Genomic DNA, 114,608 nt, shown 5'->3' with positions numbered 1-114,608 from the left:
AGTCGGTGCATTTCGATTCCATTGACTTCTTTCCCCCTCAACCCGTCAATGGCGGCCACCCACTGAAGGGGGAAGCACATGGCATCCTTACGCCCCACGACGCGAAGACGCCGCTGGGCAGCCGTCCTGGGCGCTACCGCCCTCGCGGTCTCCGGCGGCGGGCTTCTCGCGGCGCCTGCCGCGGGCGCCGCCCACACGCAGGTGACGGCGTCACAAGCAGCGGTGGATTTCCCGACCCACTGCATACCGCCGCCCATCGCCGGCATCCCGCCGATCGACGGCACGACCACCGCCGAGATCACGGTCGACAACGCCGCACCCAAGGTCGGCGACACGGTCACCGTCACGTACACGGTGACCAAGCCCGCCGCCGGTAACCCCGTCGACCTCGCGCTCCCCGCCGACATCATGACGCCCACCGGAAAGGTCGCCCTCGGCGGAGCCCAGAGCGGCAGTGTCACCGTGGCCGGTCCCAAGAAGAACCCGCCGGTGCCGGGCAAGGGCACGTTCCCGCCGTTCTCGATGACCGGTACGTTCACGGTCTCCGCGCCCGGGTCGATCACCCTGTCTCCGGGCGACTACAACATCCACACCAGCTACATCATGGAGCTGGACACCCCCTGCACGGTGACGAACCCGCCCGCACCCGTCTCCCAGACGATCGTCGCCACCCCCCAGCCCGGAGCAAACGAACGCAGCATCCAGCTCGGTACGGCCTCCGGCAAGCCGGGTGACAAGGTCACCGTCACCGGCGCCAAGTTCACCCCGAACGCCGACATCACCGTCGTGGGCCGCTCGGGAGCCGCGGAGACCGCCGACAGGACGACCGTCAAGGCGAGCGCGACGGGCGCCCTCAGCGCGAGTCTCACGGTCAACGACAAGGCGACGACCGGCGTCGTCGCGTACGAGGGCGCGGCATGGAACGCGGACAAGGGGGCGGGTCCGGCGGCGTACACCGTCATCGACGACACCCCGCTGCCCGCGAACAGCCAGAAGCTCAACTCCGCGGTCGCGGCCGGCGCCCTGTCCATGACCCAGGCCGGTGACACCGTCCAGCTGACGTCCGTCGACTTCGGCAAGGGCGGCGCCTCCGCCGGGGACCTGAACGCGGTGACGGTCAAGGACTTCCGCGGTGGCCCCGCGGGCTGGTCCCTGACCGGCAAGGTCACCGACTTCACCGGACCCGGCGGAAAGATCGACGCGGGCAAGCTCTCCTGGACCCCGTCCTGCACCACGAAGGCGGGTAGCCCCAGCACCTGCGCGGCGGGCACCGCGGGCGTCGTCGGCGGCGCCGGCGCAACCCTGGCGTCCACCCCCAACGGGACGCTCACCGGCGGTGAGTTCACCGCGGGCGCGAAGGTGTCGCTGGACGTTCCGGCGTTCACGGCCCCGGGCGCGTACGCCGGTGTGCTGACGCTCACCCTCACGTAACCACCAGGCGGGCCGGGCGCGCACCCGGTCGGCCCGCCCCGACCCCGGGGGGTCCCGCACCGTGCGAAGGCTGTCCGCACTCCTCCTGACCCTCGCCGCGCTTCTGTACGGCGGTCCGGGCGCCGCCCACGCCGCGGACAACGGCGAATGGTCCGTCGAGCCCGCCGCGTCAGGCCTCGGCAGACGCCCTTACTTCTACCTCTCCGCAGACCCCGGCACGACCCTCACCGACCGGGTCACCGTCAGCAACAAGACCGGGGGCCCGCTGACCTTCAGGCTGTACGCCGCCGACGCGTACAACACGGAAAGGGACGGCGGTTTCGCCGTACGCACCCAGAAGGAACGCCAGCGCTCCGTCGGCGCCTGGGCGAAGCCGGAGCGCGACCGTGTGACCGTTCCCGCGCGCTCCTCGGTCACCGTCCCGTACTCGCTCACCGTCCCGGAGGGCGCCGAGCCCGGCGACCACCCGGGTGCGCTCGTGGCCCTCGACGAGCGTGTCGCCGCCGGGTCCGGGGGAGCGGTCGCGGTCGGCATCCAGCGGGCCGTCGGCGCCCGGATCTATCTCCGGGTGAACGGCCCGACGATGTCCGCGCTGTCGGTCGAGGACGTCCGGTACGCGCCGGACAAGCCCCTGGTGCCCGGGACCGGCGAGAGCAGCGCGCTCATCTCGTACACCCTCCACAACCGTGGCAACGTGACACTGAACCCCAAGGTCGCGCTCCGCGCCGAGGGGCTCTTCGGCCGTACGCTCCTGGCCCGCGATCTGACGAGGATTCCCAGCGAGCTGCTGCCGCGCCAGAAGATCCGGCTGACCGAGCGGTGGGCCGGGGCACCGCAGCTCGACTGGGGTGAGGTCACGCTGACCGCGAGCGCCCGTGATGTGCGTGAGTCGGCTGCGGTGTCCTTCCTGGCCCTGCCGTGGCTGGCCGCCGCCGTCCTCGCGTCCGGCGCCGCGGGCACCGTGGTGTGGCTGCGGACACGGCAGCGGCGGGCCCGCGGTACGGGGTGAGAAGAGGCGTCCGGCCGTACGCGCGGCGAGCGAAGCGGAGGCCCGGCGGGTGCGTGGTACGTGAGGGGCCCGCGGATCGGGGAGAATGGCCCGCATGAGCGTTCACACCTCCGGATCCGAAGCCCCGCACCGTGCCGGCTTCGCCTGCTTCGTCGGCCGCCCCAACGCGGGCAAGTCCACCCTCACGAACGCTCTGGTCGGTCAGAAGGTGGCCATCACCTCCAACCGGCCGCAGACCACCCGCCACACCGTCCGCGGCATCGTGCACCGCCCCGACCTGAACGCGCAGCTCGTGCTCGTGGACACGCCCGGTCTGCACAAGCCGCGCACGCTGCTCGGCGAGCGCCTCAACGATGTCGTGCGCACGACCTGGGCCGAGGTCGACGTGATCGGTTTCTGTCTTCCGGCCAACGAGAAGATCGGTCCGGGGGATCGTTTCATCGCCAAGGAACTGGCCGGGATCAAGAAGACCCCCAAGGTCGCAATCGTCACCAAGACCGACCTGGTCGACTCCAAGACGCTCGCCGAGCAGCTGATCGCCGTCGACCGGCTGGGCCAGGAGCTCGGCATCGAGTGGGCGGAGATCGTCCCGGTCTCCGCGGTCGGCGACAAGCAGGTCTCCCTCCTCGGCGACCTGCTCGTCCCGCTCATGCCGGAGAGCCCCCCGCTCTACCCGGAGGGCGACCTCACCGACGAGCCCGAGCAGGTCATGGTCGCGGAGCTGATCCGGGAGGCCGCGCTGGAGGGCGTACGGGACGAGCTGCCGCACTCCATCGCGGTCGTCGTCGAGGAGATGCTGCCCCGCGAGGACCGCCCCGCGGACAAGCCGCTGCTCGACATCCACGCGAACCTCTACATCGAGCGCCCCAGCCAGAAGGGCATCATCATCGGCCCCAAGGGCAGCCGCCTGAAGGAGGTCGGCATCAAGTCCCGCAAGCACATCGAGGCGCTGCTGGGCACGCCGGTCTTCCTCGATCTGCATGTGAAGGTCGCGAAGGACTGGCAGCGGGACCCGAAGCAGCTGCGGAAGCTGGGCTTCTAGGGCCGCTCGTTCGGATCCTGCCGGGCTCGCGTGTCCTGGCCCCGCGCCGTACCTCGCTGCGTTGTCTTCGGTCACCGGCGTCCCCCGGCTGCCGCTGGGAGGGGCCCCACCGCGTGGGCTCCTTCCTCCGCCCGGCTCGAAGGCCCAGGCCCGGTGGCCCTTGCCCGGATGCTCTGTCCCGAGGCAGGCCCGGCCCGGCGGAGGCCGCGGCGGCCCGGGGCTCCGTCCCGGGCCCCACGCCGCTACGCGCCTTCCTTCAGCACCCGCGAGATCAGCTTGCGCTGCGGCTCGGTGAGCCGTGGATCCGCGCAGTAGACGGTCTTCCCGTCGACCGTGAGCTGGTACTGGAACCCGTCCGGCACGCCCACCGGCGGTGTGCCCCGCCCGTCGCTCATGGCCTGCTCGGCCAGGGCGTGCCACTCGTGGGCGTCGGGCCGCCCCGAGGTGTCCACCTCGGCGACCCGCTCGATCCCCGCGAAACCACCTGTGCGTCGCACTTGGATACGCATGGGTCCTGTCTAGTACGGATCGGCGTCAGTTGGCAGGCACACCGACCTGGGACCAGGCCTTCAGCACCGCCTCGTGCTCCTCGCGCTCGCCGTAGCGCGCCGCCGCGGCCGCGACCGTCGCCCTGGCGAAGTCCGTGAAGGAGGCGTCGACCTCGAGGGCCCCTCCGGTCAGCACGTCGTACCAGATCTGCCCGGCCCGCTCCCAGGCCTTGCCGCCGAGTTCCGTCGCCAGCAGGTAGAACGCGTGGTTGGGGATACCGGAGTTGATGTGCACCCCTCCGTTGTCCCGGCCCGTGCGGACGTAGTCCTCCATCGTCGCGGGCTGCGGGTCCTTGCCGAGCACGTCGTCGTCGTACGCCGAACCCGGTTCCTTCATCGACCGCAGCGCCACGCCCGTCACCCGCGGTGCGAGCAGCCCGGCGCCGATCAGCCAGTCGGCCCGGTCGGCGGTCTGGTCGAGGGTGTACTGCTTCACGAGCGAGCCGAAGACGTCCGACACCGACTCGTTGAGCGCGCCCGGCTGGCCGAAGTAGGTGAGGTTCGCCGTGTACTGGGTGAGGCCGTGGGCCAGCTCATGGCCGATGACGTCGACCGGCACGGTGAAGTCGAGGAAGATCTCGCCGTCACCGTCGCCGAACACCATCTGCTCGCCGTTCCAGAAGGCGTTCCCGTAGTTCTCGTCGTAGTGGACGGTGGCGATCAGCGGCAGGCCCTCGCCGTCGACGGAGTTCCGCCCGTAGGCGGACAGCAGAAGCTCGAAGGTCGCGCCGAGGCCGGCGTAGGCGCGGTTGACGGTGGCGTCCCGGCCGGGGTCCTCACCCTCGTCACGAACCTTCGTGCCGGGAAGCACGGTGCCGTGCTCCGCGTCGTACAGAGTGCGCCGGGGCGTCGCCCCGCCGTCCGCGGAGCGCCCGGCGGCGGCGCCGATGACGGTGGTCAGCCGGCGGCTGGTGCGCTGCGCGGCGTCGGCGACCAGAGTGCGGCGGGCGGCATCGGCGATCGCCGGATCGCCGGAGCGCGCGAGCTTGTCGAGGAGGTGGGGCGGCACGATTCCGCAGAAGACGGGCGGGTGCTGGGCGGGCGTGTGGAAGCCAGGTGGCGTGGAGGAGTCCATGTCCCGCAATGTGGCATTGGGTCATGGAACTGTCACTAGTAGCGACGATGATTAGTGAAATGGAGTGACAGGGGAACTTTGCCCGTTACTGATCGGTCGTCCCGCATACTGGAACGGGACCGGCGCTCCCGCCGAAGCTCAGTTAGGCTTCTACGCATCATGCGTTTCGGGCTGCTTCTTCTTAGCTGCCGCGGCGAGGGCCTGTAGTCGTAGGCCGACCCCCTCCCCGCGGAGTCTGGTGCTGCTTCGCAGTCGGCCGTCCCTCTGAAGGACACCCGAGGAGCCCTACGCAATGTCCCAGTCGCAGTGGACCGGCCGCCCTACGCCGGTCACCAGCACGACGCACACCCAGAAGCCCTCCGGGATGCCGATCCACAAGTACGGCAAGTACGAAGCCGTGCACATCCCGGACCGCACCTGGCCGGAGAAGCGGATCACCAAGGCGCCGCGCTGGCTGTCCACCGATCTGCGCGACGGCAACCAGGCCCTCATCGACCCCATGTCCCCGGCCCGCAAGCGCGAGATGTTCGATCTGCTGGTCCGCATGGGTTACAAGGAGATCGAGGTCGGCTTCCCGGCGTCGGGCGAGACGGACTTCGCCTTCGTGCGCTCGATCATCGAAGAGGGTGCGATCCCCGAGGACGTGACCATTTCCGTCCTGACCCAGGCCCGCGAGGACCTGATCGAGCGCACCCTCGAGTCCCTGGTCGGCGCCCACCGCGCCACCGTTCATCTGTACAACGCGACGGCGCCCACGTTCCGCCGGGTCGTCTTCCGCGGCTCCAAGGACGACATCAAGCAGATCGCCGTCGACGGCACCCGTCTGGTGATGGAGTACGCCGACAAGATCCTGGGTCCCGAGACGGCCTTCGGCTACCAGTACAGCCCCGAGATCTTCACCGACACCGAGCTGGACTTCGCCCTGGAGGTGTGCGAGGCGGTCTGTGACGTCTGGCAGCCCCAGGCCGGACGCGAGATCATCCTGAACCTGCCCGCCACCGTGGAGCGTTCGACGCCGTCCACGCACGCGGACCGCTTCGAGTGGATGTCCCGCAATCTGTCCCGCCGCGAGTTCGTCTGTCTGTCCGTCCACCCGCACAACGACCGCGGTACGGCCGTGGCCGCGGCCGAGCTCGCGATCATGGCGGGCGCCGACCGGATCGAGGGCTGCCTGTTCGGGCAGGGCGAGCGGACCGGCAACGTCGACCTGGTCACCCTGGGGATGAACCTGTTCTCACAGGGTGTCGACCCGCAGATCGACTTCTCGCAGATCGACGAGATCCGCCGTACGTCCGAGTACTGCAACCAGATGGAGGTCCACCCGCGCCACCCCTACGCGGGCGACCTGGTCTACACCTCCTTCTCCGGTTCCCACCAGGACGCCATCAAGAAGGGCTTCGACGCCATGGAGGCCGACGCGGCCGCCCAGGGCAAGACCGTCGACGATCTCGAGTGGGCGGTCCCGTACCTGCCCATCGACCCGAAGGACGTCGGCCGCTCCTACGAGGCCGTCATCCGCGTCAACTCGCAGTCCGGCAAGGGCGGTATCGCCTACGTCCTGAAGAACGACCACAAGCTGGACCTGCCGCGCCGGATGCAGATCGAGTTCTCCCGCATCATTCAGGCCAAGACCGACGCCGAGGGCGGCGAGGTCACGCCGAAGGAGATCTGGTCGGTCTTCCAGGACGAATACCTGCCCAACCCGGACAACCGCTGGGGTCGCGTCCAGCTGCGCAGCGGCCAGACGACCTCCGACACCGACGGCACCGACACGCTGACCGTCGAGGCGGTCGTGGACGGCGCCGACACCGTGCTGTCCGGTGCCGGCAACGGTCCCATCTCCGCGTTCATCGACGCGCTGAACACGATCGGCGTCGACGCCCGCGTCCTGGACTACCAGGAGCACACGATGAGCGAGGGTGCCTCCGCGCAGGCCGCCTCGTACATCGAGTGCGCCATCGACGGAAAGGTCCTGTGGGGCATCGGCATCGACGCGAACACCACGCGCGCGTCGCTGAAGGCGGTCATCTCCGCGGTCAACCGCGCGGCCCGCTGACGGATCCCGTCGGCGGATCCGCTCCCGGAGGCCGGTTCCGTCCCGTTCGGGACGGTGCGGTGCGTTCCGGCCACGTTCGTCACGAACCCCGTCCACGCTCACGTGGGCGGGGTTCGGCCATGTACGGGTGATCTGGCTCCTGGGTGCTGACGTCGCTTCGCCGATGTGGCTAACATCACGTCAACGCGGCGGTGTTGCCGTGGGGCACTCCCCCTGACTCCGCCGGGGGACCCCCACCCGAGCCGAAGGGCTACGGGGGAGTTACGGAGGTGCGACGTGCTGCCAGCCCGAGGACAACGCGGTCGAAAAGTGGGCATCAACGGCATTCCGTCCATTCGTGCCTTCGGTGTGCGCACGTCCTGGACGACCGTCGGTGACGGCGAGTTCTTCTGCTCCGACTGCGGAGGCGACCGCAACTACCGCCGCCGCACCGGCCGCCGGAGATTCACCGTCTTCGGGGTCCCGGTGCTCCCGCGCGGACTCACCGGCCCGGTCGTCGAATGCACTGCCTGTCATGCCCACTTCGGTACGGATGCCCTCGACCATCCGACGACCGCCCGTTTCTCCGCGATGCTCCGCGACGCCGTCCATACGGTCGCGCTCGCCGTCCTGGCCGCCGGCGGCACGGAGTCCCGTACGGTCAGGGAGACCGCGGTCGCCGCGGTCCGTGGAGCCGGGATAACGGACTGCACCGAGGATCAGCTGACGACGATGATCGAAGCCCTCGCCGCCGACACCGGCCGCTTCGTCACCGACACCGGCCCGTGCGGTGCGGCGCTCGCCATCGAACTCCACGAGGCCCTGGAGCCGCTGGCGCCGCATCTGGCCCCGGCCGGCCGTGAATCGATCCTGCTGCAGGGCGCGAGGATCGCACTTGCCGACGGGCCGTACAGCCCGTCCGAGCGCGAGGTGCTGGCCACGGTCGGCAGCGCGCTGCAGCTGTGCGCGGACGACACCGCCAGGCTGCTGGCGACCGCGCGCACCCCTTCACCGTGACGGTGGCCGTCCGTGTGACGCCGTGAGGCCATGACGCCGTGAGGCCATGACGTCGCCGTATTGCCGTGACGTCCTGACGCGGTGAGGGGGGCGGGTGCGCAGTGCCCTCCGACGCGACGGCGCCTCGCCGCTCGTGCGAGGGCGGCGGTCCCACCGCATGCGCGGTCCGCGGGGCCTGCTCGACGCCGAGGACGGCGCGGATCGCGAGGCATCGCCCCTCGCTCCGCCGGCGCCGCGCGTCTCGTACGGCGCGACCGTCGAGCGGAGTGAAGCCGTCGAAATGCGCTGACCGAGCAGGCACTTCCCCTCTTCCGCGGAGCCGGGTCGCTCCCCGGCCGGAGCGTCGCGACCGACGCCGTGGCGGCACGGCGGAGATCCGGAAGCGGCGTGAATGCCAGGTCCGGACGAATTCCCGCCACTTGATCACGGTGCATGTCAACTTCCGGTAAACAACTGCGCGTTGGTGGACACCAATGTGACGAACCAGTGTGCGCATGACATGCTTCCGCCGTCATTACTCGCGAGTAAACCCTCGCGGGATCCGCGCGTGATGACAGCCACCCCCCCATCACCACCGCCGGAGGACCACCCGTGCGTGCCTTCACCAGGAGACTCCTGGTTCCCGTCGCCCTGACAACGTTCGCCCTCGCCGCGAGCGGATGCTCCACCTCCACCTCCGACACCGGCCCCGCCACCGGTGCAACTCCCGCCGCCCGGGCCGCCGATGCCGACGGGTCCCAGCAGCTCGACGTCACCGCCGCGCCCACCGGCGCCCCCGCGCCGACAGCCGTGGCCGAGGCGGGCCACCAGGGTTCTGGCGCCAAGAAGACCTCCCTGAAGGTCGCGTCCTTCGACAAGCGCACCGGACGCGCCGTCATATCCAAGCCGCGCAAGAGCTCACCCGGCCCCGCCCCCACGGTCACGCAGTCCGCCCGCCCGACGGCCACCCCGTCCCCGGCGCGGACCGCGGAGAACCCCGTCAGGACCGGCGACATCATCGCCAGCGCCCCTGCACCCGGCGCCCCCGACGGGCTGCTCGCCCAGGTCACCGAGGTCGTCGGAGAGACCGGCCAGGGCACCCAGGTCGCCACCAAGCCGGCCACCCTCAGCGCACTGCTCGCCGACGACAAGGCCGACGGCCAGGTCCCCGTCGACCCGTCGTCCGTCGACGTCGAACCCCTGGTGCAGGGCGTCAAGTTCTCCTGGGCCAAGCCCGGCGGAGTCACCTTCGGACCCAAGGGCGCGAAGCTTCCCCTCGGCAGCCTGCGCCTCGACGTCGGTACCTCCATCGCCACCGCGGAGGACGCACCCGTGTCCGCCGCGGCCTCCGTCTCCGGCTTCGTCCAGCTCGCGCCCCAGGTGGAGTTCTCGTACGACGGAAGCGCCAACGGCCAGGCGGGCAGCCCCGCGCCCGGCTCCGCCTTCCTCGGCCTGACCGGCGACTGGAGCGCCCAGTGGGCCCTGAAGGGCCGCGCGAAGGGCGGCGTCAAGCAGCGGATCCCGTTCGCCAAGCTCCACGCCGACCCCGTCATCCAGGTCGGCCCCGTCCCGGTCGTCGTGAACCTCGATCTGACCTGCTACATCCAGGTGGAGGCCGACGGCCGCATCACCCTGGACGTCGAGCAGAACGTCAAGGGCGACTTCCGCGTCGGCGGCAGCTACGCACCCGCCAAGGGCTGGACCGCGGTCAGCACATCCGACGTCAAGAGCTCGCCCGTGAAGGCGACCCTCACCGCTGCCGGCCAGGCGAAGACCGCGCTCGGCGCCGAGGCGTCCGTCGGTCTCTACGGCATGGTCGGCGTCACCGCCGACTTCGCCCCGTACCTGCGCGGCGAGGCCTCCGCCACCGCCACCGGTTCCACGGACGGCACCGGCTCACTCGTCGGAAGCTGGGCCCTGCACGGCGGATTCGACCTGAGCGGCAATCTCCAGCTGCAGCTCTCCATCTTCGGCACGCCCATCTTCAGCCACCGCATCCCGCTGGGCAGCCTCCACCGCGAATGGCCGCTCGCGAGCGGCAAGGGCGGCGTCTCGGCCCCGCCCAAGCAGCGCGCCTGACCCACGGCTTCCCGCCGCCCTGATCTCCTGCTCGCCCGCCGGCCGGGACCGGACCGTGCGGCACCGACGCGTGGGTGCCACCAGCTGTTCCGGGCGGCGGGTGAGCCATCCGGGCCTGCGGGCGGGCCGGGTCGGACGGGGCCGACGGCCCCTCACGACCCATCGGGGCCATGAGGACGGGAGGCCCTGGCTTCTGCGTCGCCACGTAGTGAGGCCAGGAGGTCCAGGGCGGGCTCATCGACCGCGGCGTGGGTGACCAGGCAGTACAGAAAGGCGTCACGCGAGTCCGGGGGCAGCGAACTCCAGGTCTCCGGAGCTTGCTCAGAGGCGAGTCTCTCCAGACTGCGCACGCGCACGGGTACGGAGGTGGAGGCGCCGGCCCGAGCGGCGGTGGCGGCGGCGAGGCCAGGCAGGTGCGAGGCGACGAAGGGCTCCATCAGGCAGCGGGCAGGGCAGTCGGCGCACCCGGGGAGTTCTCGGCGGGGCCGGGTGCCGATGAGACTGCGCAACGCCGCCTGGGCTTCGGTGACCTGCTGCCGTGCAGTTCGGTCGAGTTCGCGGGCATCGGCCCACTCGGCGCCGAGCCTGCCGATCCAGCGGGCGGCGCGATCGATGCCCAGCAGTCGTTCGGAGCCCGTCGCGGGTGCGCAGAAGCGCTGCAGCCACCGGTGACCCGCTTGGGAGACCGTGCAGTACAGCAGGCCCGACAGCATGTCGGGGCTGGTGGCGCGCCGCCCTGCGGTCGCAGTCCAGTCGGCGCGCCATGTGTCCCACGTCTGCCAGGCATCCTCGGGTCCGGCGAGCATGACGCTGCGGAAGAAGGGGGCCAGGGCCGAGTCGGCCGGATTCGGGTCGGCCAGGCCGCCCCCGGTCAGATGGAGGAAGGAACAAGGAGCAGGGCAGTCGCGGCAGCCGGCGTTGCGGTGCAGGTAGGAGAGGTCGACAGGGCGGGCCGAGGGGGCGGCTGCCGTCGCGGGCGCCGGAGCGGCCATCCTCACCAGCACCGGAGAGCCGATCCTGTCGTCATGGACCACGGCCTCGCCCGGGGAGAGGGCAGCGATATGACGGCTCTGCGCTTCCGTGAGGTTCACCGTGGCGGCCACGGCGGTGCGGTCGTCCTGGGCCACCAGGCGGTGCAGGATCTTGACGTTGGAGTTCTTCAGGGTCTCAGGGGCGAGCTTGGTGGGGATCTGGTCGGCGACGATGAACCCCTCCCCATACGCGCGCATCTCAGCGAGCATGTCGGTGAACATCGTCACGGCCTTGGCCTGCGCGTCAGGAGTCTCCGGGCCGGCCGGGGGCCGAGCGGCACGCAGCAGTCTGTGGGCCTCCTCGATCAGGGTGACGTGCTGGAGAGCGGTGGGCGCGCCGGCGCCCGAGGCCGACTGGCGGGATTCGGCGTACTCGTACAGCAGGCACAGCAGCAGTGCCATGACGAATGCCTTCTCCTCGTCGTCACCGAGGTTGCGCAGCTCGATCACGCAAGGCCGCCGGAAGAGTTCGTGGGCGGGGACGGAGCGGCGGGTGTCCATGGCCATGCCCTTGCTGCCGACCATCAGGCTGCCTAGCCGGGAGCGCAGGGCCGCCCCCATGTTCTGGTGCACCTCCCGGCCGTACCGGCGCCGCTCCAGCACCTCCTCGATCTTGCTGTGCAGGTCTCCGATCGAGGGGGTGAGTGCACTGAGGTCCTCCGCGGTGGGACTGGGGCCGAGGAGGTCGTTGGCGGACGAGTGCAGGTTCCAGCCACGTTCGGCGTAGATCTCCAGCATCGCCTCCTCCAGGACGTACGACATGCCGGCGAACATCGGGAACGAGGCATTGAACACGGCCTTGAGCAGGTCGATGTGACGAGCGAGCGGTACCGATTCGATCGGTACGAAGGGATTGAGGCGCAGAGGCAGTGTGGCGGTGTCGGCGCCGATCGAGTACACGCGCAGTCGGCCGTGCAACGCCGGATGCGCTGCGAGGGCCCGGTATTCGGCTTTCACGGGTTCGATCACCAGGAAGGGGACGTCGAGGCGCGAATAGGCCTCGACCAGCAGGTTCTTGGCGGTGGTGGTCTTGCCGTAGCCGGTCATTCCGGTGATGAAGACATGCCGGTTGAGAGCCTCGGCCGTGACGGTGACGGGCCCCAGGCCGCGCCCGAGTGGGCCGAGCAGAGTGCCGACCGGTACCGAGGCGTCGGTCTCGGGAGGCGCGGACAAGGCGAACTCGCCTATGTCGCGCATCGGCAGACCGGGAATCTCCCGGCGGGGAAGGCTGACCAGGACGGCCAGCTCGGGCGAGGTGACGCAGGTGCCGAGGGAGTCGAAGGACTCTCCCAGCGGGTGGCCCTGCTGCCCGGCGGCGGGCGCGAGACGCAGTGACTGGCCGCGTACGACGGCGGAGCGGATCGTCCACGGGTCGAGCCGGACGACCCGCATGGGGTCGAGGGCGGTGTCCTCGCCGCTGCAGATGCCACGCAGCGCGCTGGTCACGGCTTCCAGGGTCCCGTCCCCGTCGGCGGCGACATACACGGAGGTGTGCCACCAGCCGTGACTTCGGGCGGTCTGGATGCGGTCGATATGGCGTTGGAGGAGTTCCTCGCAGGCTTGGGCGTTGGCATCGAGCAGTTGCACGGTGCCACCACGGCTGAGCGTCTCGGAGCTGCCGGTCTGCGTGCTGGTGGGGAACCCGGTGCCGAGGGCGACCGGGGCAAGACGGCCGAGCCCCGTGACCGCGCCCGCGGCAGAGGCGTAGCCGTGCAGGCCCGGGATGGTGCCCGCCGCGCTGCAGAAGGCGGCGAGGGCGGAGAGGTAGACGGGCAGGGTCGTGCGCCAGTCCATTTCATCCGCACTGGACTTGCTGACGGAGGAGGACTCACCGACGGTCTGGGAGATGGTGCGATGGACCAGGGCGTGGACCTCGCTCTTGAGCCGGCGGGTCCGGTCCAGCACCTCGTCCAGGGCCGTGGGGTCGAGGGGCTCGGCGATGACCACGAGAGCGTAGCGGCGTTCCCCGACGGCGGTGGTCAGGCGGTCGAGGCTCTGCAGGCCCCGGGCGGAGGAGCCGGCCCGGGGTGACGGGACGCCGGTGACCAGGGCGAGGGCGGGAGCGGAACGCAGGAAGCCGGACAGGCAGGGGATCCCGTCGCCGTCGAGCGGGGAGGGGTCGCCGAGCCGGAGCCCGGGGAAGTGGGCCTGCAGGGCGCTGGCCTGACCTTCGAGGAAGTCCTGGGTCGAGCCGCGGGCGGCGCCGGCGATCCTGCGGCCGCCGAGGTAGACCCTGTGGCGGGCGCCGTCGCCGTGCACCACGGCGACCGTGGCCTGCCCCGCCCAGTGCCCCGCGGTCAGGACCTGCGTCATCGCGCTGCCCGGATCGTCGCCTGGCTGCGGCCGGCCCATGCCCAGCACCTCGCGCAGCAGAGGCCGCCCGGAGTCGTCGGGGGCGGCGCTCACCTCCCAGCGGGAGGGCTGGAAGTCGGTGAGGTGGCGGCGTTCCAGCAGGGACACCAGCAGACCCGGCATGACCTCGGCCAGGGACAGTGCCGCAGGCTCCGGCAGGAGGTGGAGGGGGTCGGGAACCGGGAGGGAAGGCTGGGAAGGGGACATGGTGGCTTCCTCGGGGCTGGGCCCGCAGGGCCGCGGCGGGCGTCGGACGGGTGTGCCCCGCGTTCCGGGTGGTCGGACGGAAGAGGCCGGCAGGGCCGGGCGGGAGCGGTGCTCAGGGCCGCAACCAGGGCGGCACATCGTCGTGGCCAGATGTCCTTGTGGCCGCCGGTTCCGTGCGCCGCTCCGGGGAGCGGGCCGAGGACGGGATACCGGTGGACGCGCCCGGCCGCGTGGCGGCAGCGGGCCGAGTGGTGTCGAAGCGGGTGCGCAACAGCGGCCACCATGCTGCCCCGGCGGCGAGGTCGCGGCAGGGTGCGGAGCTCTGCCGGACGGTGCCGAACGGTGTGAGGGCATCGCCGAGGAACGGCCACGACGCGCCGCAGCCGCCGACGAGGATCAGCGGGCGGCCCGCTTCCCGTCCGTCTCCCGCCAGGGCGGTGACCGCGCGGCTCACCAGGGCGGCGACCGTACCGGAGGCGGCGCGGATCTCCTGGCGGGCGAGCAGTTCCCGCCGGGTCAGCCGCAGCGGGGCGTACATGCGGTCGGCGAGCGGTCCCGACCACTCCAGCGCGCGGTCGGCGTCCGTGCCCCGCAACCCGGTGGCGAACTCGCCGACGCCGTCCAGCAGGGCCAGCACCGCTGTCGCCGGCACGCCGGGTCGGCAGCGTGCCAGTACCTGAAGGGCGAGCTCCGTGCACCAGGTGCCGGTGCCGGTCGCGACGGTCTCCGGGTACGTGCGGGCACGTCTCACCCGGCCACCCTCGATCCGGTAGGCGGCGGCGGACGTCCAGGTCTCCCCGCAGACGACGGCCACCACGGCCGGGGACGCCTCCCAGGGGGTGCCCCCGGGGTCCGGCTCGGTCAGCCAGCGGCACAACAGCGCGTCCGTGGGGTCCACGGTGGCGACGTCGGTCAGACCGGCGGCCGCGCAGCGCTTTCGGAGGTCCGTCGGCGGAGGCTCACCGTCCGAGGCTGTAGCGGAGGGCAGGACGCTCACGACGACCCGGTAGCCGTTGGGCGGTGTGGGCGCCACCTGCCCCAGGTATCCGGTGAGTCGTGCGTGCAGGCCGCGCAGGAACTGCTCGGACCAGGGGCTGCGGCGCCAGCACAGCAGGTCGGCAGCGGCGGGTGCGGAACCGGGGTCGCCGCAGGAGACCAGAGACGCCTCGGCAGCCGCACTGCCCCAACGTCCCTGGTCGTCGCAGGCGTTGGGCACCGCGTAGCGGATGCCGTCCCCGACGGGGGCGAGAACCGTCCGCACGCCCTCCCCCTCCCGCAGCACGATCATGCTTCTGGAGTGCTGCAGATCCAGCCCGATCACCCCGGTCACGCGCTTCCTCCGACCGCGGCGGGCGGTTTCCCGGGAGCGGAGGAAGCATCGGCCTCCCGGCCGCACTCCTTGGCCTTTCTGCGCAGGTTCGCCTCAAGGGCGAGCAGGGCGTCGAGCGGCTCGGTGCAGGGGTCCTCGGCCGCGGCGTCCAGCGGGGCGCAGGAGGCAAGCAGCAGCTCGCGGGCCTTGCGCTGCTTGCCGACGAAGGCGGCGCTGCTCGCGGCCGCGGCGGCCCTGGCGGACGCCTGCGCGGCGGTCCGGTCGCGGGTGACGGCGTCGTCGGCGCCGCTGCCGGCCCCGGCCGCCCCGCCGATCAGTGCGCCGATGGCGGTGCCGAATCCCGGCAGGAGGACGGTGCCGATGGCGCCGCCCAGGATCGCGCCCATGCCGCCCTTGGCCACGCCCACCGGGGAGTTCGGCACGGTCACCGTCAGCGTGCCCGGCCGCAGCAGGGAGGTGAGCCGGGCCAGGGTGGCCGGCGCCGGCGGGCCGTGCCGGTGCCGTGCCGCGCTACGGGTCACCGACTCGACCAGGTCCGCGGCCAGCGCATCCGCCACCGCATCGAACTTCGCCGTCAGGGAGGTGCCGTAGCTGTCGTCCCAGCGCAGCGGCCCGGTGGCGAGTTCCGCGACGACCGCGGGCCCGCACTGTTCGGCCTCTGTCCGGTGCCGTGCGAAGCAGCCTTCGACGAGCTCACGGATGTTGCGGTGGAAGGCACTTCGCTGCCGCTCGGCGGTCTTCCGTCGCTCGTCGACCTGCTCCCGTTCCCGGTCCAGGCGGACGTGCTCCTGCTGGATCCGGCCCGCCACCGTGTCGGCGAGCCGCTCGCACCGGGTGGCGGCCCGCCGCAGCCGGGCCGCCCGGACACGGGGGTGGGAATGCTCTCCGAACTCGGTGAGCAGCCGGCGCACCTGTGGTCCGCCGAAGCCCTCCGAGGCGGCGCCGCGGGCCGAGACGAAGACCACGTCGGGCTGCTCCGCTCCGCCGTCGTTGCTCCAGCAGGCCAGCGTGGCGATCCGCTCGCGGTGGTGGTCCGCGCGCTCGGCGAGGAAGCGCGCCCACTCCTGCGGGGTGTCCGAGGGCAGGAACACGTTCACCGCGAAGACGACCGCTCCTCCGCCCTGCGCCTCCTGGTGCTCGTACAGGAACTGCTGTTCGGTCTCGGACATGGGCCGCCGCGAGTCCACCACCCACACCAGCACGTCGGCGCTCCGGGCGGCCCGGCGGGCCCGGGCGCCCATGGCCTCGGAGTCGTTGATCCCGGGCGAGTCGACCCACCGCACGCGAGGCGGGAGGACCTCACCGGCCAGGGTGATCCGGACCTGCTCGACGGCCCCCACGCCGCCGCGGTACTCGCCGTCCCGGTCGACCAGCGACACCACCTCGGCGAGCGCCTCCTGGCACAGGAGCAACGACCGGGTGGTGCCGGAGGCCGTGACGGCGACCGCGCCGTCACGGGAGCCGTTGCTCATCCAGCAGGCGACCCCCGTCTCCGGAAAGTCGTCCGTGGGCAGCAGCGGACGGCCGATGAGTGCGTTGACAAGGCTGGACTTGCCGCAGCTGAAGTGGCCGCCGAAGACGATGGTCACTTCCTCCTCCACGACGCTCTCGTCCAGCTCCACGAGCGTGCGGCCCACCTCCTCGACCAGTGCATCGCCGTGGTGGTGCAGCAGTCGGCGGCGCAGCTGCGGAGGCAGGACCTGATGGGATGCCGATGTCATGGCGCTCACCCCTGCTGCGCGGTGACCAGGGCGCGCTGCAGCGCCAGCCGGTGGTCGGCCAGTGCCCGCGCCGCGTCGTCGAGCGATGCCAGGGCCCGGTCGCGCTCCGCCTGGTCACGCTGGTTGAGCTCGACGATCTCCTCGATGTTGCGTCGCTCCTCCTGGAGCAGCGCGGTGATTTCGACGGTGACGGCCCGTTCGACGGTGTCGAACTGCTCCTTGAGTTCTGTCGCGATCATGGAGGTCTTCTCGTCGGGCATCAGAGCGAGCTTGCCGTCCACGTCTGCCAGCACCTTCCTCTTCGCCCGGTTCACCAGGCCGGCTCCGCCTCCGGCGATGCTCGCCAACGCGGCTGCCACAAGGGCCACGGGCAGGAAGACCGCGGCGGACGTCACTCCGGCCAAAGCCAGCACCAGACCTGCGCTGAACCCGCCGGCGGCGGCGCCGACCGCGCCACGCCATCCGCCTGCCCCGCCGCCCAGCGCGCTGGCCAGATCGCCGACCAGGACGGCGCCGATGGTGGAGAGCACGCGCTCCTTGGTGCTGACGATGCCGCCGCCGGAGGACGCGACCTGCCAGCCCGTCAGACCCAGGTGGATCTCCTCGAGTTCGCGCCCGATGCTCGCGACCTCCTTCTCGATCTCCGTGGCGAGGTCCTCCAGCACGGGCCGCAGCAGCAGGACGCTCTCCTTCTCGATCCAGGTGCGGATCTGCTCGGTGACGAATTCGCCCGCCTTGCCGTACGCCTCGGCGACCAGCTTTCGCTGATGGAACACCTTGGTGAACTTGTCTCCGGTCGGCAGCTCCACCGTCTCCATGTGGCCCGGCAGCTCCTGCCGTAGCCGCGCCACCAGGCTGAGGAAGCTGGCCGTCATCTCGGCCTCGGCCCGACGCCGGTGCCGGTCGAAGATGCCGGGCAGCCGACTGGGCCTGTCCTGGAGGGCCGTCAGCCGCGGCAGGATCGCCTCGTACGCGGTGTGCAGCCGTTCCTGGTCGGTGCGGGCCGCCACCCGGCGCTGGTCGATGTGCTGCTCGATGCCGGCCGACAGGTTCGTCGCCTGTGTGGCGAACTTCCGCAGATGGATCTGGCTGCGCTCGCGCCGCAGGTAGTCGCCCAGTTGCTGCTCGAACGCGGTCAGGCCCGACGCCGCCACCAGCGCCTCGTCGCCGTCATAGCGGCCGCGGCGGGCTTTCTCCGCGTCCAGGAAGTAGATGCTCTGCGCCGCCAGGTCCTGGCCGTCGTACTTGGGGCCGCCCAGCTGGTCGCGGACGTACCGGTTCCATACGAAGCCCTTGAGGCGCTCGTCGGGCGCGCGGCCCCACAGGTTGACCACGGTGAACACCCGGGTTCCGTCGGCGACCACCCGGGCGGCGTCCATCATCTCGCCCTGCCCCATCAGGACGTCCGACCGGTAGACGATGATCGCCGCGTCGCAGCGCCTGGTCGCCTCCTGGGTGATCGGGGTCCGGGTGGGGTGGTCGTCGAGCCCCGGCGAGTCGTACACCGTGACCCCGGACTTGCACAGCTTCGCCGGGAATCCCATCTCGAACTCCTTGATGCCCGCGAAGCGGCGCTCGCTCTCCTCCTGGTCGGTGTCCAGCACCGACTCGGTGAGGTACCTGCGCAGGGACCACGGCTGGGCCTTGCCGTCGAACCCCCAGGCTTTGACGTACGGTTCCTCCGCGTACCTGACACCGGTCAGCGTGGCGGTGGCCGGCAGATCGTCGACCACCATCGGGCCGTACTGGCCGCCGAGGTCCACCTGCGTGGTCGTCCCCCCGAGAACGGCGTTGAGCAGGGTCGACTTGCCGTTCTTGAAGCGGCCCATGACGATCAGTTTGAAAGTGTCGGCCCTGAGCTGCTCCTCGGTGGTGCGCAGCCGGTCGGCGGTCTCCGCCATGTCGAGGTCCTTGGCCAGCGCGGCCAGGCCCGAGATGGCCTTCCCCGCGTTCTCCTTGGCTTCCTTCACGGCGGTCTGCACGGCATCTGCGAGCGTCGTGCTCTGCGTCTGAGACACGTGTGCTTCCTTTCCCTTCGGGCGGGTGAGACGGGGTCAGGCCGCGTGAGCGGCTTCCAGCCGGCGACGCAGCCCGGCGAGCTGCTGCTCGGCGGTCGGATCTCCGGACGGTTCCAGGGCCCCTGCGGGAGCCGGCGGCCGGGCGAACGCCTTGTCCAGCGCGCGGTCCAGGGCGCCGAACCGGTTCTCGGTGGCCCGGGCGGTCCGGTCGGTGGCGCGCCGCAGGTGCTCGCGCAACGCGGCACGGGCCGTGGCCACCCGGCGGGGGACCAGCCACTTCGCGTACTCCGCGGCGAGTCGTTCGGACTCCCTGGCCGCCACATAGCCGTCGACGGCGTGCCCGCCGACCGCACCGGCCACCCCGGCGATCGGGATGACGACCGGGATGCCGGTCAGGGTCGCGGCAGCGAGGCCGATCGCCCCGCCCACGAGGGTGCCGCGGGAGACGGGGGAGCGGCGGCGGCCGGGGCTACCGGACCGCGGGGCGCCGGTCGGGCAGAGCTCGTCGGCCAGGGTCTCCAGCCGGACCTCGAAGCGCGCCCCGTCCAGCAGTTCCTGCGGGTACGGGCCGGAGCCGTCGGTGACGATCTCGCGCACCAGAGTCCAGTCCACGTCTTCGAGCTGGGCGCGGGTCTCGTCGTCGAACTGCCGGGTCCGGTCGCGGAGGGTCGCCGCGGTGTCCGACAACCACTGCAGGAGCGCCGTATCGACCTTGCCGTCGATCTTGGCGCGTACGGCGGCCTGGCCGGTGTCACGGTCGGGGCCGGTTCCGAGGACGTCGGTGGCGGCGCGCAGCAGGTCCTGCTCCAGCATGTCCAGCGTGGCGCCGGTCTGCCGTTCCAGTGAGTCGCGGTTCTCCTCCAGGCGCTTCAGCCTGCGCCGCAGGGCCGCATCGAGTTCCTCACGCAGCGGGGCCACCCGACGGCCGGAGTCCTTCGAGTGTCCGGGCTGCGGCCCCTTCGCGGCGGCTGCCTGCTCGGCCAGGGTCAGGGCGTACGAGGCGCGCTGCTCCCGGAGCAGGCCGACGGGACCGGCCGCGTCGGCGCGCAGCCAGTGGCGCAGCAGGTCCGCGTCCCGGGTGAGCCGGTCGCCCAGGAAGTCGAGGGGCCGGCCTGCCGGTGCGCTCCACAGCAGACAGCCGCGCTCACCGAGATCCTCTCCCGCCCAGTCCTGGCCGCCCCACTCCGCCACGGCGCCCGCCAGCAGCATCCGCCACACACCGCGCTGCACCATGTCCAGGTCGTCGGGGCTCTGAAACGCTTCGGCCCCGGCCAGCACGATCAGGGTGGTCCCTGCGGGGCGCTGCATCACCGCTGCGGCGGCCTCCACGACCTCGGGGGTCAGCAACTCGCCGCAGGGCAGGACCAGCAGAGCGCGATTGGGCCGCAGGGCGGCCCCGGGGTCGTCCACCACGGTTTCCAGCGGTGCCGTGGCGACCGGGTCGCTGTACTCGCCGGCCGCCAGCTCACGGGCAAGGGCCGCGGCGTGGCCGTCGGTGCGGGAGTCCAGCAGCAGCACCGTGCGGTCGTCGGCGCCGGGCAGCGCATCGATGAAGGCGGACACCGCGGCCCAGCCGTGCTGCCGTGCCAGGACGGCCAGGTCGGCGAGGACGCCGCCGACCGGGTCCTCTGTTGAGACGGGCGTGTCGTCGGGCATGTCGGTCATCCCTCCAGCCAGTTGAAGAAGTCCGGGGTCAGCGCGCGGTACCAGGGCAGCGTCTCGGCCGGCAGCACGGCGGCGAGGATCTCGCCGAGGTCGCCGCGCGCCACGGGTGCGCCCGGCTCGCCGCGGAAGAAGGCGGGGGCCGCTTCGTTCAGGCACTCGTCGAGCATCCGCAGGTTCTCGCGGGCCGAGGCCACGGAGCGTCCGGCGGGGACGACAGTGACCGGTCCGGCCCGCAGCTCCGCGCTGAACGGCACTGCGGCCGTGAGGCCGTATACGAGCAGGGCACGACGCCGGCCGCCCAGGGCCCACCAGCGGTCGGGTGTGCCGAGGACGAGTGGCTGTCCCGGCGTGCGGACGGCCGGTGCGGCGAAGCCGGCGTATCCGGGGTCCGCCCAGCGCAAGGTGGGCAGCGGCAGGGAGACGAAGTGACCCACCGGCACCTCGGCCTGGGCCACGGCATGGGTGGTGAACTCCTTGCGGGCCTGCTCGTACGGGACGAACCCGCCCTCGGGTGCGGAAGTGCTCATGGTGCCGTCCTTCGCTCGGCCTGGCTGTCTGCTTGTGCGCTGTCCTTCGGTGCGGAAAGCCGGACCACGTCGGTCATCACGCTCACACCCCCGGCGTCCAGCCAGGCCACGCTCATGGTCTCCGCGTCGATGAACCGGCCGGCCTGGCCGGACCCACTGTCGTTGAGGTAGAAGCCCTGGATCTCGCCGGTGCCGGGATCGCGGGCCACACCCGTCACCACCACGGCGTGGTTGCTGCCGCCGAAGTCGTAGTAGGCGGCGTCGTCCCACAGCACACCGGCGTTCGCCTCGACGATCACTCCGTGCCCCCGCTCCATGGCCGCCGCCAGCTCCTCCAGGGAGCGGCACTGCTCCACATGCGCGGGCACGCCGTGGTCCGCGAGGATCTCGGCCTGCATCGACGCGGTGGTGCCGCCGCATTCCTCGGGAGCGTCGCCGACGTGGCACAGTCCGTTGCGCAGGGCGTGCTCGACCACGTCGGCCTCGGTGACCTCGATGCCGAACTGCCGCAGCACCCCCTCGCACGAGCACAGTCCGCAAGTGCCCTTGAACCCGTGCGGGTTGTCGCCCTGCGGGTGGGTGAAGTCGGCGAGCCGCGGGACGTCGCCGATCACCAGGGTCTCCCTGCCGTCCGGGAGCACGTCGAGGTGCTGGGGCACCTCCGAGGCTGTGTCGGGCTGCAGCGGCGGCAGGTCCGGTGGAGCGTCTCCGGCCCACCAGCCCGCCTGCGCATCCGGGATCATGAGTTCGGCCCCCTCGGCTAGGTCTCGGGTCGGTGTTCACAGGTATCGACCCTTTCGGCGCCGGGCCATTACAGAGTTGACTGACCGTCAGAAATGTGAGCGGTGCAACCCAGCCACGTCTCACGGGAGTTCGAGGTGGCGGATCACCTTGGTGCAGGCAGCCCTCAGTGCCGCCTGCCAGCCCCGTCTCCGGTAGTCCGTGCGGCGGGCCAGCACCATCAGCCGGAACGCCTCCGCCTCGGAGTCGGTCAGCGGATCGGAAGCCGCCGAACGCGCGGCCTCATAGGCCTCGGCCAGTGCGGACGGCCCGCCCAGACGGTCCGGCTCGCGCAGGAACAGAAGGACCCTCAGCTTCGGCAGCGCCCGGCAGTGGGCCACAGCACAGGCGTTGGCCGTGCTGCCGAGTTTCTCTGCGAGCTCGTCCCAGCCGATGCCGGGCTGCGACAGCCGGGCGGTGACCGACCGGTACTCGAGCTCTCCGAGGACGCCCTCGTCGTGGGCCTTCTCGGCCAGCACCGGCAGCCAGTGGGCACCCGAGCGGTCCTGGGGCAGGTCCGGCTCCTGCGCCGGACCCGTCATGGCCGGCGCGTGTCCCTGCGGCTCCGCCACTCCGCTCCACCCGGTTTCCCGGGCATGTGTCCGCGCCAGCCTCGCCCCGAGCCGGGCCGCCTCACGCTCGGCGATGGACATCACCCATGTCACGAAGGACGAGTCGCCACGGAACGAGGCGAACCCGCGCCACGCCCGTAACGCCACGACCTGGCTCAGGTCCTCGGCATCCGCGCGCCCCGGCATGACCCGCCTGCAATACGCCGCCACATGGGGCCGTGCCGCGGCCCAAAGTAATGCGAAGTCGCCGTCCCCGGGCGAAGTCGTGCTCATCGGCAACCCGCCATTGCGCCCCCCTGTTACCCGATGTGCGCAGAGAGTAAGGCAGTCGTGCCGGTGCGGGAGGCCCTTTCGGCGGGCCGATGGAAGGAGGGTTTCAGCCGTATGCCAGTGATGCGGGAGGTCGGCCAGGACAGTCTGTTTTCGGGCATACGTCGTACGCCGGAATGATGAACAGCCAGGTGGACGCGGACGGACAGGATCTACGTCAAGGCCCTTCATGCGTTGCGCACGGCTGCCGATGCCGTTCTGCACCGGCGGACGGGTCACCGGCCCGACCGCATCGCCATCGACGACTTTCCGCCCTTGTCCCGCAGGAACGCCCTTCCGTCAGGTCCCTCGAGCATTCCCGGGCCAACCGTCGTCCTCGGAGCGGCGACGGCCTCGTCGGGCCGAATTGCTCCCCTCCGAGCAGGCGTTGGGACGCGTCCGTCCGAGGACGGGGGGCGTCCACGCACGGGGAGTCCCCGCACTCCGGGGCCGCCGCAGCGGCCCCGAGGGACCACCGGGCACCACCGGCGGCCGGTGAGGTGCCCTCAACTGCGCGCAAACGGAACTCCCCTGGAGGAATCCTCGCGCCCCGGCACGGGGAGAACGCCACAATGGGCACACATGTACGGTGGCCGGGGACGGGGGGATTGTGCGGCGCTCTCACGCGACGGTTGTGCTGGTCATGGGATCCGGCCTGCTGTCCGTGCTGCTCGCCGTCGCCGTGAACGTGGCGACCGGCGGCGCACTTCCCCCCACGATGGCCCCTCTGGTCCCCGTCGCCTGGCCCCTGGTCGGCGCGCTCACCGTCGTCACAGGCTGGGTCGCGATACGCCAGTCACGCTCCCTCCGTCCCCCGGCGGGCCCCGGCCGTGCGGACCCGGCCGCCCCGCCCCCGTACGCCACCCACGACCCGGCCGAACTTCCCGCCCCCGTACCGGACTTCTCCGGCCGCACCACTTCCCTCTGCGACCTCGCCCGGCTCGTCGACGAGGGCCGTCGCGTCATCGCCGTCACCGGGGCGCCCGGACTCGGCAAGTCCGCCCTCACCGTCCGTCTCGCGCACGAACTGCGCCACCGCTACCCGGACGGCCGGCTCTACGCCGACCTCGGCACCGGCCGCGGCGACCCCGCCACCCCCGGCGCCGTGCTCGCCCGCCTCCTCGGCGCCCTCGGTGCACCCGCCGAGGAGCAGTCCGGTGACACCGCGGCCCTCTCCGCCCGATTCCGCAGCCGGACCGCGGGCCACCGCATCCTCCTCCTGCTGGACGACGCCGCCGACGCGGCCCAGGTACGCCCCCTGCTGCCCGGCGGCGACCTCTGCCTCGCCCTGATCACCAGCCGCAACGCCCTCACCGACCTTCCCGAGGCCACGCCCCACCCCCTGGGCACCCTCAGCGAGTCCGAAGCACTCGCCCTCCTCGCCGCCGTCGCCGGTCCCGGCCGCATCGCCTCGGAACACCGGGCCGCCCTCGACGTCGTCCATGCCTGCGGGCTGCTGCCCCTCGCACTCCGCATCGCCGGTGCCCGCCTGCGCGCCCGCCCCTCCTGGCCGGTGTACGAACTCGCCGACCGCCTCGCCGACGAGCGCAGCCGCCTCGACGAGCTCCGCGTCGGCGACCTCGCCGTGCGGGCGGGCTTCGAGGCCGGCTACGACACGCTCGACGCCGCCGACCGCCACCTCTTCCGCAGCCTCGGCGCCTACCCCGGCTCACGTCTCACCACCCGGATCGCCGCCGCCGCGGCCGGCTGGGGGCAACTCCCCGCCGGGGAAGGCCTGGAACGACTCGTCGACGCCCAACTCCTCGTCCCCTCCGGCCGCGACGGCTACCGGTTGCACGACCTGATCCGCCTCTTCGCCGCCGAACGTCTCGAACGCGACACGGCACCCGCCGAGCGAACAGCCGCTCTCGAACGGCTCCTCGACGCGTACACGGAGGACGCCACGGAGCACGGCAGCCACGCCTGGGGCGGCGCCGAGCAGGCCACGGTCTCCCTTCTCGTACGCGCGGGCGTACGCGAAGGACTCCCCGCCCGCGCGCACCACCTCGCGCGGACGGCCGACCGCTGGTTGTACGACCAGCCCGGCCAGCTCCCGCGCCTCGCCATGTGGACCACCCTGCTCGACGCCGCACGGCGCGCCGGCAACGAGGCGCAGGCGGCGCACGCACTGCGCGGCATGGGCGCGGCCTACCTCTACGAAGGCCGCTACGACCAGGCCATCGACCACCTGCGGATGGCGGTCGCCGTCCAGCAGCGCGCAGCCACCCGTGCCGAACAGATCAAGACCCGCCGGCTGCTGGGCGACGCCCTGCGCCGGGCCGGGCGCTACGAGCAGGCGCTGCGGGAGTTCCGCACGGCGCTGGACGACTACCGCGCGACGGGCCACGCCATGGGCGAGGCGGAAGTGCTCAGCAGCCTCGGCGCCCTTCACCTCGACCGGCGCCGCCCCGACGAGGCGATCGCCTGCCTCGAACCCGCGGTCGCGACCCTCGCCCTGCGCGTGGGCAGCGCGGGGGACGTCGCCGACGCGGAACGCGGACTGGGCGCGGCCTACGCCCAGGCCCGGAACTTCACCCCGGCCGAACGGTGTCTGCGGTCGGCCCTCGCCCGGTACAGGCACCACGACCGCGCGGTGGGGGAGGGCTGGACCCTGCGCGAACTCGGCTACCTGGACGAGTCCCGCGGCGCCTACGCACGCGGCGCGGAGCACCACCGTGCGGCGCTCGCCGTATTCGCCCGCATCGGCTACGGCACGGGCGTCGCCGCGGTCGCGGACGCGATCGGCGACAACCTGCTCGCGCAGGGCGACGAGGCGGGCGCCGACGCGGAGTACCGGCGGTCGGCGACGGTGTACGCGGACCTCGGCGACCACACCCGCGAGGCCGAGGTCCGGCGCAAGCTCAGCGCGTGACGGTCCGGTCGACGAAGGCGGCCCAGGCGGCGGCCGGGACGACGGGGAACGGGGCCGGCGGGCACCTTGCTGTCGCGGACGGGGACGACGACGGGGGGTGTCGTCGAGGACTTCGACGCAGTCGCCGCCCTGGCCGTTGCTGCAGGTGCTCTTGCGCCAGGGCGCGGCACCGGGGAAGCCGTACGCCATTTCGACGGACGACTCGCCGCCGTCGCCGCCGCTGGGCCGTGACGATCGGGACGGCTGTCTATCCGTGGTCCGGACCTGGTCGGGCGGTGTCGTTCGAGGTTGTCCCGGGTTTGGTGTGGAGGACTTCACGGGCCTGTTCGGCGGCGCGGGTGATGCTTTCGCTGATGAAGTCGAGGAAGCGGGCGATGTTCTCCAGGCGGGTGGCGGCGGGAGTGTGGGCGCCGAGGATGGCGACGCCTTGGCGTGCGGTGGCGACGAGCTGGTCGTTGGACCGGGCGCTGGCGATCGTCGCCTGGTAGAAGAGTTCGTCGTCGACGACGTAGCGGTCGCGGCGGCGCTCGTCGCGTTCCCGGCGGACGAGGCTCTGGCTCTCCAGGAAGGCGATCGCTTTGGAGATGGACGCCGGGCTGACCTGGAGGCGCTGGGCGAGTTGGGACGCGGTGAGGCTGCCGGCGTCCGTGGTGAACAGGCAGGTCAGCACCCGGGCCGTCATCTTGGTCAGGCCCGAGGCCATGAGGACGGTGGTGAACGTCTCCTCGTACTCGGCCACGGCCTCGGCGTCGCGTCCGTGCGGCTGGGGGACCGACTCCGTCCCTCGGGAGGAGGAGGGCCTGCGCCGGTGGGCGCGGCGTTCGGTGGCGCGGTGGGCCAGGTCGGCGCGGTAGGCGGTGGGGCCGCCGTTGCGCATCACCTCACGCGTGATCGTCGAGGTCGGGCGGTCGAGGCGTCGGGCGATCTCGGCGTAGGGGAGGCTGTCGGCCAGCCCCAGCGCGATCTGCTGGCGTTCCTGCTGGGTGAGCCTGCCTCCCGGCATCGCGATCTCCTTGGTGATCCTTCGTGGCGGTCCCTGGTCCTCCCTCCACCATAGCGTTCACTTCTCATCCATTGCAATGATCAGAGCAGCTGTCGTTGCGTTACGCTCAAGTCCGTTGCAACAGTTTACCGTTCTTCACCTGCGCAGATGCAGATTCTGCGCAACAGATACGTTGAAGAATTTTGGAAAGCAACGTAGCGTTTCCGATGTCAGAAACAACGAGCGAGCAACCAGGACCATCCCGCCGGGTCCACCGCGATCGAGATCCTGTCGGTCGTCGCCGAGGACGCGGCGATCCGCCCCGAGGGGCCCGCGATCCACGTGCAAGGCCTGGAGAAGTCGTACAAGACGCTCTCACGCGACCAGGGAGAACACATGACGAAGAACAGCACTTCCTCGACCGGTTCGAAGTGGACCGGAATGGTGCCGGTCGACGATACGGCCCTGGCGGTCACCGACACCGGCGGTCCCGGTATCCCGGTGGTCTACCTCAACGGCCAGTTCGCCACTCAGGGGTACTGGAGGCGGGTCATCGCCGAACTGGGAACGGGGTGGCGGCACATCACCTACGACGAGCGGGCCCGTGGCAGGTCGAAGCGTTCGGCGGACCATTCCTTCGAGGCGGCAGTCCGGGACGTCGATGCCGTTCTCGCGGCCAGGGGTGTGGACCGGGCGCTGGTGGTGGGCTGGTCCTACGGGGCGTGCGTCGGGGCGCACTGGGCCGGCCGGAATCCGGAGCGCGCCCTGGGCGCGGTCCTGGTCGACGGCGCCTTCCCGTACGACTGGCTCGACGAGGCCATGGAGCAGCGGATCCGGAAGCTGTTCCGGCGGATGAGCTGGTTCCTGCCGCTGCTGCGCCCGACGGGCCTGGCCCCGCGGATGACCGCCGAACAGCAGGCCGACAGCAACATCGAGCTCGGCAGGCTCTCCCGCGAGCGCGAGCTCGGACCCGTGCTGGACAACATCACCGTCCCGGTGCGGTACGTGGTCGCTTCGGGGACGTCCTTCGGAAGCCGCGGTGATGAGCAGGAACGGATACGCACCAGCCTCGATGCGGTGACCGCCCACAACCCGAACATCCGGATCGGCGCGAAGGTCGCCTCCAACCACGGCGCGATCCTCAGGAAGGACTTCCCGGCCATCGCCGGGGCCGTACGCGAGGTCGCCGCCCTCGACCGCGGGGGGCGCTGAAGACACGACCGGCGCACCGACGACAACCACACGTCCTCGCCACCGTCGTCATCATCGGCCGGTTCGACCGCGTCCGGGTCGCGCAGGGGCCGCAGCCCCTCGCGCGGCGGCGCGCGGCGAAGCTGTAGCGGCCCAGGCAGTCGAGGTCGGCGTGCCTGAGCGGAGACGCGGGCCACGCCAACGTCCTCGTACAGGACGTCGTGCTGACGCTCGTGCGCGGGAAGGCCCCGCAAGTGCTCGACGGCGGCGTCCGGACAGCGGGTCGTCCAGAGCACGACGGCGTCGAGGACCAGGCCGAGCGCGCCGGCTGGTCCTCCTGCCCCGTCCGGTACGCCTGCATGATCCGGCCGCGCTTGCCGTGGCAGATGTCGCGGGCGAGCCTGTGCCCTCCAGTTCGGCCACGGCCGGGGAATACCCGGCGTAGGGCGACTTGTCGATGGGCTTTCGGCACATCCGCTCGAAAAGCCGTCGGTCCGCAGTGCCTCGTCGATCCGCTGCGCCACATCCATCCGCGGCTCCGAATGGCCTGTTCGAATTGGCCGATGTGACCGCCGGACACGAATACCCGTTGCCCCAGCTCCCCTTGCGTCAGCCCCGCCGTTTCCCTCCTCCGCTTCAGCTCCGCGCCGAAGAACTCCCAGGCCGCCTGCCTGGACCTTGCCCCACGCCCCTTACCTGCGTTGGCCATGGATTAACTCCTTTGTGCTGCCGTGCAGTTGTCGCGCGCGTATGTCTGCCGATTCCAGGTCCGTGTCTTCACACTCGAGATGGGAAGAGAAGAAGGTATCCGGACGCATCGGGACGTATCCGGAGCCATGAGCAGAGGAGAGCCGTGGAAGAAAAGGAACATCTCCAGGACGCCGAGGCGGCAGTGGCGGAATTGCGTGACGCCCTGGCCCGGGCCGGAGTGACCCTGCCGTCGCTCCGGCTGGACCCCGTGTCGTGCGCCGGCAGGGACCCGCGGCTGCTGGTGGAGCTCGGCCGCTGCACCGTCGAGACCGCGCGGCGGATCGCCACGGCCCTGCCGGGGGAGAAAGCGGACCGATGACAGCACCGGCCGTGGGTTCGTATGTGATCGACACGAGAAACGGGCAGATGGGGCAGGTCATGGGACACGAAGGCCCGTACGTCCAGCTCCGGCCGATCGGCGGTGGCCGCGAATGGGACTGTGACCCGGAGGTGCTGCGCATCGCGACCCCGGCGGAGCGACTGAGCGCGGCGATGTCGCACGTGAACGCCCGGAGCCGGGGCGAGGTGCCGTAGGAGCTCCTGTGCCGTCAGCCGTACCAGGTGATGTTGCACACGTACACGTACACGCACGCGTGGCGGGGGACATGCCCGCAGATGGCAAGGCCCTGCGTCTGCTGGGCGTTCGCACCGTACCGGCCGGGGCGGGCCGGGTACCGGCCGTTGCAGCCGGTACGACCGGGGACGTGGTCGGCCGACCCAGGAGTACTCGATTCTTCCTGCATCGGGCTACATCGGGCCTGAGGCCGATGCCCGCGCCCGGCCCGTGGACCCCTCTCCCATACGCGAGAATGGCCCCATGACTCTGTTCCGCGACGACGGCATCGTGCTGCGCACCCAGAAGCTGGGTGAAGCGGACCGGATCATCACGATCCTCACCCGAGGGCACGGCCGTGTCCGTGCCGTCGCCCGCGGGGTGCGCCGCACCAAGTCGAAGTTCGGTGCCCGGCTGGAGCCCTTCTCGCACGTGGACGTGCAGTTCTTCGCCCGCGGCAGCGAACTCGTCGGCCGAGGACTCCCGCTGTTCACACAGAGCGAGACCATCGCTCCGTACGGTGGCGGGATCGTCACCGACTACGCCCGCTACACGGCAGGCACCGCCATGCTCGAGACGGCGGAACGGTTCACCGATCATGAGGGCGAGCCGGCCGTCCAGCAGTATCTGCTGCTCGTCGGAGGGCTGCGCACCCTCTCCCGGGGCGAGCACGCCCCGAACCTCATCCTCGACGCGTTCCTGCTGCGTTCCCTCGCCGTCAACGGCTACGCGCCCAGCTTCGAGGACTGCGCGAGATGCGGCATCCACGGGCCCAACCGCTTCTTCTCCGTCGCGGCGGGCGGAGTGATATGCGGCGACTGCCGGGTGCCCGGCAGCGTCGTACCCTCTGCGGAGGCCGTCGGTCTGCTCAGCGCACTGCTGACCGGCGACTGGGACACGGCGGACGCCTGCGAGTCGCGCCACGTCCGGGAGGCGAGCGGGCTCGTGTCCGCCTATCTGCACTGGCACCTCGAGCGCGGCCTGCGCTCGCTGCGGTACGTAGAGAAAAGCTAGGAGAGTGTGACCCCCATGGCACGACGCGGAATCCTGGGACGTTCCCGCCGCGAGTACAAGGTCCCCGAGCCCCACCCGTCCGGCGCCCGGCCGCCGAGGATCCCGGCCGAGCTCGTACCGAACCACGTCGCGTGTGTCATGGACGGCAACGGCCGCTGGGCCAAGGAGCGCGGCCTGCCGCGCACCGAGGGGCACAAGGTCGGCGAGGGCGTCGTCCTCGACGTGCTCAAGGGCTGCCTGGAGATGGGCGTCAAGAACCTCTCGCTGTACGCCTTTTCCACCGAGAACTGGAAGCGCTCGCCCGAGGAGGTGCGCTTCCTGATGAACTTCAACCGGGACGTGATCCGGCGCCGCCGCGACGAGATGGACGAACTCGGCATCCGTATCCGCTGGGTCGGCCGTATGCCCAAGATGTGGAAGTCCGTCGTCCAGGAACTCCAGGTCGCGCAGGAGCAGACGAAGACGAACGACGCCATGACGCTGTACTTCTGCGTCAACTACGGCGGACGTGCCGAGGTCGCGGACGCCGCGAAGAAGATCGCCGAGGACGTGGCGGCCGGGAAGCTCGACCCGTCGAAGGTCAACGAGAAGACGTTCCAGAAGTACCTGTACTATCCGGACATGCCGGACGTCGACCTCTTCCTCCGTCCGAGCGGTGAGCAGCGCACCTCCAACTACCTGATCTGGCAGAGCAGTTACGCCGAGATGATCTTCCAGGACGTGCTGTGGCCGGACTTCGACCGCCGTGACCTGTGGCGGGCCTGCCTCGAATTCGCCTCCCGTGACCGGCGGTTCGGCGGCGCGATCCCCAACGAGGAGCTCCTCGCCCTGGACAAGAGCCAGGGCTAGGTCCTTCGTTCGGATCAGGCCGGATCAGGCCGGATCGGTGAGCGGGGGCCGGCGGCGCGCGACGCGGCGAGGTGCGGCGCCAGGGCACGCGAGCCCGGCAGGATCCGAACGAGACGCCCTGGCGGGGCCCGGTGCCGTTCCCCGGCATCGCGTGGCGGTGGTGACCGGGCCCGGGGCCTGCTGCCCCGGGTCCGACCGGCCCGGGAGCCGGCAGGTCAGGGCAGTCCGTCACCCGGAGGAGGCGCCGGCCGCCCGTGCGCCGGCCTCGTCGTCGAGCCGGTCGACGAGGACCATCGCCACATCGTCCGCGAGGCAGTACTCCGTGTGCCGGAGCAGTCCCTCGTGCAACTCTTCCAGGAACTCCTGCGGGGTGCCCGCAGGGGCCGCTTCCATCGCCTCCGGCAGGGCGAAGAAGTCGTTGTCGCGGTCGCGGGCCTCGATCACGCCGTCTGTGTACAGCAGCAGACGGTCGCCGGGAGCGAACGGACAGCTCTCCGACTTCTCGGGAGGGCCGATCATCAGGTCCTCCAGGCCCAGCGGCGGCATCGAGGAGGCGGGCATCAGGGCCTCGGCCTTGCCCCGGCGCAGCACCAGCGGAGGCGGATGGCCGCGGTTGACCAGCTCGACCACGGGCCTGTCGTCCGGCACCTGCGCCACGACCGCCGTGACGAAGCCCTCCAGCAGGGCATCCTGATCCAGCGCACCCGGAACGGCGCTGTCCCGCCGCAGTGCGGCCGCGCAGTGGTTCATCACCTCGACCAGGTCGTCCTCGTAATGCACGGCCTCCCGGAACGCGCCCAGGACAGCCGCGGCAGCGCGTACGGCGGGCAGCCCCTTGCCCCGTACGTCCCCCACGATCATCCGGACCCCGTAGCGGGTCTGCACGGCCTCGTAGAGATCACCGCCGATCTGCGCCCCCGTCTCCGCCGCGAGATACATGCTGGCCGCACGCACCGGGCCCAGCCAGGCGGGAACGGGCCGCAGGAGAACGTCCTGTGCCGCCGCAGCGATCCGGCGGATCTGATTGAGCTCGCTCTCGCTGCGCGTACGCATCGCCCTGCTCGCCGTCACACCGGCCACGGACACCAGAAGAAGGGCGAAGAGGTTGGTGTAGACCTGCTGGCTGCCCCATGCCTGGTTGTAGGTGGCGGTGGTCGCGCTGACGGCAAAGGCGAGACCCGAGGCCGCGAGGGTGCCCTTGGGGCCCGCCGTCACCGCGGCCAGCGCCGGCGTGGCGACGAGGAGGGGCCCCGTGTACACGGTGTGTGCGGGCGAGAGCTCGATGCCCACCACCAGCAGGGCGATCGCAAAGGGCACACACTGGGCGAGTGTGAAAAGGACCCGGCTGTGACCGCCCCCTCCTGGTCGAAGTGAGGAGCGGAAGAGCGACCGCATGGGTACAGGCTGCCCCCTGGAGGCCGGGCCTTCCACTCGTCGCAGCTCTGTCGGACCCGCAGGCCCCCAGGATCATTGCCCGCGCATGAGAGAACCGGCGCACATGGACGCCGTGAACGCCGTCAGGCCTCCGTCGCAGTGGCCGCGCACTCCGCGCACGTACCGAAGATCTCCACCGTGTGCGCCACGTTCACATAACCGTGCTGAGCCGCGATCGTCTCCGCCCACTGCTCCACCGCGGGGCCCTCGACCTCGACCGCCTTGCCGCACATCCGGCACACCAGATGGTGGTGGTGCTCACCGGACGCACAACGCCGGTACACCGCCTCGCCGTCGCTCGTGCGCAGCACGTCCACCTCGCCCGCGTCGGCGAGGGACTGCAGCGTGCGGTACACCGTCGTCAGGCCGACCGAGTCGCCGCGGTGCTTGAGCATGTCGTGCAGGTCCTGCGCGCTGCGGAACTCGTCCACCTCGTCGAGTGCCGCCGCCACCGCGGCCCGCTGTCGGGTCGACCGGCCGCGTACGGGGGGTCCAGCCGTCGCCACAGGTGCCTCCTTCGTTCCGCCCGTTGCCGGCGGCCATTCTGCCAGCCCGGGTCAGACCTTCACGTCGTCGGCCGGGCGGCGGCCGACCGGAACGTCCAGATCGCACCGAGCCTCCGCGGCCGCCAGGGCCCTCGCCCGCCGTCCGGCCAGCGGCGTGGCGAGCAGCGTCAGCAGCACGAACACGGCGATCGCCAGCAACACGATCGTCGCACCCGGCGGCACGTCCTGGTAGTAGGAAGTGACCGTGCCCGACAGCGTCACCGCGATACCGATCGCCACCGCCACGACGAACGTCACCGCGAACGAGCGGGTGATCTGCTGCGCGGCCGCCACCGGCACCACCATCAGCGCACTCACCAGCAGCAGACCCACCACGCGCATCGCGACGGTGACGGTGACCGCCGCAGTCACGGCGACGAGCAGATTCAGCGCCCGCACCGGAAGCCCCGTGACCCGGGCGAACTCCTCGTCTTGGCTGATGGCGAACAGCTGCCGCCGCAGCCCCACCGTCACCAGCAGCACGAAGGCCGCAAGCAGACAGATCGCCGTGATGTCCTCGTCGGAGACCGTGGACAGCGATCCGAACAGATAGGAGGTGAGGTTGGCGTTCGACCCGGAGTCACTGAGGCTCATGAGCATGACGCCGCCCGCCATACCGCCGTAGAACAGCATCGCCAGCGCGATGTCGCCGCGCGTGCGCCCGTACGCCCGGATCAGTTCCATCGCGACCGAGCCGACGACCGCGACCAGCGTCGCCATCCACACGGGGTTCGTGGAGAGCAGGAAACCGAGGCCGACGCCCGTCATCGCGACATGGCCGATGCCGTCGCCCATCAGCGCCTGGCGGCGCTGCACCAGATGGATGCCGACGGCGGGCGCGGTGATGCCGACCAGTACGGCGGCCAGCAGCGCCCGCTGCATGAAGGGGTCCTGGAGGAATTCCATGATCAGGTCAGCAGTCCCGTGCGGAGCGGCTCGTCGGCCGCGTGCGGATGTACGTGGTCGTGGCCCGGCAGCGCATGCTGGCCGACGGCCTCGGGGGGCGGACCGTCGTGGACCACACAGCCGTCGCGCAGCACCACCGCGCGGTCGATCAGCGGCTCCAGCGGGCCCAGCTCGTGCAGGACCAGCAGCACCGTGGTTCCGGCCGCGACCTGCTCGCGCAGCGTCCCGGCAAGGATCTCCTGGCTGGCCAGGTCCACGCCCGCCATCGGCTCGTCCATGATCAGCAGCTCGGGGTCGGCGGCGAGCGCGCGGGCGATCAGCACCCGCTGGTGCTGGCCGCCGGACAGGGCGCTCACCGCGTCCTTCGCCCGGTCGGCGAGCCCGACGAGCTCGATGGCACGCTGTACGGCCGTCCTGTCGGCCCTGGAGGGCCACCTCAGCTTCGTACGCGACAACCGGCCGGAGGAGACCACCTCACGGACGGTCGCGGGGACGCCGCTCGTCGCCGTGGTGCGCTGGGGTACGTAACCGACCCGCGCCCAGTCCCGGAACCGGCGCAGCTCCGTACCGAAGAGGGACACCGTGCCGTCGGTGAGCGGCACCTGGCCGATCACCGACCGTACGGCGGTCGACTTGCCGGAGCCGTTGGCGCCGAGCAGCGCCACGACCTCGCCGCGGCCGACGGTGAGGTCGACGCCGCGCAGCACGGGGCGCGAGCCGAGCGTGGCCTTGGCCCCGCGGACGGATATGACGGGCTCGCTCACACTCATGACTGCTCCTCCCGGTACTGCTGCCGTACTGCTCGTCACTTCGCGCCGAGAGCCTTCTGCAGCGCGGCGAGGTTGGACTCCATCACCCCGACGTAGTCATCGCCCCTGGACCGGTCCGTGATTCCCTCCAGCGGGTCCAGGACGTCCGTCTTCAGGCCCGCGTCCTTGGCGAGGGTCTTCGCGGTCCGGTCGCTGGCGAGGGTCTCGAAGAAGACCGTGGTGACCTTGTCCTCCTCGGCGATGGTCCGGAGCTCCTTGATGCGCGCGGGGCTGGGCTCGGACTCGGGGTCGATGCCGGCGATGCCCTGCTGCTCCAGCCCGTAGCGCTCGGCGAGGTAGCCGAAGGCGGAGTGGGTGGTGATGAAGGTCTTGGTGCCGGTGTTCTTCAGGCCCTCGGTGAACTTGGTGTTCAGGCCGTTCAGCTTGGCGACCAGCGCGTCGGTGTTCTTCTTGTAGTCCGCGGCGTGGGCCGGGTCGGCCTTCTCCAGCGAGGCGCCCACGCCCTTGGCGACCTCCGTGTACTTGACCGGGTCCAGCCAGACGTGCGGGTCGGCGGCGCCTTCGTGTTCTTCGCCGGTGTCCTCCTCGCCCTCGTGGCCGTGGCCGTGGTCGTGACCGGCGCCGGTGCCGTGGGCCTCGAGCTCGGTGAGAGTGGCGGCGTCGACGGTGTTCTTGACGCCCGCCTGCGCGATGGCCTCGTCGACGGCGGGCTGGATGCCCTTGAGGTAGAGAACGTAGTCGGCCCGGCGGAGCTCAGAGACCTGCCTGGGCTTCAGCTCCAGGTCATGCGGCTCGACGCCCGGCTTGGTGAGGGTTGTGACCTCGACATGGTTGCCGCCGATCTGCTCGGCGAGATACTGCATGGGGTAGAAGGACGCCACCACATCCAGCTTGCCGCCGCTGTTGCCGCCGTCCGCCGTGGAGGACCCCGAGCATGCGGAGAGCGTGAGGAGGCTCAGCGCGGTCGCTCCGGCGACGGCGGTGGCGGGTATGAGGCGTCGTACGTTCATGACAGTCATTTTCAACAAAATTGGAAACGATTGTCAACAAAGTTCGGGGCGGGCCTGCACCCGGGACCGATTTGATCCCAGGGGTGCGGCCGCCGGTAACCTGAAGCATTCGCTTCGCCCGTCGTCGTAATGAAGAGAGCACCGTGGCCGCCGACAAGATCGACACGATCGTCAACCTGAGCAAGCGCCGTGGCTTTGTCTACCCGTGCAGCGAGATCTACGGCGGACAGCGTGCCGCCTGGGACTACGGGCCGCTGGGTGTCGAGCTCAAGGAGAACATCAAGCGCCAGTGGTGGCGCTACATGGTCACCGCGCGTGAGGACGTCGTCGGTCTCGACTCGTCGGTGATCCTGGCGACCGAGGTCTGGGAGGCCTCCGGCCACGTCGCCACGTTCACCGACCCCCTGACCGAGTGCACCTCCTGCCACAAGCGCTTCCGCGCCGACCACCTGGAAGAGGCGTACGAGGAGAAGCACGGCCACGCCCCCGCCAACGGCCTGGCCGACATCAACTGCCCCAACTGCGGCAACAAGGGCCAGTTCACCGAGCCCAAGCAGTTCTCGGGCCTCCTCTCCACCCACCTCGGCCCCACCCAGGACTCCGGCTCCGTCGCCTACCTGCGGCCCGAGACGGCCCAGGGCATCTTCACCAACTTCGCCCAGGTCCAGCAGACCTCGCGCCGCAAGCCGCCGTTCGGCATCGCCCAGGTCGGCAAGTCGTTCCGCAACGAGATCACGCCGGGCAACTTCATCTTCCGCACCCGCGAGTTCGAGCAGATGGAGATGGAGTTCTTCGTCAAGCCGGGCGAGGACGAGAAGTGGCACGAGTACTGGATGGAGCAGCGCTGGAACTGGTACACCGGCCTGGGCCTCCGTGAGGAGAACATGCGCTGGTACGAGCACCCCAAGGAGAAGCTCTCCCACTACTCCAAGCGCACCGCCGACATCGAGTACCGCTTCCAGTTCGGCGGCAGCGAGTGGGGCGAGCTCGAGGGCGTCGCCAACCGCACCGACTACGACCTCAACGCCCACTCCAAGGCATCCGGCCAGGACCTGTCGTACTTCGACCAGGAAGCCGGCGAGCGCTGGACGCCGTACGTCATCGAGCCTGCCGCCGGTGTCGGCCGCACCATGCTGGCCTTCCTCCTCGACGGCTACAACGAGGACGAGGCCCCCAACGCCAAGGGCGTCATGGAGAAGCGCACCGTGCTGCGCCTCGACCACCGCCTCGCCCCGGTGAAGGTCGCGGTCCTGCCGCTGTCCCGCAACCCGCAGCTCTCCCCGAAGGCCAAGGGCCTCGCGGCCGACCTCCGGCAGAACTGGAACATCGAGTTCGACGACGCCGGCGCCATCGGCCGCCGCTACCGCCGCCAGGACGAGATCGGCACCCCGTTCTGCGTCACCGTCGACTTCGACACCCTCGACGACAACGCCGTGACCGTGCGCGAGCGCGACACCATGAAGCAGGAACGTGTCTCCCTGGACCAGATCCAGGGCTACCTCGCCACCCGCCTCATCGGCGCCTGACGCGAACCCCGTCGAAAAGGCCGGCCGGGCACCAGCCCGGGCCGGCCTTTTCCGCGCTCACGCGCAACACAAGACCTCACCCAGAGCCGCGCCGGCGCCGTCGACGCGATCGCCGCCGAACGCCGCAGCATCGAACGGGACCTCACGACGGCGCCCGGCAACGCCTCGTCCCACTCGCCCTCAACCTGGGCATCGATCGCCAAGGCCACCCTCACCGACCTGCCGCGCGCGGACGCCGACCACCGCAAGTGCCCGCCGTTCCGCGCGCCCTGAAAGGTGGCGGCTGAGAACCAGGAAGGCAACGCTCAGGACAACAGCATCACGAGACCCTGCCGTTGATGTTGCTACTGCTGCACACTGGGGCGCACTCGCCACCAGGAGAAACGATGCCTTCCATGACCAGCAGCAAGGTCAGCAGATGGGACCAGCACGGCCGCGAACACGTCGTCCACGTCAGGAAGTCGGGCATACAGCGCACATTGACCTGCGACACCTGCGGCTGGCGCAAGGGCGCGCAGTTCCTGCCGTGGCTGAAGGCGGAGGAACACCTCGCGGAGGCCCACCAGGCGACGGTCGACCCGGGAGCGGGCAGCGGCACGGCCTGACCCGCACGACATGACCCGCACGACCGACCCTCGCGGCCCGCGCGGCCTCAGAGGAGGAGCTCAGGCGCGCAGACCACGCAGCAACAGCTCGCACACCGCACGGAACTCGTCGTCGACCGAAGGCCTCCGCCACTCCGGAGCATGCACGGGATCGTGGAAACGGACCGTCGCGTCGAACACCGCCTGAGCGGCCGCGATCGGGGACGGAGCCTCGAACTCGCCACTGCGGACACCTTCTTCGACGATCCGGGTGAGCTGGCTGACCAGCACCACCAGATGCTCGTCCACCACGCCACTGGCCTCGGTGATCAGCACGCTGTAGGTGGCGAACAGCTCGGGATCGTCGCCCGCCTTGTGGCGCTTCGCCTCGAAGAGGCCCGCCAGCCACGCGCGCAGCTTCTCCTCCGCCGACCGGGCCGGTGCTTCCGTGATCTCAGAGAGAAGTGCCTCGGTCCTGCCGAGCCAGCGGGCCGTCACGGCTTCGCGCAGCGCCGCCTTCGTACGGAAGTGGCGGTAGACGCTGCCGTGGCTCACGCCGAGCACGCGCGCCACGTCGACGACCGTGGCCTTCGCCGGGCCGTAGCGGCGCAGCACCTCCTCGGTTGCTTCGAGGATGCGCTCGGTCGTCAGGGTCTCCGTGGTCGGCATGGCACCGACGGTACCCGGAGGCTTTCTGCCCGCCGTCATCAGTGCTCGCTGTCCAGATGGGCCATCTGCGCCTCCGGGTAGCGCGCACCGGCCGCCGCATCCGCCGGGACGGCCCGCTCGATCGCCTCCAGATCGGCGGCGTCGAGGCCGACGCCGAGGGCGCCGAGCGCCTCGGAGAGCCGGTCGCGACGACGGGCACCGACCAGCGGGACGATGTCCTCGCCGCGCGCCAGTACCCAGGCGATCGCGATCTGCGCGACCGAGACACCCTTCTGCTCGGCGATCTTGCGGAGCTGCTCGACCAGATCGAGATTGTGCTGCAGATTCTCGCCCTGGAAACGCGGACTCATGCCACGGAAGTCGTTCGGGGCGAGCTTGCGGTCGCTGGTGAAGTGGCCACTGATCAGGCCCCGGGACAGCACCCCGTAGGCAGTGATGCCGATGCCCAGCTCGCGGGCCGTGGGCAGGATCTCCGGCTCGATACCGCGCGAGATCAGTGAGTACTCGATCTGGAGATCGGCGATCGGGGCGACGGAGGCCGCCCGGCGCAGGGTCTCCGCGCCGACCTCGGACATACCGATGTGGCGCACATGGCCGGCCTGGACGAGGTCGGCGATGGCGCCGACGGTCTCCTCGATCGGGACGTCGGGGTCGACGCGGGCGATCCGGTAGATGTCGATGTGATCCGTGCCGAGGCGCTGCAGGGAGTACGCCACGAAGTTCTTCACCGCGGCCCGCCTGCCGTCATAGCCGGACCAGCCGCCGTCCGGGTCGCGCAACGCACCGAACTTCACGCTGGTCAGCGCCTTTTCACGCGCCCCGGGCGACGCGGTGCGCAGCGCCTCGCTGATCAGGAGCTCGTTGTGGCCCATTCCGTAGAAGTCGCCGGTGTCGAGCAGCGTGATCCCGGCGTCGAGCGCGGCGTGGATCGTGGCGATGGACTCGGCCCGGTCGGATTCCCCGTAGAGCGCGGACATGCCCATGGTGCCGAGGCCGAGGGCGGAAACCTGGGGGCCGGTGGTGCCGAGGGTGCGGGTGGGGAGGGGCTGAGGGACGTTGGAGGTCATGAGGATTCCTCGCGGAGGGGAGACGGGTCGTCGGATAACAACCATGACATGACGGATGACAGATTTCAATATTTGTCAGTCGTCATCTGTCCGCGCCCGGTCGTCAGGGCGGGCTTCGCCTGCGTCCAGGGCGTCCGGCCCCCCTCGTCCTCCGGCCTCGCCCCGGCCCTTGGCTCCGCCCCGTCCCTCCGGCCCCGCCCCGCCCCCTGGCTCCGCCCCGCGTCCTTCCGGTTCCGGCCCGGCCCCTCTCCCTCCGACACAAAAAACCAGGTGACCCACCGGTGCCCGGGGCGGTACCGTCGCGTCATGTTCTCCTTCTTCCAGATCTACGAGTGAGCGAGCGGCGGCTCCGTCCCGCCCTCACCAGCTGACATCCGGATCACTTCTCACCAGGACGGGAGAACCCCCATGGCCAAGAGCCGAAACAACCTCCTCGGCGTCGGCGGACAGCGCAAGAAGCTGTCCCGCGCCGACCAGCACGGCAATGGACCCGCGCGCAACGCAGAGCGCCAGGCGTCCGCCGACCAGAAGCAGGAACTGCTGCGCAAGATGCGTGAGCGCGCCCAGGGCCAGCAGTCCGAGGAGGCGCAGTCGCAGTCGGCACCGGCCGAGGGTGGCACCGGCACGCAGAGCTGACGCTCGTCCCGCATGCAGATGGGCCCGGTTCACTTCCTGTGAACCGGGCCCATCGGTCTTTCTCCCCGCTCTCTCCTCATCTCCGCCAGGCGCGTTCCCTGGGCCCGGCGCGATGGTCCCGCCAGGCGTCCAGTGCCTGTCGGCGCGTGCCCGACGGATGTTCGGCGTGCCAGGCGCGCAGAAAGCGGTTGAACTCGAACTGCTCGCCGATCGCCTGTGGCCGGCGCGCCTCGTCCCGTGTGTCGTGCCAGTGCCGTACGGCGTCGGACAGGGTCCTGCCGGCGTTCTCCGCGATGAACGCCCGCATGAAGGCGTCGAAGTGGAACGCCTCGCCGATCTCCCTGGTGAAGAAGGCCCGCAGCACCTGGCTGCATCGCTGACCTCCGGGAATGACCGTGTCCCCGTCGACCGGTGCGGTGAGCTGTGCCGCGCGGCGCGGGCGGCGCGCCGCGGCGGGCGGGGTCGTGTCCGGGAGGGGTGTCCCGTCGAGAGCTGCGGCGAGCCGCCCCGTCAGCGCGGCCTTCCCGCCCCCGGTCGCGACCTCCATCGACCGGGCGAGGCCGGTGAGTTCGCTCAGGGTCCAGTACCAGCGCAGGAGTTCGTGTCCGGAGAGCTCCGCGGTCAGCGGTGGCCGGGACTCACTTGGATCCGTACTCACGTTCCTATTCTTGCTCATGTCCGTGGCACCCGGAGACGCCGGAGCGGACTCGTGGGCCGGGACCACGTGGGGTGGTCCCGGCCCACACCGCGTTCCGCGGGCACGATGCCGTCAGCCGCCGTAGCGGGTGGCTGCCGGTACCAGGTCGCCCCGCTTGGCGATACCCACGGTCCACAGTCCACCGGTGCCGGGTACCGCGGAGAACCCGCGGATCACGACACCGGGGTCGGGGGCCTGCGACCAGCGGCGCTGCTGGGCGTCCCAGCGCAGGGCGAGGGAGACGGCGCCCTTGCCGCCGACGGCCCACAGGGTGCCGTCCCCGCCGCGGCCCACGGCCCGAAGCCGGCCGTCCGGGACGTCCGGTGTGGGGGCCGTGGACCACTGCTCGCCGTCCCAGCGGACGGCGAAGGGGCGTTCGGAGCCCTCGGTGACCGCGCCGCCCACCGCCCAGACGTCGCCGGCGGCTGTTGCGGTGACGCCGGCCAGCCAGCGGTGTTCGCCCTTCCTCGCCGCGGGTGCGGCGACCCGCTTCCAGGAGGTGCCGTCGAAGTGCAGCAGCAGGGCGGTCTGTTCGGCGCCATCGGTGGCATAGGCCGCGCCCACCGCCCAGATGTCGTCGGGGGCGATGACGGTGAGGCCGGTCAGTTCGCCCTTGCCGACGTCGGGCAGGCTCTGCCTGCGCCAGGCCGAGCCGTCCCACGACTGGACGGCCGGCACCGCGTTCTTGACGGACTGCGGCACCGCCCGGCCCACGGTCCACGCCTTGCCGTCGGAGGTTGTCGCCACCGCGTCGGGTACGACCCGGCCGTTCGGGTCGCGTGCCAGGTCGTGGGCGGTCCAGGAGGTGCCGTTCCAGTGCGCCGTCGTGGTGCCCACCGACCAGATGTCACCGGCCGCCCGTACGGCGAGGGCCTGGGGGAAGCTGTTGGGCGGCAGTGTCGACTGCTGCTTCCAGGAGGTGCCGTCCCAGCGCAGGGCCAGGGCCTCCACCTGGTTGGTGCTCGTCAGCCGGTATCCGACGGCCCACGCCTGGGTGGCGCTGAGCGCAGCCACGGCGGTGAGGTCCCCCTTGGCCACCGGGACGGGGGTGGACTGCCACTGCCCGGCCCGCGGTGACAGCGCGGTCCGCGCCGCGGCCGGGGCGGCATCGGAGGCGGACCCACCGGCCCCCGTCAACACCAGGGTCCCGGTCGCGACGGCCCCGGCGGCCAGAGCGGCCAGCAGGGGGACCCGGCGTTTCCTCGTGTTCATCACGGACTCCTCGGGGGTGGGCCGTTCGTGGCCGGTCACCGGACGGCGGTCTTGACGACGAAGTCGAACGCGCCGCTGTAGCGGCCGTCCTGCGGGTCCGGGCCCGTCAGCGCGATCGTGCAGGCGCGGTTGATGATCCCGTCCATGGCGTTCAGAGCGGCGAAGTCCCTGCCGTACGCCTCGGTGTTGTCGGGGAAGTACAGCTGCGTGATCAGTACGGGGCCGCCCGGGGCCTGGACCTGGGTGTGGATATGGGGGGCCCTTCTGCCCCAGCGGCCCCAGTAGTCGCGGGGGATGATGGTCCGCAGCCGGAAGGTGCCCCGTGCGGTCGTGTACTGGTGGCCGCGCAGGGAGAAGCCGGACGTGTCGTAGTCGCCGTTCCGGTCGCACTGCCAGAACTCGACGAGTGTGCCGGGCAGCGGCGTGCAGGCGGTGTCGTAGACCACGCCGGTCAGATCGAGCCGGACGCCGTCGACTGCCGGGGTGATGAGGTCCGTACGCTCCGGCGACTGCGGTTTGAACAGCGGCCCTTCCATCGCGGCGGGGGTTTCGTGACCGTCGCAGGCGGGTGTGACGGCCAGGGGGCGCCCGGCCCGGCGTGCCTCCTGCACGACGGTGAGCCGGCCCGCGGGGGCCGCGGGTGCGGCGGCGGCCCCGGTGACCGCGAGGGCGGCCGCGGTCACCCCTACCGAGCTCGTTCTGATGAACGTCCGCCGTGAGCTGGAGTGTTCACCGCTTGGATCATGCTCCTGGCGCATTGCGTCTCCTCGCCGTATCCGACCTTGGTCCGAACAGCTTGGCCGCCGCTGCGGGAGAGCGGATCGGTCGGACGACCGGTCGCCCGGTGGCGTTACGAAACCTCGTGCCTGCGGATCCACAAGGCGATCTGCGTACGGGACCGCAGCCCCAGCTTGTCGCGGACGTTGTCGAGGTGGGTGGAAACGGTGCTCGCCGAGAGGCCGAGACGGACGGCGATCTCGCGATTGGTCAGGCCGTCGGCGACGAGTGCGGCCACCGCGGCCTCCCGCCCGGTCAGCGGGGACGTGTGGCTCCCGTCCGTTGCCCGGCCCTCGTGAGCGCGGTGACGCAGGGCGTACGCGATCAGGCGCGGCCAGGTCAGTCGCAGGGCGCCTGCCGCCGCCGTGTCCCGGACCGCGGACGGCAGCGCGGCCGCGGCCGCTGCCGCAGAGGCCTCGATCCGGCACTGCCAGGCGGCCTCCGGTTCGGTGTCCAGGCGATCACGGGCCTCGGCGGCGGCCGTGAACAGGCGCACCGCGCGCCGCATCTCACCCCGTTCGGCGGCGGCGACGGCCAGACCCTCCAGGGGATAGAGCGCGTGGAAACTCTCCCCGGGTACGGCACGCAGCGCCTCGGCGAACAGGCCCTCGGCCGCGTGGAGATCGCGCAGGGCGAGCCGGGCCGCGCCGGCCGTGTGCAGGGCCGCCGCGAGCCGGCACCAGGAGGACTGCTTCCGCAGCGGCGGCAGGCAGCGCGACATGAGCTCGTCGGCCTCGGCGGCTCTGCCGGTGTGGAGGAGGGCCCAGGCGAGGTGGTGCCGGGACCAGGCTTCGTCGTGGGGGCGGCCGAGCCGGGTGACGAAGGTCAGGCACTCGTCGAGGTCGGCGACGGCCTCGGCGAACTCGCTGCGGCACAGCCGGGCGGCGGCCCGGGCGTCCAGGGCGTTGGCGAGTTCAGCGGGGTGGCCGAGGCTTCGCGCGACGGCGACTGCCTGCTCGGCGTGGCGGAGCGCGGCCTCGCGGTCGGCCTGCTGGGCGGCGGCGCGGGCGGCGAGGGCGAGGGCGGAGGCCCTGGTCCGGGAGCCGCCGTTCTGTCCGAGCAACTGTGTCAGGAGGGCGCGGGCGGCGGTCGGTTGCTCCTGCTGGAAGCGGATGCGGGCCAGTGCCAGGGCCAGTGGGACGGGCGGGGAGCCGTGGCGGTGGGTGGTGTGCGCGACGGCCGCCGCGAGGTTCTCCCGCTCCTGGGTCGTCGGTCCGCCCGACTGGTCCGCGAAGACCTGGTCGGCGGCGGGCTCCAGCAGACGGGTCAGCCAGTCGACGGCGCGCTGCCAGGTGGTGTGCAGCTCACCGGCCTCGGTGAGACGGTCCAGGGCGTAGGCGCGGATGGCGCTCAGCTGCCGGAAGCGTGCGGCGCCGTCGCCGCCCGGCATCCGTACGACAAGGGATTTGGCTTCCAGGGCGAGGAGTACGCGCAGAACGTGCTGCGGCTGCTTCTCGGTGCAGACCGCGGCAGCTCCCTCGGCGTCGAATCCGCCGACGAGGACGGAGAGGCGGCGGAAGAGGATCCGCTCCTGCGGATCCAGTAGTCGATGGCTCCAGTCGATCGCGGCGGCCAGCTCGCGATGGCGGCCGGGGCCGGTTCTGCTGCCGTCCGTCAGCAGGCTGAGCTGATCGTCGAGCCCGGCGAGGATGTCCGCGGGAGGGAGGGCGGCCGCGCGGCGGGCGGCCAGTTCGATGGCGAGCGGCATGCCGTCCAGGCGACGGCAGATCTCGGCGACGGCCCGGGCGTTGGAAGGGTTCAGCCCGAAACCGGGCGCGGCGCCGGTGGCACGCTCCACGAAGAGCCGCACGGCATCGGCCTTGACGACGGCCGCCGGGTCGTCGTCCTCGCCGGCCGCCGTCAGCGACAGCTCGCCGACCCGGAACACGACCTCGCCCGGTACGCGCAGCACCTCACGGCTGGTGGCGAGGATCCGCAGCTCCGGGCAGCGGCCCAGCAGATCCGCGGCGAGCCTGGCGCACGCCTCGGCCAGATGCTCGCAGTTGTCCAGGACCAGCAGAGTGCGGCGGTCACCGAGCGCATGGGCGAGTACGTCGACGCCGGTGCGGCCGCCCCGTTCACCGACGCCGAGGGCCGCGGCGACGGCAGCGGGCACCCGGTCGCCCTCGTCGAGCGAGTCCAGTTCGACGAACAGCGCGGGAGTGTTCGCCGTGAACTCCAGAGCCAGCCGGGTCTTGCCCACGCCGCCCGGGCCGGTCAGGGTCAGCAGCCGTGCGGTCCTGAACAGGGTGCGCAGACGGGACAGTTCGTGGCGTCGTCCGACGAAAGAGTCCAGCGCCCCGGGCGGCGCGCCGCCCGGCAGCCGGGCGGGGGCGGGCTTCTGCCCGGGCCGCGCCGCCCGGCGCCGGAAGGCGCGCTGTCTGCACGCTCCGGAGCAGTACCGGGCGGGCCGCCCGCCCTGCCCCGCCCGTCCTTTACCGGGCAACTCGACCCCGCACACCTCACACGTCCGACTCGGGCTCACCTGTCGCATCCTGGCGGAGCGGGCCTGCCCGCACCATCAGGTCCCGGGAAGGGTGATCCACGCCGCAGTGGGTGTCAGTCCTCTGCGGGTCCGGGAGGAACCTTGAACGTCGAGGTGTCGAGCTCGCAGCCGTACGGGTCGGGGATTTCCAGCTTTCCGCCGAACGCGACCGTTGTCCGCGAGAGGTAGCCCTTCGTGGACGGGCCCCAGAACACCGAGGCGGTCTCCTCCTGCATGTCGATGAGGAGATACACGGGCACGCCCGACCTGCCGTATACCGGGGCCTTGTCCTGCCGGTCCACAAGCCGGGTCGAGGAGGACGTCAGCTCGCAGACGAAGGAGAGGGCCTCGCCGTCGACGTGCCTGCCGTCGCCCTGAAAGGCGGATTCTGCGACACCGTAGATGTCGGGGCCGTACGCACGCTCCTCATCAGGAAAGGTGAACAGGAACGGCGCGTGGTCAACGAAGTGACCCTCTGGTGCGTGGGGATCCAGCTGCGAGCGGATGGAGCGCATGATGGGCGAGTAGAACTTGCGCGACCAAGGCGACATGACGATGTTTCCCCCGACGATCTCTGCCCGGTAGCCGTCGGGCACCTCCATGGTCAGCAAGGTCCGGCACAGCGCCTCGAAGCGCGGTGAGCCGTGGGGAACCTCTATGGTCGTCGGTCGCTCAAGCATCAGTGTCATGATGCGCCCTCCCTCGCACACGAGGCCAGACAGCCACGCGTGATTCACTGAACACCCAGCGTATCCAACGGGTGTGACAGCCCATCCTCGCTCGGAGGAATCAGGACGTACGGCTGTCCGCCGGCACCCGCACCCGCGCCCACTCCAGCCTCTCGGCCGTCCGCCGTGCCGTTCCCCGCGCCCACCGGCCGCTGGTCGCGAGGCCGACGAAGAGGACGGACAGTCCGCAGCCCGTGATGATCCACCAGGCGGGCCGGCTGGCCTCGACGAAGCTCTCCGTGTGGCCGACGGCGCCGGTGCCCGCGGCCAGGACCGAGCCGATGACCGCGACGCCGAGCGTGGCGCCCGTCTGGCGGCTGGTGGAGGCGACCGCGGCGGCGACGCCTGCCTGGGAGCGGGGCATTCCGGAGACGGCGGTGTTGGTGATGGGGGCGTTGACCATGCCGAAGCCGAGGCCGAACAGGACGTACCCGGTGAAGAGGAGTGCCGTGGTCGTCTCGGCCTCGAACGCGGCGAAGAGCAGGCCGCACGCGGCCATGGAGACCCCGGCGACGATCAGCGGCAGTCGTGGCCCCCGGCTGCCGACGAGGCGGCCCGACAGCGGGGCGCAGACGAAGGTGAGCGCGGCCATGGGGAGCATGTAGAGGCCGGCGTCGAGCGGGGAGAGTCCGCGGACGTCCTGCAGATAGAGGGTGTTGAGGAAGAGGAAGCCGCTGAGGGCGGCGAACGAACTGATCGCGATCACGGTCGCGCCGCTGAAGGGTGCCGAGCGGAAGAACCGGAGGTCGATGAGGGGTTCGGGGTGTCTGGGCTCGTACGTCAGCACCCCCGCGAGGGCGAGCACGGCGATCCCGGCGAAGGGGAGCACACCGGCTCCCTCGCTGGGCGCCTCGATGATGGCGTAGGTGACCGAGCCGAGGAGGGCCATGACGAGGAGCTGGCCGACCGGGTCGGGGCGGCGGGGCTTCGGCGCGCGGGACTCGGGGATGAAGCGCCAGGTGAGGACGAGGGCGACGAGGCCGACCGGGACGTTGATCCAGAAGATGGAGCGCCAGCCGACCGTTTGGACGAGGAGGCCGCCGACGACCGGCCCCGCGGCCATCGAGATGCCGACGACACCGCCCCAGGCACCGATGGCGCGGGCGCGTTCGCGCGGGGCGGTGAAGGTGTTGGTGATGATCGACATGGCGACCGGGTTGAGCATCGACCCGCCCACGGCCTGGACCATGCGGAAGGCGACGAGCGATTCGAGGTTCGGGGCGAGGGAGCAGAGGACGGAGCCGAGGGTGAAGAGGACGAGCCCGGCCTTGAAGACCTTGCGGCGGCCGATCCGGTCGGCGGTGGATCCGGCGAGGATCAGCAGCGAGGCGAGGACGAGGGTGTAGGCGTCGATCGTCCACTGCATACCGGCGACCGAGGCGCCCAGCTCGCTGCGCATGGAGGGAAGGGCGACATTGAGGACGGTGTTGTCCAGGCTGACGATCAGCAGGCTCATACAGCAGATTGCCAGGATCAGGAGCCGCCGCCTGGGGCTCGGCAGGGGCGGGGGAGCGCCGGCGGGGCCTTGCGCGGGCTCGGACACGGACATGCGTACATAGTACGGCTAACTAATGAACTTGACGGTGAGCGACAATGGGCGAATGACCACGCTCGCCCAGCCCTCCACGCTGTCCATCGGCCCGCACGCCGTGCAGCCCCCCGTGGTGCTCGCTCCGATGGCCGGCATCACCAACGCGCCGTTCCGTACCCTCTGCCGTGAGTTCGCCGAAGGCGTGCGGGGCTTCGGGGGTCGCCCCCCGGTGGATGCGGCCTCGGGCGGCAAGGGGCTGTTCGTCAGCGAGATGATCACGACGCGGGCGCTGGTCGAGCGCAACGAGAAGACGATGCAGCTCATCCACTTCGACGAGAGCGAGACGCCGCGCTCGATCCAGCTGTACGGAGTGGACCCGGTCACCGTGGGCAAGGCCGTCCGCATGATCGTGGACGAGGACCTGGCCGATCACATCGATCTGAACTTCGGCTGCCCGGTCCCGAAGGTGACCCGCAAGGGCGGGGGCTCGGCGCTCCCGTACAAGCGGAATCTGCTGCGGGCCATCCTGAACGAGGCCGTCGGCAACGCCGGGAGCCTGCCGGTGACGATGAAGATGCGCAAGGGCATCGACGACGGCCACATCACCTACCTGGACGCCGGCCGGATCGCGGTCGACGAGGGTGTCACCGCCATCTCGCTGCACGGGCGTACGGCGGCGCAGCACTACGGCGGCACGGCCGACTGGGACGCCATCGCGCGCCTCAAGGAGCACGTCCCGGAGATCCCGGTGCTCGGCAACGGCGACATCTGGTCGGCGGACGACGCCCTGCGGATGATGCGCGAGACCGGCTGCGACGGGGTGGTCGTGGGGCGCGGCTGCCTGGGCCGGCCGTGGCTGTTCGGCGACCTGGTCAGCGCCTTCGAGGGCGGGGGCACGTACGCGCGGCCCTCGCTGCGTGAGGTCGCGGACGTCATGGTGCGTCATGCGCAGCTGTTGGGGCAGTGGATCGGTGACGAGTCCCGCGGGGTGATCGACTTCCGAAAGCATGTGGCCTGGTACCTCAAGGGCTTCGCGGTCGGTTCCGAGATGCGCAGGAAGCTCGCGGTGACGTCGTCGCTGGACGAGCTGCGCGCTCAGTTGAGCGAGCTCGATCTGGACCAGCCGTGGCCGGCGGGCGCGGACGGGCCGCGCGGGCGTACGTCCGGGAACAACCGGGTCGTCCTGCCCGACGGCTGGCTGAAGGACCCCTACGACTGTGCGGGTGTGAGCGAGGATGCGGAACTGGACACCTCGGGGGGCTGACCGGGACCCGGGCACGGATGGGTCCGGATGCTGGAACGCGCCTGTTCAGGGCGGCGTGATTCTCGCCACCCTTGATAGAGGGTCCGCTCAGATGAGCGTTTCCGGGACGGCTGCAACCTTAGAAAGGGTGGCACTGAGTGCCACCCTTTCTGTGTTCAAGAGTTGAACTCAAATGCCCTGAAGGTCGCTCATCTGAGCGGATAACCTTCGCGTTGGGTCAAGCGCTCTTCGAGGCGTGAAGAAGTCCCGGCAGGAGCGTTAACACGTCAGTAACCTGCGATCTACTGGCGGACGGGTGGTTAAGGCCGAATGACAGACAAGTGGACGTACCCAAACGCCTTCGATCTGGGTATGTTCCTCGCCGTCAGGGCAGCCACCGAGTCCTCGAGGAGTCGAGACCCGTGTCGGAAAACAAAGATCAGAAGTTCGTCTACGACTTCACCGAGGGCAACAAGGACCTCAAGGACCTCCTCGGTGGCAAGGGTGCGAACCTCGCCGAGATGACCAACCTCGGTCTGCCCGTCCCTCCGGGCTTCACGATCACCACAGAGGCGTGCAAGGTCTACCTCGACAGCGGCGAGGAGCCCGTGGCACTGCGTGACGAGGTGAGTGCGCACCTCGAGGCGCTGGAGCAGCGCATGGGGAAGAAGCTCGGCCAGGCCGACGATCCCCTTCTCGTATCCGTACGCTCCGGTGCCAAGTTCTCCATGCCCGGCATGATGGACACCGTCCTCAACATCGGGCTCTCGGACAAGTCGGTGGAGGGCCTGGCCGAGCAGGCCGGTGACGAGCGCTTCGCCTGGGACTCCTACCGCCGGCTCATCCAGATGTTCGGCAAGACCGTCCTCGGCGTCGAGGGCGAGCTCTTCGAGGACGCCCTCGACGAGGCCAAGGCGGGCAAGAAGGTCACCGTCGACACCGACCTCGAGGCCGCCGACCTCAAGAAGCTCGTCAAGCAGTTCAAGAAGATCGTCAAGACCGAGGCGGGCCGCGACTTCCCGCAGGACCCGCGCGAGCAGATGGACCTCGCCATCAAGGCGGTCTTCGACTCCTGGAACACCGACCGCGCGAAGCTCTACCGCCGCCAGGAGCGCATCCCCGGCGACCTCGGCACCGCGGTCAACGTCTGCTCCATGGTCTTCGGCAACCTCGGCCCCGACTCCGGCACCGGTGTCGCCTTCACCCGTGACCCCGCGTCCGGCCACCAGGGCGTCTACGGCGACTACCTGCAGAACGCGCAGGGCGAGGACGTCGTCGCCGGTATCCGCAACACCGTGCCGCTCGCCGATCTGGAGAAGATCGACAAGAAGTCGTACGACGAGCTGATGCAGATCATGGAAACGCTCGAGACGCACTACAAGGACCTGTGCGACATCGAGTTCACCATCGAGCGCGGCCAGCTGTGGATGCTGCAGACCCGCGTCGGCAAGCGCACCGCCGGCGCCGCCTTCCGTATCGCCACCCAGCTGGTCGACCAGGGCCTGATCGACGAGGCAGAGGCGCTGCAGCGCGTCAACGGCGCGCAGCTGGCGCAGCTGATGTTCCCGCGCTTCGACGACAAGGCCAGGACCGAGCTGCTGGGCCGCGGTATCGCCGCGTCACCCGGTGCCGCGGTCGGCAAGGCCGTCTTCGACTCCTACACGGCCGTCAAGTGGTCGCGCTCCGGCGAGAGGGTCATCCTGATCCGCCGTGAGACCAACCCCGACGACCTCGACGGCATGATCGCGGCCGAGGGCATCCTGACCTCCCGAGGCGGCAAGACGTCGCACGCCGCTGTCGTCGCCCGCGGCATGGGCAAGACCTGTGTCTGCGGCGCCGAGGAACTCGAGGTCGACACCAAGCGGCGCCGGATGACGGTGAACGGCACCGTCGTCGAGGAGGGCGACCTCGTCTCCGTCGACGGCTCCACCGGCAAGGTGTACCTCGGCGAGGTCCCGGTCGTGCCGTCCCCGGTCGTCGAGTACTTCGAGGGCCGGATGCACGCGGGCGCCGACGATGCCGACGAGCTCGTCCAGGCCGTGCACCGGATCATGGCCTACGCGGACCGGGTACGCCGGCTGCGCGTCCGTGCCAACGCCGACAACGCCGAGGACGCGCTGCGGGCGCGGCGCTTCGGTGCACAGGGCATCGGCCTGTGCCGCACCGAGCACATGTTCCTCGGTGAGCGCCGCGAGATGGTCGAGAAGCTGATCCTCGCCGACACCGACGAGGAGCGCGAGGACGCGCTGAAGAACCTGCTGCCGCTGCAGAAGAAGGACTTCGTCGAGCTCTTCGAGGCGATGGACGGGCTGCCGGTGACCGTGCGGCTGCTCGACCCGCCGCTGCACGAGTTCCTGCCGGACATCACCGAGTTGTCGGTGCGCGTCGCCCTCGCAGAGGCCCGCAAGGACCACAACGAGAACGACCTGCGCCTGCTCCAGGCCGTGCACCGGCTGCACGAGCAGAACCCGATGCTGGGACTGCGCGGTGTCCGTCTCGGCCTGGTCATCCCCGGCCTGTTCACCATGCAGGTACGGGCGATCGCCGAGGCCGTTGCCGAGCGCAAGAACGCCAAGGGCGACCCGCGCGCCGAGATCATGATCCCGCTCGTCGGCACCGTCCAGGAGCTGGAGATCGTCCGCGAGGAGGCCGAGCAGGTCATCGCCGAGGTCCAGGCGAAGACCGGCGTCGAGCTCAGGCTCGCGCTCGGCACCATGATCGAGCTGCCGCGCGCCGCGCTGACCGCCGGTCAGATCGCCGAGGCCGCCGAGTTCTTCTCCTTCGGTACGAACGACCTCACCCAGACGGTGTGGGGCTTCAGCCGGGACGACGTGGAGGCCAGCTTCTTCACCGCGTACCTCGAGAAGGGCATCTTCGGCGTCAGCCCCTTCGAGACCATCGACAAGGACGGCGTCGGCTCGCTCGTACGGTCCGCCGTGGAGGCCGGCCGCGCCACCCGCCCCGACCTCAAGCTCGGTGTCTGCGGTGAGCACGGCGGCGACCCCGAGTCGGTGCACTTCTTCCACGAGGTGGGCCTGGACTACGTGTCCTGCTCGCCCTTCCGGATCCCGGTCGCCCGGCTGGAGGCGGGTCGCGCGGCGGCGCAGTCGTCCGGCAGCGACAGCCGCTGATCCGGTGATCGGTGCGGGGCCGGCGTTTCGGCCGCCCCGCATATGACTCCGGGGCCGTCGGTGGTTCACCCTCACCCTCACCGACCCGCCGACGGCCCCGGCGCACCACGAGACGAGCGGGACGAGCACCTTGTGCGGAGGTGCCCGTCCCGCTCGTCTTCTTTTCCGCGCCCGGGTGCCTGTTGAACGGCGGAGCAGTAAGGGCTTTAACGGAAGTTGGATTTCCGCCATTCGTTGAGCAAAGAACAGGCGGGGCGCGGACGGCGGATCCCCACCCGCCGGCCGCGCCCCATTACCAATGTCGGACACGGAGCCGCAACCTCCGCCGACCGCCGCCAGGCGTGGAAAGCCCCCCACGGTCTTTACCTCGCCCCTCGGTACCCGAAGGTTTCGTGCCCGACGTCGTACAGCTTTTCGGTTCGCTGTGGTTCTCCGCACTGCGTTTCAACTGTGGCTGAAACTCCGTGGTGACGGCCTGTGATTGCATGCATACTCAGTGGCTGGGACGATTGCGGATGCAACAGTGGGGGTTCCGTGCTGCGTATCCATTTCACGGGCGAGGACCTTGCGAGGGTAAGGATGGCGGCCAGACCGGACGTTTTGTGGGAGACGATTCTGAGCTTTCACCGTTTACGGGACCGCCGTGGCGCCACCGTCTACGGAGAATGGCGCACGGAAACCCGGGCCCGGTTGAATGGTGAAACACGCCTGCTGGCGGCGCTCGTGCCGTCGCGCGGATATTTCCCGGACTTCCTCACCCCGCCCGAGGCGCTGCACGGCCTCGACGAAGGCCTCGAAGCGATGCGTGCGACTCCGGTGCGGCGGCTGCGGGCCGAGCTCGGGCTGCTCGCCGCCGACCGCCCGCACACCGGGCTGCCGGCCCGGCTCGCCGGGCTCGCCGAGGGCGCGGCCGAACCCATGGCCCGGCTCGTCGGAGCGCTGCGCAGCTATCACCGGGCCGCGATCGAGCCGTGGTGGACGCAGATCCAGGCCGCCGTGGAGGCCGACCGGGCCGCCCGCGGCCGGGCCCTGCTCGACGGCGGAGCGGACGAATTGCTCGCCTCACTGCCCCCGATCCTGCGCTGGCAGGCCCCGGTGCTGGAGGCGGACTACCCGGTCGACCGGGACGTCCATCTGGAGGGGCGCGGGCTGCTGCTGCAGCCTTCGTACTTCTGCCGGGGTGCGCCGGTCGTCCGGCGCGACCCGGAACTGCCGCCCGCGCTGGTCTATCCCGTCACGCACTCGGGCGCGTCGTCGGCCGTCGACACCGAGCGGGGCCGGGTGTCCCTCGGGCGGCTCGTCGGCCACACCCGCTCGGCCGTCCTGCGGTCCATCGGCAACGGCTGCACGACGAGCGAACTGGCCCGCAGGGCCGGGGTGTCGCTGGCCTCCGCGAGCCAGCACGCCTGCGTACTGCGGGAGGCAGGACTCGTGGTCACGCTGCGCAACGGCAACGCCGTGCTGCACACGATGACCCCGCTGGGCACCGCCCTGCTCAGGGGCGGTGGCCAGCGGGATCCGGTGGCGCCGGGGGGTGGTTATGCCCGGAACGGTCCCGTCACCTCATAGGTGATGCCGCCCGACGAACTGCCGCTCGTGCCGCGCTGGCTGGAGAAGTACAGCCGCCTTCCGTCCGGCGAGAAGGCCGGTCCGGTGATCTCGGAGCCGGACTGGCCGCCGATCCGCAGGAACGGGGCGACGACATCGTCCGGGGTGATCAGGCAGATCTCCATGTTGCCGCCGTCCTCGGCGATGTACAGATCGCCGGAGGACGCGCCGGTCACGTTGTCCACGCCGGTCAGCGGGGCGGAGCCGCCCGGCACCAGCGAGTCGTCGTAGGCCAGCTCGTAGGTGCTGCTGTTCAGGTTGAGCTGCCAGAGGCGGTTGTCGCCCTTGGTGGTGAACCAGACGGTGTCGTTGGCGTAGTGGCAGCCCTCACCGCCGTTGAACTTCTTCGCGCCGGACACCTGGCTGCGGGTCGCGGTCGGCGAGCCGTCCGGGTCGGGGACGTTCGCCCAGCTGAACGAGCCGGAGGTGGCGGTGCCGGCGACCAGTACCTGAAGCGTGCCGGAGGAGAGGCTGCCCCAGGTGGCGGGGACGAACCGGTAGAGGCAGCCGTTCGTCTCGTCCTCGGTCAGGTACACGACCTTGCGGACCGGGTCCGCGGCCGCCGCCTCGTGCTTGAACCGGCCCATGGCGTTCCGGCGGACGGCCGCGTTCACGCCCCACGGGTCGGTCTCGTAGACATAGCCGAGGCTGACCTCCTCGCAGGACAGCCACGTGTTCCACGGGGTCCTGCCGCCGGCGCAGTTCTGGCGGGTGCCGGAGAGGATGCGGTACGCGCCGGTGATCGCGCCTGTCGAGGAGAACCTGACCGCGCTCACCCCGCCCGACGGGTTGATCTCCGAGTTGGAGACGTAGATCCAGCCGGAGCCGTCGGCGAAGCAGGCGCCGCCGTCAGGTGCGCTGTGCCAGGTGTAGGAGGTGGAGCCGACCCGCTGACCGGACCGGGCGATCACCCGGCTGGTGAACCCGGCGGGCAGCTGGATGCCGTTCGCGTCCGCCGCCCCGAGCGCCCCGTAGGGGCCGGGGCCGGGCTGCGCCGGGGCCGCGGAGGCGGCGCCCTGCCACAGTGTGCCGCCGAAGGCGGCGGCGGAGGTTCCGATGACGGCTCCGCGCAGGAAGCTGCGTCGTTCCACTGTCACTCCATGAGGGTCGTGACCGCCCCGCGCCGCCGGACGGCGTGCGGGGTCGCGCGCCAACGGACCATAGAAGCGCGGAGTTGACGCACCATCAACGAGCGGTGAAGCGGAAACGTCGGTCTGCGGGGCTGTGGCCGACGCGCGTGCCGGGGCGCGGCTCCCGGGCAGTGGCGCCGACGGCCGCCGCCCTGCTCCCGAGCTGCTTCTTCAGCTCCGCCAGGTGGTCCTTCCAGAAGATCTCGTACGCCGAGAACGAGACCGGGACCGGGACCACGACCGGGACGAAGACCGCGACCGGGACCGGGACCGAGACCGCGACCCCGACCGCGTCCGCGTCCGGCAGCTCGGTGTGCGCGTGGCCGAGGCCGATCCGGGTCTTCCGCTCGTTCTTCAGCGTCAGACGGACGGAGACCCGGCTGGTGCCGCCGCCTCGGGGCCCGCTTCTGTTCATGGCCCACGGTGACCGACCGGGCGCACGGCCATGAACCGACGGTCCCCGACGGCTCCCGCCCCTCGCCGTCGGCGCCCGGCGGGCCCGTGTCCCCCGGTCGCGTGCCTCGTACGGCCGTGCCTCGCGGTCGCCGGGAGAATCTGCCCGAGTGGGCGATGAGTTCTCCGCGGCTCCCCGGTCTACCCCACGAAAGCCGACAGCACGGTGTGCGACCAGAAGAGAGAGAACCGCGATGAACCAGATGATCTTCGTGAATCTGCCGGTGAAGGACCTCGAGAAGTCGAAGGCCTTCTGGAGCAAGCTCGGCTACTCCTTCAACCCCCGGTTCACCGACGAGAACGGGGCCTGCCTCGTCTTCAGCGACACCATCTTCGCGATGCTCCTCACCGAATCCCGTTTCAAGGACTTCACGCAGAAGGACATCGCCGACGCGGCCACCAGCACCGAGGTGATCCTCGCGCTCAGCGCCGAGAGCCGGGAGAAGGTCGACGAACTGACCGACGCGGCCCTCGCCTCCGGCGGGTCGCCGGCCAACGAGACCCAGGACCACGGCTTCATGTACGGCCGCTCCTTCCAGGACCCGGACCACCACATCTGGGAGGTCATGTGGATGGACCCGAAGGCGGTCGAGGGGGAGTAGACCGAGGCCCGGGCGCCGGAGCCGGCAGGGCCGCCGGCCGCCGGCCGCCGGACCACGGCGGGTATCAGCCCTTCAGCTCGTCGTACGTCACGCCTGTGAGCTGCTCGGACGCCGCCCAGAGCCGCTCACCGGTCGTGTCGTCCAGGGTCCGCCGGGCCCGCCACGACTTCGCGGGAGTGCCCCGCAGGCCCTGGATCCTCGGCCCGGTGAACGAGTCGGGCCGTACGCCCGGCGCGGTCGCGGCGTGCAGCGTCGGCAGGGCGCCCGTCTCGGCGGGCTGGGCGATGAGGCGGTTGCCGAACTCGATGAGCTTCTCGGCCCTCCGGCGGCCTTCCATCCTCGCCCCCGCGGTCTGGAGATTGGTCGCCGCATAGCCCGGGTGTGCCGCCGCCGCGACGACATCGGAGCCCGTCGCCCGCAGCCGCCGCGCAAGCTCGTGCACGAACAGCAGATTGGCCGACTTGGAGCGGCCGTACGCCACCCAACGGCGGTAGCGGCGCTCGCTGTTGAGGTCCCCCAGATCGACGTCGGCGAGGGCGTGCATCACGCTGGACACGGTCACCACCCGGGCGCGCGGTGTGTTCAGCAGCTTCGGGAGCAGCAGCCCGGTGAGGGCGAAGTGCCCCAGGTGGTTGACCCCGAACTGGGTCTCGAAGCCGTCGGCCGTCGTGCCGTACGGCAGGGCCATCACGCCCGCGTTGTTGATGAGCAGGTCCAGCGTGCCGGGCTCGTAGGAATCCGCGAACCGCCGTACGGAGGCGAGATCGGCCAGGTCCAGCGGGCTGAACTCCACATCCGCGCCCGGTACTTGCGCCTTGATGAACGCCTCTGCCTCCTTGCCGCGGGCCTCGCTGCGGCACGCGAGGACCACACGGGCACCGCGGCGGGCGAGCTCGCGGGCCGTGACGAGCCCGATTCCGCTGTTGGCTCCGGTGACCACGACGGTGCGGCCGTTCTGGTCGGGGATGTCGCGCGTGGTCCAGCCGGTCGTCGTCGGCATGTGGTGCTCCTCCGGTGCTTGTCGGCAGGAAAGACCTCAGCTGCCAGCGTACGCCCGGACCATACGATTGCGTATGGTCCGGAGGAGGTCCCCGCACGGTCCCCGCACGGCCCTTTCGCAGCTGGTTCAGGCCCGCGACGCCGCGCGCCGGTACGCCCCCGGCGTCACCCCGTAGTACCGCATGAACCACCGGTGGAAATGCGGCTGGTCCGCGAACCCGGACTCGACCGCCGCCTGCGCCGCCGTGGCCCCGCCCGCCAGCAGCTCCCGCCCGCGCCGCAGCCGCAGCAGCCGCTGGTAGTCGCTCGGCGTCATCCCGTACTCGGCACGGAACGCCCGGTAGAGCGCGAACCTGCTCAGCCCGGCCGCGTCGGCCAGCCACTGCGCCGGGACCTGCTCCTCGTACCGCTCCCGCAGCAACTCCCGTGCCCTGCGGGCCGCCCGCGACCGCGCACCTCCGGCCACGTCGGTCACCCGCACCGCGCCGGACGCACCCCTGCGCACCATCGCCGTCACCGCTGCCGCCAGCCGCTCGTCCCGCACCAGCGGATCCGCCCCTCCGGCCAGCGCCGTGTGCAGCCGCATCAGGGAGCCCCGCAGTACCGGGTCGTGCAGGACCGGCGCCGTGAACAGGGGCAGCGTCCCGTGCCCTGCGGTCGCGTCCGCGAGCACGTCCCGCACCAGTTCGGGGCCGATGTGCACCATCCGGTACCGGTACCCGAGATCGGCCGCGGCCCGGCCGTCGTGAGGGTCGTCGGGATTGAACGCCATCAGCAGTCCGGCGGCGCTGGTGTGCGCCCCGCCGCGGCAGCTGAACCGCTGGGCACCCGCCTCGGTGAAGCCGAAGGAGTACGCGTCGTGACTGTGCCGTGCATACACATGCCGGTGGAAGTGTGCGTGCATGGCTTCGAGCGGTCGGTGCGGGTCCCGCCAGTAGCGGGCCCAGTCGTCACGCGGTCCGGTGGTCACCGGTCCATTGTCCGACGCCTGGTGTCCGACGCCTGGTGACCGACGCCTGGTGCCCGACGCCCGGTTCTTCCCCGTCGGTCTCCGGCGCCGCCTCGTCCGGGAACGCCTCGGGCCCGGCATCGAGGAGATCCCCGCAGGCCGTCTCGTCGCCCTCAGCCGGCCGGTGGAACCGGTCCGGGCCCTGCCGGGGCGGTTGCCCCCGGCAGGTGGCGCTGCTCGGGCGCCGGCTCACCGGGGATCTGTGGCCCTGCCGGGCCGGTGGACCCCGGGTCCCTCAGTAGTAGCCCTTGCCGCCGTCGAGAATCTCCCGTATGGCATCCATGTGCCCTGCGTGCCGTGCGGTCTCCTCCACCATGTGGATCAGCATCCAGCGCAGGGACGCGGCGGCGGACCCGAAGTCCGGGTGCTTGCCCACCTCGTCCAGCGGGTGGGCCGCGATGATCTCGTCCGACACCGCGCACTGCTGCTCGTACTCCTCCAGCAGCCGGGCGAGCGGGATGCCGTCGACCATCATGTCGGCGTCCTCCGGCTCCTCGACGAACTGCGGCCCGTCGGCCGGGCGGCCGAGGAAGAGGACCTCGAACCAGGTCTGTTCGGTCCAGCGCAGGTGCGAGACGATGCCGGCCATCGTCATGAGGGGCGAGGCCGGGAGGACCGACCGGTGGGCATCCTCCTCGGACAGCCCTTCGCACTTGAAGTGGATGATCGCGCGCTGCATCTCGAACCAGCCGAGGAGCTGCGTCCGCTCGTCGGCGGTGAAGGGCGGGCGGGTGCGGGGAGGCGTCATGGGCGCCGACCGTAGTGGAGACCCGCGCGGCGCCGCACCGCATTTACCCGCCGGCCCGGACCGGGTAGGCGGGCACCGACACCGACTCGTCGTCCAGGCACCGGCCCGTCTCCAGGTCGAACCTCTGCTTGAGCAGCGGCGACGCCACGAAGGGCCGGCCGTCCGCGCGGCCGACCAGACCGCGCGAGAGGACCTGTGCGCCGGTGAAAGGATCACGGTTGCCGATCGCGTACGCCCGGCCGGAGCGGTCCAGGAAGACGGCGGCCTGGCGGCCGTCGGGCAGGAGTACCGCCATGCCGCGCCCGGGCGTGAGACGGGACGGCTCGCAGACCGGGAACCAGTCGTCGTCCAGGTGGAGTTGGAGCATCATCGGGTGAGGGTCCCTTCCAGGGTCAGGACGGTCAGGTCGGGCTTGATCTGGTCCCGCTCGGCGACGAACCTCACCGACGGGTCCGGCGCGTCCGGCGCGTTCACGAACGACACGAAGCGGCGCAGACGGTCCGGGTCGTCCAAGGTCTGTGCCCACTCGTCGCGATAGCCCGCGACATGCTCGGCCATCAGCGCCTCCAGCTCGTCGCACAGCCCGAGGGAGTCGTGCACGACGACGTCCCGCAGGTGGTCCAGGCCACCCTCCAGGCGCTCCAGCCAGGTGGACGTGCGCTCCAGCCGGTCCGCGGTGCGGATGTAGAACATCAGGAACCGGTCGATGAGCCGCACCAGTTCGGCGTCGGACAGGTCCTGGGCGAGCAGATCGGCGTGCCGGGGCGTGGCGCCGCCGTTTCCGCCGACGTAGAGGTTCCAGCCGCCGGCGGTGGCGATCACACCGAAGTCCTTGGACTGCGCCTCCGCGCATTCGCGGGCACATCCGGAGACCGCCGACTTCAGCTTGTGCGGGGCCCGCAGACCCCGGTAGCGCAGCTCGAGGCCGATGGCCATGCGGACGCTGTCCTGGACGCCGTAGCGGCACCAGGTCTGCCCCACGCAGGACTTGACCGTTCGCAGCGCCTTTCCGTACGCGTGACCCGATTCGAAACCGGCGTCGACGAGACGGGTCCAGATCGCCGGGAGCTGGTCCACGCGCGCCCCGAACATGTCGATCCGCTGACCGCCCGTGATCTTCGTGTAGAGCCCGAAGTCCCGTGCCACCTCGCCGATCACGATCAGTTTGTCGGGGGTGATCTCACCGCCGGGGATGCGCGGCACGATCGAGTACGAGCCGTTGCGCTGCATGTTGGCGAGGAAGTGGTCGTTGGTGTCCTGCAGGGCGGCCTGCTCGCCGTCGAGGATGTAACCGCCCCCGAGCGACGCCAGGATGGAGGCGACGGCGGGCTTGCAGATCTCGCAGCCGTCGCCGCCGCGCGCCTCCTCGCGGCCGTGGGAGTCGAGCAGTGCCGCGTACGAGGTGAGGCGCAGGGCCCGGACGATCTCGTACAGCTCGCTGCGCGTGTGCGGGAAGCAGCCGCACAGTCCCTTGTCGGCGGACTGCGGCAGCAACTGGCCGATGACCTTGACACAACTACCGCAACCCGTACCGGCCTTGGTGCACTTCTTCACCTCTGGCAGCGAGGTGTGGGCGCAGATCTCGCCCTTGGTGACGTTGTGGCAGGAACAGATGACCGCCTCGTCGGGCAGGGCCGAGGGCCCGAGCGCGACGGGCGCGCCCGCACCCGCGGGCAGCACCAACTGCGCCGGCGGCACGGGCGGAACGCTGCCGGTCAGCGGGCGGAGCATGCCGTACGAATCGGCGTCACCGACGAGCACCCCGCCGAGCAGCTCCCCGTCCCGGCCGAGGACCAGCTTCTTGTACACCCCGGAGCGTGAGTCGGAGTACACGACGTCCAGACAGCCGTCGGCCGTGCCGTGCGCGTCGCCGAAGGACGCCACGTCCACACCGAGGAGCTTCAGCTTCGTCGACAGATCGGCACCGGTGAAGCCGCCTTCCTCGCCTCCGACGACGTCCGCGACGGTCCTCGCCATCTCGTAACCGGGCGCGACCAGACCGTACACACGGCCGTCCGACGCGAGGGCGCACTCGCCGATCGCGAACACGTCCGGATCCGACGTACGGCACTGCTCGTCGACGACGATCCCGCCGCGCTCGCCCACGTCCAGCCCCATGTCACGGGCGAGCTGGTCGCGGGGCCGGACACCGGCCGAGAAGACGACGAGATCGGTGGCAAGTGCCGACCCGTCGGAGAGGTTCATGCCGGTGACCACGCCGTCGCCCGTCACGATCTCCTGGGTTCCCACTCCCGTGTGCACGGTCAGCCCCATGCCCTCGATGGTCCGGAGCAGCGCCGCGCCGCCGCCCGCGTCGACCTGCACCGGCATCAGCCGCGGCGCGAACTCCACGATGTGCGTGTCCAGGCCCAGGCCCTTGAGCGCGCCCGCCGCCTCCAGACCGAGCAGTCCACCGCCCACGACGACACCCGTGCGGGACGTCTTCGCGTACTCCTCGATCGCGAGGAGATCCTCGATCGTGCGGTACACGAAGCAGCCCTCGGCGTCCCTGCCAGGGACGGGCGGCACGAACGGGTACGAGCCGGTGGCGAGCACGAGCGTGTCGTACGTGAACGTCCGCCCGGAGCGCGAGACCACCGTGCGCGAGGCGCGGTCGATGCGCTCGGCAGGGTCGTCGAGACGGAGCTCGATGCCGTGCCGGTCCATGAAACCCTCCTCGACGAGGGAGAGCTCGTCAGGGGTGCGGCCGGAGAAGTACGAGGTGAGCTGTACCCGGTCGTACGCCGGCCGCGGCTCCTCGCACAGCACGACGACCCGCGCGCGGCCGGTGACGCCCCGCTCGGCGAGGGCCTCCAGGAAACGCTGGCCGACCATCCCGTGGCCGACGAGCACGATCGTGGGCGTGGTCATCTCAGAGTCCTCCATCGGTGGTGAGCAGGTCGAGCAGTGGGGCGTCAGGAACGGGGTCGTCGCCCTCCCAGGCCCGGGCGAGCGCCCCGACACCGGCGAGATCCCCGAGCAGTACGCCGCCGACGAGACGGTCACCGCGGACGACGACCTTCCGGTACGCGCCCCGGGTGGCGTCGGCCAGTTGCAGCACGTCGTCCCCGGGGCGCGGCGACGGCTCCCCGAACGCGGCGAGATCGAAGCTGCCGGTGCCGCCGAGAGTGAGCCGGGTCAGCGCACGGGTGCCGGTGTAGCGGGGCCCGGCGCCGGACTCGTCGACGAGCAGGGCCGCGAGGGCGTCCGCCTGTTCCAGGGCCGCCGTCGCCAGGCCGTACACCGTCCCCGCGTGTTCGGCGCAGTCGCCCACGGCATGGATGTACGGGTCCGACGTACGCAGGGAATCGTCGACGACGATTCCCTGACGGACCTCCAGCCCCGCATCGGCGGCCAGGCCCGTGCGCGGGCGGACGCCGCAGGCGAGGACCACACACTCCGCGTCCAGGACGAACCCGTCGGCGAGCTCGACGCCCGAGACGCCCGCCCCCGCGCTGCGCAGCCCACGGGCACGGCACTGCGTGTGGACCTCCACGCCGAGGCCCTCCAGATGTCCCCGGACCAGGGCGCCCGCCGCCGGGTCGAGATGGCGGTCCATCAGCGCGGCGCCCTGATGGACCAGCACCACGTCACTGCCGCGCTCCGCCAGGGCCCGTGCCGCAGAGACGCCGAGAAGGCCACCGCCGACGACCACGGCACGGACACCGGTACGGGCCGTGCCCGCCAGGGCCAGGCAGTCGTCGAGCGTGCGGAACGGATGCACGCCGTCCGGCAGCCGCCCCCGGCCAAGACCGCGCAGGGGCGGCAGCACCGGGTTGGAGCCCGTCGCCAGCACCAGCCGGTCGTATGCCACCGCGGAGCCGTCGGCGCAGTGCACGAGGCGCTCCACGCGGTCGATCCGCACCGCCCGCACCCCGCGCCGGACCGTCTCCGTCCCGCCGGGCACCGGCGGAAGCGCGATCACCTCGGGGCCGTACCGGCCGGCCAGAACCTCGGCGAGCAGGACCCGGTTGTATGGGGCGTGCGGCTCCTCGCCGAGGAGCGTGACGCCGCACGCCGGGGCGAGCCCGCGCGCCAGCCGCGCCCCCGCCATCCCTGCGCCGATCACCACGATCCTCGAAACCATGTACGCAGCATGCGGTGGCGCTGTTACCTGCCCGCATCCCGCTTGTTTCCCGTGCGGAACGCTGCCCTCAGCGCGGTGCGGCCCGGCTTGTGAGGCGGCGGGCCGCCGTACGGGTGCCGGGACGCAACCTCAGACGCAGCTCAACAATCCCGGGAAAGGTGGACCGCACACTTATCTGGTCCATAGGGTCGCGAGCATGCCCGACATATCACTGACGACGCTCGTCCTCCTGTGCCTCGCCGCCGCGGCGGCCGGATGGATCGACGCCGTCGTCGGAGGCGGCGGACTGCTGCTGCTGCCCGCCCTGCTCCTCGGAATGCCGAACGTGCCCGCCGCACACATCCTCGGGACCAACAAGGCCGTGGCCATCGTCGGCACGACCGGCGCGGCCGTGACCTACGTCCGCAAGGCCCGCGTACAGGTGAGGACGGCCGTACGGATCGGGCTCGCCGCCCTCACGGGCTCCATGGCCGGGGCGTTCTTCGCCGCCGGAATCAGCAGCGACGTCCTGCGACCCGTGATCATGGTGGTCCTGCTCGGTGTCGCGGCCTTCGTGATGCTGCGCCCGTCCTTCGGCACCACACAGGACAGCGGCCCGCCCACCCGCGCCCGGGTCGTCACCGCGATCGTCCTCGTCGGCGGCGGAATCGGCTTCTACGACGGCCTCTTCGGCCCCGGCACCGGCACCTTCCTGGTGCTCGCGCTCACCGCGGTCCTCCACCTCGACCTGGTCACGGCCTCCGCCACCGCCAAGATCGTCAACGTCTGCACCAACGCGGGCGCCCTCGCGATGTTCTCCTACCAGGGCACCGTCATGTGGCAACTGGCCGCCGTGATGGCGGTCTTCAACCTCGCGGGCGGCCTGTTCGGCGCGCGCACGGCCCTGCGCAAGGGCGCCGAATTCGTCCGCGGCGTACTGCTCGTGGTCGTGTTCTCGCTGGTCGCGAAGCTCGCCTTCGACCAGTGGTCCGGGTAGGCCCGGGCGCTACGGCCGGGCCGGTTCCGCCGCCCGGCCGCGTACGCCGATGAGATGCGCGTACACCACCACGTTCCCCCGGTAGCCGGACCCGCCGTCGAAGCCGCCGCCACACGTGATCACGCGCAGCTCCGCCCGGTCCGCCGGCCCGTACACCTTCCTGTCCGGGAAGTCCTCGTTCTCGTACACCTCCACCGCGTCGACCGTGAACACCGCCGTGCGGCCGTCCTTACGGAGGACCTCGATCCGGTGGCCCTTTTTCATGGTGCCGAGGCTGTAGAAGACGGCAGGGCCCCGAGCGTCGTCGACATGCCCGGCAACGATCGCGGTGCCCCGCGCACCCGGGGAAGTGCCGTCCTCGTACCAGCCCGCCAGATTGCGCATCCCCGTCGGCGGCACCTCGAGGCTGCTGTCGGAGGCGAGACCGAGTCCCATCACCGGCGCGTCCACCCGGAGCCGCGGGATGCGGAAGCGGACCGGCTCGGACGGCGGCAGCGGGTCGGCCGCCTCGTCCGTGTGCCGGCCCGCCGCGAAGGCCTCTGCGGCGGACGGCACCGGCGGCGTGACGCTCCTGGAGCCGTTCTGCACCAGCCACAGGCCGGTGCAGACCGACACCGCTATCAGCCAGCCCCAACCCCGGCCCCTGCCCCTGCCGTCGCGCGTGCCCTGCATCGGATGTCCTCCGCAACCGGGAGATGGTTCCCCGCCCCCGTCAGTCGAACGCATGACGGGGGCGGGGACGGCGGTACGAGGACGGTGGAGGCCGAGCCCCGTCAGCTGCCCTGTGCGCCGCTCGCCCGGCGGCACAGGAGCCACGCCCCGCCGACGGCGGCTGCGGTCATCACGACCACACCCGCCGCGATCTGGGTGGTGTCAGGCCCGACGCTGCCGCCGACGCCCGTCTTCACATGGCCGCTCGGCTGCTGCCCGTGGGACCGGACAACCAGGTCCCCGGTGGCCTCCTTGCCGTTGTCGCACAACATCGCGATGCCGTAGTTCCCCGGCTTCGCCCCCTTCGGCACCTTGAACCGGCCGACGACGACCGACTTGCCCTTGTCCGGCGACGCCTTGAACTCGCCCGCCCCTATCGACTGCGCGTCACCCGTGCCGTGGCCGCCCTTGCCGCAGGCCGTGCTGGTCACGGTGACGGTCGTACCGGGGGACACGGACGAGGGCGTGATCTGCAGCGCCTCGAACTCCGCCGCATACGCCGACGGGACGGCGGCGAACGCGCCCAGACACACCGCGGCCGCCAGCGCAGGTCCGGACGTGCCGGTCAGCAGGCGGGCGGTGATGAGCATGTCGTCCTCCGAAGGCGATGGCGTCCTCGTTCACTTCAGAGGTAAGGGCCCCTCCGCCACCCACGCTTGCTGATGGGCGATCAGATCCGTCCCGCGGGACCCGGGAATCGCGCTGCTCGCGGCATGTCGCCGCAGGTCACGGGGGCCGGACTGCGCCATCGGGCGCGCAGCGCGGGCGGGCGCGCCGAACGGGTGACAATCCGTCGGGCCCGGCGTGTCGGATCCCCTCCGGGGGGTTCGGTGTCGTACACGTACGCCGCGGCGCTACAGCCGGGACACGCTGCGGCGCGTCGCTCCACGGTGGCGCTTGACCTCAACCATGGTTCACGTCCGAGGCTCATCGGTATGGACCTCACCACATCCGCACAGGCCGCCCCGCTCAAGCTCGCCCTCGTCATCGCCAGCAACCGCGAGGGCCGTTTCGCACCCGTCGTCGCCGACTGGTTCCTGTCCCGGGCCACCACCCGCGACGACTTCACCATCGACGTGATCGACCTCGCCGACGTGGAACTGCCCACCGCGCTCTCGTACAACCCCGACGAGCGGGTCAGGGACGAACTCGCCGGAGTCTCCCCACGCCTCGCCGACGCCGACGCCTTCGTCGTCCTCACCCCCGAGTACAACCACTCCTTCCCCGCATCCCTGAAGAACCTCATCGACTGGCACTACACCCCATGGCAGGCCAAGCCCGTCGGCTTCATCTCCTACGGCGGGATCTCCGGCGGACTGCGCGCCGTCGAGCAGCTCCGTCAGGTGTTCGCCGAGATGCACGCCGTCACCATCCGCGACACCGTCTCCTTCGCGCACGCCCGGGCCCAGTTCGACGACGACGGCCGGCACAGGGACCCCGCGGGACCCGACGCCGCCGCCAAGACGATGCTCGACCAGCTCGCCTGGTGGGGCACCGCACTCAGGGACGCCAAGGCCCTGCGCCCCTACTCGGGCTGATCGCCTAGGGTCTTTCGTTCGGATCAGGCCGGATCAGTGAGCGGGGTCTGGCGGCGTGCATCGCAAGGCGGAGGAGGGAGTCCACGCGGTGGGGGCACCTCCCAGCGGTAGCTGGGGGACGTCGGCGACTGACGACAACGCAGCGAGGTGCGGTGCCAGGGCACGCGAACCCGGCAAGATCCGAACGAGAGGCCCTAGGTTATGCACGCGTGTGCCAGTGAGGCCCCAAGTGGAGGAGAGCTCGTGAACCCGACCCGGGCCCTGACGGTCCTGACCACCACCGACAGCGCCGCGAAGGCCGAGGCGCTGGCCCGCGGCGCCGTGGAGGCGAGGCTGGCCGCGTGCGCCCAGATCTCCGCGCCCGTCACCTCCGTCTACCGCTGGCGGAACGCGATCGAGACCAGCGAGGAGTGGCAGATCCTCTTCAAGACCACCGAGGCCCGCTACGACGCGCTCGAAACCCACCTGCGGACCCACCACGACTACGAGACCCCGGAGATCATCGCGACCCCGGTGGTACGCGGCAGCGCCGCGTACCTCGCGTGGGTCGCGGAGGAGACGACCGCACCGGAGCAGCCGTGACCGGGGCGGGAGGCGCGGGGAGGAGCCGGCAACTGCCGTTCTTCGTCTACGGCACGCTGCGCCCCGGGGAACACAACCACGACCTGTTCCTGCGGGGCCGTACGTCCGCGGAGGAGACCGCACGGCTGCCGGGCGCGGTGCTGTACGAAGGTCCGGGATATCCGTACGCGGTCGAGGGTGAAGGCACCGTGATCGGTGAAGTCGTCACCGCGGGGCCGGGGCGGTACCGCGAGCTGATAGCGGTGCTGGACCACCTGGAGGAGTACTTCGGCCCCGGCGACCCGCGGAACCTGTACGTACGGGTGGCCCGGGACGTGCACACGGCGAAGGGTGCCGTCGCCGCCTGGGTGTACGTGGCGGCGGAGGCGAAGGCCGCGGAGCTGAGGGCGCGGGGGACGGTGATCGCCGGGGGCGACTGGTCGGCGGTCGGGTGAGGGCGGCTGTCGGTGACGGCGACGGCGTCGAGCGCGTCCGGTCGCTTCCTGCCGGCCGCGCTGGTGCGTCAACGCGCCGGGGCGGTCTTTCTGCGCCCTTGCCCGTAGCAGGTGCAGGATGACGTCATGACGTCCCACCCCGACGGTCCGTCAGGCCGCCCATGGCCACGCCCGGTCATCCGTCTGCCCCATGAACAGGAGATCCTCGCGCGCCGCCGTGGCGCGCAGGACCGAATCGCGGACGTCATCACCGCCTTCGCGGGGTCGATGGCCTTTGTGTATGTGCACATGGTCTGGTTCGCCGGCTGGATCGTGGTCAACGAGGGCGTGTTCGGGCAGGCCGCGGTCTTCGACCCTTTCCCGTTCGGCCTGCTCACCATGATCGTCAGCCTTGAGGCGATCTTCCTGTCGACGTTCGTCATGGTGAGTCAGAACCGTCAGGCCGCCCGTGACACGGTCCGCGCCGATCTGAACTACGAGGCCGCCGTGCGTTCGGAGGTCTGGTCGACCAGTCTGGGGCGTGCCCTGGGCCTGGACCCGGAAGAGATCGAGAGGCAGACGCAGGACCTCATCGCCAAGAGCCGGGAGAAGATGGACGAGACCCAGCGCCCGTCGTGAGTGCGGGACGTTCGACGCGCGCACCGACCCCCGCGCCGCAGGAGTCACCGCATCCGGGCATCCGTCGTCGTCTCCAGTCGCACCGCACACACCTTGAACTCCGGCATACGAGAAGTCGGATCGAGCGCCGGGTTGGTCAGCGTGTTGGCCCGTCCCTCGCCCGCCCAGTGGAAGGGCATGAACACCGTGTCCGGCCGGATGGCCTCTGTCACCCGCGCCGGCGCCACCGCCCGCCCCCGCCGCGACACGACGGCGAGCGGTTCCCCGTCCGCCACCCCGATCCGCGCGGCGAGGTGCGGGTGGATCTCGACGAACGGCCCGGGCGCGGCGGTGTTCAGCTCAGGGACCCGGCGCGTCTGTGCCCCGGACTGGTACTGCGCCACGACCCGCCCGGTCGTCAGCAGCACGGGGTACTCGGCGTCGGTCTCCTCCGCGGCCTCCCGGTGCACGACGGGTACGAACCGCGCCCGCCCGTCCGCCGTGGCGAAGCGGTCGAGGAACAACCGCGGCGTCCCGGGATGCGTGTCCGGGACCGAACCCGAGCCGGAACCCGACCCGTCGTCGGAAGCCGGTCCCGGTCCCGGTCCCGGTCCCGGTCCGTCGCTCGGTCCCGCGCCCGGGTCCGGGTGCGAACCACCCCCCTCGCCCTCACCCGTCTCCGGGCACGGCCAGAAGACGCCGTTCTCCTCCTCCAGCCGCCGGTAGGTGATGCCCGAGTAGTCCGCGGCCCCGCCCGCCGACGCCCGCCGCAGTTCCCCGAAGACCTCCTCCGGGTCCGTCGGGAACCCCTTCTCGTGACCCAGCAGTGCGGCCAGCCCGTGCAGGACCTGCAGATCGCTCCGTACGTTCTCCGGAGGGGTGATCGCCCGCCGCCGCAGCAGCACGCGCCCCTCCAGATTGGTCATGGTGCCCGTCTCCTCCGCCCACTGGGTCACCGGGAACACCACATCCGCGAGCGCTGCCGTCTCCGACAGCACGACGTCCGCGACGGCGAGGAAGTCCAGGGCCCGGATCCGCTCCTCCACGTGCGCGGCGCGCGGCGCGGAGACCACCGGGTTGGATCCCATGAGCAGCAGGGCCTTCACATCCCCGCCGAGCGCGTCGAGGAGTTCGTACGCGCTGCGCCCCGGTCCCGGCAGCGAGTCGGGGTCGACGCCCCACACCTCCGCCACATGCGCCCGCGCCGCCGGGTCGTCGAGCTTGCGGTAGCCGGGCAGCTGGTCGGCCTTCTGGCCGTGCTCGCGTCCGCCTTGCCCGTTGCCCTGACCGGTGAGACATCCGTATCCGGACAGTGGCCGCCCCGCCTTCCCGGTCGCGAGGGCGAGATTGATCCAGGCGCCGACCGTGTCGGTGCCCTTTGACTGCTGCTCGGGCCCGCGTGCCGTGAGCACCATCGCGGCGGGCGCGTCGCAGTACATGCCGACGGCGGCGCGCAGCTGCGGTACGCCGACCCCGGTGATCCGCTCGACCAGTTCGGGCCAGTGGGCCATGGCCGCGGCCCTGGCCTCTTCCCATCCGCTCGTGCGCTCCCGGATGAACTCCTCGTCCGTGCGTCCCTGCGCCACCACCAGATGCAGCAGCCCGAGCGCGAGGGCCAGGTCCGTGCCGGGGCGGGGTGCGAGGTGCAGGTCGGCCTGCTCGGCGGTCCTGGTGCGGCGCGGGTCGACGACGATCAGCGTGCCGCCGTTCTCCTTCAGTTCCGTGAGATAGCGCAGGGCGGGCGGCATCGTCTCGGCGAGGTTCGATCCGACGAGGACGACGCAGCCGGTGCGCGGAATGTCCTCGAGCGGGAACGGCAGCCCCCGGTCGAGGCCGAATGCCCTGTTGTGCGCGGCGGCGGCCGACGACATGCAGAAGCGGCCGTTGTAGTCGATCTGCGAGGTGCCGAGCACGACCCGGGCGAACTTCCCGAGCGCGTAGGCCTTCTCGTTCGTCAGACCTCCGCCGCCGAAGACCCCGACCGCGTCGGCGCCGTGGACCGCCCGGGTGCGCCGCAGGCCGTCGGCCGTCGCGCGGAGGGCCTCCTCCCAGGTGGCCGGTTCGAGCCTGCCTGTGGCGGGGCGTCGGACCAGGGGCCCGGTCAGGCGCACCCGGGAGGAGAGCACCGCGGGTGCCGTGCGTCCCTTGCCGCACAGCGCACCCCGGTTCACGGGGAAGTCCGGGCGCTCGACGACCTCGACGGATCCCGTCCCCGAGGCGCGCAGGTTCATGCCGCACTGCAGCGAGCAGTAGGGGCAGTGGGTCGGAACGAGCGCGGAGGCCGCCGGTGCGTGGGACATGGAGCCAGCGTGCGTCGTCCGTGTTACGGGGGCCGGCCGGTCGCATTACGGCCCCGGTACGGGGCGCTCAGGGTGCCGTCCGGCGCGCCGTGAGCTGCTCAGGGGCCCGTGGCCGAGGCCAGGGCCTTGGTGACGCCGGGCTCCTGCCGCCCGAGGAAGTGCGGGTCCGGCTCGAACGCCGCGTCCAGAGCCGCCTTCCCCGCCGCGAACATCTCCCGTGTGCCGCCGTAGTACCAGGTCGCGTCGAGCGGCTCTGCGACCCCGACGCCGTACGACTCGACTCCCGCGGCGGCGCACAGCGCGATCGCCCGCTCGATGTGGAACCCCTGCGTCACGAGTACGGCGCGGTCGACCCCGAAGATCTTCTTGGCGCGTACGCACGAGTCCCAGGTGTCGAAGCCCGCGTAGTCGCTGACGATCCGCCCGTCGGGCACCCCGCGTTCGGTGAGGTACGAGCGCATCGCGTCCGGCTCGTCGTACTCGGCCCGGCTGTTGTCCCCGGTCACGAGCACGACCTTGACCTTCCCCGTCCGGTACAACTCGGCGGCCGTGTCGAGCCGGTGTGCGAGGTACGGGGTGGGCCTGCCCTTCCACAGTCCGGCGCCGAAGACGACGGCGACGTCCTGGGCGGGGACGTCGGCGACGGTTCGGACACGGCTGTCCGCGACGGCGTGCATCCATGTCGACGGGGCCAGCGCGAACACGAATCCGAGCATCACGGCCTGCACCGCGCGTCGCTGCCCGCGGCGGCTCCTGGGCAGGAGCGTGAGCTTGTGCATGGGTTGAGACCCCCCTGGTCCGATTGTCGTGCCCGACTCATCTCATCCGACGCCGTCAGAGGCGCAACGGTTCAGCGCACCACGCGGATGTGATCAGGGAAACCCTCTGCGGAGCCATCCCTTCGAGGGACGCTTCCGTGGCACCGGCACGCATGACCGCCGCCGGCCCGGCGCCGGAAGCGCCCGGTTGGTTGAGGGGGTGCCTCTCCCGCACGGTGTACGGGGCGTGCGGGAGCGGGGACGTGGGAGCGGAGGAACTCCGGCCTGACGAGGGCGTGATGGCGGGGGCGGGTCTTTCGTGGACGTCGGCGGTCAGCGGTCCGGGAGCCCGGCAGTCCGGCCCGTCCCGGGCCGACGGTCCGGCATGATTGCTCCGTGATCACTGTGTCTGCTCGTAACAACGCCGAATGGTGCGATGCGATGTGCCGTGCGCACGGGAACCCGGGGGTGTTCGGCGAACGTGCCTGGACCAGCGAGCGGCGCACGCCGCCGCTGTACCCGGACGCCGTCACCCTGGCGCCGGATGCGACGGCCCGCGAGGTGCTGGAGGAGATCGACCGCGAGGCTCCCGGTTGTTCCGTCAAGGACAGTTTCGGTCGCCTGGACCTGTCCGCGGACGGCTTCGACGTGCTCTTCGAGGCGCGCTGGATCTACCGTCCGGCCACTCTCGCGGCGCCCGCCGCCCCGGACGACGTCGTCTGGCGGCCGGTCCGCACGGCAGGCAACCTGGCTGCGTGGGCGGTGGCCTGGTCCGACGGTGACGAGGATCTGGCCGGCCTCTTCCGTCCCGAACTCCTCGAGGACCGTGCCACGACCGTTCTCGCCGGGACGACCGACGGTGGCACGCGCACGGTCGCCGGAGCGGTCGTGAGCCGCAGCTCCTCCGTCGTCGGCATCTCCAACCTCTTCGGCACCGACGCCGACCTCGAGCGCGCCTGGGCCGGCTGCCTGGCCACGGTCACCCGCTTCTGGCCGGGGACCCCGGTCGTGGGCTACGAAGACGGCGACTCCCTGACCGAGGCGATCCGGCAGGGCTGTGTGCCGGGGGCGCCGTTGCGCGTCTGGCTGGCGAGCTGACGCGTCCCGCTCCCCGCAAATGTCCCGGGTGGGACGGAAGGAAGCCGCCGCGCCGAGGCGGATCCGACTGTCACCGCGGCCGTCGAGTGGTCTGACAACGGCCCCGGCGAGCCGGTGAGGTGGTGGAAAAGACCCGTCACCGCGGCGCAACGACGCGGCAATCTACGCCCGCCAGGATCGGTTCATGACGGCGTCGGCACATCCTCGCGAGTCCACGGCCCCGAGCACGCTGCCCCTCGACAGCACCGCGGAGCTGCTCACGCGGATCACCGCGCAGCTCGGGGCACAGCTCAGTCATGTCCAGCTCAATGGAGTGCGCAGACCCATGAGTCCTCCCGCCATGAACACCGCCTCCGATCCGTCCTCGTACGGGGTCAGGGGCTTCGCCGCCCGTGCCTCCGTGCCCGCCCCGGCCCTGGTCGCCGTCGCGCACGGCAGCCGGGATCCTCGTGCCGTGCACACCGTGACCCGGCTGCTCGACCGGGTACGGGAGCTGCGGCCCGGTCTGGACGTACGGCTCGGGCACATCGAGCTCGAAGAACCGCTGCTGCCCGACGCGCTCGCCGGCCTTTCCGTCCCTGCCGGCCGGGGCGAGCGCGAGGCCGTCCTCGTACCGCTGCTGCTCGGCCGCGGCTACCACGTGAAGCGGGACATACCGGGCGCCGTCGCGGATGTGCCGGGGCTGCGGGCCGCGATCGCGCCACCGCTCGGGCCGCATCCGCTGCTCGTCGAGGCGCTGTACGGCAGGCTCGCCGAGGCGGGCTGGCGCGCCGACGACGACGGCAGCCGCGCCGCCGGGGTCGTCCTCGCCGCCGCCGGATCGCGTGACCCGGAGTCGGCCGCCGACGCCCGCCGCGCCGCCGCCATGCTCAGTGAGCGCCTGGGCGGGGTGCCGGTCGTCCCGGCGTACGCCTCCGCGGTCTCGCCGAGCGTCCCCGAGGCGGTGCGTGCGCTGTCCGCGCGAGGCCGGCACCGTATCGCCGTGGCCTCGTACTTCACCGCACCTGGGCGGTTCGCCTCGGCGGCGGCCGCGGCGGCCCCGTGGCTCGCGGCCGCTCCGCTGGGCGCCCACCCCGCCCTTGCGCGGCTCGTACTGCAGCGCTACGACGAGACGGTGCCGGCGCTCGGCACGGCGGTCCGGCGCCGGCTGGTCACCGCCTGAGCCGTACCTCGCCGCTCGTACCTGGCAACTCGCACGGCGGCCAGGCACCGGCTGATCACCGCCTGAGCCACGCTGTTGGCGCGAGCGGTTACCGTCAGGGGCATGGAAGGCACCACTGGCACCACCTCCGACCCCCGCTGCTACGACGAAGCGGCCACCGCGCGCTGGGCCGCCGAGCCCGACAAGCGCCCGGGCCGCACGGCCTTCCAGCGCGACCGCGCGCGTGTGCTGCACTCCGCCGCGCTCCGCCGCCTCGCCGGCAAGACCCAGGTGGTCACCCCCGGCTCGCGCAGCGCGGCCTGGGACCCGAGTCCGCGCACCCGGCTGACGCACTCCCTGGAGTGCGCCCAGGTCGGACGCGAGCTCGGCGCCGCCCTCGGCTGCGACCCCGATCTGGTGGAGGCCGCGTGCCTGGCACACGACCTGGGCCATCCGCCCTTCGGGCACAACGGCGAGCAGGCACTCAACGACGTCGCCAAGGACTGCGGCGGCTTCGAGGGCAACGCCCAGTCGCTGCGGCTGCTCACCCGTATCGAGCCCAAGCGGTTCGTCCACGCCCCCGCCGGATCGTCCGGGGCCGCCGATGAGGGCGGTGAGCTGGTCAGCGTCGGCCTGAACCTGACCCGGGCGGCGCTCGACGCCGCCACCAAGTACCCCTGGGCACGCGGCGGCCATCCGACCGATCCCGGCTCGCCCAAGTTCGGGGTGTACGAGGACGACCTCCCGGTCTTCGCCTGGGCCAGGCAAGGCGCCCCGGCCCACCGCAAGTGCTTCGAGGCCCAGGTCATGGACTGGTCGGACGACGTGGCGTATTCCGTCCATGACTTCGAGGACGGGCTCCACGCCGGTCACATCGACCCGAACGCGCTCCTGTCCGAGCAGGAGCGCCAGGAGATCTGGAAGGTGGCCGTCGGCCGCTACGTCGCGGAGGACACCGATCCGCAGGAGCTCGCCGACGCCCTCGACCGCCTCGTCGAACAGGAGTGGTGGCCGCACGGCTACGACGGCTCCGCCGTCGCCCAGGCCCGCCTCAAGGACGCGACGAGCCAGCTCATCGGCCGGTTCTGCCTGGCCGCAGAGGCGGCGACGCGGCAGGCGTACGGCCCCGGCAGGCTCACCCGGTACGCCGCCGAGCTCGTCGTCCCCCACGAGGCCCACCTCGAGTGCGCGGTCCTGAAGGCGGTCGCCGACCGCTATGTGATGCAGCGCGCCGAGCAGGAGGCGCTCCGCGCCGAGCAGCGCATCGTCGTGGCCGAACTCGCCGACGCCCTGGTCACGCGCGCCCCCGAGGGCCTGGACCCGCAGTTCCGCGCACTGTTCGAGGCCGCTGCCGACGACCGGTCGCGCAAGAGGGTGATCATTGACCAGATCTCTTCGCTGACGGACGCCTCGGCCCGCACCCTGCACGCCCGCCTCACCTCACGGCCCCTTTGAGCGCCGCCGGGTGTGGCCTGAACCGACAGGCCCACCGTGACACCCCCTCTTTCGCCATCACGCTCCGTGCGGGACGCTCGCAGAAGGCGGCGTAGCGTGCTGGTGTCCGGGGGGCCAACCCCAGGACCCCGGCAGTGAACAAGGAGGAGCCAAGTGGTCGACGCGCATCGGACATTCGTCATCGTGGGCGGGGGACTCGCCGGGGCGAAGGCTGCGGAAACCCTCCGCGCCGAGGGGTTCACCGGCAGGGTGATCCTGATCGGTGACGAACGCGACCACCCGTACGAGCGGCCGCCGCTGTCCAAGGGCTATCTGTCCGGCAAGGAGGAGCGCGACAGCGTCTTCGTCCACGAGCCGGCCTGGTACGCCCAGAACGACGTCGAGCTGCACCTCGGCCAGCCCGTCACCTCCGTCGACCGTGAGGGCCGGTCCGTACGGCTCGGCGACGGCACCACCGTCCACTACGACAAGCTGCTGCTCGCCACCGGGGCCGAGCCGCGCCGCCTGGACATCCCCGGGACCGGCCTGGCCGGTGTGCACCATCTGCGCCGCCTGGCCCACGCCGACCGGCTGCGTCAGGTTCTCGCCGGCCTCGGCCGCGACAACGGCCATCTGCTGATCGCGGGGGCGGGCTGGATCGGCCTGGAGGTCGCCGCCGCCGCCCGCGGCTACGGCGCCGAGGTCACCGTCGTCGAGCCCGAGCCCACCCCGCTCCACCAGGTCATCGGCCCCGAGCTCGGCCAGATCTTCGCCGATCTGCACCGCGAGCACGGCGTACGGTTCCACTTCGGCGCCCGCCTCACCGAGATCACCGGTCAGGACGGCATGGTTCTCGCCGCCCGCACGGACGACGGCGAGGAGCACCCCGCCCACAGCGTTCTCGCCGCGATCGGCGCCGCCCCGCGCAGCGGTCTCGCAGAGGCCGCCGGTCTCGCCCTCGTCGACCGGGCCCACGGTGGCGGGATCGCCGTCGACGCCTCGCTGCGCACCTCCGACCCCGAGATCTACGCGGCCGGTGACGTCGCCGCCGTGCACCACCCGCTGCTCGACATCCGGCTGCGCGTCGAGCACTGGGCGAACGCGCTGAACGGCGGCCCCGCCGCCGCCCGCGCGATGCTCGGCCAGGACGTCTCTTACGACCGGATCCCTTACTTCTTCTCCGACCAGTACGACCTCGGCATGGAGTACTCGGGCTGGGCGCCGCCCGGCTCGTACGACCAGGTCGTGCTCCGCGGCGACGTGGGCAAGCGCCAGTTCATCGCCTTCTGGCTCAAGGACCGCAAGGTTCTCGCCGGGATGAACGTCAATGTGTGGGACGTCACCGAGCAGATCCAGGAGCTCATCCGGTCCGCCAGGCCCGTGGACACCGAGGCCCTGGCCGACCCGGCGACCGCGCTCAGCGCTGTCACTCCGGCACCTTAAGCTTTACGCGTGGCAGGCAGGATCAACGATGACGACGTGAAGGCGGTACGGGACGCGGTCCCGATCGACTCCGTCGTGTCCGAATACCTCCAGCTGCGCAATGCCGGCGGCGGCAACCTCAAGGGGCTGTGCCCCTTCCACGACGAGAAGTCCCCCTCCTTCCAGGTCAGTCCGAGCAAGGGCCTCTTCCACTGCTTCGGCTGCCAGGAGGGCGGGGACACCATCGCCTTCGTCCGCAAGATCGACCATCTCTCCTTCTCCGAGGCGGTCGAGCGGCTCGCCGCCAAGGCGGGGATCACGCTGCGCTACGAGGAGGGCGGGTACAACCCGAGCCACCAGCGCGGCGAGCGCATCCGCCTGGTCGAGGCGCACAAGGTCGCCGCGCAGTTCTACACCGAGCAACTGGAGTCGGGCGCCGAGGCCGAGATCGGCCGCAAGTTCCTCGCCGAGCGAGGCTTCGACCAGGCCGCCGCGCAGCACTTCGGCGTGGGATACAGCCCGGCGGGCTGGGACCACCTCACCCGCTTTCTGCGCGGGAAGGGCTTCTCCGACAAGGAGCTCGTCCTCTCCGGGCTTTCCCAGGAGGGCCGCCGCGGCCCCATCGACCGCTTCCGCGGCCGGCTGATGTGGCCGATCAGGGACATTTCCGGCGATGTCGTGGGATTCGGTGCGCGCAAGCTCCGCGACGACGACAACGGCCCGAAGTATCTGAACACGCCCGACACGGCGATCTACAAGAAGTCCCAGGTGCTGTACGGCATCGACCTGGCCAAGAAGGAGATCGCCAAGTCCAGCCGTGCCGTGGTCGTCGAGGGCTACACGGATGTGATGGCCTGCCATCTCGCCGGGGTGACGACGGCGATCGCCACCTGCGGTACGGCTTTCGGCGGCGAGCACATCAAGATCCTCCGCCGGCTGCTGATGGACAACGGCAGCGCGAAGGTGATCTTCACCTTCGACGGTGACGCGGCCGGGCAGAAGGCCGCTCTGCGCGCGTTCGAGGACGACCAGAAGTTCGCCGCCGAGACGTTCATCGCGGTCGCCCCCGACGGGATGGACCCGTGCGAACTGCGCCTCGCGAAGGGCGACGAGGCGGTGCGCGAGCTGGCAGAGCCGCGCAACCAGCTCTTCGAGTTCGCGATCCGGCACCTCGTGAAGAACTACGACCTCGAGACCCCCGTCGGCCGGGCCGCCGCGCTCGACGAGGCCGCGCCGATCGTCGCGCGGATCAAGAACAGCTCCTCGCAGCACGAGGTCGCCGTCCAACTCGCCGGCCTTCTCGGCATCCTCGACACACAGTTCGTGGTGAAGCGGGTCTCCCAGCTCGCCCGGTGGGCGCGGGAGCGGGGGAGCGGCGGCCAGGGCCAGGGCGGTCCGGGCGCGGGGCGCGGCCCTGGCGCCGGGCGCGCGCAGAGCCGGCAGGCGCCCTCGTACGACTCCCAGCGCCCCGCCACCCCCGGCGGCCCCGCCCTCAACCTCCGCAGCCCCGCCCATCGCACCGAGCGCGAGCTGCTGAAGCTCGCCCTCCAGCACCCGGAGCTGGTCTCCCCGGCCTTCGACGCGTACGGGGCGGACGAGTTCACCGCTCCGCCCTACGCCGCCGTGCGCCGGGCCGTCGCCGACGCGGGCGGCGCCGAGCAGGGCATCCCCGACGCCCCCGGCTATCTCGCCCGGGTCCGCGACGCCGCGCCCGACGACGTCGTCCGCGCGATGATCACCGAGCTCGCCGTGGAGGCCGTCCACGCCAGGACGGTCGACGAGACGTACGCGGGCATGCAGCTCGTCCAGGTCCGTCTGCGCGCCGTCGACCGCCGCATCCGCGATGTGCAGGGCACGCTCGCCCGCCTCGGCGCCCACGCCGACCCGGAACATCTCGCGGCCGTGCAGAACGAACTGTGGGTGCTCCAGCAGTACGCGCAGTCGCTGCGCAACCGGGGCGCGGACGCTCTCTAGCGTCCTGAGTCAGGATTTCGTCGGCAGTTCTCCGTCCGTGAATCGCCATCCCTGGCCTGCCTGGCACTCGCGGATGCCGACCTCGCCGTCGAGCGCGAACCCGGCGCCCGGCGGCGGGAACTGCCCGGAGAATCTCCGACTCGGGACACCAGGGCCTGTCGTCGGATCCTGCCGGGCTCGCGTGCCCCGGCGGCGCACTTCGCTGCGTTGTCGTCGGTCGCCGACGTCCCCCGGCTACCGCCGGGAGGTCCCCGCCGCTTGGGCCTTCCTCCGCCTTGCGAGGCACGCCGCCGGACCCCGCTCACCGATCCGGCCTGATCCAAATGAAAGCCCAGGGGCGCCCCGGATCACGGCCGCCGTAACCGCCCGGTCACGGACCGGACTCAAAAAGTCATCGCACGCCCCTCGTGGCAGTGATGTGTCGTACCCCACACTGGGGGCGGTGCCTGAGTCCCCGGAGCGCGGCCGGTCCACCGAAACTGGGCCGCTCACCCCCGCGGATCCGCTCATCGTGCACGGGACGGACAGCGGTCGGCCGCCGTCCCCGTCCCGCTGCCGCCTGCCCCCCAACCGGCAGCGCTCACCCTGGAGGTCGCGCCCGTGCAGACCCAGACCCGGACCCCGGCAGAAGCAGATCCGGTCACGGCCGTACCACCGCAGAGCCGGGCCGCTCACCACCCCGAGAACGAGCCGGGGGGCCATGTCGGGAACGAGCCCGCGGGCGGCCCCGGGAACGGGCCCGCCGGCCGGGCCGGGAGCGAACCCCCGGGCGGCCTCGGGGCCGGATCAGCGGGCCACCTCGGCGGCGACGATGCAGAGGGCCACCCGGGGGACGGCCCGCGTACGGTCCCGGAAGCGGAACTGCGGGAGGCGACGGAGCTGCCCGAGCGGCCGGCCCGTATCGACCAGCAGGCCGGCGGGCCGTCCTCCGACCTCTTCCGCCAGTACCTCCGTGAGATCGGCCGGATCCCTCTCCTCACGGCCGCCGAGGAAGTGGAACTCGCCCGCCGCGTCGAAGCGGGCCTCTTCGCGGAGGAGAAGCTCGGCAGCACCCCGGACCTCGACTCACAGCTCGCCGTCGACCTGGACAAGCTCGTCGTCATGGGCCGGATGGCCAAGCGCCGTCTCATCGAGGCCAATCTGCGCCTGGTCGTCTCCGTCGCCAAGCGCTACGTCGGCCGCGGCCTGACCATGCTCGACCTCGTCCAGGAGGGCAACCTCGGGCTGATCAGGGCAGTCGAGAAGTTCGACTACGCGCGCGGCTACAAGTTCTCCACGTACGCGACCTGGTGGATCCGTCAGGCCATGTCGCGAGCTCTCGCCGACCAGGCCCGGACCATACGCGTACCCGTCCATGTCGTCGAGCTGATCAACCGCGTCGTCCGGATCCAGCGCCGCATGCTCCAGGAGCGCGGCTACGAACCGACCGCAGAGGAAGTCGCCGCCCAGCTCGACCTGACGCCCGAACGCGTCGGCGAAGTTCTGAGGCTCGCCCAGGAACCGGTGTCGCTGCACGCGCCCGTCGGTGAGGAGGACGACGTCGCGCTCGGCGACCTCATCGAGGACGGCGACGCCGCGTCGCCCGTCGAATCGGCGGCCTTCCTCCTGCTCCGCGAACACCTCGAAGCGGTCCTCTCCACCCTCGGCGAGCGCGAACGCAAGGTCGTCCAGCTCCGCTACGGCCTGGACGACGGGCGGCCCCGCACCCTGGAGGAGATCGGACGCATCTTCGGCGTGACGCGCGAACGCATCCGCCAGATCGAGTCCAAGACCCTCAACAAGCTGCGGGACCACGCCTTCGCGGACCAGCTTCGCGGCTACCTGGACTGAGTGCCGCCGTCCGAGGACGCCGAGTCCCCGGCCGCCTGCGCCTGCCGCTTCCTGCGCGCGTCGACGCCGGCGCCGACCGCGGCACCGAAGGCGACTCCCAGGCCGAGGCCCAGTGCCAGGCTGTCCAGGGCCGGTCCGAAGGAGATTGCGAACACCACGCCCAGCGGCAGTCCGAGCGCGAGCCCCGTCGCCGTTGCCGTGCCCGCCGGAGCCCCGCCCCCGCCACCCGGTTCCTCAGCCATGTTTCCTTTTCCTCCCCGTTCTCGCCGCCGCTGACGGCGAACTTCCCTGCGCGTCAGTCGACTTCGGCCACCGCCTGCGCGAACTGCGCCGAGTAGAGGCGCGCGTACGCGCCCCCGGCGAGCAGCAGCTTCTCATGCGTGCCCTGCTCGACGATGGAGCCGTTCTCCATCACCAAGATCACGTCCGCATCGCGGATCGTGGAGAGCCGGTGCGCGATCACGAACGACGTACGGCCGTGCGCGAGGCGCGCCATCCCCTTCTGGATCAGCACCTCGGTACGGGTGTCGACCGAACTCGTCGCCTCGTCGAGCACCAGGATCACCGGGTCGGACAGGAACGCCCGCGCGATGGTGATCAGCTGCTTCTCGCCGGCGCTGACGCCGGAGCCCTCGTCGTCGATGACGGTGTCGTAGCCGTCGGGCAGCGTGCGGATGAAACGGTCGGCGTGCGCGGCGCGCGCGGCCTCCTCGATCTCCTCCCGGGTGACCTCGCGGGAGGTCCCGTAGGCGATGTTCTCGGCGATCGTGCCGCCGAAGAGCCAGGTGTCCTGCAGCACCATGCCGATCCCGGACCGCAGTTCGTCCCGGGACATCGCGGCGACGTCGACGCCGTCGAGGGTGATCCGGCCGCCCGTGACCTCGTAGAACCGCATCAGCAGATTGACCAGTGTGGTCTTGCCCGCGCCGGTCGGCCCGACGATCGCCACCGTGTGGCCCGGCTCGACGGCCAGCGACAGATCCTCGATGAGCGGCTTGTCCGGGTCGTAGCGGAACGACACCTTCTCCAGCGCCACCGCGCCGCGCAGCTCGTGGGCACGTGTCCCGCGCACCGGGTCGGGCGCCTGCTCGTCCGCGTCCAGCAGCTCGAAGATCCGCTCGGCGGAGGCGACCCCGGACTGCACCAGGTTCGCCATCGAGGCGACCTGCGTCAGCGGCATCGAGAACTGCCTGGAGTACTGGATGAAGGCCTGCACATCACCGATCGACAGCGTTCCCGACGCGACCCTCAGCCCGCCGACCACGGCCACCAGCACATAGTTGATGTTGGAGACGAAGAACATCAGCGGCTGCATGATCCCGCTGTTGAACTGCGCCCGGAAACCGGCCTCGTAGAGCGCCTCGTTCTGCTCGGCGAAGTCCTTCGCCGACTCCTCCTGGCGCCCGAAGACCTTCACCAGCGCATGGCCGGTGTACATCTCCTCGATGTGCGCGTTGAGCCGGCCCGTGGACTTCCACTGCTGCACGAACTGCGGCTGCGAGCGCTTGCCCACCCGCGCCGCGACATACACCGACACCGGCACGGTGACCAGTGCGACCAGTGCCAGCAGCGGCGAGATCCAGAACATCATCGCCAGCACACCGACGATGGTCAGCAGCGAGTTGATCAGCTGGCCCATCGACTGCTGCATGGTCTGCGAGATGTTGTCGATGTCGTTCGTCGCGCGGCTCAGCACCTCACCGCGCTTGGCCCGGTCGAAGTACGACAGCGGCAGCCGCGACAGCTTCGTCTGGACGTCCTCACGCATCCGGTACACGGTCCGGTTGATGACGCGGATCGACATGCGGGTCGACACCAGCATCAGCAGGCCCGCCGCCACGTACACGGCGAGAGCCACCAGCAGCACGTTCCCGACCGCGGTGAAGTCGATGCCCCGACCCGGCGTGAAGTCCACCCCCGACAGCAGGTCGGCGAGCCCGCCGTCGCCCCGCTCGCGCAGGCCCTCGACGGCCTGTTCCTTGGTCGTGCCTTCGGGCATCTCCCGCCCGACGACACCCGCGAAGACCAGGTCCGTCGCCGTCCCCAGGATCTTCGGCCCGACCACCGCGAACGCCACGCTCAGCACTCCGGCCCCGAGCATCACCCACAGGGTGCGCCGCTCCGGCGCGAGCTGCGCGAGCAGCCTCCTGCCCGAGCCCTTGAAGTCCATGGACCGCTCACCGGACTGGCCCATCATCATGCGTCCACCAGGACCGGCCATCAGGCAGCCTCCGCCTCGGTCAGCTGGGAGAGCACGATCTCCCGGTACGTCTCGTTGCTCTCCATCAGGTCGTGATGGCGCCCCGTGCCCACGACACGGCCCTCGTCGAGGACCACGATCCGGTCGGCATCACGGATGGTCGACACCCGCTGGGCGACGATCACGACGGTCGACTCGGCCGTCTCCTGGGCCAGCGCCCCGCGCAGCGCCGCGTCCGTCGCATAGTCCAGTGCCGAGAAGGAGTCGTCGAAGAGATAGATCTCCGGCCGCTGGACCAGCGTCCTCGCTATCGCGAGCCGCTGGCGCTGACCGCCCGACACGTTCGTGCCGCCCTGCGCGACAGGCGCGTCCAGCCCTCCGTCGAGCTCACGCACGAAGTCGGCGGCCTGGGCCACCTCCAGCGCATGCCACAGCTCCTCGTCCGTGGCATCGGGATTCCCGTACCGCAGATTCGTGGCGACCGTGCCGGAGAACAGATACGGCTTCTGCGGTACGAGCCCGACGGTCCGCGCCATCAGAGCCGGCTCCAGCTCGCGTACGTCCACACCGTCGACGAGCACCTCGCCGCCGGTCACGTCGAACAGCCGCGGGACGAGTCCGAGCAGTGTCGACTTGCCGCTGCCCGTCGACCCGATGACCGCGGTGGTCTCACCCGGCCGCGCCACCAGTTCCACGTCCCGGAGCACGGGCTCCTCGGCACCCGGATAGCGGAAGTGCGCCCCCTTCACCTCAAGATGGCCCCGGCGGAGGAGCTCCCGCACCGGCCGCGCCGGCGGTACGACGCTCGACTCCGTGTCCAGGACCTCCTCGATCCGCTCGGCACAGACCTCGGCGCGCGGCACCATCATGAACATGAAGGTCGCCATCATGACGGCCATCACGATCTGCATCAGATAGGCGAGGAACGCGGTGAGCGCACCGATCTGCATCTCGCCGCTGTCGATGCGGTGGGCACCGAACCAGACGACCGCGATGCTCGATACATTCACCACCGTCATGACGGTCGGGAACATCAGCGCCATCAGCCGGCCGGTCGACATGGCGACATCGGTCAGCTCGGTGTTCGCACCCCGGAACCGCTCCTCCTCGTAGCCGTCCTTCACGAACGCCCTGATCACCCGGTTGCCGGTGATCTGCTCCCGCAGCACCCGGTTCACCGTGTCGAGACGCTCCTGCATGGTGCGGAACAGCGGGCGCATCTTCTTCACGATCAGGGCCACGGCGATGCCCAGCACCGGAACGACCGCCAGCAGCACCGCCGACAGCGGCACGTCCAGGCCGAGCGCCAGCACGATGCCGCCGACGCACATGATCGGCGCGGACACCATCAGCGTGAACGCCATCAGCACCAGCATCTGGACCTGCTGGACGTCGTTGGTCGTCCGGGTGATCAGCGAGGGCGCGCCGAAATGCCCGACCTCGCGGGCCGAGAACGACTGCACCCGGTCGAAGACGGCGGCACGCACGTCCCGGCCGAGCGCGGCGGCCGTCCTGGCGCCGTAGTACACGGCCCCGATGTTGCACACCACCTGGGCGACGCTGACGCCGATCATCAGCGCGCCGAACGTGAGAATGTAGCCGGTGTCACCCTTGACGACACCGTTGTCAATGATGTCCGCGTTCAGGGTCGGCAGATAGAGGGTGGCACTGGTCTGGAGCAGCTGCAGCGCCACCAGAAGGGCAAGCGGTTTTCGGTACGGACGCAGGAACGTCCGGAGCAGTCTTATGAGCACGCGTGGTCTCTCGGGTCGGCCGGGGTGGGCAGAGGCATGGGTCGCCCCATCCTCCGACACCCGACCCCCGCACGCCCAAGGGATTTCTTCAAGCCCAGGTCAAGAACGCGCCGCGGGGCGCACGGCTCACAACGACGGGCCGAACGCGCCCGGGTGCAGCTGCTCCCGCGTCGCGACGAACTGCTGCCGCACCGCCTGGCCGACAGCCAGCTCGTCGCCCGGCTCGAAGATCTGCGCCGCCGCGCCCTGCCAGGCCGGCGGGGTGTGCGGGGCGAGATTTCCCTGCGCCACACCGAGCGCCCACGCCGCCTGGCGTGCCGCGCCCAGCGCCGCGTAGTCGGCGGGCTGCGGCACGACGACCTGCGCGCCGAAGATCGCCGGCGCCGACGACTGCACCGCGGGCAGCTCGGCGGCGTGCCCCAGCAGGAAGACCCGGCGTACGCTCACGCCCCGCCCGCGCAGTACGTCCAGGGCGTCCGCGAGCCCGCACAGCATGCCCTCGAAGGCCGCGCGTGCCAGGTGCTCGCGCTTCATCGACTCACGGCGCAGGCCGCTGAGGGTGCCGGCGGTGTGCGGAAGGTGCGGGGTGCGTTCGCCCTCGAGATAGGGGAGCAGGACAAGACCGGAGGCGCCCGGTGTCGACTTCATCGCGAGCGCGGACAGCTCGCTCAGGTCCTCCGCGCCCAGGAGTTCGGCCGTACCGCGCAGCGTGCGCACGGCGTTGAGGGTGTGGACGACCGGCAGATGCATGCCGGTGGCGTCCGCGAAGGACGTGATCATTCCGGAGGGATCGGCGAGCGCCTCGTGATGGACGGCCATCACGGACCCGGAGGCTCCCAGCGACACCACCGCGTCGCCGGACCCGAGGCCGAGACCGAACGCGGCGGCCATGGTCTCGCCGGTGCCGGCGGAGATCAGCAGCCCTTCCGGGGTAGTGCCCGCTGCCTCTGACGGGCCGAGCACCTCGGGCAGCGCGGCTTGATGGCCGAGTGCGAGCTCCACCAGATCCGGACGGTAGGAGCCGGTGCCCGCCGACCAGTACCCGGTCGCAGAGGCCGCTCCCCGGTCGGTCGTGCGGCGGGTGGGCCTGCCGAGCAGCTGCCACACCAGCCAGTCGTGCGGCTGCATCACAAACGCGGTGCGCTTGGCCGTCTCGGGCTCGTTCCGCGCCAGCCAGCGCAACTTCGCCACGGGCAGCCCGGACTGCGGTACGCACCCGACGGCTTCGGCCCAGGCCTCCCGCCCGCCGTACGCCTCGATCAGATCAGCCGCAGCGACCTGCGCCCGCTTGTCGTTCCCGACGAGCGCCGCCCGCGCCGGGGCACCGGTCGCGTCGAGCGGGACCAGCCCGTACTGCTGCGCGGACACGCCGATGGCCTGCACGCCTTCCAGCAGTCCCCCGGCCGCGGCCTCGCCCAGCGACAGCAGCCACGCCTGCGGATCGACGTCGCTCGCCTTCGCCTCCACCGGGTGCGGTGCGTAGCCCTGGCGCAGCACGGCGCCCGTGTCCGTGTCGCAGACGACGATGCGAGTGAAGGCGGACGAACTGTCCAGCCCGGCGACTATCCCCATGTCTTCAGATTCTGCCGCACTCCGGGGCCGAGTACGGCCCTGGCCCGGCCGAACGGCTTGCTCTCAGCCGTCGGGCCGGGCCAGGCGTGCGCGTCCGCGGGCACCGGAGGCCATGGCCCGCGCCGTGCAGGCGCCATTGCCCGGCGCCGCCGGGCCCGCGGATCCTCGGCCGTCCGGGGTCAGGTGTTGGTCGTACCCCAGTCGTCCTCGCCGCCCTGGTTGCGCTCCCGCAGCGACCGCACCCGCTCGGCCACCGAGTCGGGCACACGGTCGCCGACCTTGTCGCTCACCGCATGGAGCGCTTTGCCCGCCACCTCGCGGCTCGTCTGCGCCGCGGACTCCGCGGCGTTGCGCACCGCCGGGTTCTGGGCGAGCTCCCGCGCGGACTTCTTCAGCTGCTCGTAACGCTCGCGCCCGGCGCGGGCTCCGAGCACGTAACCGACGGCCATTCCGGCGCCGAAGGTGAGCCGGTATCGCATCGCTGCCACCCTTCCCCTGCGCCGTCCCCGACGCCGGGATCTGAGGTCACGAGGTCACGGGGGGAACCGATTGGCGGAGCACCCCCCTGCTTGCGCTAATGTATGTGTCGCAGCGAGCGAGCGCCGCCCGGGGAGCCCGGGGTAGGTACGTTCGGTGCACACGCAGCAATCCCCTGTAGCTCAATTGGCAGAGCAGCCGGCTGTTAACCGGCAGGTTACTGGTTCGAGTCCAGTCGGGGGAGCGCGATCCCCTGTAGCTCAATTGGCAGAGCATTCGGCTGTTAACCGGAGGGTTGCTGGTTCGAGTCCAGCCGGGGGAGCAGGAACGGAAGAGGACCCCTCGGGGTCCTTTTTCATGTGTTCCCCGATCTTCCGGAACCGCGCACGCGACAGCGCAGTCCTCATGGTCATAGCGATGCCGACCATCCGAGGCAGGAGATCGTATGAGCGGCTATGCTGCGGCAGACGGCGCGCACAAATGTGCGCGACGCGCCGTTAAGGGGCGGTAGCTCAGCCGGTTAGAGCAGCGGACTCATAATCCGTCGGCCGTGGGTTCGAGTCCCACCCGCCCCACCAAAAGCAGGTCAAAGAAACGTTCTGACCTGTGGAAACGTCCTTTCGAGCCCCAGGGCTCGGGACTCTGGCCCAACGGATTGACTCCGTTCATCGTTACTTCGGTAAACGCATGGGTCTGGAGTCGTCTTCCGGGTTGTGACCTGCGGTGATGCAGTGACTGGAGGTGCGGCGGGCTGAGGCCGAGTCGCGTCCAGGGGACGTTCAGGGGACACGAGGTTCCAGAACTGCGGTGCGAGGGCCTGCGCGTCGGGGGCGACGGCTCCCGCGCTGATGCGGTCACTGCGGACGGTGAGCGACGGCACCAGGTCCGGCCGAAGCCGTCGGTGCCCATGAGAAGGGTGCTGAGACCGCCGCTCGGCACGAGACACCGGCATCCCTGTGATCCGCGTACGCCCGCTCGTCGTCACGCAGATGACACCGCGTACGTGCAGGTTCGGCGGGTCGAGAGCCAGGTCGCCGACGGTGTGGTTTGTGCAGTTGGCGACGTAGCCGATGGTGGCTGTGCTCGCATGCGGTCGCGCACGCGTGGACGGCGGGGCCGTCGGGCCTCCAAGAGCTGCCGATCCGCGGTTGAATACCGGTGTGGCACGGAAAGTCGTGGGATTCGGCGAGGACGATCTGCGGGCACTGGCCGGGGCTTGGTCCTTCGAGCGGGGGCTGGGGTATCTGGACGCGGTGAGTGGTCCGGAGGTGGGGGAGGGCTCGGTCACCGCCGTGGTGCAGGGTACGGACGTCTACGAGGTGGAGCTCACCCTGGGCGGGGACGGCGGGCTCTCGGGGTGGTGCGACTGCCCGTACGGGCAGGAGGGCAACTTCTGCAAGCACTGTGTGGCGGTGGGACTGACCGTGCTGCGGCGGGCGAAGACGATCCCGCGTCAGCGAGCCGCCGCACGGTCACGGGCCTCCGGCCTGGAGGCGTGGCTTTCGGCACTGTCCCGTGACGAACTCCTGGCGCTGGTGCGGGAGCAGATCGCCGAGGACCGCGGGCTGCGTCGGCGCCTGGAGCTGCGGGCCGCCGCCGCTCGCTCCGACCTCGGTACGGTCCGGGAGCGGATCCTGGCGCTGATCGATCCGCGGCCTTTCGCCCGGTACGGGTACGTCGAGTACGTCGATGCCCCCGGGTATGCGCAGCAAGTCGTAGAGGCGGCGCACGCGGTTCGCGCACTGACCGCCGGCGGGCAGGCGGCGCAGGCGGTCGGTCTGGCCGAGGAGGCGATCCGCGTGCTGGGGGAGGCGCACGAGGAGATCGACGACTCCGACGGGGCGGTGGGGCAGGCCGCTGTCGCGGTGATCGAGGCCCATCGGGAAGCGTGCGGAGTCGCGCGCCCCGATTCGGTGCGGCTGGCCGAGTGGCTGGTCGGCCAGGTGCTCGGCGACGGCAACGACGTGACGGACCTGGACCCGCTCGACTACGCCGAGGTGCTGGGGCCGAGCGGGCTTGCCCGCCTGCGGCAGCTGGCGGCCGAGGCGCGGCGGCGCAGGCCGTCCGGCTGGGCGGAGCGGTATCTGATGGAGCGTCTGGCCAAGGCGGAGGGCGACGTCGACGCGCTGGTCGCTCTGTACGCGCAGGACCTCGACCTGTCCGGGGCCGCGCATCTGCGCATCGCCGAGGAACTCGAATCGGCGGGCCGCGCGGACGAGGCGCTCGCGTGGGCGGAGCGCGGACTGCGGGACTGTGCCGCCGAGACGTACATCGACGGTCGTCTGGTCGACTATGTGTGTGCCCGTTACGCGAAGGCGGGGCGGCCGGTGGACGTGGTCGAGGTGCGCCGGGACCGGTTCCGTGCCGAGCGGTCTCTGGCCGCCTACCAGCAGCTGGGCTCTGCCGCTCGGGCGGCGCAGTGCTGGGAGGCCGAGCGTGTGGCCGCGCTGGCCGTTCTGAGGGAGGACGCCCGCCGTGAGCGCGGCGGCCGGTATGGCGGGCCCGTGCTGATCGACGCGCTGCTCGATGACGGCGATGTGGACGCGGCCTGGCGCGAGGCCGCCGGCCTCGCCGACGACCGGCAGTGGGAACGCCTCGCCGACGTGTCACGCGAGACGCACCCGGCCGAGGCGCTCGCGGTCTACCTGCGGATGGTCGACCGGCTGAAGGAGCCGACCGGCGACCGTGCCTACGAGCACCTGGCGCGACTGCTGCTGGGCGCTCGTGACTGCCATCGCGCGCTGGAGACGCAGGAGGCGTTCACCGACCATCTCGCCGGCCTGCGGGCGGAACTGAAACGCCGGCGCAAGCTGATGGGCATCCTCGACCGGTACGGGCTGTGAAGGTGGGCGGGCCCGGCGCCCGCTCACTGTGGGTTGGACGGCGTCGCTCAGTCCTGAGACCGATCAGCCCCTTGAGACCGGTCAGTCCTTGAGATCGATCGTCCGTACCGGCTGTCCGGTCGTACGGGCAATCGTCTCGAAGTCGCGGTCGTAGTGGAGCAGTGTCAGCCCCGCCTCTTCCGCGGCAGCGGCGACCAGCAGGTCGACGGGGCCGGCACTGCGATGCTCGCCCTTGGTGGTGAGCAGTTCCTGGACGACGCGTGCCCGCCGGTAGATGCCGTCAGGCATGGGGCACCAGGTGTAGTGGGCGTTCAACGTGCTCTTCACGCGCTCCCGGTCCGCCGCCGAGCGTGCTGAGTAAAGGACTTCCAGTTCGGTGATGTCGCACAGGGCGACGAGTCCCGCGCCGATCCTGTCGTCCCACTCGGCCGTGGTCCGGCCGAGGAGGACACGGGCGAGGGCGGAGGTGTCGATCAGGTAGTCGGCGACGGTCACTCGTGCGCCCCTGAGTCGTGGACACCGTTCGGCCCGCCGGAGGGCCGGTACTTGCTCTTGTCAAGGAGGATGTCGATGTCCAGGGCGCCTTCGGTGACCAGTTCGCGGGCTTCTCCCAGAGCGCGCAGTCGCCGGTAGCGGGCGGTGACCTCCCGCAGGGCGGTGTTGATGGTGTCGCGCTTGGTTGTGGTGCCGAGTTCCTTGGCGGCGGCATCCAGCGCCTCGTCGTCGAGATCGATCACGGTGCGGCTCATGGCGACCCCCTTGTGTATACGGCGTTGTATATCAATATACATTACCCGGTATGCCTGGCGGGGTGTTGCCTGTTCCGAGTCCCCTGCGCCTGGCCGGTACCGACATGACAAGCACGGTCCGAAGGGCAGGAACGGCGGCAACTCCCGCGATGGCACGCGGCAAGACCGTGCTGACCGACGTCGCGCCGGTGGAGATGACTGTGCCCCAGGACCGGGACGACACCTTCGCCCGGGCACGGCTTGGACACGCCCAAGAGCGCCTGGCCGAAGAAATCCGCGGTCCTGTACGGCAAAGCCAGGACCTGTTCCCTGTTCCGGTCCTGCCGCGGGCCATGGGACCGACCCTCCGAGGACCGGGCGCCACCCGTCAGCCGACCACGCGTCGCGGGGGCAGCGCGGAGGCCAGGTCCCGTAGTGGCGTGGGAGATGGTGCGAAGGTCATTGAGGACAGGAAGGACAGGGACCTCAGCGAGGACAGGGAAGTCCGCGCAGGCAAGAGGGGTAGGCCGCGCATCAGCCGGATCACCACCGTCCCGTACGCGATGCCGAAGAGCAGCGAGACGAGCAGCGCCAGGTGTTTCGAGAACCCGTCGATGAGCGGGTAGATCTGCCAGTGCGTCAGATAGATGTACATCGAGCTGGTCGCGACGAGACCGGCGACCTGGTTGACGCGCTCCCGGCTGGGCAGTGTGGGCACCCAGACCAGCAGCGTGAACCCGGCGACGACGATCGCCTCGCGCCAGGGCTCGCCGGGGAAGAACCCGGGCACGGTGGCGACTGCCGCCGCGGTGACCAGCAGCCGCTGCGCGACGGTACGGGACTTCGCCGCCGCCCAGCCGAGCGCGAACAGCCAGAAGACGGTGACCGAGTCCGTCATCTGCGAGCGGTCCGGGAGGCCGACGAGGTCGTACCGGGTGAGCAGTCCGAGGCCCGCCAGCGCCACCGGAAGGCCGTACGGGAAGCGGCGCTCCGCCCGGTCGACGGCGGGGACCGAGAGCACGGCGACGACGGCGACCAGGATGTAGACGAGGGCCTCGATGAACCAGGTGTGGATGCCCGACCCCATGTCCTGCGGGTTCAGGGCGTTGTGCAGCAGGAACACGTTGTCCAGCGTGTAGGCGCCGCTGACGAGGAGGGCGAAACCGATCCAGGCCATGCTGGGCAGGGCGACGCGGCCGATGCTGCGGCTGACGCGGCGGACGCGTTCGCGCCGCGCGGCGTCGGTGAGATGGAAGCGGGCGAAGTTGTACCCGGCGACGGCGAGCAGCAGATGGGCTCCGCCCCTGATCGTGAAGACGCCGATGTGCGAGCCGACGACGCAGATGATCGCGGCGGCGCGCAGGGCGACACCGGTCTCCAGCGTGCGCCTTCGCGAACGGGAGGACCCGGAGCGGGACCGCGCTGAGGGCGGCTTGTGCTCGCACGGCCTCACGAGTTCGCGGATCGGCGTCGTGTGCCAGTCGGGCGGCAGATGCCCCAGGCGGTCCTCCAGGTGGATGGACATCTCCACGTACGACAGCGAGTCGCCGCCGAGGCCGACGAAGGTGCTGTCCTCCGTCACGTCCGTCCGGTCGAGGATCTGCGCGTAGAGCTCGCGCAGGGCCTCCGTGCCGTCGCCGAGGGCGGGGGAGGGGGATGCCCGGAGGTCGTCGCGGTCCGGCTGGTGGGCGAGCGCGAGCACCGCCCGGTAGTCGGGCTTGCCAGTGGGGAGCCGTGGGAGCTCGTCCACGACCCGGACGCGGACGGCGGGCACCGGCAGGTTGCACTCGTCGGCGACCAGCCGTCGTATGCGCCGTTCGTCGGAGGCGCCAGAGCCGCCCGGGTCCCCGGAGACACCGGGGGTTTCCGAGTCCCCCGAGCGGTCCGGGCGGCCCGACGCGACGGCCGCCACGGCGAGTGCCTCGTCGTCGCCGGTGCACAGCGCCTGGACCCCGTGCCGTTCGAGTATCGCCTCGACGCGCTGCGGATCGATGCGCAGGCCGAGGATCTTCACGAACCGGCTGCGCCGCCCGACGATCTCGTACAGCCCCTCGGAAGTGCGGTGCGCGATGTCGCCGGTGCGCAGTTCGTCGACGGTCCGGCCGAGCGCGAGGTCGCCGGGGGTGCGGGCGTAGCCCAGCATGACGTTCGGCCCGGAGTACACCAGCTCCCCGGTGTCCGCAGCAGGTTGGTCGTCGACGGGCTCGAGGCGGAACGAGCCGCCGGGCACGGGCACACCGATCGACGCGGGGTGCGTGCCCGCCAGCGCGGGCGGCAGATAGGCCATGCGGGCGGTCGCCTCGGTCTGGCCGTACATGACGAACAGGTCCCAGCCGTGGCGTTCACCCAGTGCGGCATAGCGCGCCACGCGGTCGGGCGCCAGGCGGCCGCCGGCCTGGGTCACGTATCGCAGTTGCGGCAGGTCCATGTCGGCGAAACCGACCCGGTCGAGCAGGTCGAAGGTGTACGGGACGCCCGCGAGAGAGGTGCCGCCGGCGCGGCGGAAGAGGTCCCAGAAGCAGGAGTCCGCCACAGACAGCCCGGTGAGGATCAGACCCGCCCCGCGCAGCAGATTGCTGTGGACGACGGAGAGCCCGTAGCAGTAGTGCAGTGGCAGGGTCGTCGCGGCCCGGTCGGTGTCGCGGATGCCGAGATAGGTGGCGATCGCCTCGGCGTTCGACTGGAGGTTGTCGTACGAGAGCCGGACCAGTTTCGGCGACCCGGTCGAGCCGGAGGTGCTGAGCAGTAGGGCCAGGTCCGGGTGCAGGTCGTGGGCGGAGACCGCGCGCCGCTCCTCGAACTCCCACTCTCCGGGCGCCGGGCGGACCACGACATCGGGGTCGTACGCGGCGGTCAGTGACTCCACGGCCTCAGGGTGGTCGCCCGGGGCGAGGAGCAGGGGATGCCCCGCCGACAGCGCGGCCAGATGGACGACCAGGGCGGCGGTGGTATTGGCGCCGGGCAGCAGCACGAGCCGCCGCTCGGCGCCCAGGCGCTGGGCGGTGTCGGCGACCCGCGCGGCGAGTTCGCGGTAGGAGATCTCACCGTCGTCGGTGACGAGGGCGGTGCGATCGCCGTGGGCCGCGAGGCCATGGGCGAGGGACAGCGTTCTGCCGCTGGTGTGCGGTGCAGGGGGGAGCGTCACGGGCGCATCGTAGGTAAGCCTTCCCTTATCGGGAAGAGTGGCGGATGTCACCCGCCGGAGCGCCGGGAGCGGGAGATTCGCCGTGCTCTCCCCGGGTGCCCGTCAACTGGTTTGCCTCGTAGGGGAGATGGACCCGAAAGGTCTGACGGACCGTGCCGGCCCCGCACTCCTGTGCTCAAGCCGTTACCGAAGACCCTATTGACTCTTAGGTGAGGTTTACCTTACCAATGCTCTGTTTCGTTGAGCACGTCAGGAAGGCCTCACCCTCATGCGACGCCAGTTGGCCCGCAACCTCGCCGCCGTCGCCGCGGCAGCCCTGCTCGTGCCCGCCCTCGCCGGCTGCAGCGACGAACCGGCGGGGCTCGTCATCTACTCCGGCCGCAACGAGAACCTCGTCGGGCCGCTGCTCGAGAAGCTGGAGGAGCACCTCGGCACCAACGTCGAGGTCCGCTACGGCGACAGTGCCGAACTCTCGGCACAGCTCCTCGAGGAGGGCGACAAGACCGAGGCCGGCCTCTTCCTGTCGCAGGACGCGGGCGCGCTCGGCGCGCTGTCCACGGAAGGCCGGCTCGCGCCGCTGCCGCAGACGACGCTCGACAAGGTCGCACCGAACTACCGCAGCGCCGCCGGCGACTGGGTCGGCGTCAGCGGACGTGTCCGCGTCATCGCGTACAACTCCGGGAGCGTGCCCACGCCCCCGGACAGCGTGCACGACCTGGTGAAGCCCGAATGGCAAGGAAAGATCGGTTACGCCCCGACCAACGCCTCCTTCCAGGCGTTCGTCACCGGCATGCGCATCCTCGAGGGCGACGAGGCCACCCGCACCTGGCTGAAGGGCCTGAAGGCCAACAAGCCGAAGACGTACGAGAGCAACCTCAACGTCTTCGATGCCGTGGACTCCGGCGAGGTGTCGCTCGGCCTCCTCAACCACTACTACTGGTACGAGAAGGCGGCCGAGAAGGGCGCGGACAAGCTCAAGGCCAAGGTGCACTACCTGCCCAAGGGCGACCCGGGAGGCCTGGTCAACGTCGCCGGGGTAGGCCTGATGAAGGGCGCCGACAAGCAGCAGAGCGCGTACGGGCAGAAGGCCGCTGACTTCCTGCTGTCCGCCGAGTCGCAGCGTTACTTCGCCGAGGAGACCAAGGAGTATCCGCTGGCCGCGGGCATCAAGCAGGCCGACGGGGTGCCGCCGCTCGACTCCCTCCAGCCCCCGAAGATCGACCTGGGCCAACTCGACTCGCTGAAGGCGACCCTGGCCATGCTCCAGGACGTCGGACTGGTCTGACTCGTGACCACACCGGAATCCCCCGTCCGGACGCGTCACGACACCCGCCCGTCCCGCCCGGCAGGCGCCCCCGCGCCCGCCGGGCGGTCGCGCGCCGCGGTCCGACCCTCCTGGCCGCTGCTCCTCCCCGCCTGCGTGGCCGGGGCGCTCGCCGTGCTGCCGCTCGGCTACCTTGCCGTACGGGCACTGGCGCGCGGCCCCGCCTTCGCCTTGGACGTCGTCGCCGACGGGCGGACCGGACTGCTCCTCCTGCGCAGCCTCGGCCTCGCCGTCGTCGTCGTCGCGGCCTGCCTGGTGCTCGGCGTATCCCTGGCCTGGCTGACCGTGCGCACGGCGCTCCCCGGCGCCCGCGCCTGGTCGGTACTCGTGACGCTGCCGCTGGCTGTGCCCAGCTATGTCGCGGCGTTCGCCTGGCTGTCCGCCGCGCCCTGGCTCGCCGGGTTCACCGGGGCCGCACTGGCAATGACCCTGGTCAGCTTCCCGTACGTATTCCTGCCCGTCGCCGCCGCGCTCCGCGGCATCGACCCCGCGCAGGAGGAGGTGTCCCGCTCGCTCGGGCACGGCCCGCTGCGCACGTTCCTGCGCGTCACGCTCCCCCAGTTGCGACCGGCCGCCGCCGGTGGCGGGCTGCTGGTCGCGCTCTACGTCCTGTCGGACTTCGGTGCGGTGTCACTGATGCGATACGACACCTTTACCCGCGGCATCTACACCTCGTACCGGGCGAGTTTCGACCGGACCCCGGCCGCCGCGCTCAGCGCCGTCCTCGTGATCATGACTGTGGCGCTGGTGGCGGCAGAGGCCCGTTCCCGGGGCCGCGCCGGACACGCCAGGACCGGCACGGGCACCGCGCGCCCGGCCGTGCCCGTTGCGCTCGGCCGGCTGCAGCTGCCCGCGCTCGCCTGGTGCGGAACCGTCGTCGTCGCGGCCGTCGGCTTCCCGCTGGCCGTGCTCGGCTACTGGCTGGCCGTCGGCTCATCGGCGATATGGGAGCCCGCGCTGCTCACCGACACGGCGCTCACCACGCTGGGTGTGGCCGCGGCGGGCGCCGCGCTCACCACCTTGCTCGCCCTGCCGGTCGGCGTGATCGCGGCCCGCCACCGCGGCCGGACCGCGGAACTACTGGAGCAGGCCGCGTACGCGGGGCACGCCCTGCCCGGCATCACCGTCGCGCTCGCACTGGTGTTCTTCGCGGTCCGCTACGCCCGCCCGCTTTACCAGGAACTCCCGCTGCTGGTGTGCGCGTACACGGTGCTGTTCCTACCGGTCGCCGTGGCCGCCATCCGGGCGGCCGTCCTCCAGGCTCCGCCCGTGCTGGAGGACGTCGCCCGCTCCCTCGGCCGTTCACCGCTGGGGGTGCTGCGCGAGGTCACCGTGCCGCTCGCCGCGCCCGGTGTCGCCGCCGGAGCCGCCTTGACCTTCGTCGTCTGCATGAAGGAACTGCCCGCGACCCTGCTGCTGCGGCCCACCGGCATGGACACCCTGGCCACCCGCCTGTGGACGGAGACCGGCGCCGGATCGTTCGCCGCCGCGGCTCCCTACGCGGCCGCGCTGATCCTCCTCGCCGCCGTCCCGTCCTACCTGCTCGGAAGGCACCGCACATGACAGACCTTCGGATCGCGGGACTGACCAAGGCGTACGGCCCCGGCGCCACCGTCCTCGAAGAGCTCGACCTCACCATCCCCGGCGGCTCCCTGGCCGCCGTCCTCGGTCCGTCCGGCTGCGGCAAGACCACCCTGCTGCGCATCGTCGCCGGCTTCCTGCGCGCCGACGCGGGCACCGTCACGCTCGACGGACACACGCTCGCCGCCGAGGGCGTGCATGTGCCGCCGGAGCACCGGCGCATCGGCATCGTGCCGCAGGAAGGCGCGCTGTTCCCGCACCTCAGCGTGGGCCGCAACGTCGCCTTCGGCCTCACCGGCCTCGCTCGAGGTGCACGCGGCCGCCGCGTCGACGAGATGCTGAAACTGGTCGGGCTGGCCGGCTACGGCGACCGTATGCCGCACGAGCTCTCCGGCGGCCAGCAGCAGCGCGTCGCCCTCGCCCGCGCCCTCGCCCCCGAACCCCAACTCGTCCTGCTCGACGAGCCGTTCAACGCCCTGGACAGCGCGCTGCGGGCGGGGGTGCGGGCCGATGTGCGCGCCGCCCTCCGGGCCACCGGCGCCACCGCTGTCCTGGTCACCCACGACCAGCAGGAGGCCCTGTCCACGGCGGACCTCGTCGCGGTCGTCAGGGACGGCCGCGTGGCGCAGTGCGCCGCCCCGCAGGAGCTGTACCGCCGTCCCGTCGACCCCTGGGTGGCCGCCTTCGTCGGCGACGCGGTGCTCGTCAGCGGCGCCGCGGACGACGGGACCGTGACCACCCCGCTGGGCCGCATCGCCCTGGCGGAGGGCGGGCCCGGCGGACCGGACGGCATGCACGAGGGCCTGGTGCTCCTCCGTCCGGAACAGATGCAGCTGACAGACCCTGCCTCGGCGGACGTCCGGGGCACGGTGATCGACGTCCGCTTCTACGGCCACGACGCCATGGTCACCGTCGCCCTCGACGGCGTGGACGGGCCGATCGACGTCCGCGTCCCCGGTCCAGTGTCTGTGCGCGCGGGCGGGCAGACAGGTATTCGCGTGACGGGAGAGGTGACGTTCCACCCGGCGGCCGGTTGAGGGGGCGACTGGCTGGCGGTGTTGTCGGTCGAGGGGGTGACTGCTTGGCGGCCGCTCCTTGACGTGGCCGACCGGCCGGCCCGGCCCCGTGCTGCCGGCCCTGATGCCTTGTAGCGCGAGGCATGTCGTCCAGCGACGGTGACCGCATCGCCCCGGTCGAGTTCGCCGGCCTTGGTCTGCTCGGGGTACTTGCCCGTCCGAGGACCTTCACCACGATGTCGCGGTCGGTCGAGCGGCGTACCGTGGGGAGCCGATTCCAGCCTCGCCTGTCGACGGACCATGGGCGGAAGGCGGTTACCGTGTCGATCAAGTCGCGGGTGTTCGGTGCTCCGTGCCGGGTGAGCCTGATGAACTCAGGACAGCCGCGCCGCGGAGGAGCCCTGGCGCCGGCCCTGCCGGTGTGGGCCTCCTCTCTCGTCGTCGTCCGGGTGCTGCCGGCCCTCACGGCCGCCCTCGCCCCCGTGGGCATGAGGCGCGGGAGCCAGGATCCCTCCGCTGCTCCCGAGCAGGCCGTCAGGAGGTCGAAGCCGATGCCGCCGAGATCAAGGAAAGGATGTCCCAGCCATGACCGGTAACTTCCCGGACAGCGACCCCACCCCCGCCACCCCTGAGGAACTGGGCGAGCAGGCCCGAGCCACCCGTGAGCAGCTCGCTCGGACCCTGGAGGCCCTTGTCGGCAGGACGGAAGTCAAAGAGAAGGCCGGCGACATCAAGGGCCACGTGGAGCACTTTGCGGCGGAGGCGAAGGGCAGGGCCGTTCAAGCAGCCCATCTCTTGCAGGAGAGCGCGCCTGAGACTGTGCGCGAAGCTGCCGCCGCGGCGCGTCGCAACCGCGCCGCCCTGTTCGTCACCGTCGGAGCCGCCCTGGCTGTGCTGTTCCTCCTGCGGCGCGGCAGGAGGAAGCGCTGAGGAAAGCGTCGAAGATCGTCTTGAGGGGCCTGACGGGCCGCTGCATGTTCACCGAACGCGAGCTTTCACGGCGCCACGGACCGGTTGGCCGTGCTGCGCCACGCGGACAAGGTGAGCGGCCGCAAGCCGGGAAACACCGAGTCGGTGGTCCCAAGTCACCGGGACATCAGCGTCGTTGCCGACGGCTCCGTACTCAACGTCTCGGTCAGGCGCCGGCGTCGGCTCATGCCGCCACGGCCAGGTGGCGGGCGCGGACCTGAGCCGACCGGCACCGGGCCGTACGTACCAAGTGGTTCGGTCGACGCGACGACACGGGGTGGCAGCGCCGCCCGGGGCCGCTGCCCGACGCGCTTTGCTCACTCGCGTCCGTCGAGCGCGTCGGCGAGGTGGGGGTCGATGTGTCTGAGCGCCGCCGCGGCGAACTGGGTCGTGAACTCGGCGGCCGATGCCTGATCCAGCGAGTCGGCGACCAGCGTGTACCGCGCGCCCTCGACCACCAGGCCGACGACGTAGGAGGCGCAGAGCTCCGCACTCGTCCCCCAGGTGCCACGACCGTGGCGCTGGGTGAAGTACCGGATCCGGCGCGTGATCTCCTGGGTGGCGGCCGACATCAGCCGTTGCCTGGCCTCGGCCGCCGACCCCGTTGCGTGCGCGCCGAAGAGCAGCCGGAATCTCGCCGGGTGGACGTCCGCGTAGTCGAAGAACGAGGCGACGCCTGCGCGCACCTGCTGTTCGAGCGGGAGATCGGCCGCTGCCGCGTAGGCCTCGAAGAGCGCGCTCGCCAAGGTGTCGGCCGCGAGGTCGGCGCATTTGCCGAACAGGTCCTCCTTGCTGCCGAAGTGTGCGTACAGCGTGGGTTTGGTGGATCTCGCACGCCTGGCGACGACGTCCATTGTCGCCGCGTGGAATCCGGCCTCGCTGAAGACCGCGGAGGCCGCGTCCAGCATGTCGTCGTCGGTCGGGCGTGCCGCAGGGGGGCGGCGACGGCCCGCTGGACGCTGTGCCGCGGGGCCGGCCTCGGGCGGGTGATCAGCCATGGCCACCACTTTACTTCCGGGTAAACCCGGATTACGGTTTTACTCCAGAGTAAATGCGGTTGTGATCAACTCCCTGACCGGGGAACCGGCCGGGGCTTTGTGGAGGCTTTCATGCACCACACGCACCTCGTACAACCCACCGCGACCGCCGCAACGCGCCCCGTCCCTGCCCCGTCCTTGGGCATCGCCCCCGACCGGGAGCTGACCGTCGCGGGCCCCTGGCGGCTTCCGCGGGCTCCGGACGCCTGTGGTCAGGCCCGCAGGGCGGTGTGCGGCACCCTGGCCGACTGGGGTCTGGACCATCTTTCGGACACGGCCGAACTCCTGGTCAGCGAACTGGTCGGCAATGCGCTGCTTCACACGTACGGTCCCGTCCGCCTCACCTTGGTACGCGGCGAGGTCATCTGCTGCCAGGTCCGCGACGGCAGCCGGGAACTGCCGCAGCTCCGCTCGGCGCGGACGACCGACGAATTCGGCCGCGGCCTGCGTCTGGTCGACCTGATGGCGAGCAAGTGGGGCGTCGACCCCACATCCTGGGGCAAGGAAGTCTGGTTCGAACTTCCGGAAGCGCCGGATTCCCTCGGTGGAAGGTGGCGCTGAGTGAGGCGCCCTCCCTCCGTGCGCCGGGTCCCGTCCGATGACGAGGCGCTGCTGAAGCATGGTCAGGGCGGTGGCGATGTCCACGGCTGAGAGCCGGAGGCGTACGACGACGTCGGGGCGTTCGGCCTGAAAGGTGCTCAGGGCGCTGACGAGGTCGAAGGATCCGGTCGATAGCACCGTGCCCAGCGTGACGGTTCCGCTGAGTCCGCCCGCGAGACGGCCGACGCCGCTGACCGGGCGATGTGCGCCCGCCGGGCGCCGCGTGAAGCTGCGTTCTCGGCGACCGCGACGAAGTACGCCGGCCGACGAAGCTCCACGGGGTCGCACGGCCCACGCCAGAGGCGGCCCGTGAAAGGCGGTCACGTCGCGGATGCGGACCTCGTCCAGATCGCGGGCGGAACAACGCAACGGGACGCGGGAACCGGGCCACCGGGCGCGCACGTCCTCGTAGTCCGGGACGGGTCGGCCGTCCGCCGACAGTGCCAGGTCCGCGCTGCTGACCCGCTTCAGCCGCATGATTCTTACCGGGGGAGACCGCCTGTGAACGCGAGAGGGATCGAGTTTCACGCCTCGTGCGGGCACCTCATGTCCGTGCCGCCTGGGCAGAGCAACACAGACGTGCGGTGTCCGCACTGCCACCAGGTCGTCCGCGTGCCGCCGCCGGACGTGCCGTACGCCTCCCCGGTGGTCCCGTCGGCGGGTCCGCCCGAGGCGGCGGCGCTCAAACCCCTCTACCTGGTCGCCCTGCTGGGCGGCCTGACGGCCGCGGCGGTCATCTACCTCGTGATGTTCGACGATCTGTCGGAGAGCTTGCTCGTCAACATCACGCCGTTCTGGTTCTTCCCCATCGTCTTCGGCCTCTACGGCTTCACCTCCCAACGCCTGATCGGCTATCTCGCGCAGGGCCGGGCGAGGACGCTGGCCGAGGCGGCCCGGGTGTTCATCGATGTCGCCGGGCACTGGGCAGCCCTGGTGATGTTCCCTTTCCTGGTGCTGAAGTGGCGCAGCTCCCTCCTGGTTTCGCTCACCGCGGCCTTGTTCTGGGCGGTGCTGCTGTGGCTTTTCTTCGCCGCGGTCTTCCCGGTGCTGTGAGGACCGCGACGACCCCGAGGGCAAGCGCCGGGGGGAGGGGGCGAGCAGGCGGGGCAGCAGGCAGGGTACGTTTTCCGGCTGTGTGCTCCGTGCCGGGTGAGCCCGATGACCCAGTACAGCCGCGCCGTCGAGGAGCCCTGGCTCCGGCCCTGCCCGGTGTGGGCCTCCTCTCTCGTCGTCACCCGGGTGCCGCCCTCACGGCCGTCCTCGCCCCCGTGGGCATGAGGCGCGGTGCTTGATGGTGGTGAGGTCGCCGGTGTGGTCGATCCGTCGACGCACCGCACAGGTCACCTGCGCCTGCCGGATACGGACACGCGCTTCCGGCAGGAGCTGTCCTCGCGCCGCTTCGCGGTACGTTCGGTGACAAACCGGGCGTCGCCGCCCGGTCCCCTGAGGAGACTGGGGTCATGGAATGCCGCACGAGGCCTTGATCCGCTGGTCTGACGGTGCCACCAGGTGGGCGATCGTGGCATTCGTCGATCCCGGCACGGGACCCGGCACGAGGCCTGTCGTCCCGGCGGACCGGCACGCCGCCTCCGTAGCGACAGCACTCTGTGGGGCGTGGTCGGAGCCGCAGGCGAGCACCCGCGCCCCGACCCCGCGCAGCAGCCGAACATGACCGGACATCACCCCACCCGTGCCGACGGACCGGGCGCTCCGCACGAGCCGGAGCCGCAGCAGGCGGAGTTCGGTGAGGCCCGCTGGCCGATGGCCGGAGCCGTCATCGCGGCCATGGTGCTGCTCCTGCTGATGCCCGACGACCTGCGCCTGGGGCCCCGCTGGCTGCTCCCGTTTGTCGAAGGACTGCTCCTGGTAACCCTGATCGCGGGCGACCCGGGCCGGATCAACCGTCGCTCGGCCGTCCTGCGCGCAGTGTCGATCGCCCTGGTCGGCGTGCTCGCACTCAGCGCCATCTGGTCGACCGTCAGGCTGGTCGACGACCTCATCCACGGCGGGACCGAGACGAGTTCCGCCGCCGGCCTGCTGCGGGCCGGCGGCGTCGTCTGGGTCTCCACCGTCCTCGCCTTCTCCCTGCTGTACTTCGAACTCGACGGTGGCGGAGCCGCCGCCCGTGCCCACCGCATGCCCACCACCCCCGAACTCGCCTTCCCGCAGCAGCTCAACCCCGACCTGAACGCCATGCACTGGCGCCCCCGCTACGTCGACTACCTCTACCTCGGACTCACCAATTCCACCGCCTTCAGCCCCACCGACGTCATGCCGCTGGCTCCCTGGGCCAAGATCGCCATGGCCGTCCAGTCCCTCATCTCCCTGCTCATCCTGGGTCTCGTGATCGCCCGAGCCGTGAACGTCCTCGCCTGAGTACCAACCCCCGCAACCCGGCGGGGCCTCTCGTGTCCAGGAGACCTGCATGTTCGCCGAACGCGAGCCTTCACGGCGCCAGGCGCCGGCCGGCTTTGCTGCGCCACGTGGACAAGGCGAGGGGGAGGGGCGCTGCACCTGGCAGCCGGAGGCGGCGCAACAGGTGATGAGCCGCTCAGGTGAGGTGCGGACTCCCTTACGGTGCCCCTGGGGCGACGGTGCCTTACCCCGTCGGCGGATCTCCGGGATCGGGCACGGACCGTCGGCCGGGACGCCGACGCGGAGGCGTGCGCCGACCGGGTGGCCGATCCCGGTGTCCTACGAAGGAAGCGCGCGGTGCTCCGCCGAAGCCGGTTGACTCCCCGTGGCGCCCGGTGATCGAGGAAAGAAGCAGCTGTGACGGACGACGAGATCCTCCTCGGCATCGCGCTGACGCTGGTGCTCGCGACCGGATCGCAGATCCTGGCGAACAAGCTGAGAGTCCCCGCCCTGATTCTCCTGCTGCCGGTCGGCTTCACCGCGGGCGCCCTGACCGACATCATCCACCCCGCGAGGCTGGTGGGCCCGGACTTCTCCGCGCTGGTGTCGCTGTCCGTGGCGGTGATTCTGTACGACGCCGGTCTCGGACTCGACCTGCGCAATCTCACCGGCCGGACCCGCGCCGTCGTGGGCAGGCTGCTGGTGTTCGGCGTGGTCCTGACCTTCCTGGTCGTCTCGGCGGTCGGCCCGGCGCTGTTCAGCATGCCGCTCAGGGTGGCGTCGATGCTGGGCACGATCCTCGTGGTGTCCGGTCCGACCGTCGTGGGTCCGCTGCTCGACTATGTGCGTCCCACGGAAAAGGTGCGGCGCATCCTGATCTGGGAAGGGACACTGACCGACCCGATCGGCGGCATTCTCGGAGCACTCGTCTTCCACGCCATCGCCACGACGCACCGCATCGACATCGGCAGGGGCTATCAGCTCGGCCAGTTCCTCATCAGTTTGAGCGTCGGTCTCGTGGGCGGGGCGGTGGGCACCGCAGTGCTCTGGCTGACGCTGCGCACCCTCCGGCTCGGTGAAACGCTCGGCACGCTGGCACAACTGACCACGGTGATCGCCGTGTCGGCGGGATGCGACATCGTCCGCGACGACACAGGGCTCATCGCGGCGATCGTCACCGGACTGGCCGTCACCAACATCCGCGGCTTCGACATGCCGGCCCGCCGCCCCTTCTTCGGAACGCTGGTCCAGCTGATCATCGGGCTGTTGTTCGTCTCCATCTCGTCCACCGTCACCCCGGCGTCGGTAGTGCCGGTGCTCGTGCCGGCACTTGTCCTCATCGCGGTCCTCGTCCTGGTCGTACGGCCGGTCGTGGCCTTCTCCGCCACCCGGAAGACGGGCCTGACCTTCGGGGAGCGGGCCTTCGTCGGATGGATGGCTCCCCGCGGCATCGTCGCCGCGTCGACCGCGTCGGCCTTCGCCGCCGCCCTTGTCGAGAAGGGGATTCCCGGCGCCACCAGGATCCTTCCGGTCACGTTCCTGGTGATCGTGGGAACGGTCCTGCTGTACGCGCTGACCGCCGCGCCCATGGCCCGACGTCTGGGAGCGGTCGAACCGTCGGGCACCCGGCCGCTACTGGTGGGCGGTCATCCGTGGGTGATCGACCTGGGAAGGGCATTGCGGTCTGCCGGGCTCGACGTGCTCATGTGGGCCGGACTCGACGAGCAACGGGACCGGATCCGGGGTGCCGGGATCGAACTGGCAACTGGGGACATGCTGGCCACGGCCACCAACCCCCGGGCACGGCTGGAGGGCGTCACGGCCGTGTTCCTGCTCACTGACGACGACGACTTCAACGCACTCGCCTCGGTCGTGGCGCAGGACAATGTGGAAGGACCTGTCTACCGGGTCGGCCCCCCGAGCGAAAGCCATGGCGTCGTCGCCCCCTACACGGGCGGCGAGATCCTCTTCGGCGCTTCACTGGTCCGGCACGTCCTGGCCGCGCGCTACGAGCGGGGTGCCCGTTTCCTGGTGCAGCCCGCATCCCAGCCGATCCCGCCGGACCACGAGACGCTGTTCGTCGTCCGCGCCGACGGCCGGCTGGATCCGGTCGCCGAGACACAGTCCCCCACCCCGCAGCAGGGCGACACCGTCGTACTTTTCGGCCCGGCGTCGTCCACTGCATGAACGGCTTACGCGCCGCTGTTCCTCGTGCGGTCCAGTGCGGCGTCACCGGAACTCGGAGAGCCGGATCTCACGTGGCGGGCCGTCGGCGGACGACTCCAGTACCAGGCCCCGCTGCTGACCGGCCAGCAGCGTCAACGCGAAGTGCAGGTCCTGGTCGCCCGTCAGGCCTTGAGGAGCCGCTCGTCCTGCGGTTCACGCACGGCGTGAACCGTCAGCCCGAGGTCCTCCTAGGCGAACACCGCGCCGTGCTCGGAGATGTGCAGCGTGTGCGGCTTGCGGCCGTAGTCGAACCGGGGAGCGATGTCGACCTCGAAGGCCATGCTGCCCCGCACGCACCGGAGCATAGGGACCGGACGGTGCCGGTCGGTGGCCGTGCTCCCGGTGACGGGCATGAAGTCGATCACCTCGCCGGCACCCGCCTCGGTCATGAAACGGGTCACCAGACACGCGGTGTCGGGGAAGTGGAGCTGCTTGGTCGCGTACGTCGTGTGCGACGGCCGGACCGAGAAGTGTCCGCCCTTCTCCAGGTCCAGCAATGCGCCGAACACGCTGGGTGAGTCGAAACGCGGACATCAGCTCCGGCACGGAACCTCCGCAGGGCCTCAAGTGTGGACTCGCAGGCCCGTCGGCCCTGCGGTCCTGCCGTGCCGCCGGCCGGCGGGCTTACCGTGGGCCTGCGGGCCCGATGAGACGAACGGCCGAATCCGGAGGTGCCTGTGGTGTCGAGCCCTAAGCGGGTGCCCGCAGTGGCCTCGATCCTCGGGTGCGCACGATGATCTCGTGGGCCGCCGCCTTCCGGCTGCGGCAGTACGCCAAGGCGAGCCTGTGGATCGTCCCTCTGTTCGGACTCCTCCTCGGGGCGGTACTGGCCGAGTGTGCCGCTGCTCTGGACGGAGCGGACTGGCTGCCGTACGACGGGCAGTACTCCGCGACGACGGCCAGCAGTGTGCTCAGCTCTGTCGTCGGTGCGATGGTCGCGCTGCTGGGATTCGTGGTGACCATCGGCGTCCTCGTCGTCCAGCAGGCCACGGGCACGCTGTCGCCGCGCTACATGCGCCTGTGGTACCGCGACCGCCTGCAGAAAGCCGTGCTCGCCACCTTCACCGGAACGTTCGCGTTCGCCTACACCCTGCTGCGGAGCATCGAGTCGGACTCCGTACCCGACCTGGGGGTGACCTTGGCCGGCGTGGCCGTCGCGGTCAGCCTGCTGCTCCTGCTGGTCTACCTCAACCGTTTCACCCACAACCTCCGGCCGGTGGCCATCGCGGACCTGGTGGGAGGCATGGGCGCGAAGGTCCTGATCCACGGAGCAGCGAAGGTCCGGGGCTCCGCTGCACGCGGCGGGGAACCCTTGCTGCCGGCCGGTCCGGTGGCGCACATGCGATCCGAGCGTGGCGGAGTGCTCCAGGCGATCGACGTGGCGGGGCTGATGGCCGCCGCAACCCGCCACGACTGCGTCTTCGTGATGGTCCACCCGGTCGGCGACTTCGTGGCGCCCGGCATGACCCTCGTCGAAGTCCATGGCGGCAGGACGTCGGAGCTCGATCCGCGCAGGGTGACCGGACACGTCGCCCTCGGCGCGGAGCGGACCATCGAACAGGACCCTGCCTTCGCCCTGCGCATCCTCGTCGACATCGCCATCCGTGCGCTCTCACCAGCCGTGAACGACCCCACGACCGCCGTTCAGGTGCTCAACCACATCGAGGCTTTCCTGCACACGATCGGTCGTGTCGGACTCCGCGGTCGCTACGTGCTGGCCGACGACCACGGCCGGCCACGCCTCGTGGTGCCGGGTCGCACATGGGAGGAGTACCTCCAGGTCGGTGTCACCGAGATCCGCGAGTACGGCGCGACATCCCTCCAGATCTGCAGACGGCTGCGCGCGCTGCTGGACGGCTTGCTCGAGACCCTGTCGGCCGAGCATCTGCCGGCGGTCCGCATGGAGCTCGAGTTCCTCGAGGAGGCGGTGGAAAGCCAGTTCACCGACCCTCGTCGCCACGCCATGGCACGCACGGCCGACCCGCAGGGCATCGGCGGCGGGCAACGCCCGGAAGCCGCACCTCCGGGATGAACGTGCGCGGCGGTGGGCCGACCCTGGCCGCTCCGTCTGGAGCTCCGGTCTGCGAGTTCACCTATGCGGGCCTGCTCGTCCACGCCCCCGCCGGCTTACGAGGCCACCACCGCAAAAGGGATTTTCCACACCAGAGCGCTAAGGTCGGCAGGTGAGCCGAACTGAGGAGCACGCGGAGGGCGCAGGGCCGTTCACAACCCGGCTGACCTGGCGTCTGCTGGATGGGGGCACTGCGGTCTGGGAGTCGCGCCTGGCACGCAAGCGTGGACTGCTCACCGTACGGGCCGCGGGCGAGCTGGAACCCCGTTCCCGAAGAGCAGACAGCGTGTCGGTCGGCCGTCTGCGCAGGCTGAATGCCATTACCGCGGGTGCGTTCGTGGTCGGCGGTGCCCTTTTCGCTCTCGGGGCAGGGGCCGCTCAGTTCGGCTCGGGCGACGCGACGGGCGCCTGGATCTACTTTGCCGGCGGCCTGTTCTTCAACACCGGCGGCTACGTCTCGCTGCTCCAGGTGATCAACGCTCCTCGCCGGGACAGCGGGGCTGGTGCGCTGGCCGCGCGGAGCTGGAGATGGTGGAGCTACGAGCCCACTCGGATCGACTGGCTCAGCACCTTCCTGCTCTTCGTGGGAACGCTCGTGTTCGGTGTCAACCTGCTGGATTCCTTGCTGCAAGGGCTCTCGGTCCAGCAGGTGAACAGGCTGATCTGGGCCCCCGACATGGTCGGGTGCATCCTGTTCCTGATCTCGGGGCACCTCGCACTCGTCGAGGTCTGCCATGGCCGGCCGGGCGTCCGTCCCCGAGACCTCGGCTGGTGGATCGTCGCGATCAATCAGCTCGGATCCGTTCTCTTCCTGGGTTCGGCACTGGCTGCTTTCACCCGTCCCGCGACCGGAAGCGTGGTGAACGTCGACATCGCCAACTGGGGAACGCTCACGGGAGCGCTGTGCTTCTCCGTCGGAGGCGTGTTCCAGTTCTTCGAGCGCCCCTGACCCCGTCAAAGCAAATGCGCGTCCCCCGGTGGGAGGGTGGAGGCGAGCTTGGGCAACCTGGCAACAGGTGTTGAGCCGCTGAGGTGAGGCGCGGACTCCTGCCGCCTGTAGTCTCTGCGGTACTTCTGGTGCAAATGTGTCGATACGGTCGGGAGTGGGGCGCCATGAGCGGGAGGATCGGGGGGCGACGAGCGGAGGGGAACGGCGGATCGTCCCTCATCGGACTCTGCGAACGATGAGTCCCCGGGGCGATGGCCCGCGCGACGGCGAACGAGCCGAACGGGGCGCGGCGGTGCTGCCGCAGCGGCTGGTCGTACGCCTTCTGCCGGTGTTCGCCGCCGCGGCGGGGAGCCTGGATGCCGTCTGCGTGACGCACTTCGGCGGGGTGTTCGCCAGCGTCATCACCGGCAACCTCGTGCAACTCGGTCGCGCCGTCGCGGCGCCGGACGGCCGACTGGCGGTGGGTGCGACGGTGGCGGTCGGGTGCTATGCCCTGGGCGTCGCGGGCGGCACCGCCGGGCTGGGCCGCCGCGGTGCCGGGTGGCACCGGCGAGCCAGCCTTGTCGCGGCGGCGGAGCTGGCCCTGCTGGCAGGCGTGGCCGCCGGGTGGCTGGCCACCGACGGGCGCCCGGACGCGAGGACCACTTCACTGCTTCTCGCGTTGGCCGCGGCGGCGATGGGAATGCAGAGCGCGATCACGATCGGCTCCGGTGTGCAGGGAGCGTCGACCACCTACCTGACCGGTGCGTTGACCGGTCTGGTCCGCGGGCTCACCGGTGAGCCGCACCGGTTCGCTGCGGACGCCGCCGCCCGGGTGGGCGCCTTCCTGTGCGGCGCGACGGCCGGCGCTCTGCTGCTGCGGTTCGCGTCATCGTGGGCGCCGATACTGCCGGTGGCGCTGGTAGGTCTGGCCGTTGTGATCGCAGCCGCATCCACAGGTGCACGGGTGGAGCGGTCATGAAGGCTGTACATGAAGGCTGTAGCTGAACCCGGAAGTGCGGACCGTCGACCAGCGCGGCGGCAGCGATCGTCCGTGGAGGTCGGACCGGTCGGTGGCATCGCCGCTCTTCTCGGTGACACCCACGGTGTCACCACCACGGTGGCGTCGGTCAGTTCCTCGTAGCCACCGGAGCGTACGTCCACGGTGGGCGACAGCGGCGCGGCGTGACGCACGTCGGCGGCGACGCCGTCAGCACGGGCGGTGTTGCGGTCGACCGCCACGGTCTCCCGGTAGCTCCCACCGCGCTCGGCCAAGGACAACACGTCGGCGGCTCCGACCGCGCCGGCCCCTGACGACGGGTCACGATGGCGTCTCGAGGGCCACCACGGCCTCACTCGTGTACGCCAGGAAGGTCAGCGTCTCCTGGAAGTAGAGCCAGATGCTGCTGTCGTCGTGCGACAGGTAGCCGATGGACACGTCCTGGCCGATGTGCAGTTCGAAGTCGCCGCCCCGCGTGGACAGCAGAAAGGCCCCGTCGATGGCCGGTGCCCAGATGATCTCGCCGTCCAGAAGCCGGGCGATGTGGTTGATGATCGGGTAGCCGTGATCGGAGGTCTCGCTGACGGCGGTGTACGTTTCGGCGCTGAGCGCCAGCGTGTACGCGCCGCCGACACCCGCCAGCCGCAGTGCGCTCTCCGCCTGGCTGATGGCGTCCGGGTAGTCGCGTACCTCAGCCGGCAGGGTCACGGGCGGGTTCGACGAACTCTCACGAAGGCCTGCGATGCCGGCGGCCGCATAGCCTTCGAACACCACGCGGTCCTCGGCGAACGCGATCTGCCGGGCAGCGTCCTTTACCGGCTGCCAGTCCGCGTCCTTGGCCCCGCGTGCGACGTCATCGACCTGCCGACGATCCACGACGAACGGAACGCGCAGCTCCACGATCGGCCGCGCACGGCGCGTGTGGGCGACGACCCCCTCGGCCGGAGCCTCCACCGGTTGCAGATGCCCGGTGCCCACCGCCGACAGCTCGAAGCCTCCTGGCTCGGGCACGTCGACGATCCGGCGGGCGGCCACATGGCGCTTAAACGTGCGTCGTGCCTCCTCCTCCAAGTCGTCCCAGGCGGCGGAGGAGATGGGCGCCAGTTCACGGTGCAGATTGTTCATCGGCGGTGCTCACCTTCAAGTCGCCGATCCCCAGGGAAGGGTCCAGGATCCCGGTCCGGACATCGGGTGCCGAGTGAGCCTCGGACTCCGCGCTGCCGGTCTCGGATTCCGCGCCCGCGCCGGGCGGATCGGGAAGGTTGTCCAGGAAATCAGTGGTCGGCACGTGGAAGAGCGATCCGGTGACCGCGGTGGAGAAGTCCAGGATCCGGTCGTGGGACGCCGACGGGTCTCCCAGGAACATGCGCTCCAGCATCGTCTCCGTCACCGCCGGCGTACGGGCGTACCCGATGAAGTACGTGCCGAACTCCCCTTGCCCGACTCTGCCGAAAGGCATGTTGTCGCGCAGGATCTGCCGCTCCGTCCCATCGGGATCGACGACCGTGGTCAGGGCGACATGCGAATCGGCCGGCTTGATCTCGTCGTCCAGCTCGATGTCGGACAGCTTTCTGCGCCCGATCACCATCTCCTGTACCTCTACCGGGAGGACGTTCCACGCCTGCAGATCGTGGAGGTACTTCTGCACGATCACATAACTTCCCCCCGCGAACTGCGGGTCCTCGTCACCGATCAGGACCGCCGCACTCGCTGCCGGCCCCACCGGGTTCTCCGTCCCGTCGACGAAGCCGAGCAGGTCACGCTCGTCGAAGTACTTGAAGCCGTGCACCTCGTCGCGCATGGTGACGGCACCACGGAGACGTTCCATGATCTCGGCGGCCAGCCCGAAGCACAGGTCCAGTCGTGCGGCCCGGATGTGGAAGAGCAGGTCACCGGGCGTCGATACGGCACGGTGTCTGGCGCCGGCCAGTTCGCGGAACGGGTGCAACTCCGCCGGGCGCGGCCCGGCGAACAAGCGTCCCCAGGCGAATGATCCGATACCGGTGACACAGCTCAGCTTCCCGTTCGGCGCCCGGAAGCCTACGGCCCGCTGCAGACCTGTCAGGTCGGACAGCAATCCCCGCGCGGCCTGCTCACCGCCCTGATCGACCGTCACCACCAAGAAGATCGCCGCGGTCGTAAGGGGGGACAGTACCGGCTGGGGAACTGGCCCGTGGGAGAGTCCGGCCATACGCCACCCCTTCGCAGTCGCCGCGAGCGGTGCACGTCGCGTGGCGATGTCGGCACCTGTCCCCCGAGGGGCCCGAGCGGCCCGATGCGGATACGTCGGCCGGCCGGTGTGGAGGGACCTGACTGGAAGCGCCCTTTCACCCTAGGCGAGCGACAAGGCACCTGCCACCGCGGCGCGGGGCTCAGCTCCTGGTAGTCGGCCCGAGCCCGCGCGGATGGCACCCGCGGAGCCCGAGTGGACGCTGCTGCCCCGGGGGCCGGGCCGCTCGCTCACGTCCAGGCGAGCCGCGCTCTGTTCGCCCAGTAGCGCTCGGGGGGCTCGGCCGCTGCGAGAAGACGGTCGAGCTCCTCGGGCTCGAGGTGCACGTCCGCCGCCGTGAGGTTGCTCGTGAGTTGTACGACAGTGGCCGCCCCCGAGAGCACCACGTCCGCCCACGGCTGTGCGGCGACCGCGGCCAGCGCCATGGCGTCGGAGGGGACTCCTGCCGCTCCCGCCGTCTCGCGCAGCGCGGCCGTGTCCGGGCCCGTGGCGTGGGGATCGGCCAGGCGGCCGTTGGCCATCGCTTCCTTGACGATCACCGTGCGTCCGGCGGCGCGCGCCTCGGCGAGCGCCGGACCGGCTGACGGCTCCAGCAGGTTGTAGGTGGCTTGTACGCTGCCGAAGAGCGGTTCGCCGTCCACCGTGACCGCCAGTGCTGCGCGGATGGCTTCCGCCTGGTCCGGGCCACTGGTCGAAAGTCCGATCGTCACGCCTTCCGCGGCGAGCGAGGCCAGTCGCTCGTGAAGGGCGGGGTCGGTCAGCGCGGGACTGCCCGGGGTGACCGAGTGGATCTGGTAGAGGTCGAGCCGGGCACCGAGCAGCGCGCGGGTCTCGGCGAGCTGGCGTTCGTAGGTGCCGGTGCTGTGGTCCTTGACCTCGTGCACCTCGGCGTCCGTGCGCCAGTCGGCGATGTAGGTGTAGCCCCACTTGCTGCCGACCACCACATCCTCGGCGTCGGGGCGCGTAGCCAGCCATTCGGCGAGGAACTCCTCGGCCCGGCCGTAGGAGCGGGCGGTGTCGACGTACCGCACGCCCTGGGAGTAGGCAGCGTCCAGCAGTTCGTGGGTGCGGGCCCGCAGCGCGTCGACCGAGCGGTCGCCCGGCAGGTCCTCGTCCCGGCCCAGGTTGATGTAGCCGGGACGCCCGACCGCGGCCAGGCCGAGGCCGAAGCGCGCGATCGGCGAGGCCGCGGCCGTAAGGCGCTCAAGGGGCATGGGAAAGTCCTCCGGTGGGCCGGTCGCACGGACCGTCCTTCAGTCGTTCGGTCGCGCCATGTGCGTGGCTCGGGTCAGGGCGGCGACACCCGGCAGTGTCCTCGACGAGTCGCCGGACCTCTTCCGGCGTTCCGTGGGTGAGGGCGATGGCGGCTATGGAAGCACAGGAGTCATGGCCGAAGGCGGCAACGTGCACAGCCCTCACCCCGGGTGGGGCGAGGGCTGCGTTGCCGACGGGCTCAGGCCGCGGCACCGCCGCGGCCCCCGACAGCCCTCACCGTCCACCGCCTGCCGCGTTCCGGAGCAGGTCCACGAGCAACGGTGCGGCCCGTTCCCCCCGGGCCTCTGTCACCGGCACACCTGTGGCGCTCGGCGAGGGACTGCCGGTAGGGGAGGCAGCGGCGCTGCCGGTGGGACTGGGTGGAGGAGTCGCCGTCGGGGAGGGCGGCGGGCTGGGGCGGCCGGTGGAGGGGCGGGGCGCCGGCCTGGTCGTCGCGGGCGGTGGAGTGGTGCGGGCGGCCGGAGTCCGGGAGGCCGGCGGTTCCCGGTGAGTGGGCGTCGCCCGAGGACGCCGGGTCACATCACGGCTCCGGTCCCGGGCGGATCCTCTCGCCGGGTGCGTGGCCGGACGTTCCGGTGAACCCGAGGCCTCTGGTGAGGTGCCGGCGGGCCCCGGCGGCTCGTCGGGGGACGACCGTTCCGGGACCGGCGCCGCTTTGGAGGCGCCGGCGGATTGGTCGGGCAGCAGCGATGCGGTGGCCAGGCCGCCCAGAATCGCGAAGGTGGCCGCGGCCAGAGTCCGCCCTCCGTAGTTCCTCCATCGCGGCGGACCGTGGCGCCGGTGCGCGGGCATGTCCGCCGAGGGGGCCGGGGGCACGGTGGCGCCGGAAGGCCGGGCGGAATCCGGGCTCTCGCGGAAGAGGGCCTCCATGGCCGCCGTGTCGACCGTGGGAGCGTCGCCGCCCGAGTCGTCCGGCGGTGCCATGCCGGAGTCGTACGCCCCGCATTCCGGGCACGTCACCGTGCCGTTGAGGGGGCGGCGGCAGGGAATGCAGAAGTCCATGGGCTCGACCGCTCAGTGCGTGGGTCGCCGACAGGAACCGTTGCCCGCCCACGGGCCCGGGCAGCAGCCCGCAGCCGTGAGGCGGACCTGGGTGTGGTGCAGATGGATCCTTGGCATGTGCGAACCTCACTCACTCACCGGTCTGGATGGGTCACCGGTTACCGAGGTCAACGCGCCTGGGCGAGCCGGTGTTCAATCAGCGGCTGAAACGTGGGCTACGCAACTCCCTTGGACGTCGTAGCTGTTCATGCCGCCGTTCCCGCGTCGGCGCCCGAGCCGGACAGCCACGGCTGACTCCGGGTCAACTGCGTTCACCGCAGGAGGTTCGTCCACTTCGATGCCGTGATTCTCTTCGCCCCTGTGATGTACTCGGCCGCCCTGTGGCGGTCCGTTCGCCCCGCGTCGCCGCGCCGCCGCGTCGCCGTGTCGCCGGGCACACCGGTCGACCGCCCCGGCCACCAGCAGCCGGAAACGACCTGCCCTGCATCACCGATGCGGGATCGAGTGGGGGCGCGATGATTCCGTGGAAGCGCGACAGTCTCCATTGCCGTAGCCCGGACCGATGAAGAGGAGCGACTCCCATGCGCATCGTGATCAGTGAGTTCATCAGCCTGGACGGCGTCGTGCAGGCGCCCGGCGGACCCGGTGAGGACACCGACGGTGGCTTCGCCCACGGCGGCTGGTCGCACCCGTTCTTCGATCCGGAGGTGGTGGGCGGTGCCTTCGACAGGGCGTTGGCCGATGCCGAGGCGCTGTTGTTCGGGCGGCGCACCTGGCAGACGATGGCCGGGGCGTGGCCCGGGCGGGCAGGTGACCCGTTCGCCGACCGGATGAACGCCATCCGGAAGTACGTCGTGTCAGAGACGCTGGGCGACGGCGGGCCGACGTGGGACAACACCACGCGCATTCCCGGCGACAAGGCCGTCGCCCGCATCCGGGAGCTGCACGACACCGACGGCGGGGACCTGTTGGTCATGGGGAGCCCCACGCTCGTGCGCACTCTCCTGCGCGAGGGCCTGGTGGACGAGCTCCGGCTCATGACCATGCCGGTGCTCCTCGGCGGAGGGAAGACGATCTTTCCCGACGACGGTGTGCGGCGGGCGCTCGAGCTGGTCTCGACCGTCACCGGCAGCACGGGCGTACAGGTGTGCACCTACCGGCCGGTCGCCGAGGGGTAGACGCGGGGCGCCCGGGAAGGTGGGCGCAGGGCCTGTTCCCCTTCACCCGGACGGCTCACTCGTCCCGCCCGGCCGGTTCACCCGGCGGGCGCTCCGGGACCCGGCGGGGGAGGCTCACCGTGGAGGTGGGTCATGGAGCGGGTGACAGCGGACGTGTGTGTCGTGGGCGCCGGATTCGCGGGACTGGCGGCCGCCAGGCAGCTGGCCGGGGCCGGACGTGACGTCGTGGTGCTGGAGGCCAGGGACCGCGTGGGCGGTCGGGTCTGGAACCGGGAGCTGCCCGACGGCACCGTGGTCTCCGTCGGCGGCACCTGGCTGGGCAAGGGGCAGGACCGGATGTTCCAGCTCTGCCGGGAGCTGGGGCTCGAGGTCTACCCCCAGTACGACGAGGGCGACAACATCGTGCGCCTCGACGGTGTCAACCACCGCTACCGGGGCACCGTCCCCAAAACCGGCCCGGCCGCACTCGCCGCACTCGGGCTGGCGCTCATGCGCCTGAACCTGATGGCACGCCGGCTTCCGGAGGACGCCCCCTGGCAGGCCCGCCGGGCACGGGCGTGGGACGCCCGCACGCTCGGGCAGTGGCTCTCCGACCCGCTCAACGTGCCCTCGGCCACGGCCCGCACCCTTCTCAGGTCGACCATGAGTCTGCTGTTCTGCGCCGACCCGGCCGAGGTCTCCCTGCTGGGCGCGCTCGTCCTGGCCCGTGGCGGCGGCGGCTTCGGCTTCGGCTACTACACCGACACCCGCAGGACGGAAACCCATCTCGTCGACGGCGGGGCCCCCGAACTGGCCCGGCGAATGGCCGAGCGCCTGGGCGCGGCGGTGCACCTGTCCAGTCCGGTCCGGCAGATCGAGCAGAACACCACCGATGTCCAGGTCGTCTCCGACGGCCTCGCGGTACGGGCCCGGCGGGTGATCGTGGCCGTTCCGCCGGTGCTGGCGGGGCGAATCCTCTTCGACCCGCCGCTGCCCGCCGCGCACAGCCATCTGCGGCAGCGCCTGGTGCCCGGGACGATCATCCGGGTGCTCACCCGGTATCCCGAGCCTTTCTGGAGGAGGCAGGGGTTGTCGGGGCAGACTCTCGCGCCCGGTTCACCCGGCACGATCACCATCGACCAGACACCGCGCCGGGGGACGCCGGGAGTGCTGAGCAGCTATGCGTTCGGGCCCGGGGCGCTGCGGCTGGGGCGCCTGGAACCCAAGGAGCGGCGGGACGTCTGGCTGGCCGCGCTCGCCGAGCGGTTCGGCCCCGAGGCGCGCCGTCCCACCGCCTACATGGAGACCGACTGGTCGGAGCAGCCGTGGTCGCTGGGCGCGATGGTCGCCCACTTCCCGCCGGGTGCGCTGACCGGTTACGGCAGCGCGCTGCGCGAGCCCGCGGGCCGGATCCACTGGGCGGGCACGGAGTCGGCGACGCTGATGCACGGGCTCATGGAGGGAGCGGTGCGCTCCGGCGAGCGGGCCGCCCACGAAGTCCTCGCCGCGACATGATGCCGCCGGGCCGTACGGGTGAGGCCCACCGCGCCCGGGCCGCCTGAACCACCGCTCAGCCCCGGCCGCCGGACCGCCGACCTGCCGCGGACCGCGCCCCGGCCGCCGGACCGCCGACCTGCTGCGGACCGCGCCTCTCCCGCGGACCGCCGACCTGCCGCGGACCGCGGATCCGCCGTCGACCGTGCCGCCCACGAAGTCCTCGCCGCGACATGATGCCGCCGGGCCGTACGGGTGAGGCCCACCGCGCCCGGGCCGCCTGAACCACCGCTCAGCCCCGGCC

At 71.1% G+C, this 114,608-nt stretch carries 95 protein-coding genes, 3 tRNA genes and 3 pseudogenes; 50 read left to right on the top strand and 51 right to left on the bottom strand.

Going from position 1 to position 114,608, the window contains the following annotated elements; translation table 11 throughout:
• The first annotated feature begins 78 nt into the window (after positions 1-78).
• From ACFU5O_RS02575 to era, 3 genes are all read left to right on the top strand, one after another.
• Positions 79-1,431 (top strand): beta-xylosidase, encoded by a 1,353-nt coding sequence (locus ACFU5O_RS02575; protein WP_384235406.1) that lies wholly within the window; start codon positions 79-81, stop codon positions 1,429-1,431.
• Between the two features lie 61 nt (positions 1,432-1,492).
• The gene (locus tag ACFU5O_RS02570; protein WP_384235404.1) at positions 1,493-2,440 is read left to right on the top strand and encodes a WxL protein peptidoglycan domain-containing protein; all 948 of its coding nucleotides are present in this window, start codon (positions 1,493-1,495) and stop codon (positions 2,438-2,440) included.
• Between the two features lie 85 nt (positions 2,441-2,525).
• Entirely contained in the window at positions 2,526-3,482 is a 957-nt protein-coding gene (era, locus tag ACFU5O_RS02565) for a GTPase Era (protein WP_384235402.1), read from the top strand.
• Between the two features lie 242 nt (positions 3,483-3,724).
• Here the strand turns inward: era and ACFU5O_RS02560 are convergent, their stop codons facing one another.
• Positions 3,725-3,991, bottom strand: coding sequence for a protealysin inhibitor emfourin (locus ACFU5O_RS02560; RefSeq protein ID WP_384235400.1), 267 nt, complete (start codon positions 3,989-3,991; stop codon positions 3,725-3,727).
• Positions 3,992-4,016: 25 nt separating this feature from the next.
• On the bottom strand, positions 4,017-5,105 hold the full coding sequence (locus ACFU5O_RS02555) for a M4 family metallopeptidase (protein ID WP_384235397.1): 1,089 nt from the start codon (positions 5,103-5,105) through the stop codon (positions 4,017-4,019).
• A 292-nt stretch (positions 5,106-5,397) separates the two neighbouring features.
• Between ACFU5O_RS02555 and leuA the strand changes: the two genes are divergently transcribed.
• The 4 genes from leuA to ACFU5O_RS02535 all read left to right on the top strand — a co-directional run bounded on the left by leuA (position 5,398) and on the right by ACFU5O_RS02535 (position 10,215).
• Positions 5,398-7,161, top strand: a complete 1,764-nt coding sequence (gene leuA / locus ACFU5O_RS02550) for a 2-isopropylmalate synthase (RefSeq protein WP_384235395.1) — start codon at positions 5,398-5,400, stop codon at positions 7,159-7,161.
• Between the two features lie 276 nt (positions 7,162-7,437).
• On the top strand, positions 7,438-8,157 hold the full coding sequence (locus tag ACFU5O_RS02545) for a TerB family tellurite resistance protein (protein WP_384235392.1): 720 nt from the start codon (positions 7,438-7,440) through the stop codon (positions 8,155-8,157).
• Between the two features lie 94 nt (positions 8,158-8,251).
• Entirely contained in the window at positions 8,252-8,446 is a 195-nt protein-coding gene (locus ACFU5O_RS02540; protein ID WP_384235389.1) for a hypothetical protein, read from the top strand.
• A 302-nt stretch (positions 8,447-8,748) separates the two neighbouring features.
• Positions 8,749-10,215 carry a hypothetical protein gene (locus tag ACFU5O_RS02535; RefSeq protein WP_384235387.1) on the top strand — a complete coding sequence of 489 codons (1,467 nt, stop codon included), beginning with the start codon at positions 8,749-8,751 and terminating at the stop codon, positions 10,213-10,215.
• A 152-nt stretch (positions 10,216-10,367) separates the two neighbouring features.
• On the opposite strand, the gene ACFU5O_RS02530 is transcribed toward ACFU5O_RS02535, so the two are convergent.
• From ACFU5O_RS02530 to ACFU5O_RS02495, 8 genes are all read right to left on the bottom strand, one after another.
• Positions 10,368-13,805, bottom strand: a complete 3,438-nt coding sequence (locus ACFU5O_RS02530; RefSeq protein WP_384235384.1) for a helicase HerA domain-containing protein — start codon at positions 13,803-13,805, stop codon at positions 10,368-10,370.
• Positions 13,806-13,917: 112 nt separating this feature from the next.
• Complete coding sequence (locus tag ACFU5O_RS02525; RefSeq protein WP_384235382.1) at positions 13,918-15,135, bottom strand: hypothetical protein; 1,218 nt, start codon at positions 15,133-15,135, stop codon at positions 13,918-13,920.
• On the bottom strand, positions 15,132-16,856 hold the full coding sequence (locus tag ACFU5O_RS02520) for a dynamin family protein (protein WP_384235379.1): 1,725 nt from the start codon (positions 16,854-16,856) through the stop codon (positions 15,132-15,134). The genes ACFU5O_RS02525 and ACFU5O_RS02520 overlap by 4 nt, the downstream gene beginning before the upstream one ends.
• A gap of 5 nt (positions 16,857-16,861) precedes the next feature.
• Positions 16,862-18,874 carry a dynamin family protein gene (locus ACFU5O_RS02515; protein WP_384235376.1) on the bottom strand — a complete coding sequence of 671 codons (2,013 nt, stop codon included), beginning with the start codon at positions 18,872-18,874 and terminating at the stop codon, positions 16,862-16,864.
• 36 nt (positions 18,875-18,910) lie between these two features.
• The gene (locus tag ACFU5O_RS02510; RefSeq protein WP_384235373.1) at positions 18,911-20,530 is read right to left on the bottom strand and encodes a hypothetical protein; all 1,620 of its coding nucleotides are present in this window, start codon (positions 20,528-20,530) and stop codon (positions 18,911-18,913) included.
• A gap of 5 nt (positions 20,531-20,535) precedes the next feature.
• Positions 20,536-21,066: a hypothetical protein gene (locus ACFU5O_RS02505; RefSeq protein WP_384235371.1), complete on the bottom strand. Its 531-nt coding sequence runs from the start codon at positions 21,064-21,066 to the stop codon at positions 20,536-20,538.
• The gene (locus ACFU5O_RS02500; RefSeq protein ID WP_384235369.1) at positions 21,063-21,809 is read right to left on the bottom strand and encodes a C39 family peptidase; all 747 of its coding nucleotides are present in this window, start codon (positions 21,807-21,809) and stop codon (positions 21,063-21,065) included. The genes ACFU5O_RS02505 and ACFU5O_RS02500 overlap by 4 nt, the downstream gene beginning before the upstream one ends.
• 120 nt (positions 21,810-21,929) lie before the next feature.
• Positions 21,930-22,691, bottom strand: a complete 762-nt coding sequence (locus ACFU5O_RS02495) for a sigma factor (RefSeq protein ID WP_384235366.1) — start codon at positions 22,689-22,691, stop codon at positions 21,930-21,932.
• Positions 22,692-23,370: 679 nt separating this feature from the next.
• On the opposite strand from ACFU5O_RS02495, the gene ACFU5O_RS02490 reads away from it, so the two are divergent.
• Positions 23,371-25,599 (top strand): tetratricopeptide repeat protein, encoded by a 2,229-nt coding sequence (locus ACFU5O_RS02490; protein WP_384235363.1) that lies wholly within the window; start codon positions 23,371-23,373, stop codon positions 25,597-25,599.
• 247 nt (positions 25,600-25,846) lie between these two features.
• On the opposite strand, the gene ACFU5O_RS02485 is transcribed toward ACFU5O_RS02490, so the two are convergent.
• Positions 25,847-26,602, bottom strand: coding sequence for a helix-turn-helix domain-containing protein (locus tag ACFU5O_RS02485; RefSeq protein ID WP_384235361.1), 756 nt, complete (start codon positions 26,600-26,602; stop codon positions 25,847-25,849).
• Positions 26,603-26,977: 375 nt separating this feature from the next.
• On the opposite strand from ACFU5O_RS02485, the gene ACFU5O_RS02480 reads away from it, so the two are divergent.
• Positions 26,978-27,793, top strand: coding sequence for an alpha/beta fold hydrolase (locus ACFU5O_RS02480; RefSeq protein ID WP_384235358.1), 816 nt, complete (start codon positions 26,978-26,980; stop codon positions 27,791-27,793).
• 68 nt (positions 27,794-27,861) lie between these two features.
• Here the strand turns inward: ACFU5O_RS02480 and ACFU5O_RS02475 are convergent.
• Positions 27,862-28,178, bottom strand: a pseudogene (locus ACFU5O_RS02475) (Tn3 family transposase); the annotation flags it as partial.
• A pseudogene (locus tag ACFU5O_RS02470) lies at positions 28,177-28,481 on the bottom strand (helix-turn-helix domain-containing protein); the annotation flags it as partial. The pseudogenes ACFU5O_RS02470 and ACFU5O_RS02475, both read right to left, overlap by 2 nt.
• 144 nt (positions 28,482-28,625) lie before the next feature.
• Between ACFU5O_RS02470 and ACFU5O_RS02465 the strand changes: the two are divergent.
• The 4 genes from ACFU5O_RS02465 to ACFU5O_RS02450 all read left to right on the top strand — a co-directional run bounded on the left by ACFU5O_RS02465 (position 28,626) and on the right by ACFU5O_RS02450 (position 30,938).
• Positions 28,626-28,841 carry a hypothetical protein gene (locus tag ACFU5O_RS02465; protein ID WP_384235357.1) on the top strand — a complete coding sequence of 72 codons (216 nt, stop codon included), beginning with the start codon at positions 28,626-28,628 and terminating at the stop codon, positions 28,839-28,841.
• Positions 28,838-29,056: a hypothetical protein gene (locus tag ACFU5O_RS02460; protein ID WP_384235354.1), complete on the top strand. Its 219-nt coding sequence runs from the start codon at positions 28,838-28,840 to the stop codon at positions 29,054-29,056. The genes ACFU5O_RS02465 and ACFU5O_RS02460 overlap by 4 nt, the downstream gene beginning before the upstream one ends.
• Positions 29,057-29,339: 283 nt before the next feature.
• On the top strand, positions 29,340-30,089 hold the full coding sequence (recO, locus tag ACFU5O_RS02455) for a DNA repair protein RecO (protein ID WP_384235351.1): 750 nt from the start codon (positions 29,340-29,342) through the stop codon (positions 30,087-30,089).
• Between the two features lie 15 nt (positions 30,090-30,104).
• The gene (locus ACFU5O_RS02450; RefSeq protein ID WP_384235349.1) at positions 30,105-30,938 is read left to right on the top strand and encodes an isoprenyl transferase; all 834 of its coding nucleotides are present in this window, start codon (positions 30,105-30,107) and stop codon (positions 30,936-30,938) included.
• A gap of 228 nt (positions 30,939-31,166) precedes the next feature.
• On the opposite strand, the gene ACFU5O_RS02445 is transcribed toward ACFU5O_RS02450, so the two are convergent.
• The 5 genes from ACFU5O_RS02445 to ACFU5O_RS02425 form a co-directional block, all read right to left on the bottom strand.
• On the bottom strand, positions 31,167-32,255 hold the full coding sequence (locus ACFU5O_RS02445; protein WP_384235346.1) for a PP2C family protein-serine/threonine phosphatase: 1,089 nt from the start codon (positions 32,253-32,255) through the stop codon (positions 31,167-31,169).
• 200 nt (positions 32,256-32,455) lie between these two features.
• Positions 32,456-32,878 (bottom strand): Fur family transcriptional regulator, encoded by a 423-nt coding sequence (locus tag ACFU5O_RS02440; protein ID WP_384235343.1) that lies wholly within the window; start codon positions 32,876-32,878, stop codon positions 32,456-32,458.
• A 51-nt stretch (positions 32,879-32,929) separates the two neighbouring features.
• Positions 32,930-33,823: a metal ABC transporter permease gene (locus tag ACFU5O_RS02435; protein WP_384235341.1), complete on the bottom strand. Its 894-nt coding sequence runs from the start codon at positions 33,821-33,823 to the stop codon at positions 32,930-32,932.
• Positions 33,824-33,825: 2 nt separating this feature from the next.
• Complete coding sequence (locus tag ACFU5O_RS02430) at positions 33,826-34,593, bottom strand: metal ABC transporter ATP-binding protein (protein WP_384235339.1); 768 nt, start codon at positions 34,591-34,593, stop codon at positions 33,826-33,828.
• A gap of 35 nt (positions 34,594-34,628) precedes the next feature.
• Positions 34,629-35,603, bottom strand: a complete 975-nt coding sequence (locus ACFU5O_RS02425) for a metal ABC transporter substrate-binding protein (RefSeq protein ID WP_384235336.1) — start codon at positions 35,601-35,603, stop codon at positions 34,629-34,631.
• Positions 35,604-35,746: 143 nt separating this feature from the next.
• Here ACFU5O_RS02425 and ACFU5O_RS02420 point away from each other — a divergent pair, with 143 nt between their 5' ends.
• The 3 genes and pseudogenes from ACFU5O_RS02420 (at position 35,747) to ACFU5O_RS02410 (ending at position 37,734) form a co-directional block, all read left to right on the top strand.
• A complete protein-coding gene (locus ACFU5O_RS02420; RefSeq protein WP_384235334.1) occupies positions 35,747-37,129 on the top strand; it encodes a glycine--tRNA ligase in 1,383 nt (460 codons plus the stop codon).
• 66 nt (positions 37,130-37,195) lie between these two features.
• Positions 37,196-37,354: pseudogene (locus ACFU5O_RS02415) on the top strand (sensor histidine kinase); the annotation flags it as partial.
• 161 nt (positions 37,355-37,515) lie between these two features.
• Positions 37,516-37,734 carry a hypothetical protein gene (locus ACFU5O_RS02410; RefSeq protein ID WP_384235331.1) on the top strand — a complete coding sequence of 73 codons (219 nt, stop codon included), beginning with the start codon at positions 37,516-37,518 and terminating at the stop codon, positions 37,732-37,734.
• Between the two features lie 60 nt (positions 37,735-37,794).
• On the opposite strand, the gene ACFU5O_RS02405 is transcribed toward ACFU5O_RS02410, so the two are convergent.
• Positions 37,795-38,382 (bottom strand): TetR family transcriptional regulator, encoded by a 588-nt coding sequence (locus ACFU5O_RS02405; RefSeq protein WP_384235329.1) that lies wholly within the window; start codon positions 38,380-38,382, stop codon positions 37,795-37,797.
• 38 nt (positions 38,383-38,420) lie between these two features.
• Positions 38,421-39,449 carry an aldo/keto reductase gene (locus ACFU5O_RS02400; protein ID WP_384235326.1) on the bottom strand — a complete coding sequence of 343 codons (1,029 nt, stop codon included), beginning with the start codon at positions 39,447-39,449 and terminating at the stop codon, positions 38,421-38,423.
• Between the two features lie 408 nt (positions 39,450-39,857).
• Between ACFU5O_RS02400 and ACFU5O_RS02395 the strand changes: the two genes are divergently transcribed.
• Entirely contained in the window at positions 39,858-40,085 is a 228-nt protein-coding gene (locus tag ACFU5O_RS02395; protein WP_384235323.1) for a DUF6243 family protein, read from the top strand.
• A 76-nt stretch (positions 40,086-40,161) separates the two neighbouring features.
• Here the strand turns inward: ACFU5O_RS02395 and ACFU5O_RS02390 are convergent, their stop codons facing one another.
• The 6 genes from ACFU5O_RS02390 to ACFU5O_RS02365 form a co-directional block, all read right to left on the bottom strand.
• Positions 40,162-40,743 carry a DUF6434 domain-containing protein gene (locus ACFU5O_RS02390; protein ID WP_384235321.1) on the bottom strand — a complete coding sequence of 194 codons (582 nt, stop codon included), beginning with the start codon at positions 40,741-40,743 and terminating at the stop codon, positions 40,162-40,164.
• 111 nt (positions 40,744-40,854) lie between these two features.
• The gene (locus ACFU5O_RS02385; protein ID WP_384235318.1) at positions 40,855-41,994 is read right to left on the bottom strand and encodes a hypothetical protein; all 1,140 of its coding nucleotides are present in this window, start codon (positions 41,992-41,994) and stop codon (positions 40,855-40,857) included.
• Positions 41,995-42,029: 35 nt separating this feature from the next.
• Positions 42,030-42,677 (bottom strand): dioxygenase, encoded by a 648-nt coding sequence (locus tag ACFU5O_RS02380; RefSeq protein ID WP_384235316.1) that lies wholly within the window; start codon positions 42,675-42,677, stop codon positions 42,030-42,032.
• A gap of 167 nt (positions 42,678-42,844) precedes the next feature.
• Positions 42,845-45,217 carry an ATP-binding protein gene (locus ACFU5O_RS02375; protein ID WP_384235314.1) on the bottom strand — a complete coding sequence of 791 codons (2,373 nt, stop codon included), beginning with the start codon at positions 45,215-45,217 and terminating at the stop codon, positions 42,845-42,847.
• A gap of 113 nt (positions 45,218-45,330) precedes the next feature.
• Entirely contained in the window at positions 45,331-45,945 is a 615-nt protein-coding gene (locus ACFU5O_RS02370) for a Uma2 family endonuclease (protein WP_384235311.1), read from the bottom strand.
• A 100-nt stretch (positions 45,946-46,045) separates the two neighbouring features.
• On the bottom strand, positions 46,046-47,533 hold the full coding sequence (locus tag ACFU5O_RS02365) for an MFS transporter (protein WP_384235308.1): 1,488 nt from the start codon (positions 47,531-47,533) through the stop codon (positions 46,046-46,048).
• A gap of 52 nt (positions 47,534-47,585) precedes the next feature.
• Here ACFU5O_RS02365 and dusB point away from each other — a divergent pair, with 52 nt between their 5' ends.
• The 3 genes from dusB (at position 47,586) to ACFU5O_RS02350 (ending at position 53,458) form a co-directional block, all read left to right on the top strand.
• A complete protein-coding gene (gene dusB / locus ACFU5O_RS02360; RefSeq protein ID WP_384235306.1) occupies positions 47,586-48,779 on the top strand; it encodes a tRNA dihydrouridine synthase DusB in 1,194 nt (397 codons plus the stop codon).
• A 401-nt stretch (positions 48,780-49,180) separates the two neighbouring features.
• Complete coding sequence (gene ppdK, locus ACFU5O_RS02355) at positions 49,181-51,889, top strand: pyruvate, phosphate dikinase (RefSeq protein ID WP_384235304.1); 2,709 nt, start codon at positions 49,181-49,183, stop codon at positions 51,887-51,889.
• 534 nt (positions 51,890-52,423) lie between these two features.
• Entirely contained in the window at positions 52,424-53,458 is a 1,035-nt protein-coding gene (locus ACFU5O_RS02350) for an ArsR/SmtB family transcription factor (protein ID WP_384235302.1), read from the top strand.
• On the opposite strand, the gene ACFU5O_RS02345 is transcribed toward ACFU5O_RS02350, so the two are convergent.
• Positions 53,428-54,588, bottom strand: coding sequence for a PhoX family protein (locus tag ACFU5O_RS02345; protein WP_384236373.1), 1,161 nt, complete (start codon positions 54,586-54,588; stop codon positions 53,428-53,430). The two genes, ACFU5O_RS02350 and ACFU5O_RS02345, sit on opposite strands and share 31 nt — an antisense overlap.
• 94 nt (positions 54,589-54,682) lie before the next feature.
• Positions 54,683-55,042 carry a hypothetical protein gene (locus tag ACFU5O_RS02340; protein WP_384235299.1) on the bottom strand — a complete coding sequence of 120 codons (360 nt, stop codon included), beginning with the start codon at positions 55,040-55,042 and terminating at the stop codon, positions 54,683-54,685.
• A 232-nt stretch (positions 55,043-55,274) separates the two neighbouring features.
• On the opposite strand from ACFU5O_RS02340, the gene ACFU5O_RS02335 reads away from it, so the two are divergent.
• A complete protein-coding gene (locus tag ACFU5O_RS02335) occupies positions 55,275-55,682 on the top strand; it encodes a VOC family protein (RefSeq protein ID WP_384235296.1) in 408 nt (135 codons plus the stop codon).
• A 64-nt stretch (positions 55,683-55,746) separates the two neighbouring features.
• Here ACFU5O_RS02335 and ACFU5O_RS02330 read toward each other — a convergent pair whose 3' ends face one another.
• The 6 genes from ACFU5O_RS02330 to ACFU5O_RS02305 form a co-directional block, all read right to left on the bottom strand.
• Positions 55,747-56,682: an oxidoreductase gene (locus ACFU5O_RS02330; RefSeq protein ID WP_384235293.1), complete on the bottom strand. Its 936-nt coding sequence runs from the start codon at positions 56,680-56,682 to the stop codon at positions 55,747-55,749.
• Between the two features lie 126 nt (positions 56,683-56,808).
• Positions 56,809-57,585, bottom strand: a complete 777-nt coding sequence (locus tag ACFU5O_RS02325) for an AraC family ligand binding domain-containing protein (RefSeq protein WP_384236370.1) — start codon at positions 57,583-57,585, stop codon at positions 56,809-56,811.
• Positions 57,586-57,925: 340 nt separating this feature from the next.
• Positions 57,926-58,438, bottom strand: a complete 513-nt coding sequence (locus ACFU5O_RS02320) for a DinB family protein (protein ID WP_384235291.1) — start codon at positions 58,436-58,438, stop codon at positions 57,926-57,928.
• Positions 58,439-58,481: 43 nt separating this feature from the next.
• On the bottom strand, positions 58,482-58,808 hold the full coding sequence (gene nirD / locus ACFU5O_RS02315; protein ID WP_384235289.1) for a nitrite reductase small subunit NirD: 327 nt from the start codon (positions 58,806-58,808) through the stop codon (positions 58,482-58,484).
• Complete coding sequence (nirB, locus tag ACFU5O_RS02310) at positions 58,805-61,309, bottom strand: nitrite reductase large subunit NirB (RefSeq protein ID WP_384235286.1); 2,505 nt, start codon at positions 61,307-61,309, stop codon at positions 58,805-58,807. Before nirB ends, nirD begins: the two co-directional genes overlap by 4 nt.
• Position 61,310: 1 nt before the next feature.
• Positions 61,311-62,525 (bottom strand): NAD(P)/FAD-dependent oxidoreductase, encoded by a 1,215-nt coding sequence (locus ACFU5O_RS02305; RefSeq protein WP_384235283.1) that lies wholly within the window; start codon positions 62,523-62,525, stop codon positions 61,311-61,313.
• A 196-nt stretch (positions 62,526-62,721) separates the two neighbouring features.
• Here ACFU5O_RS02305 and ACFU5O_RS02300 point away from each other — a divergent pair, with 196 nt between their 5' ends.
• A complete protein-coding gene (locus ACFU5O_RS02300) occupies positions 62,722-63,501 on the top strand; it encodes a sulfite exporter TauE/SafE family protein (protein ID WP_384235281.1) in 780 nt (259 codons plus the stop codon).
• Positions 63,502-63,510: 9 nt separating this feature from the next.
• Here ACFU5O_RS02300 and ACFU5O_RS02295 read toward each other — a convergent pair whose 3' ends face one another.
• Both ACFU5O_RS02295 and ACFU5O_RS02290 read right to left on the bottom strand, forming a co-directional pair.
• On the bottom strand, positions 63,511-64,173 hold the full coding sequence (locus tag ACFU5O_RS02295; RefSeq protein ID WP_384235278.1) for a class F sortase: 663 nt from the start codon (positions 64,171-64,173) through the stop codon (positions 63,511-63,513).
• Between the two features lie 101 nt (positions 64,174-64,274).
• Entirely contained in the window at positions 64,275-64,802 is a 528-nt protein-coding gene (locus ACFU5O_RS02290; protein ID WP_384235275.1) for a hypothetical protein, read from the bottom strand.
• Between the two features lie 345 nt (positions 64,803-65,147).
• Here ACFU5O_RS02290 and ACFU5O_RS02285 point away from each other — a divergent pair, with 345 nt between their 5' ends.
• The 4 genes from ACFU5O_RS02285 to ACFU5O_RS02270 all read left to right on the top strand — a co-directional run bounded on the left by ACFU5O_RS02285 (position 65,148) and on the right by ACFU5O_RS02270 (position 67,384).
• Positions 65,148-65,750 (top strand): NADPH-dependent FMN reductase, encoded by a 603-nt coding sequence (locus tag ACFU5O_RS02285; protein ID WP_384235273.1) that lies wholly within the window; start codon positions 65,148-65,150, stop codon positions 65,748-65,750.
• A 243-nt stretch (positions 65,751-65,993) separates the two neighbouring features.
• Entirely contained in the window at positions 65,994-66,332 is a 339-nt protein-coding gene (cutA, locus tag ACFU5O_RS02280) for a divalent-cation tolerance protein CutA (protein WP_384235270.1), read from the top strand.
• Positions 66,329-66,766: a gamma-glutamylcyclotransferase family protein gene (locus tag ACFU5O_RS02275; protein WP_384235267.1), complete on the top strand. Its 438-nt coding sequence runs from the start codon at positions 66,329-66,331 to the stop codon at positions 66,764-66,766. The genes cutA and ACFU5O_RS02275 overlap by 4 nt, the downstream gene beginning before the upstream one ends.
• Positions 66,767-66,892: 126 nt before the next feature.
• A complete protein-coding gene (locus ACFU5O_RS02270) occupies positions 66,893-67,384 on the top strand; it encodes a DUF1003 domain-containing protein (RefSeq protein ID WP_384235264.1) in 492 nt (163 codons plus the stop codon).
• 44 nt (positions 67,385-67,428) lie between these two features.
• Here ACFU5O_RS02270 and ACFU5O_RS02265 read toward each other — a convergent pair whose 3' ends face one another.
• Both ACFU5O_RS02265 and ACFU5O_RS02260 read right to left on the bottom strand, forming a co-directional pair.
• Positions 67,429-69,663 (bottom strand): molybdopterin oxidoreductase family protein, encoded by a 2,235-nt coding sequence (locus tag ACFU5O_RS02265; protein WP_384235262.1) that lies wholly within the window; start codon positions 69,661-69,663, stop codon positions 67,429-67,431.
• A 98-nt stretch (positions 69,664-69,761) separates the two neighbouring features.
• A complete protein-coding gene (locus ACFU5O_RS02260) occupies positions 69,762-70,442 on the bottom strand; it encodes a vancomycin high temperature exclusion protein (protein WP_384235260.1) in 681 nt (226 codons plus the stop codon).
• Positions 70,443-70,817: 375 nt separating this feature from the next.
• Between ACFU5O_RS02260 and ACFU5O_RS02255 the strand changes: the two genes are divergently transcribed.
• From ACFU5O_RS02255 to ACFU5O_RS02230, 6 genes are all read left to right on the top strand, one after another.
• Positions 70,818-71,519, top strand: a complete 702-nt coding sequence (locus ACFU5O_RS02255; protein WP_384235259.1) for a hypothetical protein — start codon at positions 70,818-70,820, stop codon at positions 71,517-71,519.
• 184 nt (positions 71,520-71,703) lie between these two features.
• Positions 71,704-72,681: a sirohydrochlorin chelatase gene (locus ACFU5O_RS02250; RefSeq protein WP_384235257.1), complete on the top strand. Its 978-nt coding sequence runs from the start codon at positions 71,704-71,706 to the stop codon at positions 72,679-72,681.
• A 102-nt stretch (positions 72,682-72,783) separates the two neighbouring features.
• On the top strand, positions 72,784-74,115 hold the full coding sequence (locus ACFU5O_RS02245) for a deoxyguanosinetriphosphate triphosphohydrolase (RefSeq protein ID WP_384235254.1): 1,332 nt from the start codon (positions 72,784-72,786) through the stop codon (positions 74,113-74,115).
• Positions 74,116-74,268: 153 nt separating this feature from the next.
• A complete protein-coding gene (locus ACFU5O_RS02240) occupies positions 74,269-75,537 on the top strand; it encodes an NAD(P)/FAD-dependent oxidoreductase (protein WP_384235253.1) in 1,269 nt (422 codons plus the stop codon).
• Between the two features lie 9 nt (positions 75,538-75,546).
• Positions 75,547-77,490 carry a DNA primase gene (gene dnaG / locus ACFU5O_RS02235; protein WP_384235250.1) on the top strand — a complete coding sequence of 648 codons (1,944 nt, stop codon included), beginning with the start codon at positions 75,547-75,549 and terminating at the stop codon, positions 77,488-77,490.
• A 600-nt stretch (positions 77,491-78,090) separates the two neighbouring features.
• Positions 78,091-79,320, top strand: coding sequence for an RNA polymerase sigma factor (locus ACFU5O_RS02230; protein ID WP_384235248.1), 1,230 nt, complete (start codon positions 78,091-78,093; stop codon positions 79,318-79,320).
• Here ACFU5O_RS02230 and ACFU5O_RS02225 read toward each other — a convergent pair.
• From ACFU5O_RS02225 to ACFU5O_RS02205, 5 genes are all read right to left on the bottom strand, one after another.
• The gene (locus ACFU5O_RS02225) at positions 79,308-79,562 is read right to left on the bottom strand and encodes a hypothetical protein (RefSeq protein ID WP_384235245.1); all 255 of its coding nucleotides are present in this window, start codon (positions 79,560-79,562) and stop codon (positions 79,308-79,310) included. The two genes, ACFU5O_RS02230 and ACFU5O_RS02225, sit on opposite strands and share 13 nt — an antisense overlap.
• A 53-nt stretch (positions 79,563-79,615) precedes the next feature.
• Entirely contained in the window at positions 79,616-81,541 is a 1,926-nt protein-coding gene (locus tag ACFU5O_RS02220) for an ABC transporter ATP-binding protein (RefSeq protein WP_384235243.1), read from the bottom strand.
• Entirely contained in the window at positions 81,541-83,274 is a 1,734-nt protein-coding gene (locus tag ACFU5O_RS02215; RefSeq protein WP_384235241.1) for an ABC transporter ATP-binding protein, read from the bottom strand. Before ACFU5O_RS02215 ends, ACFU5O_RS02220 begins: the two co-directional genes overlap by 1 nt.
• Positions 83,275-83,400: 126 nt before the next feature.
• The gene (locus ACFU5O_RS02210; protein ID WP_384235238.1) at positions 83,401-84,846 is read right to left on the bottom strand and encodes an FGGY family carbohydrate kinase; all 1,446 of its coding nucleotides are present in this window, start codon (positions 84,844-84,846) and stop codon (positions 83,401-83,403) included.
• Positions 84,847-85,025: 179 nt separating this feature from the next.
• Complete coding sequence (locus ACFU5O_RS02205) at positions 85,026-85,325, bottom strand: YtxH domain-containing protein (RefSeq protein WP_384235235.1); 300 nt, start codon at positions 85,323-85,325, stop codon at positions 85,026-85,028.
• A gap of 169 nt (positions 85,326-85,494) precedes the next feature.
• On the opposite strand from ACFU5O_RS02205, the gene ACFU5O_RS02200 reads away from it, so the two are divergent.
• The 4 genes from ACFU5O_RS02200 (at position 85,495) to ACFU5O_RS02185 (ending at position 88,166) form a co-directional block, all read left to right on the top strand.
• Positions 85,495-85,567, top strand: a tRNA-Asn gene (locus ACFU5O_RS02200).
• A gap of 5 nt (positions 85,568-85,572) precedes the next feature.
• A tRNA-Asn gene (locus tag ACFU5O_RS02195) sits at positions 85,573-85,645 on the top strand.
• 179 nt (positions 85,646-85,824) lie between these two features.
• Positions 85,825-85,901, top strand: a tRNA-Ile gene (locus tag ACFU5O_RS02190).
• 582 nt (positions 85,902-86,483) lie between these two features.
• Positions 86,484-88,166: an SWIM zinc finger domain-containing protein gene (locus ACFU5O_RS02185; RefSeq protein WP_384235233.1), complete on the top strand. Its 1,683-nt coding sequence runs from the start codon at positions 86,484-86,486 to the stop codon at positions 88,164-88,166.
• 81 nt (positions 88,167-88,247) lie between these two features.
• Here the strand turns inward: ACFU5O_RS02185 and ACFU5O_RS02180 are convergent, their stop codons facing one another.
• The 3 genes from ACFU5O_RS02180 to ACFU5O_RS02170 form a co-directional block, all read right to left on the bottom strand.
• Positions 88,248-88,661 carry a PIN domain nuclease gene (locus ACFU5O_RS02180; protein ID WP_384235230.1) on the bottom strand — a complete coding sequence of 138 codons (414 nt, stop codon included), beginning with the start codon at positions 88,659-88,661 and terminating at the stop codon, positions 88,248-88,250.
• Positions 88,658-88,915 carry a type II toxin-antitoxin system VapB family antitoxin gene (locus ACFU5O_RS02175; RefSeq protein ID WP_384235227.1) on the bottom strand — a complete coding sequence of 86 codons (258 nt, stop codon included), beginning with the start codon at positions 88,913-88,915 and terminating at the stop codon, positions 88,658-88,660. The genes ACFU5O_RS02180 and ACFU5O_RS02175 overlap by 4 nt, the downstream gene beginning before the upstream one ends.
• 367 nt (positions 88,916-89,282) lie before the next feature.
• Entirely contained in the window at positions 89,283-92,039 is a 2,757-nt protein-coding gene (locus ACFU5O_RS02170; protein ID WP_384235225.1) for an AMP-binding protein, read from the bottom strand.
• A gap of 268 nt (positions 92,040-92,307) precedes the next feature.
• On the opposite strand from ACFU5O_RS02170, the gene ACFU5O_RS02165 reads away from it, so the two are divergent.
• From ACFU5O_RS02165 to ACFU5O_RS02150, 4 genes are all read left to right on the top strand, one after another.
• Complete coding sequence (locus tag ACFU5O_RS02165) at positions 92,308-93,324, top strand: iron ABC transporter substrate-binding protein (protein ID WP_384235222.1); 1,017 nt, start codon at positions 92,308-92,310, stop codon at positions 93,322-93,324.
• 3 nt (positions 93,325-93,327) lie between these two features.
• Positions 93,328-94,926, top strand: coding sequence for an ABC transporter permease (locus ACFU5O_RS02160; protein ID WP_384235220.1), 1,599 nt, complete (start codon positions 93,328-93,330; stop codon positions 94,924-94,926).
• Positions 94,923-95,981 carry an ABC transporter ATP-binding protein gene (locus tag ACFU5O_RS02155; protein ID WP_384235218.1) on the top strand — a complete coding sequence of 353 codons (1,059 nt, stop codon included), beginning with the start codon at positions 94,923-94,925 and terminating at the stop codon, positions 95,979-95,981. The genes ACFU5O_RS02160 and ACFU5O_RS02155 overlap by 4 nt, the downstream gene beginning before the upstream one ends.
• 564 nt (positions 95,982-96,545) lie before the next feature.
• On the top strand, positions 96,546-96,890 hold the full coding sequence (locus ACFU5O_RS02150; RefSeq protein WP_384235215.1) for a DUF3618 domain-containing protein: 345 nt from the start codon (positions 96,546-96,548) through the stop codon (positions 96,888-96,890).
• A 356-nt stretch (positions 96,891-97,246) separates the two neighbouring features.
• Here the strand turns inward: ACFU5O_RS02150 and ACFU5O_RS02145 are convergent, their stop codons facing one another.
• On the bottom strand, positions 97,247-97,927 hold the full coding sequence (locus ACFU5O_RS02145; RefSeq protein WP_384235213.1) for a TetR/AcrR family transcriptional regulator: 681 nt from the start codon (positions 97,925-97,927) through the stop codon (positions 97,247-97,249).
• A 111-nt stretch (positions 97,928-98,038) separates the two neighbouring features.
• On the opposite strand from ACFU5O_RS02145, the gene ACFU5O_RS02140 reads away from it, so the two are divergent.
• From ACFU5O_RS02140 to ACFU5O_RS02125, 4 genes are all read left to right on the top strand, one after another.
• Positions 98,039-98,527, top strand: a complete 489-nt coding sequence (locus ACFU5O_RS02140) for an ATP-binding protein (protein WP_384235211.1) — start codon at positions 98,039-98,041, stop codon at positions 98,525-98,527.
• Between the two features lie 651 nt (positions 98,528-99,178).
• Entirely contained in the window at positions 99,179-99,619 is a 441-nt protein-coding gene (locus tag ACFU5O_RS02135; RefSeq protein WP_384235209.1) for a hypothetical protein, read from the top strand.
• 561 nt (positions 99,620-100,180) lie between these two features.
• A complete protein-coding gene (locus ACFU5O_RS02130) occupies positions 100,181-100,942 on the top strand; it encodes a hypothetical protein (protein WP_384235207.1) in 762 nt (253 codons plus the stop codon).
• Between the two features lie 396 nt (positions 100,943-101,338).
• Positions 101,339-103,108 carry a cation:proton antiporter gene (locus tag ACFU5O_RS02125; RefSeq protein WP_384235205.1) on the top strand — a complete coding sequence of 590 codons (1,770 nt, stop codon included), beginning with the start codon at positions 101,339-101,341 and terminating at the stop codon, positions 103,106-103,108.
• Positions 103,109-103,335: 227 nt separating this feature from the next.
• Here ACFU5O_RS02125 and ACFU5O_RS02120 read toward each other — a convergent pair whose 3' ends face one another.
• The gene (locus ACFU5O_RS02120) at positions 103,336-103,656 is read right to left on the bottom strand and encodes a trehalase-like domain-containing protein (RefSeq protein WP_384235203.1); all 321 of its coding nucleotides are present in this window, start codon (positions 103,654-103,656) and stop codon (positions 103,336-103,338) included.
• Positions 103,657-103,880: 224 nt separating this feature from the next.
• On the opposite strand from ACFU5O_RS02120, the gene ACFU5O_RS02115 reads away from it, so the two are divergent.
• From ACFU5O_RS02115 to ACFU5O_RS02105, 3 genes are all read left to right on the top strand, one after another.
• Complete coding sequence (locus ACFU5O_RS02115) at positions 103,881-105,179, top strand: DUF2254 domain-containing protein (RefSeq protein WP_384235202.1); 1,299 nt, start codon at positions 103,881-103,883, stop codon at positions 105,177-105,179.
• Between the two features lie 151 nt (positions 105,180-105,330).
• Positions 105,331-106,167, top strand: a complete 837-nt coding sequence (locus ACFU5O_RS02110) for a hypothetical protein (RefSeq protein WP_384235200.1) — start codon at positions 105,331-105,333, stop codon at positions 106,165-106,167.
• Positions 106,168-106,402: 235 nt separating this feature from the next.
• Positions 106,403-107,128 carry a YoaK family protein gene (locus tag ACFU5O_RS02105; protein WP_384235198.1) on the top strand — a complete coding sequence of 242 codons (726 nt, stop codon included), beginning with the start codon at positions 106,403-106,405 and terminating at the stop codon, positions 107,126-107,128.
• 339 nt (positions 107,129-107,467) lie between these two features.
• On the opposite strand, the gene ACFU5O_RS02100 is transcribed toward ACFU5O_RS02105, so the two are convergent.
• From ACFU5O_RS02100 to ACFU5O_RS02090, 3 genes are all read right to left on the bottom strand, one after another.
• Positions 107,468-108,271: a family 1 encapsulin nanocompartment shell protein gene (locus ACFU5O_RS02100; RefSeq protein WP_384235196.1), complete on the bottom strand. Its 804-nt coding sequence runs from the start codon at positions 108,269-108,271 to the stop codon at positions 107,468-107,470.
• Positions 108,252-109,337: a Dyp-type peroxidase gene (locus tag ACFU5O_RS02095; protein ID WP_384235194.1), complete on the bottom strand. Its 1,086-nt coding sequence runs from the start codon at positions 109,335-109,337 to the stop codon at positions 108,252-108,254. The genes ACFU5O_RS02100 and ACFU5O_RS02095 overlap by 20 nt, the downstream gene beginning before the upstream one ends.
• 269 nt (positions 109,338-109,606) lie before the next feature.
• A complete protein-coding gene (locus ACFU5O_RS02090) occupies positions 109,607-110,590 on the bottom strand; it encodes an aldo/keto reductase (protein ID WP_384235192.1) in 984 nt (327 codons plus the stop codon).
• A 362-nt stretch (positions 110,591-110,952) separates the two neighbouring features.
• On the opposite strand from ACFU5O_RS02090, the gene ACFU5O_RS02085 reads away from it, so the two are divergent.
• From ACFU5O_RS02085 to ACFU5O_RS02075, 3 genes are all read left to right on the top strand, one after another.
• Positions 110,953-111,141 (top strand): hypothetical protein, encoded by a 189-nt coding sequence (locus tag ACFU5O_RS02085; protein WP_384235190.1) that lies wholly within the window; start codon positions 110,953-110,955, stop codon positions 111,139-111,141.
• Positions 111,142-112,234: 1,093 nt separating this feature from the next.
• On the top strand, positions 112,235-112,831 hold the full coding sequence (locus ACFU5O_RS02080) for a dihydrofolate reductase family protein (protein ID WP_384235188.1): 597 nt from the start codon (positions 112,235-112,237) through the stop codon (positions 112,829-112,831).
• A gap of 132 nt (positions 112,832-112,963) precedes the next feature.
• On the top strand, positions 112,964-114,325 hold the full coding sequence (locus tag ACFU5O_RS02075; RefSeq protein WP_384235186.1) for a flavin monoamine oxidase family protein: 1,362 nt from the start codon (positions 112,964-112,966) through the stop codon (positions 114,323-114,325).
• Positions 114,326-114,608: the final 283 nt, after the last annotated feature.

This window comes from Streptomyces sp. NPDC057445 (assembly GCF_042802855.1).
Classification (GTDB): domain Bacteria; phylum Actinomycetota; class Actinomycetes; order Streptomycetales; family Streptomycetaceae; genus Streptomyces.
Note: the sequence above shows the minus strand (reverse complement) of the source record. Positions and strands in the feature narration are given on the sequence as shown.

What these genes read in the sequence shown, in the direction of transcription:
- ACFU5O_RS02575 (WP_384235406.1), top strand. Translation starts at nt 79, where the DNA reads ATGGCATCCTTACGCCCCACGACGCGAAGACGCCGCTGGGCAGCCGTC.
- era (WP_384235402.1), top strand. Translation starts at nt 2,526, where the DNA reads ATGGCCCGCATGAGCGTTCACACCTCCGGATCCGAAGCCCCGCACCGT.
- ACFU5O_RS02560 (WP_384235400.1), bottom strand. Translation starts at nt 3,991, where the DNA reads ATGCGTATCCAAGTGCGACGCACAGGTGGTTTCGCGGGGATCGAGCGG.
- ACFU5O_RS02555 (WP_384235397.1), bottom strand. Translation starts at nt 5,105, where the DNA reads ATGGACTCCTCCACGCCACCTGGCTTCCACACGCCCGCCCAGCACCCG.
- leuA (WP_384235395.1), top strand. Translation starts at nt 5,398, where the DNA reads ATGTCCCAGTCGCAGTGGACCGGCCGCCCTACGCCGGTCACCAGCACG.
- ACFU5O_RS02530 (WP_384235384.1), bottom strand. Translation starts at nt 13,805, where the DNA reads ATGTCCCCTTCCCAGCCTTCCCTCCCGGTTCCCGACCCCCTCCACCTC.
- ACFU5O_RS02520 (WP_384235379.1), bottom strand. Translation starts at nt 16,856, where the DNA reads ATGACATCGGCATCCCATCAGGTCCTGCCTCCGCAGCTGCGCCGCCGA.
- ACFU5O_RS02510 (WP_384235373.1), bottom strand. Translation starts at nt 20,530, where the DNA reads ATGCCCGACGACACGCCCGTCTCAACAGAGGACCCGGTCGGCGGCGTC.
- ACFU5O_RS02505 (WP_384235371.1), bottom strand. Translation starts at nt 21,066, where the DNA reads ATGAGCACTTCCGCACCCGAGGGCGGGTTCGTCCCGTACGAGCAGGCC.
- ACFU5O_RS02500 (WP_384235369.1), bottom strand. Translation starts at nt 21,809, where the DNA reads ATGATCCCGGATGCGCAGGCGGGCTGGTGGGCCGGAGACGCTCCACCG.
- ACFU5O_RS02495 (WP_384235366.1), bottom strand. Translation starts at nt 22,691, where the DNA reads ATGAGCACGACTTCGCCCGGGGACGGCGACTTCGCATTACTTTGGGCC.
- ACFU5O_RS02490 (WP_384235363.1), top strand. Translation starts at nt 23,371, where the DNA reads ATGGGATCCGGCCTGCTGTCCGTGCTGCTCGCCGTCGCCGTGAACGTG.
- ACFU5O_RS02485 (WP_384235361.1), bottom strand. Translation starts at nt 26,602, where the DNA reads ATGCCGGGAGGCAGGCTCACCCAGCAGGAACGCCAGCAGATCGCGCTG.
- ACFU5O_RS02480 (WP_384235358.1), top strand. Translation starts at nt 26,978, where the DNA reads ATGACGAAGAACAGCACTTCCTCGACCGGTTCGAAGTGGACCGGAATG.
- ACFU5O_RS02460 (WP_384235354.1), top strand. Translation starts at nt 28,838, where the DNA reads ATGACAGCACCGGCCGTGGGTTCGTATGTGATCGACACGAGAAACGGG.
- recO (WP_384235351.1), top strand. Translation starts at nt 29,340, where the DNA reads ATGACTCTGTTCCGCGACGACGGCATCGTGCTGCGCACCCAGAAGCTG.
- ACFU5O_RS02450 (WP_384235349.1), top strand. Translation starts at nt 30,105, where the DNA reads ATGGCACGACGCGGAATCCTGGGACGTTCCCGCCGCGAGTACAAGGTC.
- ACFU5O_RS02435 (WP_384235341.1), bottom strand. Translation starts at nt 33,823, where the DNA reads ATGGAATTCCTCCAGGACCCCTTCATGCAGCGGGCGCTGCTGGCCGCC.
- ACFU5O_RS02430 (WP_384235339.1), bottom strand. Translation starts at nt 34,593, where the DNA reads ATGAGTGTGAGCGAGCCCGTCATATCCGTCCGCGGGGCCAAGGCCACG.
- ACFU5O_RS02425 (WP_384235336.1), bottom strand. Translation starts at nt 35,603, where the DNA reads ATGAACGTACGACGCCTCATACCCGCCACCGCCGTCGCCGGAGCGACC.
- ACFU5O_RS02410 (WP_384235331.1), top strand. Translation starts at nt 37,516, where the DNA reads ATGCCTTCCATGACCAGCAGCAAGGTCAGCAGATGGGACCAGCACGGC.
- ACFU5O_RS02405 (WP_384235329.1), bottom strand. Translation starts at nt 38,382, where the DNA reads ATGCCGACCACGGAGACCCTGACGACCGAGCGCATCCTCGAAGCAACC.
- ACFU5O_RS02400 (WP_384235326.1), bottom strand. Translation starts at nt 39,449, where the DNA reads ATGACCTCCAACGTCCCTCAGCCCCTCCCCACCCGCACCCTCGGCACC.
- ACFU5O_RS02395 (WP_384235323.1), top strand. Translation starts at nt 39,858, where the DNA reads ATGGCCAAGAGCCGAAACAACCTCCTCGGCGTCGGCGGACAGCGCAAG.
- ACFU5O_RS02385 (WP_384235318.1), bottom strand. Translation starts at nt 41,994, where the DNA reads ATGAACACGAGGAAACGCCGGGTCCCCCTGCTGGCCGCTCTGGCCGCC.
- ACFU5O_RS02370 (WP_384235311.1), bottom strand. Translation starts at nt 45,945, where the DNA reads ATGACACTGATGCTTGAGCGACCGACGACCATAGAGGTTCCCCACGGC.
- ACFU5O_RS02365 (WP_384235308.1), bottom strand. Translation starts at nt 47,533, where the DNA reads ATGTCCGTGTCCGAGCCCGCGCAAGGCCCCGCCGGCGCTCCCCCGCCC.
- dusB (WP_384235306.1), top strand. Translation starts at nt 47,586, where the DNA reads ATGACCACGCTCGCCCAGCCCTCCACGCTGTCCATCGGCCCGCACGCC.
- ACFU5O_RS02340 (WP_384235299.1), bottom strand. Translation starts at nt 55,042, where the DNA reads ATGAACAGAAGCGGGCCCCGAGGCGGCGGCACCAGCCGGGTCTCCGTC.
- ACFU5O_RS02335 (WP_384235296.1), top strand. Translation starts at nt 55,275, where the DNA reads ATGAACCAGATGATCTTCGTGAATCTGCCGGTGAAGGACCTCGAGAAG.
- ACFU5O_RS02330 (WP_384235293.1), bottom strand. Translation starts at nt 56,682, where the DNA reads ATGCCGACGACGACCGGCTGGACCACGCGCGACATCCCCGACCAGAAC.
- ACFU5O_RS02325 (WP_384236370.1), bottom strand. Translation starts at nt 57,585, where the DNA reads ATGCACGCACACTTCCACCGGCATGTGTATGCACGGCACAGTCACGAC.
- ACFU5O_RS02320 (WP_384235291.1), bottom strand. Translation starts at nt 58,438, where the DNA reads ATGACGCCTCCCCGCACCCGCCCGCCCTTCACCGCCGACGAGCGGACG.
- nirD (WP_384235289.1), bottom strand. Translation starts at nt 58,808, where the DNA reads ATGATGCTCCAACTCCACCTGGACGACGACTGGTTCCCGGTCTGCGAG.
- nirB (WP_384235286.1), bottom strand. Translation starts at nt 61,309, where the DNA reads ATGACCACGCCCACGATCGTGCTCGTCGGCCACGGGATGGTCGGCCAG.
- ACFU5O_RS02305 (WP_384235283.1), bottom strand. Translation starts at nt 62,525, where the DNA reads ATGGTTTCGAGGATCGTGGTGATCGGCGCAGGGATGGCGGGGGCGCGG.
- ACFU5O_RS02300 (WP_384235281.1), top strand. Translation starts at nt 62,722, where the DNA reads ATGCCCGACATATCACTGACGACGCTCGTCCTCCTGTGCCTCGCCGCC.
- ACFU5O_RS02295 (WP_384235278.1), bottom strand. Translation starts at nt 64,173, where the DNA reads ATGCAGGGCACGCGCGACGGCAGGGGCAGGGGCCGGGGTTGGGGCTGG.
- ACFU5O_RS02290 (WP_384235275.1), bottom strand. Translation starts at nt 64,802, where the DNA reads ATGCTCATCACCGCCCGCCTGCTGACCGGCACGTCCGGACCTGCGCTG.
- ACFU5O_RS02285 (WP_384235273.1), top strand. Translation starts at nt 65,148, where the DNA reads ATGGACCTCACCACATCCGCACAGGCCGCCCCGCTCAAGCTCGCCCTC.
- ACFU5O_RS02270 (WP_384235264.1), top strand. Translation starts at nt 66,893, where the DNA reads ATGACGTCCCACCCCGACGGTCCGTCAGGCCGCCCATGGCCACGCCCG.
- ACFU5O_RS02265 (WP_384235262.1), bottom strand. Translation starts at nt 69,663, where the DNA reads ATGTCCCACGCACCGGCGGCCTCCGCGCTCGTTCCGACCCACTGCCCC.
- ACFU5O_RS02260 (WP_384235260.1), bottom strand. Translation starts at nt 70,442, where the DNA reads ATGCACAAGCTCACGCTCCTGCCCAGGAGCCGCCGCGGGCAGCGACGC.
- ACFU5O_RS02250 (WP_384235257.1), top strand. Translation starts at nt 71,704, where the DNA reads ATGACGGCGTCGGCACATCCTCGCGAGTCCACGGCCCCGAGCACGCTG.
- ACFU5O_RS02245 (WP_384235254.1), top strand. Translation starts at nt 72,784, where the DNA reads ATGGAAGGCACCACTGGCACCACCTCCGACCCCCGCTGCTACGACGAA.
- ACFU5O_RS02225 (WP_384235245.1), bottom strand. Translation starts at nt 79,562, where the DNA reads ATGGCTGAGGAACCGGGTGGCGGGGGCGGGGCTCCGGCGGGCACGGCA.
- ACFU5O_RS02220 (WP_384235243.1), bottom strand. Translation starts at nt 81,541, where the DNA reads ATGGCCGGTCCTGGTGGACGCATGATGATGGGCCAGTCCGGTGAGCGG.
- ACFU5O_RS02210 (WP_384235238.1), bottom strand. Translation starts at nt 84,846, where the DNA reads ATGGGGATAGTCGCCGGGCTGGACAGTTCGTCCGCCTTCACTCGCATC.
- ACFU5O_RS02205 (WP_384235235.1), bottom strand. Translation starts at nt 85,325, where the DNA reads ATGCGATACCGGCTCACCTTCGGCGCCGGAATGGCCGTCGGTTACGTG.
- ACFU5O_RS02175 (WP_384235227.1), bottom strand. Translation starts at nt 88,915, where the DNA reads ATGAGCCGCACCGTGATCGATCTCGACGACGAGGCGCTGGATGCCGCC.
- ACFU5O_RS02165 (WP_384235222.1), top strand. Translation starts at nt 92,308, where the DNA reads ATGCGACGCCAGTTGGCCCGCAACCTCGCCGCCGTCGCCGCGGCAGCC.
- ACFU5O_RS02155 (WP_384235218.1), top strand. Translation starts at nt 94,923, where the DNA reads ATGACAGACCTTCGGATCGCGGGACTGACCAAGGCGTACGGCCCCGGC.
- ACFU5O_RS02150 (WP_384235215.1), top strand. Translation starts at nt 96,546, where the DNA reads ATGACCGGTAACTTCCCGGACAGCGACCCCACCCCCGCCACCCCTGAG.
- ACFU5O_RS02145 (WP_384235213.1), bottom strand. Translation starts at nt 97,927, where the DNA reads ATGGCTGATCACCCGCCCGAGGCCGGCCCCGCGGCACAGCGTCCAGCG.
- ACFU5O_RS02140 (WP_384235211.1), top strand. Translation starts at nt 98,039, where the DNA reads ATGCACCACACGCACCTCGTACAACCCACCGCGACCGCCGCAACGCGC.
- ACFU5O_RS02115 (WP_384235202.1), top strand. Translation starts at nt 103,881, where the DNA reads ATGATCTCGTGGGCCGCCGCCTTCCGGCTGCGGCAGTACGCCAAGGCG.
- ACFU5O_RS02105 (WP_384235198.1), top strand. Translation starts at nt 106,403, where the DNA reads ATGAGTCCCCGGGGCGATGGCCCGCGCGACGGCGAACGAGCCGAACGG.
- ACFU5O_RS02100 (WP_384235196.1), bottom strand. Translation starts at nt 108,271, where the DNA reads ATGAACAATCTGCACCGTGAACTGGCGCCCATCTCCTCCGCCGCCTGG.
- ACFU5O_RS02095 (WP_384235194.1), bottom strand. Translation starts at nt 109,337, where the DNA reads ATGGCCGGACTCTCCCACGGGCCAGTTCCCCAGCCGGTACTGTCCCCC.
- ACFU5O_RS02090 (WP_384235192.1), bottom strand. Translation starts at nt 110,590, where the DNA reads ATGCCCCTTGAGCGCCTTACGGCCGCGGCCTCGCCGATCGCGCGCTTC.
- ACFU5O_RS02080 (WP_384235188.1), top strand. Translation starts at nt 112,235, where the DNA reads ATGCGCATCGTGATCAGTGAGTTCATCAGCCTGGACGGCGTCGTGCAG.
- ACFU5O_RS02075 (WP_384235186.1), top strand. Translation starts at nt 112,964, where the DNA reads ATGGAGCGGGTGACAGCGGACGTGTGTGTCGTGGGCGCCGGATTCGCG.